We start from the raw sequence: 113915 nt of genomic DNA on the forward strand, positions 1-113915 counted from the left end.
TCGGACATGGGCGTGGACTGGAAGCGGTAGGGAGGACAACGGCCAGGCAAGTATCGGCTGAAGCGGCAATGCGGTCACTTGTCCCGTAAATTTGTGATGTAAATCACAAATTTCAATACTGGCACTCAAGTTGGCATGTTTCGTGCGGATATCCCTATCGCACCCGGCGTGGCATTGCGACATGGGCGCAAAGGCTGGAATTGGAACAGGGGCCAGCCGCGCGTGCGTCGGGGTCGCGTAAGGGTCGGTAGTCGGGGGACTGCCGACCCTTATTTTTTATTTCTGGTTTTTTATTTCGGACCACTGGTTTCCAGGTCTCACGCCTTTCGATGGCTGCCGGCGCTGCATGGCCGGGCGGGGCCAATGCCACAACGCATAAAGCCCCGGCATGCCGGGGCTTTATGCGTTGAAGGCGCCGATATCCGACAGGGCCGGAACAGGGGGGATCCAGATTTCCCTGTCGGACATCGACATAAACTGGCTTGTGCGGCGGGCTCAGGTCACAACATGACGCGGCGGGTCACACCGAACAGCTAGCTTGCGACCAAGAGCGGGCTGAACGCAAGCCCCATCACTCTCATTTGTGGGGCACGTCGCAGTCAGCAAGTCATGGAACCGGCTGGCGCGGCATCTGCCGCTGGATTTCCCGAATCACCCGCGGCGGCGCGCCGATCCTGGGCGGCGGGCGCGTTGACGGTGCACTGGAGGGTGGCCGGAGACCGCTCGGTCGCGGCCCGCCGAAGCCACCCTGCGGGCGTGGCGGCCGATACTGCGGGCGACGATCGTAGGGCCGATAGTAGTAGCCGCCACCGCGATAGATCGGGTAGACCGGGTAGTTGTAGAGGCCGAACCCACCCCCGCCGTAAGGCCCATACGGATTACCGTAGTAGAACGGCGAATATCCCGGCGGATAGCGATACTGCACCGCCGGGGCGCCGCGGTAATAGCCGCCCGCCCCGGCGCCGGTGTAGTCGTAGGTTGCGCAGCCGCTCAGGGCGAGTAGCCCGGCGGCGAAGATCAGACGGAATTTCATCGATGGTGCCCTCCTGCAACCATGTTGCCACTTTCGAACCGCCGCTTTGAATCGGTCCTTAACTTGGCAGCCAGGGTGCGGTTCCTGACCCGTCCAGCATGCTGGGACGGCCTGGGTGCGAGCCGTGAAGAACGGGACGATACGTTAATCTTGCGGCATGCTCGAAACGGCCCCTCCCGCCCACCACGATGTCCTGCAAGCAGCCGCGCGCATCGCGCCGCATTGCGCACCGACACCGGTGCTGACCTCGCACAGCCTGGACACACTGAGCGGTGCGCAGCTGTTCTTCAAGGCCGAACACCTGCAGCGCAGTGGCGCGTTCAAATTCCGTGGTGCCTGCAATGCGGTGTGGGGGCTGTCGCCGGCGCAGGCCGCGCGAGGTGTGGTCACCCATTCGTCCGGCAATCATGGCGCGGCGCTGGCACTGGCCGCCCGCACGCGTGGGATCGGCTGTCATGTCGTGGTGCCCGAGGGCGCTGTGGCCGCCAAGCTGGCCAATATCTCCCGTCACGGGGCCGCGTTGTGGCGCTGTGCGCCGACCATCGCCGCGCGCGAGCAGTTGTGCGCGCAGGTCCAGGCCACCACGGGGGCGACCCTGGTGCATCCCTATGCCGATCCAGCGGTGATCGCCGGGCAGGGCACCGCCACGCTGGAACTGCTGCATCAAAGTGGCGGGCTGGACGTGCTGGTGGTGCCGGTCGGCGGTGGTGGGCTCGCGGCCGGGGCGGCGCTGGCACTGCAGTCGGCGCCAGGCTGCGCGCTGGTGCTGGCCGAGCCGGACGGGGCGGCCGACACTGCGCGTTCGCTGGCCGCCGGGCAGCACCTGGTCGATTTCGTTCCCGACACCCTTTGCGATGGCCTGCGCGGCACCTTGGGCGCGCCGAACTTCGCGCTGCTGCGGGCCGCCGGGGCGCAGGTGCTGACCGTGGACGATGCGGCGGTGGTGCAGGCGATGCGCTTGCTGTGGCAGATACTCAAGCAAGTGGTGGAGCCATCTTCGGCGATCACGCTGGCGGCAGTGCTGGCCGACCCCGCCCGGTTTGCCGGGCGCAGGGTGGGGCTGGTGCTGTCCGGCGGCAATGTGGATCTGGACGCGCTGCCATGGGCGATGGCGTGAGCAGGCGCTCGCGTGGGCCGGGGCTGTGGGGATGGGGCTGGCGGTTGTGCATGCTGGCGCTGATCTGGCTGGCGGGGGTGGCGGGCTGGATCGTCTGGGTGGGCGACCGCAATCAGGCTGCGCCGGCCGATGTCATCATCGTGCTGGGCGCGGCTGCCTACGACGCGCGTCCGTCGCCAGTGTTCGAAGAGCGGATCCGGCATGCCCTGGACCTGTACGCGCAAGGCTATGCGCCGTACCTGCTGTTTACCGGCGGCTTCGGCAATGGCGCACGCTTTGCCGAGTCGCAGGTGGCACGGCGTTACGCACTGCGGCATGGCGTGCCGTCGGACGCGATCATGATCGAAACCCGCTCGCGCACCACCCGCCAGAACCTGGAGCAGGCGCACGCGCTGATGGCGCGGCATGGCCTGCATCGGGCGATCATCGTCAGCGACCCGCTGCACATGGCGCGCGCGCTGCGGCTGAGCCGGGAGCTGGGCGTGGATGCCTTGGCCTCGTCCACGCCCAGTACGCGCTTCCGCAGCGTCCACACCAGCTGGCGTTTCCTGCTGCAGGAGGTCTACTACTTCCATCGCGATCTGGTGGCACAGGGAGCCTAGCCCTCTATGATGCGGACTTTCCCAGCGGCAGGTTCGAGCATGCCTCAGAGCGAACGACAACGCGCCACCGGCCTGGTCCAGGCCTATTACGCGGCCTTCAACCGTAGCGATTGGGGCGGCATGCTGGCGCTGCTGAGCGAAGATGTCGCCCACGACCTCAATCAGGGGCCGCGTGAGATTGGCCGGGCGGATTTCGCGGTCTTCCTGAAGCGCATGCACGACAGTTACCACGAGCAATTGCACGAGATCGTGGTGACCGCCAACGAAGATGGCACGCGCGTCGGCGCCGAATACGTGGTGCACGGGGTCTACCACAGCACCGACGAAGGCTTGCCCGATGCCCGCGGGCAGACCTATGTCCTGCCGGGCGGTGCCTTCTTCGAAATCCGCAAGAACAGCATCGTCCGGGTCACCAACTACTACAACCTGCAGGAATGGATCGCGCAGGTGTCGCGCTGAGGGCGTGGCCTGCCAATGCCCGGCGGCATGGGTGGGAGGGCGGGACAGGAGTGGGCGCGCAATAAGGCGGTATCGGTAAGGCCTGTCGCGCCCGGGTGCGCTCCTACGGGGTTACAGCCGTACGATGCCGATCACCACCAGCACGAAGATGCTCCACTTGAGCACCTGGTACAGCGGGTTGTTGCGTTGCTTCAGCGCCTTGGCCTTCAGCCGCGCGGCGTAGAAGTAGCGGAACACGCGGTTGATGCCGCCGGTCTTGTCGCCTTCCTGGTTGGGCGAGGCACCGGCCGAGAGCAGGCTGCGGCCGACGAAGCGGTTCACCGCCGCTGCCCAGCGCCAGCGCATCGGCCGCTCGATATCGCAGAACAGGATGATGCGATCCTGGTCGGTATCGTTGCGCGCATAGTGGATGTAGGTCTCGTCGAACATGGTCCACTCGCCATCGCGCCAGCTGTGGCGCTGCCCGTCCACGTCGATGAAACAGCGCTCGTCGTTGGGCGTGGCCAGGCCCAGGTGCAAGCGCATCGAGCCGGCGAACGGGTCGCGATGCGGGCGCAGTTCGCTGCCGGGCGGCAGTTCGGCAAACATCGCCGCCTTCACCGCAGGGATGGATTTGAGCAAGGCGGTGGTCTGCGGGCACAGCTCGGCCGCCGACGGGTGCGCGGTGCCGTACCACTTCAGGTAGAAGCGCTTCCAGCCGCGGCGGAAGAACGAATTGAAGCCGATGTCGGTGTAGCCGTCGGCGGCGCGGATCTTCTGCATCTGCTGCAGCGCCACCGCTTCATCGCGGATCGCCGGCCAGTTCGCGCGCAGCGGGCTCAGCTCCGGAAATTCCCTGCCGGGGTCGACGAAGGGCGTGGTCGGCACCCGTGAACACAGATACATCAGCGCGTTGATCGGCGCCATGAAGGTGGAATGGTCCAGCAGCTGCCGGCTGAGCCGGTGCCGCACGCGACCGCGATAATGGATGTACAACGCCGATGCGATGAACAGCGCAATGAGAAGCCATTTCAACATGGGGAGCCAATTGGAAGCGGGAGCCGCGATGGGGGAGCGGCGGATTGGACGCGCAGCGCACATCGTTGATTAATGAATCATACCGGGTGGTGCGATCGCCCCCGCGCGACGCAGGGCGGCACCAACGCAATGCTGTGTGTCACCGGCGCGGAAGGCTGCCGGTGGTGCAAGGCCGCGGTTATTCGCTGCGGCGGCGGATCGGGATGGAAGCGACCGGGACACTGGCGATGTCCTGGCCGCGTTCGCGGATGGGTGCGCCCGCCGCCGGGGCCCAGGCCTGCGCATAGATCACTTCCCAGGAGCTGGGCAGGGTGCCGTCTGGCCGGCGCAGTGGCTCGTAGGCAGCACTGGCGGCAGCGAAGCGGCCGCGTCCGGTGAGGGTGGCGCGGCGGTTGCTGAGCGCATTGGTCGCGCCCATTGCGCGCAACTCGCGCATCAGCGCGGGCAGGTCGTTGTAGGTAAGGGTGAACAGGTCGCGGTCCAGCACCGGGTCGCGAAAGCCGGACAACATCAAGGCATCGCCGAATTGCGCAATCGGCGGGAAGCGGCTGACGTGCGGGGCGGTGTCGGCCTGGGCGAAGGCTTCGCGCAATTCGATCAAGGTATCCGGGCCGAAGGTGGAGCACAGCAGCAGCCCACCCGGGCGTAGCGCACGACGGAATCCGGCGAACACCGCCGGCAGGTCTTCCACCCACTGCAGACACAGGTTGCTGAAGATCACATCCACGCTGCCATCGGCCACTGGCAGTGCACGGGCATCGGCGCAGACCTGCGCGAACGGCTTCCACCAACCAGCGGCCTTGCGCGCGTGGCGCAGCATCGGCATGGCCTGGTCGAGCGCAATCACCTGGGCCTTGGGCCAGCGCTTCTTGATGCTGCTGCTGGCATGGCCGGGGCCGGCGCCCACATCCAGCACCACGTTGGGCACCTGGTCGCCCAGGTAATCCAGCGATTCGAGCAGGCGGGTTTCCACTTCGCGCTGCAGCGCGGCGGCGGCGGCATAACTGCTGGCGGCGCGCGCGAAGGCGCGGCGGACATGACGGGGATCGAAGGTACTGTTCATTGCGCCGCTATTGTCGCCTGTGGCCGCGGCAGAGGGAATCGATGTGGGCGGGTTACTCCTATCCCATCGGTGAACGGGTGCACCTGCACAGTGCTGCGTGTGTGCGCCGCGCCGCAGGATCGGCGATCTGCTCAGGCCAAGGACGCAACGAAGCGTTGCAGTGCGTCGGCAACCTGGTCGGCATGGCCCAGGAACGGTGCGTGACCGCCGCCGGTGATGGTCAGCGTCTGGGCCTGCGGCGTGCGTGCGGCGGCGGCCTGCATGCCGGCCGCCGGCACCAGCCGGTCGCGCTGGCCGCCGATCCATAGGCTGGGGCGGGTCAGCTGCGGCAGCGCGCGGCGCAGGTCGGTGCGCTCCAGCAGCTGCAGACCCTGCTGCAATGCCTCGGCCGCCGGCTCGCCGCGCGCGGTCAGCGTCTCGCGCAGGCTGCGCAACTCGGCGCGCGCATGCGCCGAGCCCAACGTATCCAGTGCCAGAAACCGTTCCAGCGTGCCGCGATAATCGCGTGCAAGATCCTGGCCGAACTGCACGAAGACCTCGCGTTCGACCGCGTCCGGCCAATCGCTGCCGCGCACGAAGCGGGGCGTGGCGGCGATCATCGCCAACGCGCGGACCTGCGGCAGCGTGGCGGCCGCCTGCAGCGCGAACAGCCCACCCAGCGACCAGCCCAGCCACACCGCCGGTGGCGTGGCGGCGGCGATCCCGGCCACCACGTCGGGCAGCGCCAGCGGCGTGCTGTCTGCACGGCTGAAGCCGTGCCCGGGAAGATCCACCAGATGCAATTGAAAGTGCGGCGACAGCCGCTCCACCAGCGGTGCGAACACCCCGCCGTGCAGCGCCCAACCGTGCAGAAGAACCAGCGCAGGCCCTTGGCCGATGACATCGATATGCATGTGCGCATTGTCGCCGATCGGTGGGCAGTGGATGGTCTTCGGTGCAGCCTGCCCAGATCAGCGCGTATCGATCGCGCGCAGCGCCTGGATCTTCGGTGCGAGCACGGCCCACTGCGTGCGCGCGTCACCACGCCAGCACCAGCGGTCGGGCCATCGCCAGCGCCGTGCACGGCGCGCGGTGATCGCCGCGGCCAGCCACTGCGACTCGAATCCATCCCACACACCCGCCACGCTGCGCAGATTGCCGATCAACACCGGATGCACCTCATGCAGCAACATCGTGCGCAACTGTAGCAGCGTGAAGGGTGAGGCGGCCAATGCCTGGGCGATGTGGTCGTGAGCGCCCGCGCAGGCGCTGCCCAGATACAGCAATGACAACGCCTCCCAGGCGCTGCGCTGCGCCGGTGTGGTGTTGCACGCGCTCAGGCAGAGATGCGCAGCGGTTGCCGGCTGACCACATCGCGTGCCTGCACGATGGCTTCGATCAGCGCCTGCACCTGTTGCGGAGTGTGCAACGCCGACAAGGTCACGCGCAGGCGCGCCTTGCCTTCGGGCACGGTGGGTGGGCGGATCGCACCGACCATGAAGCCGGCCTGTTCGAGCGCGGCCGACATCGCCATCACCGTGGCCTCTTCGCTGCATAGCAGGGGCTGGATCGGCGTATCGGAGGCCATCAGTTCGAAACCATGCCGGCGCGCCCCGTCGCGGAAGGTGCCGATCAGGTCGACCAGGCGCGCGCGGCGCCAGTCGTCGCGGCGTGCCAGGCGCACCGCGGCCAGCGTGGCGGCCACCTGCGCTGGCGGCAGGGCGGTGGTGTAGATATAGGGGCGCGCGGTTTCGGCCAGATGGCGCACCAGCGCTTCCTCGCCGACCACCACCGCGCCATAACCGCCCAGCGCCTTGCCCAGGGTCACCAACTGCAAGGGCACTTCAGCCACGCCCAGCCCGGCATCGGCCACGCAGCCGCGCCCCTGTGGGCCGAGCACGCCCACGCCGTGCGCATCGTCGACATAGAACAGCGCCTGCTGCATGCGCGCCACCAGGCTCAACGCGCGCAACGGCGCCACGTCGCCATCCATGCTGAAGACGCCGTCGCTGGCCAGCATCGCCGCACCCTCGGGTGCACCCTTGAGCTGGCGCATTGCGCCTTCCACGTCCAGGTGCGGATAGCGCCGCAGCCGGCAGCCGGCCAGGCGCGTGCCATCGAGCAGGCTGGCGTGATTGAGTCGGTCTTGCACGCACACATCGTCTTCTTCGCTGAGCAGGGCCTGCTGCACGGCCAGGTTGGCGGCGAAGCCGCTGCCGAACAGCAAGGCCGACGGATAGCCCAGCCAGTCGGCGATCTCGCGTTCCAGCGTCTCGTGCGCGGTGTGGTGGCCGCAGATCAGGTGCGCGGCGCCGGCGCCGGCACCATCGCGCGCGGCGGCGTCCTGCAGTGCGGCCACCACTTCGAATTGCTGCGACAGGCCCAGATAGTCGTTGGAGCAGAAGCCGGTCAGCCAGCGGCCATCGATTTCCAGCCGCACCCCGTCGCGGCGGCCGACCAGCCGCCGCACCCGTACCCGCTCCTGGGCCACGCGCACCGTGCGCAGTGATGAAATCCGTTCGTGCAGATCGGGGCGAGTCATGAGCAGTCGGTCACGGAAAGGGCCGCCAGCGTAGCGTGCCGCGCTTGCATCGCCCAGCGGATGCCGACGGCCGGTGCGGGCGTTGCCGGTGTGCGCAATCGCCTGGAGCCAGGCGATCGCGCGCAGCAGCATGAGTTCTGCAGCGAGGAAGACCCGTCGTTACGCCGCGTGCCCGCATGCCGCCCCGCAGGTGATGTCAGCATGCACGGTGCCGGGGTGGTCGTGGTCGGCGGCATCGACGGTGACCTGCATCGGGCGCAGGCCCAGGCGCTGGAACAGCGCCTGGTCGCGTTCGGTGTCCGGGTTGCCGGTGGTGAGCAGTTTTTCGCCGTAGAAGATCGAGTTCGCACCGGCAAGGAAACACAGCGCCTGCAACTCGTCGCTCATCGCTTCGCGGCCTGCGGACAGGCGCACCATCGATTTGGGCATGGTGATGCGGGCGACGGCGATCATGCGCACGAACTCGAACGGATCCAGCTGCTGGGTACCGTGCAGCGGGGTTCCGGGCACCTGCACCAGCTGGTTGATCGGCACCGAGTCCGGATGCGCGGGCAAGGTGGCCAGGGCCAGCAGCAGGCCGATGCGGTGCTCGCGGGTTTCGCCCATGCCGACGATGCCGCCGCAACAGGTCTTCAGGCCCGCATCGCGCACATGCTCCAGGGTGTTCAGGCGGTCCTGGTACTGGCGGGTGTGGATGATGGAATCGTAGTAATCCGGCGCGGTGTCCAGATTGTGGTTGTAGTAGTCCAGCCCGGCGTCCTTGAGCGCACGCGCCTGGCCGGCGTCGAGCATGCCCAGCGTGGCGCAGGTTTCCAGCCCCAGCGCCTTGACCTCGCGGATCATCGCCGCCACCTTGGGGATGTCGCGCTCCTTGGGCGAGCGCCATGCCGCGCCCATGCAGAAACGCGAGGCGCCGGCGGCCTTGGCCTGGCGCGCCTTGGCGACGACGTCGTCGGTCTCCATCAGTTTTTGCGCGCTCACGCCGGTGTCGTAGCGCTGTGCCTGCGGGCAGTACGCGCAATCTTCCGGGCAGCCGCCGGTCTTGACCGATAGCAGCGTGGAGACCTGCACTTCAGCGGGATCGAAATGTGCGCGGTGCACACTGGCCGCGTGATGCAGCAACTCGGGGAACGGCAGCTCGAACAGCGCCTGCACGTCTTTGCGATCCCAGTCATGGCGTACGACAACAGACATCGGGGTTTCCTGACAGTCAGCGGCTTGAAAGCCAGGCAGTCTGGTGAGCATGGAAGAGACTGTCAACTTCACTGCAGTGGGTTCGGTTTACAGGTGGCCGCAGCGGGTGCTGCGGCTGTTGCTGCCGAGCCTTTGCCTGGTGTGCGCGGAAGCGGGCATGGCCGATTGCGATCTATGCCCCTCCTGCCGCGCCGCCCTGCCGGAGCACGGCCATGCCTGCCTGTGCTGCGCCACGCCATTGTTCGCATCCGATAGTGTGGCGCTGTGCGGGCAGTGCCTGCAGCAGCTGCCACCGCTGCAGCGCGTGCATGCCTGCTTTACCTATCGCTGGCCGGTGGATGGCCTGCTGCGCCGCTTCAAGTTCCACCAGGACCTGGCGGCCGGTCGCCTGCTGAGCGAGCTGATGGCCAGGCGCTGCGCCCAGTTGCCACGGCCGCAGGCACTGGTGCCGGTGAGCCTGCACCGGCAACGCCTGCGTCAGCGGGGCTACGACCAGGCGCTGGAGCTGGCCAGGCCACTGGGCCGCGCATTGCAGTTGCCGTGCCTGCCATTGCTGCGGCGTGTGCGTGCTACCGCGCCGCAATCGGAGCTGGATGCCGCCGAGCGCCAGCGCAACCTGCGCGACGCCTTTGTGGCGCGTGGCCCGCTACCGGCGCATGTGGCGCTGGTGGACGATGTGATGACCACCGGAGCGACCTTGCACGCCGCCGCGCAGGCCTTGCGCCGGGCCGGCGTACAGCGGGTGGACGCCTGGGTGTGCGCGCGGGTGCCGTGAGGGCGGGCCTGTCAGCCCGTTGCCTTTGATAGGGTGGGGGGCTGTCGCCGGATGGCGCAGCCGTGCCAGGCGTTACGACACCGACACCGACTCCGCAGTCCGCAGTCCGCAATTCCCGATTCCCGATTCCCGATTCTCAGCGCCCAGCCACCGCCCCCGCGATGCCGACGAAGATCACCAGGCCGACCCAGTTGTTGTGCAGGAAGGCGCGGAAGCAGGGGCCACGTTCGCGGTGGCGGGCGATGCGGAATTCGTAGGCCACCAGCAGCGCTGCCGCCCCCAGGCCTGCCCAGTACGCAGCACCGAGGTCGGCACGCAGGCCGACCGCGGCCAGGGTGGCAAACATCAGCGCATACAGCGCGCCCTGGGCAAGCAGGTCGTAGCGGCCGAACAGGATGGCGGTGGACTTGCTGCCCATGCGCAGGTCGTCGTCGCGGTCGACCATGGCGTACCAGGTGTCGTAGGCGGTGGCCCACAGGATGTTGGCCGCGTACAGCAGCCAGCCCAGCAGCGGCACGCTGCCCTGCACGGCGGCAAAGCCCATCGGGATGCCCCAGCCGAAGGCCATGCCCAGGTAGACCTGCGGCAGGTGGGTATGGCGTTTGAGATACGGGTAGCTGGCGGCCAGCAACACGCCCGGCACGCTCAGTGCCACCGTCAGCCAGTTGAGGCTGAGCACAAGTGCAAAGGCCACCAGCATCAGCACCACGAACACCCACAGCGCTTCGCGCCCGGACACCGCGCCGGTGGCCAGCGGGCGCGACTTGGTGCGCTCCACGTGCGGGTCCAGCCAGCGGTCGGCGTAGTCGTTGATGACGCAGCCGGCCGAGCGGGTCAGCCACACCCCGGCGGTGAACACGAACAGCGTCCATGGCGGCGGCAGGCCATCGGCCGCCAGCCACAGGGCCCACCACGTCGGCCAGAGCAGCAACAGGCTGCCGATCGGCCGATCGCCGCGCACCAGCTTCCAGTATTGCGCCAGCCGTTCGGGCCACCCAAGTGCCGACGCCGCAGGTGCCGGTTCCACGCCATGCTCGTTCATGCCGCAAAGGGTAGCAGCGCGCCTGGTCGCGGTCATGCGGGCGATGCCGGCGGGCAGGGCCTGCGCGGCCCAGGTGCGCACAAGCGCGCGCAGGTTGGCCGGCCCATCCCACCCCCGGGCGCCGCGTTGGCCGCTGCGCTGGGCAGCACGCACAGGCTGCAGGTCTGCGTGTGTCGAATCCGCCGGTGCAGCAGAGCCGTCTCGCGCAGGCGTCGGTTCTGGCATACTACGCGGCCAGGCGCTCGTAGCTCAGCCGGATAGAGTAGTGGCTTCCGAAGCCATTGGTCGGGGGTTCGAATCCCTCCGGGCGCACCAGATGAACCTTCCGGGGACATCCTAGAAAGTTCAAAAAACCCCCCGAGAAATCGGGGGTTTTTTGTTGTCTGCAGGTCCGCATGGGTCCGCCCTGATCCATTGAAATGCAGGCTGATCGGAGGCAAAAATGGGGGCGTCAGCCCCCCAGTACGAGTACGGATGCCCCATGCGCCGTGGCAGCGCAGTTGCAACGAGTATCTCAACGGGCTGCTCCGGCAGTATTTTCCGCGCAGTCGCGACTACAGCACGATCACCGCGCAAGAGCTGCAGAAGGTTGAATATGCACTCAACAAACGGCCCAGAAAACGATTGGGTTATCTCACCCCAGCCGAGGTATTTTTCAACTACGATACCCTTGCACTTCACGAGTGACTCCACTGTCTCAGACGAAAATTGTGCGTTTGCAGCGAACTATCTGACATTGATGGATCCACGCGCCCGGCAACGCAAATATTTTGGCGTTTTGTTCGACGAGTAGCGCCGGATCGTCCGGGCCGGCACGTCGGAGTTTCAGTTGCCAGTAGGCTGATATGCTAGATAGCGCTAATAAGAGTTCAGCGCTGCGTTCGCCGTCATCGGCGCGCGCGGCCTAATGTGAGGACAACCGTGGCTTCTCCGAAATTTCAGCGAGTGACGTTTCACACCATTTCAAGCCGGTTACCCGACGAATGCCGCGCTGCTTGGCTGAAACAGTTACCGGTCTTGTCATCCAAGTCGCTATCGGTGCTCTATGTCGAAGGCGATGTCACGCTGGCTAGCCTCAATCTTGGCGACCTCTCCAAACTGCACACCGACGCACAAGCAGGCATGCCGTCGCCGGCGCTGATTGTTGTAGATGGCAATCTTCAGGTGGAGGGCTGGATTGCAGAAACTGGGGTCAGCGCTGACGCCATCACAGCGACGCATGGCCCCGCCGGCCTGGTGGTCCTGGGCACCCTGCGTGCCCAGAACGCGGTACTCGCCGGTCGACCGCTCTACGTCAGCGGCAACCTGGAAATCGCGGGCCTGCTCTGGGTCGATAACAATGATGCGATACAAGAGCACGTATCCAGCAACCTGAGCGTTTCCGGCACCACTTCTGCCTCATTTTTCATCGCGTCGCAGGATGCTCAAACGCAATTGCGGAATGGTTGCAGCGCATTGCGTACCTGGAATGGTGGCGATTGGGACCTGGTGGATGCTGTGGAGCGCGCGCAGTGGTTCGATCCTCGTTGTCTTGCCGAGGATCCGCTGCGTTGCGAGGTGCCGCTGATCCGTACGGAGGTCGTCAGGCTTCTGATCGATGGAAATTCTGTGCTCAACACGGATGTACTGGATCCGACGCTTGCCATCCCTTTTATTTTCCAGAATCGCGACATCACGCCACGCAATCTGCTGCAGCTGGCGAATCATTCGCGTATGCCCGCCCTTGTCGGAGAACAAGCGCATCCGCACTTCAAATTTCGGGATCGGGGGCTGTTTCTGCGCGCGCTCTCCGGTGGTCAATCGATTGAAAGCGATGGCGCGATGCGGGCGGCTTATTTCGAGAGTCCTGACTATGCAGTGTGTCTGACGGCCAACGCCGAACGGCAGCCAGCTCCGCTGTTGGGTCGCCTGACCGGGAAGCCCGCGCAGCAGGCGTGGTCGATGAAATGCGAGTTTCGGGAAATGACAGAGGATGCTCCCTGGCATCTGATAACAGCCGACACGCCGGAAGCTGCGCGAGCGCTTGCATTCCATGGCTGGAACCGCATGTTGCGTGCGGTCTGCACAGAGGACTACGCGCGCAATGCGGTCACCCCGCAGATGCTGCGGGACGTGCTTGCATTGTCGGTGGTACAGCCCTACGACGACTATTACAGCGACGAACGCTGCGGGGTATGGGCAGATACATGCTTTTGCGCATTCAGGCAGGACGGTGCGCTATGGCATGGCAAGCCAAAGCCCGCGATGCTGCGAGTCACTCGCACACCGGCCGGGCCGGATGGCCACGAGCGTCGCGAACGCTACTTCTACGAAATCCAAACCAATGTCGACGGCTCTGAGAGCGTCTGTATCGAGCTCGACGCCGAGCCCGATAACGATGACGCAGCGCTGCTGATGCTCAACTTCATCGGCGGGGAGCGCCTTGACAAGGCGGTGCGTGTTTTCCATCTCGCCAAGCGAGAGCTGGAGCAGGTTGATTGGCGCTTGCAGGAGTACGGTTTTGTTCCCGACGCCGACGACGAGTTCGCGCTCGATCACTGGCGTGCACTGGGGTTGATTCCCGCGTACCGCAAGCGCCTGATAAGAGCGTTTGGCGCGTTGCTCCCGATCCCGCCTGCCCTGCATGCGCTGGCTGCAGCAATCGACGGCGGAATGCTGGACGACAACGATTTGAGCGGCGCATTCTCCCTGGCATTTGAAGACTCTGCTAGCACGGCGCTATGGTTTGCATGTCCCGTGACGCCTGCGAGCGAGGCTGCGGCAGCCCTGCTAGGTGTATTCGGTAAGAATCCTGATGGGTCGGCGTTCGCGGTGTGGCAGGCGCCTGACGGTGGTTATCCTGTCGTTTTTCTGGGTTCGGAAGGCGAAAATGCCGCATTGGCATGTGATATCGACCAGTTCCTGCAGTTGTTGGCGATCGGCTACTCCGAATTGCGCCCGGGCAGTTGGAATGACGAAGTAGAGGTGTACAACGCAGAGACGGACGATGTGGAAGGCAGCCTCGTCAATTTCGAGTTCCAGGCATGGGTGCGCGCACGCGGGCTAGCGATTCCTCGCACTGGGGAGCAGATCGTGCAAATGGCCACCACACGATACGGGGCGACATTTGATGCTTGGTGCCAACGTGCCGCACAGCATTGAATATTCCCGCAGTGCGCTGCCCTGCGCACATCGACGTTGAGGAGTGATCCGTGAAATTGAGATTCGGTGACGCTGTAGTTTCCAGGCGGTTATGCCTTTCCCAAGAGCTTGACGAAGTTATCTCCTGCCGCCTGCATCTTGCCCTGCCGAGGATGTCGACATGGATGCATTGATTCAGGCCGGGATGGACGCACTGCAGCGCGACGATTATGCGCAGCTATGCAAACGCTGGTCCGGAAGCACCGTGTTTCGCCATCTGGATGAGGCGACAATCGCCAGCGTGTTCCAGCGGTGTAGCAACGCCGCTGAGCGAGGAAAGGGCGGCGAGTGGCCACTGCTGATGCAGTGCCTGATCTACCTGGATTGCGGCGATCAATTTGTTGCCAGTCGCGCAGATGTTCTGCGCACCACCTTGGCTTGGGCACAAACGGCCATCGCCATCGCGCCAGGCAATGCGCTCGCGCATCGCCTGGCGGGCAGCGCCTGCTATTGGATGAGCGAGTACGCAGGCGCCATCGCGGCCTATCAGCAATCTGAAGCCTTGCTGCCTCAAGTGGATCTGCAGGTTCGCCTGTTCGAGATGACTTCGCTTTCAGCGGGTGTGAGTCCTCAGCAACTGGCCCTGAATTTTCGCGACGAAGACCCCAGCAACTACTACCGTGCTGGCGTCACCCTGGGCACCTGGCAGGCTGGCGCTCTTGATGCGAACGATGCCGACTACCTCGCCGGCATGCAGCTTGCGCTGTACGAACGGTGTTTCGATCTCTACAAACACTTGCTCGCACGTCCGGAGGATAGTCCTGCAAGCAACGCGGAAGGAAATACCTTCGCAATGTGCTGCAACAACCTGAGCGGGATCTATAACGCGCAGCGACGACACCAGGAAGCGTTGCAGGCGATCCAGCATGGGCTGCAACACGATGAATTTCAGTACTTACGGCAGAACCTACGTGATACGTACCTCTATCTCGATATGCATCAGGAAGCGGCCGAAAGTTCGCTGGTGCTGATGCAGGAGTACGACCTGGATCCGGCCTTGTTTTTTCATTGTGCAGAGACCGCCTCCAGTTATCTCAACCGCGTTGGCCGGAGCGAGGAGGTTGTGGAGATCGTCGAGGCTGCCGATGCAATATTCCAGTCGCTTTCCGACACCGAGCAGCGCGACTGCTTACCCATCTATGCAAAACTCTCGGTGCTCAAAGCACCGGCCGCATCTCGATTGGGAAATCTACAGCCCTCCGATCTGGACGATGGCCTCATCAAGCAAGCGCAACAGGAAAATCCCGAGGATCTCGGGCTGCTCGCGGCGCATTGCAAGCTGTTGGTGGACAAGCAGGCGTATGCGGATGCTCTCATGCTGTACGGCACCCTGTTGCACAAGGCGGAGGAAGCCGAAAACATGTGGGCGTATCGCAATGCACTGAGCATGCGTGGGCATTTGCACTTGTACTTCTTGAACGATCCGGCTCAAGCGCTGCAAGACTATGAGGCCCTCGAACGAACTGGCTATCTCGACTTCTATACCTGCTACTACCAAGCAAATTGTCATTATCTATTGAAAAATGTGCAGGCGACGCTGGCTGATGGCCAACGCGCCGTCGAGCAGATCACCGCTGCCATCACTCGTGACGACCAACTGTCGGTGGCGCAGTTGCATATGATGCTCGCGAACAGCCATTTTGATCTGGGTAACTATGCTGCTGCGATTCCAGCCTACGAGGCCTCCCTTTTTCACGACGACAGAGACGACGTGCGTGAAAATTACGTGCTGGCTCAGAAGTTGGCCCAACCCAAGAAAGGCTGGTTCTCGAAGTTGCTGAGCTAGGGAACCTATGAGCAACGCAAAGATCCTGCTGACCTCCTCACTGTAACTTGCACCAGCCAGAGCTGGGAAATTCCGCGACACTCAGCCCCAAGGAGGCCCGTCGCCATGAAGAATTCGAAGTTCGCCGAAGGTTAAATCGTACTCGCCCTGCAGCATGCCGAGACCGGTACAACGGTCGAGGAGATTTGCTGCAAGATGGGCATCAGCCAGGCCACGCTCTATGCGTGGCGCAGGAAGTTCGGCGGGCTTGGTGTTGCCGAACTGCGTCAGCTGCGCCAGCCTAGGAAAGAGAAACGCAAGCTCAAGCAGCGAGTGGCCGATTTGAGCCTGGACGAGGTAGCGTTGCACGACCTGCTGTCAAGGAAGTGGTTCATCGCGGGTTCGTGTGGGTGCCTTGAGGCCCTTGGAGCTGCGTTGAGCCTTGGACACAGGCCCTTCCCGGCGCCCCAGAGGGTGGAGCGTCCTGTGCCGAATTCTTGACGCGGTGTTCTGCATGAAGACGGGCCGTCGGCTGGGCGCGTTGTTTTCCTGTCCTGGCTTCGTGCGACCAGCCGCAGCGCGACGAATACAAGCGCTTTCAAGGCCAGGATCGCAGCGACATCACGGGCCAGCGTTACACCCTGCTAAGCAGCCGCTAAAACCTCACCTGCAGCGTCTTCGGGACGGCCGGGTGCTGTGCAGCCCGGCAGGGCATGCCTGCCGGGCGATGGTTCAGAGCGTGTCCGGCGCTGGTGCGGTGGCCTTGGCATGCTGCTTGCCGCGCGCATGCTCGATGGCGGTACGCAGCTTACGTGCGGCGCCGGTGACGGCCGAGGCGGTGGTTTCGGCGCTGTTGGTGGCGGCGATCGGAGGCAGGCCGGCGACATGCGCTTCGATACTGCAGGTTCGATCCGCCGCGCCGCCGCGTTGACCGTTCTCATCGCGCAGATGCACTTCGACGCGGGTGATGTCGTTGGCAAAATGCGCCAGCTGGGCGGTGCAGGTCTTCTCGACATGCTGCACGACAGAGGGATCGTGCGGTACGTGGTTGTCGGTCTGGATCTGAATCTGCATTGAGGATCTCCTTCGCGGTCATCCGCTGCGTTTGCCGTAGCGGTAACCCGATTCTGCGACAGCCCGGTGTTGCCGCGAGGTGAGAGGAGCCAGGCGTTCACGTGCAGGTTGGCTATGTGTGTCATGGCGGCTCCCGCTGCCGGGATGACCTCGGTGCCTAGCGCGCCCGGGCGTGTACGCGCGGCAGATGCCGGTCGGCGGGCAGCTCGACTGAATCGCCGCAGCCTCGCCGGGTTCGGCAGAATCAGGGCAGCGGGGCAGGGGTTTAAGATGGCGCGATTGCGGCTACCCGCGCTGTCCGATGCCTGCCTGTGCCTGAAGTCCGATCTGTGTTGCGTGCGCGTTCGAGCGTGTTGTTGCGGGCATTGCTGTGCTGCAGCCTGTGGCTGGCCTGTGTCGCCGGGGCCGTGGCCCAGGACGACGATTCCCTGTTGCAGACCGCGCAGACGCAGCTCGACGGCGCGCAGACCGTGTTGGATCAGGTCCAGGTCGGGCTGGACAAGGCCGATGCCGATCAACTGCGCGCGCTGCTGGACCAGGTCACCACCGCGCAGCGGCAGGCGCAGGATCTGGCACGTCAGCTGGATCCGCCGCTCAAGCAGCTCGGCATGCGGCTCGATGGCCTGGGCGTGGAGCAGAAGACCGATCCGTTCGATCTGCGCAAGCAGCGCAAGAGTCTGGCGGACGAAAAGAACCGGCTCGATGCCGAGCTCAAACGCGCCAACCTGTTGGCATCGGAGGCAGGCGAACTTGCCGATCGCCTGGAGCGCAAGCGGGCACAGCTGTTCAGTGTGCAGTTGTCCACGCGCGTAGCCTCGCCGCTGTCACCTGCGTTGTGGAGCCGGATCGCGCAGCAATGGCCGGATGACTGGGCGCGCCTGCAGGGGGTGTACACCGACGCGGCGCAGATGCTGCGCGCGGCCGTTGCCACCCGCGGCGTCGGTGGGCTGGTGGCCAGCGCATTGGTGGCGCTGCTGTTGGCGTTTCCGCTGCGTATCTTCCTGCGTCACCTCGGCCGCCGTTACGCCGCATCGCGCGCCCCGGGCGGGCGTCTGCGGCGTTCCGGGCTGGCGTTGTGGTTCCTGTTGGTCGGCACGCTCAGCCTGGGCATGGCGGCCCTGGTGCTGGCCGAAGGCGTGCGCATGATCGCGCAGGTGCCGGCGGAGCTGGACGAGCTGCTGGATGCTTTCGTATTCATCAGTTTCTTTGCGGCCTTTGTCGGTTCGCTCAGTGCCAGCCTGCTGATGAAGCAGCAGCCAAGCTGGCGCCTGTTCCCGCTGGACGACGCCACCGTCGACCGGCTGCGGGTGCACTGCCTGGCCACGGCAGTGGTGAGCTGGGCCAGTGGCATGGCGATGAAGCTCAACGACCTGGCGCGCACCAGCGATGCGGCCACTACCGCCACCGATGCGGTGGCGGCGTTGCTGTATGCCGGGCTGATCCTGTCGGCGCTGGCGGGGTTGAGCCTGTCGCTGCGTGCCCGCGCGGCCAGCGTGGGCGCGGCCGAACCCGATAGCAGCGAGCCGCCGCCGGTGGTCTCGCGGGGCGGCGGGGTGATCGTGTTGATTCGCCTGCTGGGCCATCTGGCGGTGATCGTGGCCCTGCTGGCGGCGTTGTTCGGCTATCTCAACCTGGCCTTGTTCATTGCCCGCCAGATCATCTGGATCACGCTGATCTGCAGCCTGCTCGGCCTGCTGGTGGTGTTTGCCGACGATCTGCTGACCTGGGTGTTCAAGCCCGACGGCCGTTTCAGCCGGGCGCTGTCGCATGCGCTCAGCATCGGCAGCCGCCGCCTGGTGCAACTGGGCTTGCTGATGTCCGCAGCGGTGCGCGTGGTGCTGGTGCTGCTGGCCATTGCGGTATTGCTGACGCCTTACGGCGCCAATATCAGCGTGGTCACCGGTTGGATGGAGAACATCACCCACGGCATCGCCATCGGCAAGGAACTGGTCATCACGCCTGGCGATGTGGCGCGGGCACTCTGCGTGTTCCTGCTGGGCCTGGGCCTGGTGCACATGGTGCAGCGGTGGCTCATCAACACCTATCTGCCCAGAACCGAGCTGGACGCCGGCGCGCGCAACTCGATCAGCACGGTGGCACGCTACCTGGGCTGGCTGGTCGTGACGATCTGGGGGCTGACCGCGCTGGGGCTGGACCTCAAGCGGTTGGCACTGGTGTTGAGCGCGCTGTCGGTGGGTATCGGTTTCGGTTTGCAGGCGATCACCCAGAACTTCGTGTCTGGCCTGATCCTGCTGGCCGAGCGACCGGTCAAGATCGGCGATTGGGTCCGCATCGGCGACCAGGAGGGTGACGTGCGCAAGATCAGCGTGCGTGCGACCGAGATCCAGGTCGGTGATCGCTCCACCCTGATCGTGCCTAATTCCGAGCTCATCACCAAGAGCGTGCGCAACATGACGCTGTCCAATCCGATGGGGCGGGTGCAGCTGCAGTTCTCGGTGCCGCTGGAAACCGAGGTGGCCAAGGTGCGCGACATGCTGCTGAGCCTGTTCGCCGAGCATGCCAAGGTGTTGGCCGAGCCGGAGCCGTCGGTGTTCATCGACTCGCTGGCCGGCGGCCACGTCAACTTCAATTCGTTCGCCTACGTCAGCAGTCCGCGCGATGCGTACGGCGTGCGCAGCGAGTTGTTCTTCGCGCTGCTGCAGCGGATGGAGGCGGTCGGCATCGCGTTGCAGTCGCCGCAGGAAATCCGCTTCAGTCGTGCAGGTGCCGCAGTGGTGCGCGATATGGGCGATGGTATGTCTGTTTCGGAAGACTGAGTTGGCGAGCTCAGACTTCACTGCTGGGGTCGCGGCTTGGCCTGCCGATACTGGCGCTTGTCGCCTGTACGCTGTCCGTTGGGATCGACATTCACGCACACGCGGCCATCGCAAATGACCGCATCGGATGCGGAATACGCTTGGAGGACAGGGATGGCGTTTTCGTAGCGCTGCAGCTCTTCCCTGGCGGTGGACAGTTCGTGGCGGAAGTAACCCAGCACGGTCCAGCCGACAACTAGCACCAGAAGCAGGATTGCCGCAGCGGCGGCGAACCACATCCAGACGGTCTTACTAGCCCCTTGCAGGTGCGCGGATGTGGCTGACACGGCGCGGTCATATTCTTTAGCGACAGGCGATACCGCGTCTTTGGCTTCCGTGGCGATTTGAGTGCTTGCGGCGCTGACAATGCTCTTCACTTCCTGTCGGAATTGGCCCACCTGCTGTTGCAGCGATTGGATTTGCTGGCTGAACGACGCACTCATTCGCGCTTCGCGTTGGGCCATCTCCGAGCGCAGCATCAAGATTGCCTTGATGGCATCCCTCATCGGATCATCGCTGTCCATCTTTGTTTCCCGTTGGGTTTGTATATCTCATCGACTCATCACCGGCCCCTGACGGGCCTGAGTCTGTCGCTGTTCTTGCAGTTGCTGTTGTTCCAGCAACTGCTGCTGGGCCAGCAGTTGGTCTCCCATTTGCGCCATTCGCTGTCCTTCGGGAGAGTGGGCGAACTCGATGGCGATCCGATCAAGTTGATTGCTGTCCCCAGCCATCAAAGCGGCATAGGTTTTGTCGAGGTAGGGATCATTGAATGGCCCACTCGTTGAGATCTGTGGCTCACGCTGCTGACTTTCCTCTCGCTCATCGCGTTCGCGTTCATTAGTAGCAGGTATCAGCGGAGGGAAAGCCAAGGCTGGATTCGTGATCGATGGGTCAATCGGCCCTATGGCGTTGCTTAGCGCGCGGCCTGCCTCGATCGCAGGTTGACGCCCGTCGTCGTACATGCTCTGCGAACCTCCAATGCTGGGGGGAGCCATCACAGGTGCAATAGTAGGGGCTTGATTCGCAGCGAATGACCCCACGTTTTGTTGATTAGTTGGCGCTATCGGTGCTGGTTGCGCTGGCTCGGCTGGTTGTTGAACAGGGCGCAAAACAGGCTCATTGGGGTCAACATGAAGCAGCCGCTCCGTTGTTCCATTTCGGTTGATGTTGAGGTCTACCACTCCGTTCCGTTGATCTACTCGTCTAATCTGGCTCCGTTCGATTTCGTTCCATTGTCCATCGATGTTGGCGTAGCCGTGCCCATCCCGGTTCCACTGGGCGAAATCGTTGCCTGAGACATATAGCCCGGCTGTTTGATCTCGTGGAGCGCCCTGAAAGCGAACGTCCTGTGCGCGATGACCACTGTCATCCAACGTCTGGACGAACGCCTTGGCCTGCCCAGAAATCAGGAACAGGCTCTTGACCGTCGAATACTCAGCTTCTAGATTTGGGCGTGCGCGATCCTGATTTAACTGGGTCGGATTCGCGAGCGGATTGGCGACAACGTTCTGCCACGCCGTATGCAGAGGGTTGTGATCTTCCGCATTCCGCAATGCGATCACCACTTCAGCGCCTCGTAGGGCGTTGTCACGATCGCCGCGCAAATGCTGCGGTACACCGGCCTTGATGCCATCTAAAGAATCTATGCTTCCGTCGTTGATTTGCTCGATGACTCCAGGCCAATGGCGAGCACCATCCTGATTTTCTAATTTTGCTATGACCGTCGCCATGCGGATTTGATCGTCCTGCGTGGCATTCTGATACAGCGAGGTGTCTTCCAACTGACGAACAGCTCCTCCCTCGCGCAATAGGTGATCGATTTGTCTCACGTCTTGGTTGTGGACATAGGTGATACCTGCGTCGGAAGCCATGAAAGCATTCAATCTGGTCTTGATGCCCGTAGGTATATCATATCCGTTATCTATCGCCGTTTGCCGGTCGCCCCGAATCTCATTGCCTTGGCGTCGCAAGCTCAGGCTCGCCTGGTTATATTCCTGCTGCGTGAGCAGCATCCCTGGGTTTTCGTTTACTTGTTCCCGCGCCCACACCTGATAGGCATTCAATAGTTGATCCGCGTTCCGGTCGGGATCATTTCGCTGCTGTCCGAAATCCGTCTGCAAGGTGCCGATGGAATACCCGCTGTTGTAAATCGGTTCCAGTTGGCCATCTCGGAACGCGCCCGCCTCGATGGGCTGGCGTCGAGATGTTTCACCGCTTTGGTGGATATAGCCTGCGAATGAGAGTTCGTAAGCTACATTGCGCCCCCGGACACTTCCTTCCGAAGCCACACCAACGGCAAGGTAGATAGTGGCCTTAAGCTCGTTGTCGGTGATGGTTCCCGCTGGACGCTCGCGATTCGGATCTGCTAATTCTTGGCCAGTCATTTCACTTATCCTTGATGTCGATGATCTGGATATCAGGTGCCGCCCCCACAGGTGTCAGGTCATAGCTGTTGATGCGGAAGGCTCGGCTAGCAGTGGTAAGGAGGAAGGTGTTGTCCTGCAGGTCAAGCGCATGAAAGGGCCTTGTATTCCAACAGCCCTTCTCTGCGTCGTAATCAGCGATGATCTTGGTTCTCTCAGTGAAGTTGGCATCGCTTTCCTCGAGCCGAGAACCTTGCGTCTGGACGATGTACGCCACTGACTGGCATGCCGACTGACCATTGAAAAAGATGCTTGGGTCAGCTGAGACAGCTTTCGTCGAGTAGATGTGATCCTGGCTGTGCGATCCCTTATTTTCAAAAAGATAGCCGCCCAGCACAACTTCATGCCCTCGCCCATTTCGCTCCCATCCGGCATAAACTGATGGTTGCTCGATTTCGACGCTGGAAGGAGTGGCACGAATGGATGAATAGCTGTGACCCTTTGCATCGGTGAAGCTAAAATATTCGATATTGGAAATTCCTTTTGGCGAATTCGCTCCACTGGTCCCCGCCTCAATGCGGACATTGGACACTAGCTCTCCTGTGAAGAACTCCATTGCTTTCGCCGACTCTCGATCTTTCCTTGAAATCATCCATAGCTTCCACGGCCTGCTACGTCTGTCGATAAATATCGCCGCCACAGAAAAGTCGCGTTGCGCGATCTTGGTCTGTGGCCAGTCTGCTCTTTCCGCTTTTTGCTCACTTTCTTGATGGCTGGTTTGTCCCTTGCCGCATAAGCCAATGTTTGTTCTTGCAGCACGAACTATCGCTAGGTAGCGATCAGCCAAAACCGGTGTCCATCCATCTATTACTGCATCATCATTCTTGTCGGCATCCTCTGCATACTTGTCGAGCGTAGCCAAGCATTCCGCATATAGCCCGTTCTTGTATTGGGTGATCGCCAGATCGTTGCGGATTGCCCCTTCCTCTTCCCATTCCAATGTTGGTAGACAGTTCGCCAGCGCCGGAGACAATGTTGCTAGTGCTGTCTTGTAATCCTTGCTGTTGTAAAGCTGCTGGAACGCATCTCGCGTTTGATCAAGATCGCTTCTGCCACATCCTTCCTTGACCCGCAGGTAAGACCCTTCGAAATTGCCGTTATAGCCGCAAAACGCCTTGCATTCAGCTGTTGTCGTTGCTGATACATCGATGCCCTGCGGGGTGTTCGCGAATTTCACAGTGCAGGTGGATTCACCGTTATCGCTCTTAGCGATACCTTCATCGCCCTGGATAGCACCGTCGAGCCCGCAGGTGTCTTCGCCGGTGATGCTTTCAAGGGAAAATTTCAGCGTGTCTCCTCGCTTGCTGAGTTGGAGGTGTCCCCAACCTTTCTCCGTTATGTATTCGCCCGCTTGCAAGAGACCGCTGCCAGCGGCCTTCGTTGGGGCTGTCGAAGGAAGGTCGTTGCCAGGCGGGGGCAATGACGAGGCGGCCGGCGTCTCCGCCGAGCAGGCGGTGTAGAACAACACGACAACTGTTGCACAAGCGAACCAGCGCATCACCCTTGCCATATGGTTTCCCGCCGCCTATCACATGCGGGCAGTCTAGCCAATAATGAACTCTGGATTCTACTTATCTGGGCTAGCGTAGCGTCCCAAACGAAAGAATTTACTTATTGACTGTCGAACCGCCATCTTTGGGAAGTTAGCGGTGCCCACGCTCTTCGCGCGCGCGCACGCGGCGGTCGAACAGCAGCGCGCTGACCACGATGCCCAGCCCCAGTGCCACGCCCAGCAGGAACAGCACCATCGCAATGGCGGGGTATCCCCACAGCTTGAAGCCAGTCTCGATGCGCATCATCTGCGCCGAGGCCATGATGAGCGCGGCAGTGACGATGCCGGCCGCGACGCGGTTGGCGATCTTCTGCAGGCTTTCCATCAGGTGCGATTCTTCCAACCCGGTGACGCGCATCTGCAGGCGGTTCTCTGCGGCCAGCGACAGGATCTCGGACATGCGTCGCGGCCCTTCGCGCACCAGATGCTGCAGCTCCATCGCTTCGCTGGCCAGGTTGGCGGCAGACATGGACTTCTTCAGGCGTGCGCGCATCACGTGTTGCAGATGGCGTTCGACGATACGGCGGGTGTCCAGGGTCGGCGACAGGGCGCGGCACACGCCTTCCAGATTCAGCAGCGTCTTGCCGAGCAGGCTGAGCTCGGGCGGCGTGCGCAGCCCGGTGGAAGTGGCGATGCGTACCAGATCCAGCACCACGCGGCCTTCGGAGGTGGCGTCGTGCGCGGCGTAGCGCGCAATCATCTGCCCGGTTTCGCGCTGGTAGCGGTCCTCGTCGTAATCCTCCAGCCGCGTGCTGAGCGCGATAGTCTCTTCGGCCACCTCTTCGCCACGGCCATCGACGGCGGCAAACAGCAGCTTGAGCAATCGCTCGCGCAAGCGCGGCGGCACATGCGCCACCATGCCCAGGTCGAAGATGGCCAACCGCCCATCGGAGAGCACCCGCAGGTTGCCCGGATGCGGGTCGGCATGGATTTCGCCATGCACGAACATCTGATCCAGGTAGCCCTTGACCAGTTCGGCAGCCAGATCGTCCATGGGCTGCTCGGTGCGGCGCAGGCCGGAGATCTTGTCCACGCGCACGCCTTCGGCCAGTTGCATGGTCAGCACGCGGCGGCTGCTCAGGTCCCAGATCGGTTGCGGCACCCATAGCAGCGGAAACGGCTTGAGATGTTTGCCAAAGCGCACCAGGGTTTCGGCTTCGTCCTGGTAGTTGAGTTCCGCGCGCAGGGTCTTGCCGAATTCGCCCAGCCAATCGGCAAAGCGCACCCGGCGGCCGATGCCGGTGAGGCGGTCGGCGGCGGTGGCAAAGCTCTTGAGTACCTCCAGGTCCGAACGCACCTGCGCGGCCACTTCGGGCTTTTGCACCTTGATGGCCACCGGGGTGCCATCGCGCAGGGCGGCGCGATGCACCTGCGCCAGCGATGCGCAGCCCAGCGGCACCGGATCGAAATGCGAGAACGCCTTGTTGACCGAGACGCCGAGCTCTTCTTCGATGATCTGGCGGATGCGTTCCACCGGCACCGCACTGGTGTTCTCCTGCATGCGTTCCAGCGCGGTGGCGAACTCCGGCGGCACGATGTCCGGGCGCGTGGACAGCATCTGGCCCAGCTTGACGAAGGTGGGGCCCAGCGCCTCCAGGTCGGAGACGAACTGGTCCGGTGTGCCTTCGGCAGGTACTTCGTAGTCGTTGATGGCGGCCGGGTCCAGATTCATGCCGGCAAACACGCCCGACCCGCGATACCGCAACAGCAGGCGCAGGATCTGCGTGCGCCGGCTCATGCCGCCGACCACGGCCTGGTCGGTCGTGCTGCGGTGTGGATCGTTCGGACTCAAGGCCATCTCCGGGCGTCGTGCAAGCGGCGAGTGTGGCCAGCGCCAGGTCGTCAAGTGGTGAATCCGGGCGCATCATGCGGCCGCTTGCGAGCGGGGCGGCACGCACCGGCCATGCCTGCGGGCCGTGGCCGGCATCGCCCTCGCATCGGCGGCTAACCATCATGCAATGGCCTGCCATCACCCCACGCGGGCACCGGATCGGCGAGAATCGCCGGCCACCCACGAAGGACCTTGCGCATGGCCGGTGCCAGCCTGTTCACCCTGCTCGACGACATCGCCACGCTGCTGGACGACGTCTCCATCCTAACCAAGGTTGCGGCCAAGAAGACCGCCGGCGTGCTCGGCGACGATCTGGCGCTCAACGCCCAGCAGGTGACCGGCGTCAGCGCCGACCGCGAGTTGCCGGTGGTGTGGGCGGTGGCCAAGGGCTCGCTGGTCAACAAGGTGATCCTGGTGCCGGCGGCGCTGGCGATCAGCGCACTGGAGGCCTGGCTGCGCGGGCGCGGCTACACCATTCCGCTGGTGATGCCGTTGATGATGCTCGGCGGCGCCTACCTGTGCTTCGAAGGCGTGGAGAAGCTGGCGCACAAATTCCTGCACAGCGCAGACGAAGACGCGCAGCGGCATGCCGAGCGCACTCGCGTGCTGGCCGATGAAAGCGTGGACGTGGTGGCGCTGGAAAAAGGCAAGATCAAGGGTGCGATCACCACCGACTTCATTCTGTCGGCCGAGATCATCGTGCTGTCGCTGGGCGTGGTGGCGGGCGTGTCGTTCGGGCAGCAGGTGGCCGTGCTGGTGGCGATCGCGCTGGCGATGACCGTCGGCGTATACGGCCTGGTGGCGGCGATCGTGAAGCTGGACGACCTGGGCCTGTACCTGACCCGGAAAGGGGCATCGCTGGCCGCGCTGGGCCGCAGCATCCTGGTGGCCGCGCCGTGGCTGATGAAGTTCCTGTCGGTGGCCGGCACGCTGGCGATGTTCCTGGTCGGCGGCGGCATCCTGGTGCACAACATCCCCATGCTGCATCACGTGGTGGTGGATCTGGCCAAGGCGGCCGGCGGGCTGGGCTGGCTGGTCGAGGCGCTGGGCAACATGCTGGTGGGCGTGGTGGCCGGTGCGGTGGTGCTGGCGGTGGTGACCGGGTTCCAGAAGCTGCGCGGGACCAAGGCGGCGCACTGACGCCTGTCTGGCGTCCCGACGTCGATCGCATGCCCGGCCTCAGGCATGCAATCGACGCAGGAGCCGGGGTTGCGCGCTAATCGGCGTTGATGACCCGGTTCTTGCCGGCGGCCTTGGCCTCGTACATGGCGCGGTCGGCACGTCGGATCAGCTCGTCCTGGGCCTCGTCCGCGTGGCGCAGGGCCACGCCGGCGCTGAAACTGATGAACACGCGCACGTCGTCGTGCAGGAACGAGCGCTGTGCCAGCGCCCGTTGCAGGCGGATCACTGCCGCGCTGGCCTCGAAGATGCTGGAGTCCGGCATCAGCAGCACGAATTCCTCACCGCCAAAACGCGCGATGGCATCGGTGGTGCGCAAGGCGGCCTTGGCCACGTCCACGGTATGCCGCAGCGCGGCGTCGCCACCGGCATGGCCATGCGCCTCGTTGAGGCGGCGGAAGTCGTCCAGGTCCAGCATCGCCACGCACAGCGGCTGGCCGCTGCGCTGCGTGCGGGCCGCTTCGCGCTGGAACAATTCCTCGAATCCGCGCCGGTTCAGTGCGCCGGTGAGCTGGTCTTCGCGCACCAGCCCGGCGACCGTGGTGAGTTCCTGCTCCAGGGACGCGATGCGTTGTTCGGCCTCTTCGACCTGGCGGCGTGCCGACAGCAGTTCGTCGCGGGCGGCCAGGGCTTGTGCCTGGACTCCGGCGGTGTCTTGCAATAGGTCCTGCAGCAGGCGGTTGAGATCCGGAATGCTGCGAGCGTCGCCGATCGCCTGCGAATAGCCGGCAACGCGGTCATGGTACGCGCCGGTACTGGTGGCCATGCCGTCGAGCCGATCCACGAACGACACCATCATCTCGCGCATGGCAGTCTTGGACTCGGCAATGCCCTGTTTGAGCAGGCCCTGCTTGTAGATCACCTCGCGCAGGGTGCCGCGTGCCTGCTCGATCGAACCCACGTCCAGCGGGCCTGCGATCAACTGCCGCACCACCGCGATCTGCCCCTGCAACCAACTGCGGTCGTCCAGCAGTTCGCCAACGTTCTCCAGCAGCAGATCGAACAGGCCCAGCAACAGGTTCTGCTGTTCGCTGGCGTCCTCGGCGCGCAGGCCGACCTGGTGGCTCAACTCGCGCAGCCGCTGCTCCAGCGTGACCAGCTCGTGACCGGGGCGCCAGTGGCGCAGGGCGGCGGCCAGGGTTTGTGCCTCATCGGCCAGCTCCGGGCTGCGTTGCAGCAGGATGGCCAGGGCATTGCCGAGCGCATGCCGCAGCAGATCGCGCAGCTGCTCGGCCTCGGTGCGGCCTTCGGCCAGCGAGTCGCCGGTATCGATGGTGCGGATGTACTTGTCGATCAGCTGGCGCAGCGTGCGGCCGTAGCCGAGCCAGTCACCGGCCGCATACGCTGCACCCAGGCGCACGCCCATGTCGCCGAGCTCGCCATGCAGGCTGGCGATGCCTTCGGCGAATGCCTGCAACAGCGCCTCGGGATGCGCGGCATGCGAGAACAACCGCACCAGCAGCGCGGTAGCGGCGGCCGGATCGTGCGCGCCGGACTTGGCCTTGGCCGGCACCAGCGCGTGCGCGGCCAGGCCGGTACCGCCGCGTTCGCCGCTGTGAATGGTGGGCAACGGCGCGGTGTGGCGCGCCGCGCCATTGCCGCCCCAGGGCAATAGACGGCGCAGCCCGCCAGATGGGCGGCCAGGGTGGTCAGGCGGTTGTGCCATGCGCCGGTTCTCGAAGATCCTCTTGCTGTCGCAGGTTATCGGCGTGCGCGCGCCCGCCTTGAGCGGGCTTGACCATGCCGCGCCGGCCGGACACGGAGACCGCTGCCCGTCCGTGACGCCTGCGCATGCCTGCATGAACCGGTTATCCAGGTGAGAGGGGCCGCGACTGCAGCGCCCTCATTCGGTGCATTGCAGGCGCCGTGCACCGTTGCGGGGATGTCATCGCCGTGTCATCCCGGCTTATGCCTTCTGACATACGCCGCCGTGTGTAATGGAATGTGCGTTGTCGCAGAAAAGGCAGAACATGTTCACGCATATTTTATTTGGACGAGGTGTAGATTCATCGCAGGGACAACGTGGGGCACGCGCGTCGTCCACGCTCCTCACTCGCAGCAGGTCGCCTGGCTGAATCGGCAGGCGGTGGTTTTCGCTTCGCCGTTTTCCGTCTCCACCCCACTTCACGACGGACGTTCAGATGGTTGCCACGATGTCGCTTCACGCCAGTACCGCACGCATCGAGCGCAGCGCGTTGATCCCCACGCTGAAGAAGAGTGGGCGGCCGCGCGATGCGCGCGGGCGTTTCATCCGTCATCACGAGCGGTTGCCGGTGTCGCTGGCCGACACGCGCGGCGCGTTGTTCGTGGTGTCGGAGATGGCCGACTTCATCAAGGCCGGTGGCCTGGGCGACGTGGCGGCCGCGCTGCCGCGCGCGCTGCGCCATCGCTATGACGTGCGTGTGTTGATCCCCGGGTATCGCGCGGTGCTCGAGCGCGCCGGCAAGGTGGAGATCGTGGGCCGTGTGCTGGCGCATGCGGCGCTGCCGGCCTGCGACATCGGCCGGATCGTGCAATCGGACGGCTTGCCGATCTACATCCTGTTGTCCAAGGCACTGTTCGAACGCGATGGCTCGCCGTATGTGAGCACCAGCGGTTCGGAGTTCGAAGACAACGCCATCCGCTTCGCCACCTTGTCGCATGCCGCCGCGCAGATCGCCGCCGGCCATGCCGGGCTGGGCTGGAAGCCGCGCCTGCTGCACCTCAACGACTGGCCGTGCGCGCTGGCGGCCGGTTATGTGCGCTGGTCCGGTGGCACCACCCCGTGCCTGCTGACCATCCATAACCTGGCCTACCAGGGCTTGGTGCCGTATTCGATGGCCGCCGCGCTGGGCATTCCCGCCGAGCGCGTGGCCGAGCTGGAGTTCTACGGGCAGATGTCGTTCCTGCGCGGCGGCATCGTCAATGCCGACCACGTCAACACCGTCAGCGTCAGCTATGCCAAGCAGATCACCGGCCCGGCGCAGGGCTGCGGGCTGGACCGGCTGCTGGCCGGACGCGCCGCCAAGGGCGCGCTGACCGGGATCGTCAATGGCATCGATGCCAGCTGGGACCCGCGCACCGATGAGTACCTGGATTCGCATTTCAGCGTGAACCATTGGCAGGGCCGTCAGGCCAATGCCGGGCAGGTGCGCAAGGCGTTCGGGCTGCGCGAAAGCACTGGACCGCTGTTTGCGGTGGTCTCGCGGCTGGTGCACCAGAAGGGCCTGGACCTGATCTGCGAGGTCGCTCCGCAGATCGTGGCGGCCGGTGGCCAGATTGCGGTGATCGGCGGCGGCGAGCCGGAGATCGAGCAGCAGGTGGCCGAGCTGACCCGCCGCTATCCCGGCCAGGTCGGCGCCTTCATCGGCTTCGAGGAAGGCCTGGCACGGCGCATGTTCGCCGGTGCCGACTTCCTGTTGATGCCCTCGCGCTTCGAGCCCTGCGGCCTGAGCCAGATGTACGCACAGCGCTTCGGCTGCCTGCCGATCGCCCACGCCACCGGCGGGCTGATCGACACCGTGGACGACGGCGTCACCGGCTTCCTGTTCCAGCACGCCAGCGTCGAGGCGCTACGCCGCTGCCTGGAACGTGCGTTTCGCACCTTCCGCCTGCCCAGCCTGCTGTCGGCAATGCGTCGGGCGGCGATGCTGCGCCCCAGCGGCTGGGATGTGGCCGGCAAGAAGTATCTCTCCCTTTACGAACACACTGCCGCCACTGCGCCCGCGCTTGCGACGGTGTCATGAGCGAACGGCTGGGCGGGCAGGGCCAGGCGACGGAAACTGACGCGGTGACCATGGAAGGCATGTCCGATATTGCACAGACCCTGCAGGCGCTGGCCCAGGGGCTGCCCGCCGATGCATTCGCGGTGCTGGGCCCGCATCCGCAGGCCGACGGGCGCCGCCGCGTGCGCGTGCTGGCGCCAGGCGCCGAGGCGATGGGCTTGATCGATCCGCGCGGCAAGCTGCTGGCACGCATGCAGGCCACCGAGACCGAGGGCCTGTTCGAAGGCGAGCTGGCCAGCGATGGCCCTTACCGGTTGCGCATCGTGTGGCCGGACGTGGTGCAGGAGATCGAGGACCCCTACGCATTCGGCCCACTCCTGGACGAATCGCTGCTGCTGCAGATCGCTGCCGGCGACGGGCAGGCGCTGCGCCGCGCGCTGGGCGCCCAGCACATGCACTGCGGCGACGTGCCGGGTGTGCGCTTTGCAGTATGGGCACCACACGCGCAGCGCGTGGCCGTGGTCGGCGACTTCAACGGCTGGGAGGCGCGGCGACACCCGATGCGCCAGCGCACCGGCGGCTTCTGGGAGTTGTTCCTGCCGCGGGTGGAAGCCGGCGCCCGCTACAAGTACGCCATCACCGCCGCCGATGGCCGCGTGCTGCTCAAGGCCGACCCGGTGGCGCGCCAGAGCGAGCTGCCGCCGGCCACCGCCTCGGTGGTGCCCGGTGACGCGGCATTTGCCTGGACCGACGCCGAGTGGATGGGCCGGCGCAATGCGCAGACCCTGCCGGCGCCGATGTCCATCTACGAGGTGCATGCCACCTCCTGGCGTCGCGACGGGCATGACCAGCCGCTGGACTGGCCCAGCCTGGCCGCGCAGCTGATTCCGTACGTGCAGCAGCTCGGTTTCACCCATATCGAGCTGCTGCCGATCACCGAGTACCCGTTCGGTGGCTCGTGGGGCTACCAACCGCTGGGCCTGTATGCGCCCACCGCGCGGCATGGCCGCCCGGAGGGTTTGGCCGCGTTCGTCGATGCCTGCCATCGCGCCGGCATCGGGGTGATCCTGGATTGGGTCAGCGCGCACTTTCCGGGTGACGCACATGGCCTGGCGCAGTTCGATGGCGCAGCGCTGTATGAGCATGCCGACCCGCGCGAAGGCATGCACCGCGACTGGAATACGCTGATCTACAACCATGGCCGCCCGGAAGTGACCGCGTTCCTGTTGGGCAGTGCGCTGGAGTGGATCGACCATTATCACCTCGACGGCCTGCGCGTGGATGCGGTGGCTTCGATGCTGTACCGCGACTATGGCCGCGCCGAGGGCGAGTGGGTGCCCAATGCGCATGGCGGCCGCGAGAACCTGGAAGCGGTGGCCTTCCTGCGCCAGCTCAACCGCGAGATCGCTACCTGCTTTCCCGGCGTGCTGACCATTGCCGAAGAATCCACCGCCTGGCCCGGCGTGACCGCACCGCTGGCCGATGGCGGGTTGGGCTTCACCCACAAGTGGAACATGGGCTGGATGCACGACACGCTGAGCTACATGCAGCGCGATCCGGCCGAGCGCGCCCAGCACCATAGCCAGCTCACCTTTGGCCTGGTGTATGCGTTCTCCGAACGCTTCGTGCTGCCGCTCTCGCATGACGAAGTGGTGCATGGCACCGGCGGCCTGCTCGGGCAGATGCCCGGCGACGACTGGCGGCGCTTTGCCAACCTGCGCGCCTACCTGGCGCTGATGTGGGCACACCCGGGCGACAAACTGCTGTTCATGGGCGCCGAATTCGGCCAATGGGCCGACTGGAACCACGACCAGTCGCTGGACTGGCATCTGCTCGATGGCGCGCCGCATCGCGGCGTGCAGCGGCTGGTGGGCGACCTCAATGCCGCGCTGCGCCGCGTGCCGGCGTTGTACCGTGGCACCCACCGTGCCGACGGTTTCGACTGGAGCGTGGCCGACGACGCGCGCAACAGCGTGCTCGCCTTCATCCGCCACGATCCCGACGGTGGCGGCGTGCCACTGCTGGCGGTGAGCAACCTCACCCCGCAACCGCTGCACGATTACGGCGTGGGCGTGCCGCGTGCCGGCATCTGGCGCGAAATTCTCAATACCGATAGCGCCCATTACGGTGGCAGCAACCTCGGCAACAGCGGTCCTCTGGCGACCGAGCCGATGGGCATGCATGGGCATGCGCAACGGCTGCGCCTGACCTTGCCGCCGCTGGCCACGATCTACCTGCAAGCGGAGAAATAACCATGAACGAGCGCGACGCGACCACCCCGGCCTGGGGCGCATGGCCAGCGGGGGAAGGACAGGTGCGCTTTGCGCTCTGGGCGCCGGATGCCAGCGGCGTGGACGTGGTATTCGCCGATGGCGCGCGCGCTGCGCTGCAGGCGGGGGCGGACGGCTTCTTCCGTGCGGTGCTGGCCTGTGCCGCCGGCGCGCGTTATCGCTACAGCATCGACGGTGGCGAGCCGGTACCGGACCCGGCCTCGCGCTGGCAACCGGGCGGCGTGCATGGTGCCAGCGCCGTGCAGCCCACCGATGGCTACCGCTGGAGCCACCCGCAGTGGCAGGGCCGGCCCTGGGACGAGGCGGTGATCTACGAACTGCACGTCGGTGCCTGCGGTGGCTATGCCGGCGTGCAGGCGCAGCTGCCGCAGCTGGCGGCGATGGGCATCACCGCGATCGAACTGATGCCGCTGAGTGCCTTCCCCGGTGCGCACAACTGGGGCTACGACGGCGTGCTGCCGTATGCGCCGGCCGAAGCCTATGGCACGCCGGACGAACTGAAGGCCTTGATCGACGCCGCGCACGGGCATGGCCTGATGGTGCTGCTGGACGTGGTCTACAACCACTTCGGCCCGGACGGCAATTACCTGCACAGCTACGCCGCGTCATTCTTCAACGAAGACAAGCCCACCCCGTGGGGCGCGGCGATCGACTTCCGCAAGCCGCCGGTACAGCGTTACTTCCTGGACAACGCGCTGATGTGGTTGCACGAATACCGCTTCGACGGGCTGCGCCTGGACGCGGTGCATGCGATCACCCCGAACGCCTTCCTGGATACCTTGCGCGAGGCCATCGACACCAGCCTGCCCGCCGGCCGGCATGTGCATCTGGTGCTGGAGAACGAAGCCAACCAGGCCTCGCAGCTGCAACGCGGCTACACGGCGCAGTGGGACGACGACTTCCACAACGCCTTGCACGTGCTGCTGACCGGCGAAGAAGAAGGCTACTACGCCGCGTTCGCCGACAAGCCGACCGCGCACCTGGCGCGCGTGCTCGGCGAAGGCTTTGCCTACCAGGGCGAGCCGGATCCGCGTGGGCATGTGCGTGGCGAACCGAGCGGGGCATTGCCGCCGCACAAATTCGTGGTGTTCGCGCAGAACCACGACCAGATCGGCAACCGCGCACACGGCGAACGGCTTAGCGTACTGGTCTCGCCGCAGCGCCTGCGCGCGGCGCTGGCGCTGACCGCGTTGACGCCGATGATCCCGTTGTTCTTCATGGGCGAGCCGTGGGGCGCTACCCAGCCGTTCCTGTTCTTTACCGACTTCGGTCCGCCGCTGGACGAGGCCGTGCGCGAAGGCCGTCGCCGCGAATTCGCGCACTTTGCCGCGTTCGCCGACCAGGCGCAGCGCGCCACCATCCCCGATCCGAACAGCCATGCCACCTTCGCCGCCTCGCGTTCGCCGATCGAGGACGCCGCGCAAGGCGAGGGCGCGCAATGGGCGGCCTGGTTCACTGCGCTGCTGGGCGTGCGGCGCCACTGGCTGGTGCCGGGCCTGGCGCAGGCACGCGCGCTGCGTGCCAGCGTCCTGGCCGATGGCGCGCTCACCGCCACCTGGGAGTTGCCGGGCGGGTTGTGGCATATCGCCTTCAACGTCGGCGCCGCCGCCGTGCCGCTGCCGCCGCGGCGTGGGCAGGTGGTGCATGTCGAAAACGTGGACGCCGCCGCGCAGTCACTGCCGGTCGATGGCTTCATCGCCTGGCACGAGGCGCAGGCATGAGTGCCCATCCCCTGCACACCCTGGCCACTGCGGCCGGGGTGATGGTCGATTGGGTGGATGCCAGCGATCAACCGCGGCAGGTGTCCGAGCCGTCGCTGCAGGCGGTGCTCACGGCGTTGGAGCTGCCGGCCGCCACCGCCGCGCAGCGCGAAGACAGCCTGCGTCGCTGCCAGGCCCAGGCCGCCGAACCTGCCGTTTTGGTCACCGTGCAGGTGGGCGCACCGCTGGCGATGCGCGTTGCCGCCGACGCCAGCGGCCGCTGGAGCGATGACAGCGGTGCCAGCGAAGCGGCGCAGGCCAATGCGCAGGGGCAGCTGCGTGCGCCCTCGCGCCATGGCTACTGGACACTGGAGATCGGCGGAATCACGCAGCAGGTAGCGGTGGCACCGCAGCGATGTTTCGGCGTGGCCGATGCCTGCGGCCACGCCGCGCCGCGGGCCTGGGGCATGGCGCTGCAGGTGTATTCGGCCGGCAGCCCCGACGATGGCGGCATCGGCGATGCTGCCGGCACCGTCGAATGGCTGCGGCATGCCGCATTGGCCGGCGCCGATGCGCTGGCGCTGAGCCCGGTGCACGCTTCGCGGCCGATCACCGGCGGCTACAGCCCGTATTCGCCCAGTGACCGGCGCTTCTTCGACCCCCTGCATGCCGCGCCGGTGCGCATGCTCGGCGAGACGGCGCTGGAAGCGCTTGCCGCCGTGCCCGGCCTGCGCGAGCACTTCAACGCATTGCACACCCATGCCTTGATCGACTGGCCAACCTCGGCGCAGGCCAAGTGGCGTTTGCTGCGCGAGCTGCACACGCGGGTGTCGCCCGAGCATCCGGATCTGCTGGCATTCCGCGCGGTCGGTGGCGCGGAGCTGGACGGGTTTGCACGCTTTGCCGCACGCGATTTCGGCGACAACGATCCACCGCTGCATGTGTTCACGCAGTGGCTGGCCGCGCGCAGCTGGGCCGACGCACAGCGCGAAGCGCACGAGCGCGGCATGCAGATCGGCCTGATCGCCGACTTGGCGGTGGGCTTCGATCCCAACGGCGCCGAAGCTGCGGCGGCCGGCGACAGCGTATTGCGTGGCCTGGTGCTGGGCGCGCCGCCGGATGCCTTCAATGCCGACGGCCAGCACTGGGGCATCGGTGCGTATTCGCCCACCGCGCTGCGCCGCAGCGGCTTCGCACCGTATATCGCGTTGTTGCGCGCGGTGCTGCGCGAGCGCGGCGGCATCCGCATCGATCACATCCTGGGCCTGCTGCGGCTGTGGGTGGTGCCCGATGGCGCCGGCTCCAATGAAGGTGCGTACCTGTCTTATCCATTGCACGACCTGCTCAACCTGCTGGCGTTGGAGTCGTGGCGACACCGCGCCATCGTGATCGGCGAGGACCTAGGCGTGGTGCCGCCGGGCATCCGCGAAGAACTGTCCCAGCGCGGGGTGATGGGCATCGATGTGCTGATGTTCACCCGCGACAGGCACGGTGCATTCATCGCTCCGGCGCTGTGGCGCCCGGATGCGGTGGCCACCACCACCACCCACGATCTGCCCACGCTCACCGGCTGGCGCAAGGGCCGCGATATCGACTGGCGGCGCCAGCTGGAGTTGATCCCGCCCGCCCAGGCGGCCGATGACGCCAAGGCGCGCACGCAGGATCTGGCCCGCCTGGACGCGGCGGTGGAACACGCCGGCCTGCAGGGCGAGGACCCGTTGCTGGGGGCGCTGCGGTTCACTACCAGCGGCGTGTCGCCGCTGATGCTGCTGCCGGTGGAAGATGCGCTGGCACTGGAAGAACAACCCAATCTGCCGGGCACCGTCGAGGTCCATCCCAACTGGCGCCGACGCCTGCCCGACCCCTTGCCGCATGCGCGCCTGACCGCGGCGCTGCACGGCGTTGCCGAGGCGCGTCGCGTCGCGGCTGTTCCGGACTCCCAGTCATGATCGAGCTTCGCGCCACCGCCCGCCTGCAGCTGCATGCCGGCTTCACCCTGCACGATGCACGCGCGCAGGCGCCGTATTACGCCGGCCTGGGCATCAGCCATCTGTACTTGTCGCCGATCGGGACGGCGGTGCCGGGCTCCACGCACGGCTACGACAATATCGACCCCACGGTGGTCAACCCCGAACTCGGTGGCGAAGATGCGTTGATCGCGCTGTCGAAGGCCGTACGCGAACACGGCATGGGGTTGATCGCAGACATCGTGCCCAACCATATGGCCACGCATGCAGGCAACGCGTGGTGGTGGGATGTGCTGCGGCATGGCCGCAGTGCCAGGCATGCCGACTGGTTCGACATCGATTGGCGCGCCCCGGGGCGCGACGGCAAGCTGTGGCTGGCGGTGCTGGATCGCCCGTATGCCAGTGCCCTGGCCGAAGGCTTGCTGACCCTGGTGGTGGAAGAGGATGGCAGCGCTGCACTGGCGCATTACGACCAGCGCTACCCGATTCGCCCGCAAACCCTGGACGTGCCGGAGCCCGCGGCACGCGCGCAGTGGTTGCGCGACTACAACGACGGCGCCAAGCGCGGCGATGGCCGCCTGCACAAGTTGATCGAACGCCAGCCATACCGCCTGAACTGGTGGCGCGTGGGCAACGACATGATCAACTACCGCCGCTTCTTCGACATCACCTCGCTGGTCGCGTTGCGGGTGGAACTGCCGGCGGTATTCGATGCGGTGCATGCGTTGCCGCTGCGGCTGGTGGCCGAAGGGCACCTGGATGGCCTGCGCATCGATCACGTGGACGGACTCACCGACCCCACCGGCTACGTGCGCAAGCTGCGCAGCCGGCTGGATGCGGCCGGCCGCGCGCGCGGGCTCAAGCCCGGCACGCTGGGCCTGTATCTGGAAAAGATCCTCGCCCCCGGCGAACACCTACCGGCCGACTGGCCGTGCGACGGCACCACCGGCTACGACTTCATGGACCAGGTGGGCGGCGTGCTGCACGCCGCCGCCGGCTTCAAGCCGCTGGTAAGCGCGTGGCAGAAGGCCAGCGGCCGCAGTGGCGACTTTGCGCAGGAAGAGCGCAACGCACGCGACGAGATGCTGCGTGGCCCGCTGCAGAGCGAATTCAATCGCGCGGTGGGTGCGTTGTCGGCACTGGCGCGGCTGGACCCGCCTACCCGCGAGTTCAGCCCGCAGATGCTGGCGCGCGGGCTGTGCGTGCTGCTGCGCTGGTTCCCGGTGTACCGCACCTACGCCGGCGCCAAGGGCATCGGCGGCAGCGAAGCCGAGCGCCTGCGCGCCACTGCCGCGCGTGCACGCGAGGGCATGCCCGAAGCGATCGTGGCGGCGGTCAATGCCATCGAGCGCTGGCTGCTGGACGATGCCGGCGCCGACCGCGCGCAGATCGCGTTGCGGCGTATCCTGCGCCGCCGTGTCGAGCAGCTCTCCGCCCCGCTCAATGCCAAGGCCGTGGAAGACACCGCCTTCTATCGGCACGGCGTGCTGCTGTCACGCAACGAAGTGGGCAGCCATCCGACCCATTTCGCCAATGAAGCGGCGCAGTTCCACGTACAGAACCTCGAGCGCGCCAAGCACTATCCGCGCGCGCTGCTGGCCACCGCCACGCACGATCACAAGCGCGGCGAAGACCTGCGCATGCGGCTGGCCGTGTTGTCCGAACAGCCGCGCTGGTGGATCGAGCAGAGTGCCCAGTTCGACACCCTGGCCGAGGCGCTGGATGCGCCGTCCCTGGCCGGCGGCGATCAGCAGATGCTGTGGCAGACCCTGGTGGCGGCCTGGCCGATTGGCTTGGGCGCCGATCAGGCCGAGCCGCTGGCTGTTTTCGCCGAGCGCGTGGCGCAGTGGCTGCTCAAGGCGGTGCGCGAAGCCAAGCTGCACACCAGTTGGACCGATGGCTCGGCCGCCTACGAACAGGCGGTGCAGGCAACGGTGGAGCAGGTGCTGTGCAGCCGCGCCGGTCTGCCGTTGCGGCGCGCGCTGCTGCGCGCCAGCAACCACATCGCCGCGGCCGGTGCGCGCAACGCGCTGGTGCAGACCGCCCTGCGGCTGACCGTGCCGGGCGTGCCCGATCTGTACCAGGGCACCGAAGGCTGGGACCTGTCGTTGGTGGACCCGGACAACCGCCGCCCGGTGGACTATGCGCAACGCCAGCAGTGGCTGGAGCAGGCGCGCGACTGGTCCACGCTCCTGCGCAACTGGCGCGATGGCGCGGTCAAGGCCCGCCTGATCGCCGTGCTGCTGCACCTGCGCCGCGAACATCCGGCGCTGTTTGCGAAGGGTGATTATCACCCTCTGCAGGTCGCTGGCGGCGATGCGCAGGTGCTGGCGTTCCGTCGCCACTATCGGGGCCAGTGCCTGGTAGTGGCGGTGACGCGCCTGGGTGCGGGCGCGCACGACGACGGCGATCTGCCGTTGCTGGTACCGCCAGCCCGTTGGGGACAGGCCGCACTGACCCTTCCCGACGGCAGCTACCGCAATGTCCTGGACGGCGGCACGCTGCAGCCCCAGCGCGGCCGCGTGCCATTGTCGACGCTGTTTGCACGGGCGCCGGTGGCAGTGTTGTCGCTCCTGTAACCCCTACACCCCTCGAGAGAAACGTAAGCAATGAACGAGATGCAACGGCAGGCACGGCTGCGCCAGTTGGCACAGGAGATCTGGGAGGCCGAAGGCCGCCCGGACGGGCATGCAGAGCGTCACTGGGCGATGGCCGAGCGGCTGGTGGATGCCGAAGAGCGTGCGGCCGAACAATCTGCCGAGCACGTGGTCACGCCGATCACTGCACGCCAGTAACGCGGCGCCTGTCATCTTGCCCGGCGCATCGAGGGTTTGAAGGCGCACAGATGCGCCGACCCGCCTGCGTCACCGCTGCCCCGCAATTCCGGGTTGCCGCGTTCGCGTTTCCCGTCTCAAGGAGTAACCGATGGCCACCCGCAAGTTCACCCAGCGCTCGCGCATCCGCGAAGGCCGTCCCAACCCGCTCGGTGCCACCTGGGATGGCCTGGGCGTCAACTTCGCGCTGTATTCGCGCAATGCCACCCGGGTGGAACTGTGCCTGTTCGATGAGCGCGGCCGCGAACAGGAACGCATCGCGTTGCCCGAGTACACCGACGAGGTGTGGCACGGCTACCTGCCCGACGCGCGCCCCGGCCAGCTCTACGGCTATCGCGTGCACGGGCCGTACGCGCCGTATGCGGGGCATCGCTTCAATCCCAACAAGCTGTTGCTGGACCCGTATGCCAAGCAGATCGTCGGCGAACTCAAATGGGCGCCGCATCTGTTCGGCTACACCATCGGGCACCGCGACAAGGACCTGAGTTTCGACCGCCGCGACAGCGCCGCGTTCATGCCCAAGTCTGCGGTGATCGACCCGGCCTTCACCTGGGGCCAGGACCGCCCACTGCAGACGCCCTGGAACCGCACGGTGATCTACGAAGCACATGTGCGTGGCCTGAGCATGCTGCACCCGGCAGTACCACCGGAAAATCGCGGCACCTTTTCGGCACTGAAGACCGACGAGCTGATCGACCACATCAGCTCTCTCGGGGTCACTGCCGTGGAGCTGCTGCCGGTGCACGCCTTCGTCGACGACCAGTACCTGCTGGAAAAAGGCCTGCGCAATTACTGGGGCTACAACACGCTGGGTTTCTTCGCCCCGCAGGCGCGCTACATGTCTACCCGCACCGTGGCCGAATTCAAGCAGATGGTGGCGCGGCTGCACCATGCCGGGCTGGAAGTGTTGCTGGACGTGGTCTACAACCACACCGCCGAAGGCAATGAACTCGGCCCCACGCTGTCGTTCAAGGGCATCGACAACGCCAGCTATTACCGCCTGGCCGACGATCGCCGCTTCTACATCAACGACACCGGCACCGGAAATACCTTCGACCTGAGCAACGTCGGCGCACTGCGCATGGTGATGGATTCGCTGCGCTACTGGGTGCAGGAAATGCATGTGGACGGCTTCCGCTTCGACCTGGCCAGCATCCTGGGCCGCGAGCGCTACGGCTTCGATCCGTCGGGCAGCTTCCTGGACGCGGTGCGCCAGGACCCGGTGCTGAGCCAGACCAAGTTGATCGCCGAGCCGTGGGACATCGGTCCCGGTGGCTACCAGGTGGGTAATTTTCCACCCGGCTGGATGGAGTGGAATGACAAGTTCCGTGACAACGTGCGCGCGTTCTGGCGCGGCGATGGCGGCCAGCTGGCCGAACTGGCCACACGGCTCACCGGCTCGGCGGACCTGTTCGATCGCAGCGGCCGCCGCCCGACCGCCTCGGTCAACTTCGTTACCGCGCACGACGGCTTTACCCTGCGCGATCTGGTGAGCTACCAGGGCAAGCACAACCTGGCCAATGGCGAGGACGGCCGCGACGGTAGCGACCACAATATTTCGGCCAATTATGGTGTCGAAGGTGACACCAACGACCCGGCGATCAAACAGCTGCGCAGGCAGCAGATGCGCAACCTGCTGGCGACCCTGCTGCTGTCGCAAGGCACCCCGATGCTGCTGGCGGGCGATGAATTCGGCCACAGTCAGAACGGCAACAACAACGCCTATTGCCAGGACAACGAGCTGACCTGGATCGACTGGACCGCCGCCGCCAAGGCCGCCGCCGCCGACCAAGCCGCGTTCGTGCGGCGATTGATTCGTATCCGCCAGCGTTACCCGCTGCTGCATCGCGCGCGCTTCTTCGATGGCAAGTTCGACGACGCGCTGGGCCTGAAGGACCTGACCTGGCTGGCGCCCAACGGCGTGGAGATGGACCAGGCCGCCTGGCACGATCCCGAAGCGCGCGCGCTGATGCTGCGCCTGGATGGCCGTTCGCCCACCACCGGCCTGCGCGAGATCGCCGCCAATGTCACCTTGCTGATGTTGATAAACGCCGCGCCTACCAGCGTGGCGTTCGTTCTTCCTGCCATGCACGACGAGCACTGGCGCGTGCTGGTGGACACCGCACGTCATGGCGGACGCGTGGTGGCCGGCGGCAGCGAATGGAAGGCACCGGCGCGTTCGTTGACGCTGCTGGCCGTGGAGCGCGACCGCATTGCCAGCAGCGCACGCATCGTCTCCGAAGGGGCGCGCTGATGGCGAGGACGGCCTGATGGATGTCTTGTTGGCAGGCGCGACCGGATTGGTCGGCAGGCAGGTGTTGCAGCAGTTGCTGGCCGATGCGCGTTGCACCGGCGTGGTGGCGGTGACGCGCCGGCCGCTGACGCAACGGCATCCGAAGCTGCGCAACCAGGTGATCGACTTCGAGCACCTGTCCAGCTGGACCGCGCCGCGCATGGAAGCGGCCATCTGCGCGCTGGGCAGCACCATGAAACAGGCCGGCTCGCGCGAGGCCTTCTATCGCATCGATCACGACTACCCGATGGCGCTGGCGCGTGCGGCGTGCGCGCAGGGCACCTCGGTGTTCGTACTGAACTCGGCGGCCGGCGCAGATGTGCGTTCGCGGATCTTCTACAACCGGGTCAAGGGCGAGTTGGAACGCGATCTACGCGAGGTCGGTTTTCCTTCGCTCACCTTCGTACGTCCCGGCCTGATCGGCGGGCAGCGCGAACAGCGCCGCACCGGCGAGCATCTCGGCAGCCTGGTGCTGGGTGCATTGGGCCCGATCCTGCCGCGCCGGTTCCGTGTCAACCCGGCCGAGCGGATCGCGGCGGCAATGGTAAGCGCAGCGTTGGCACCAGCGCGTGGCGAGCACAGCGTGGAGGCGGCGGATCTGGCCGGCTGATGTTCGTAGGAGCGCGCCAGAGCGCGACGAGGCCTTACTGGTAATGCCCCGTCGCGCTCTGGCGCGCTCCTACGGATGCGTGTGCACTTTCGCTGGCACGGCACTCACGCGCCTAGCGATTGTCCACCATCCACCGCCAGCACCTGCCCGGTGATCCAGCGCGCCTGCGGCGAAGCGAGAAACAGCGCGGCGTCGGCAACGTACTGCACCTGCCCGAAACTGCCGAACGGAATGCTGTCGCGGATGCGCGCGTACAGCTCCGGCTCTTCCCGTCTGCGCTTGTCCCATAGCCCGTCGGGAAACTCGATCGAGCCGGGTGCGATGGCATTGACGCGGATGCGTTCGCGCGCCAGTTCGGCGGCCAGGGTGGTGGTGTAGTAATTCAGCGCGGCCTTGGCGGTGGAGTAGGCAATCGCGCGCGGCGTCGGGCGCTGCGCGTTGATCGAGCTGATGTTGAGGATCACCGCATCCGCGCTGCGGCGCAGATGGGGCAGTGCCGCACGGTTGCAGCGCACCGCCGCCATCAGGTCGATCTCCAGGCCGGCCTGCCAACTGGCATCGTCCGTACCATGACCGTAGCCGGAGGCATTGTTGACGACCACATCCAGGCCACCCAATGCCTGCGCGGCGGCCTGCACGTAGTGCTCGATCTGTGCCGCATCGGCCAGGTTGCAGGGAAGGGTGTGCACCGGCGTACCGCTCGCCGCCAGCGTCTGCGCCGCCTGTGCCAGGCCCTCGGGGTGACGCGCACAGATCGAGACCTGCGCACCATTGCGCACGAATGCATCGGCGATCTCCAGGCCAATGCCACGGCTGCCACCGGCGATCAGGACACGTTGCGGAGGCGATGTGGAGTCGGACATGCCAGATACCTGGGAGCAGAGACCCTGCATTATCAGGCAGTTGGCACTGCGTGACCCACGACTACTGAAACTTGCGGCTAGACCAGCGCGCAACGCGACGTCGCAGGGTGTGACGTTGCTTCATACGACATGTCGTGCGGCATCCATCGGAGCAGTTGCCTGGTGCGGCAGCACGGCATCGCCTATCCGTGTTGGCGGATGTTCTCTGGCCCGTACCGACACAGCATCCATGCCGGCGCTGGATCCCGAATCCCTAACCCGCTCAGCCCATTGCCGCCGCTGCGTCGGGCTGCAGGGAATCGGGCGGCCTTGCGCAACAGCAAGCCAAGCGACTGCCGACATCGTTGATTGACTTGGTCGATTGCAGTGGCGATCGCTGTCATCTCATTGCCATGTGCACCAGCCGCTGCTTGGCCCATCAGCCTCATCACCGCTGGCGATCAGCTCATGCCTTTCTGGCCGCAGGTCGCTAACCAAACGTTTACACACCGACGGCGCGCTGCGGGCACAACGTGCGGGTCATTCAGTGGGGAGTTGCACATGGAAACCCATATCACCGTCATCGGTGCCGGCTTCTGCGGCACCGCGCTGGTCCGTGCACTGGCGCAGACGGCCGATGCACAGGTGCGCATCACGCTGGTCGGCGTGGCCGATACGTTCGGCAGCGGCATCGCTTATGGCGCCGCGCGGCCGGAGCATCTGCTCAACGTGCGCGCCAAGGATCTTGGCATCGATGCCCAGGCTCCCGCTGCGTTCGCCGACACCTTGCATCTGGGTGAGAGCGGGCGGTTGGAATTCCTGCCGCGTTTGGCGTATGGGGACTATCTGCGCAGCGAGCTGGATGCCGCCGTCAGTGGCGCGCAGGCGTCGATCGTGCGCCTGTCGCAGGAGGCGGTGGCGGTGGAACGCGCGCGCAAGGGATTTCGCGTGTTCCTGGCCAACGGCGATGCCTTCCACAGCGACCGCGTGGTGCTGGCGGTTGGTGGGCTGCAACCGCAGGCGCTGGCGGGGATCGGCCCGCGCCTGAGCGTGCATCCGCGCTACATCGGCTGGCCGTGGCAGGGCGATGCGCTGGCGCGGTTGTCGCCGGACGATGCGGTGTTGATCGTCGGCACGGGGCTGACCATGGTGGACGTGGCCCTGACCCTGCAGGCGCGCGGTCACCGTGGCCGGCTGCTGGCGATCTCGCGTCGCGGGCTGGCACCGCAGGCGCATCTGCGCCAGCCGGGCGCGCCGCTGGAGTTGCCGCCGCATCTGCAACGCGCGCTCAAGGACGCAGACCTGCGCGGGCTGTTGCGCGGTGTGCGCCAGCTCAGTGCGGTGGTCGATGACTGGCGGCGCGTGGTGGATGCGTTGCGCCCCCATCTGCAACCGTTGTGGCAACGCCTGGCGTTGCCGCAACGCGCGCGGTTTCTGCGTCATCTGCGGCCGTATTGGGAAGTGGCGCGGCATCGCGTCGCGCCGCGTGCGGCCGATCAGCTGGCGCAGCTGCAGCGCACCGGTCAGCTGCAGGTCGCCGCCGCGCGGCTGCTGCGTGCGCGCTGGGTTCCCGATGGCGTGGAGGCGGTGATCCGCACCCGCGGCGCGGCCGATGCGCAGACGTTGCGCTTCGATGCGGTGGTGCGCGCCACCGGCCTGGACACCGATATCGACCGCACCAGCGATCCGCTGATCGCCGGCATGCGCGAGGCCGGCCTGCTGCACGCCGATCCGCTGGGGCTGGGCGTAGACACCGACGCGCACCTGCGCGTGCGTGACGGCAGCGGGCAGATCGTGCCGGGCCTGTACTGCGTGGGCCCGCTGTTGCGTGGGCGCTACTGGGAAATCACGGCGGTGCCCGAACTGCGCGTGGCCACGCGACTCCTTGCCGAACACCTGTTGTTGGAGGCAGCGCCTGCCTCGTGGCCGGAACCCGGTCAGGCGCGAGATGAAGCCATTGCGTGTGGATAACGGCTCGCTACGCAGGCGTGTTGCCTTCCGCATTGCATGGGAGAGGCTGTCCCGTTCGCAGGTAGGTCCATCGCCTGCGCAGACAGACGTCATAAAAGCACTGTGCGCCTGCGCACCCGCTGGGTCGAACAGCGCAAACATGCGGCGCAATGCGCAGCCCATCGCCACCCCGCCGACGCAACCGATCCATGCTGGCGACCCTGGACGCATGTCCAGAGCCTTGCATTCCTTCGTCTGCCTGGAGTTCGCCATGCCTCGTCTTGCTTCCCTCGTCCTTGCCCTTGCGCTGTGCCCGTATGCCCTGCCGGCCGCAGCGACCGAATCCCTGGCCACGCGTGCCGAGGTGATTGCCGCACTGCAGGCCGGTTACGACGTCAGCCTGACCACCGATCTGGGGCGCTGCACGCCCGAGCAGGGCACGCCAGCCAGCCAGACGCGCGGCGGCCGCCATATCGATGCCTACCGCCTCACCGAGGATGGGACGGTCGCGTTCTCCGGTTCGCATTTCACCGTGGCCAACGACGGCAAGCCGATCCAGCAGTTCATGCGCTATCAGCTGCGTCCGGATGGCAGCGTGCGCTTCACCACCTACATGTTCGATTTGCCGACCTTGCAGCAGCGCGGGCCGGTGCTGGCCTATCAATGCGCGATCAACCAGGGCATCGATTTCCACGCCGATTGAGGTGTGGTGCCCGGTGTGGTGGCCGCGCCAGGTCGTTTGATGTGGCGCCGCCGCCAGCGGCGAGCGGGCGAACCGGTGGCTGACCGGGTGGCGCCCGGCTCGCAGCGGCGCGAATCGCCACCGATTCGCCCGGAACGACCGCATGGCCTCACAATAGGCGGTCAGTTCCGGAACCAAGTGGCCATGCGCAAGACCTACCAACTCACCCTCGAAGGCAAGAACCGCGACCGTCTGCTGGAAGCCAGCAAGCACGATATCCGCAAGTACATCCGCCGCGAGCGCCGCAAGGATCTGCCGGAAGAAGCCGATTATTGGGACTTCGACATGCGCTTCGGCGTGGACGAGGCCAGCGCGCAGCCGCTGCCGCCGGCCGAACTGATCCGTTCGATCAATGCGCTCACCAGCGATGGGGGCGACCAGTTCTTCGTGGAAATCCTGCGCAAGCCCGCCAAGCGCACCCCGCGTGCCGACGGCGATGCCTTGGCCGCTGGCGAGCTGGACTTCGAACAGGACTGAGCGCGGCTTCACGATGACGGTGTGACCGCATGGGTGCGCCGCTGCGTGCCGCGAACATCAGTCCGGCTTGGCCGCGGGCTGCGCGGCCGCACGCAGCTTGTCCTTCTTGCTGGGTCGCTTGCCCTTGATGCCGCCATTGTCGTCGGCTGCGCGTGTCGGCGTGCCTGCGGCGGGCGTGTCGCCGGGCGTGGGTTCGAAGCCGGCGATCACCTCAGGGGCGATACGCAGTCCTTGGCGTTTTTCGATCAGCCGCCATTGCTGCGTGTTGTCGGCGCTGATGAAGCTGATCGCCACGCCGCTGGCCCCGGCACGGGCGGTGCGGCCGATGCGGTGGGTGTAGTCCACGGTGGAGCGCGGCAGGTCGTAATTGATGACCGCGGGCAGCTGCGCGATATCGATACCGCGGGCGGCCAGGTCGGTGGCGATCAGCACCTGCACGGTGTGCTGCTTGAACGCCGATAGCGTGCGTTCGCGACGGCCCTGGCTCAACTCGCCGTGCAGCGGTTGTGCACTGATGCCGGTCTTTTCCAGCTTCTCTGTCAGCTTGTCGGCCGTGTGTCGGCTGGCAACGAATACCAGCAGCTGTGGCCAACGGTGATCGAGCAGCAATTGGCGCAGCAACTGCGTGCGCTGGCCGGCATCCACGCTGATGGCGCGCTGCCCAATCGCCGGCGTCTGTTCGGGCGTTGCTTCGACGGTGATGCGCAGCGGGTCGCGCAGGCGGCGCTTGGCCAGCACGGCGATGGCGGGCGGGAACGTGGCCGACACCAGCACGCTCTGCCGTTGCGCCGGCAACAGTGCAAGGATGCGATCGAGCTCGGCGCCGAAGCCCAGGTCCAGCAGGCGGTCGGCTTCGTCCAGCACCAGGGTGGCCACGTCGCCCAGGCGCAGCGCGTTGTGCTCCGCCAGATCCAGCAGCCGGCCTGGCGTGGCGACCACGAGGTCGGCTCCACCGCGCAGCGCCAGCAGCTGCGGATTGATCGAGCTGCCGCCGGTGGCGGCGACGATCTTGAGCCGTCGCGGCAGGTGCGCGGCCAGCTGGCGCAGCGTGGTCTCCACCTGTGCGGCGAGTTCGCGGGTGGGTACCAGTACCAGCGCACCGAGCACGCGCGGCGCCGTGTCCGGTGCGAGCAGGCGTTGCTGCAGCAGCGGCAGCGCATAGGCCAGCGTCTTGCCCGAGCCGGTCTGCGCCATCGCGATCAGGTCGCGCCCGGCCAGCATCGGTGGGATGAGCTGTTGCTGGATCGGCGTGGGCGTGCGGTGGCCGGCCTGGTGCAGCGCGGTCTCGAAAAACGGCAGTAGCTGCGGCGACAGCGAGAGATGGGTAAATGGCATTCATGCATTATCCAGGATCTGCGCTTTCAGATGCGTTTGAGGGCATTGCAATCGCTAGTAGATAGCCGGCTCCGTAGCTCCTATAGTGTCTAGGCTCGTTCGTATTCTCGCGAGAAATTTCGCATGTGCCAAGAAAGTGAAGAGCGGTGATGTTTAAATCCATCGACGTTACTTTGATAATTCTAAAATTCAGCATAAACTTCTCTATTATTGAAAATAAAAATCTGCATGTATTATTTCAAGTAATAACCTGATGTGAGGTAGCTAAAATGGGTTCATGTATCTCCAAATGCAGCAGCGTGCCGAACTCTCCGGCAACAAATTCGGTTAATTCGTTAAGTCCCCAAGGGGAATTGCGTGGCGGTGGTTCCATCAGTTCAAGTGCGTCTTCATCCGGAAGATTCGAGGGGCTGAAGCCTGCGCCAAAACAATCACAGGCGCCGAGGAGTTCCAAGCGCCGCCTCGCTGGAGAGATTGAGAATACTCTTTTCTTTGGCCGCCAGGAGACACAGGAAGAGCTCTTGCTGTGGGCACATGACGGCGATCCAGCCTCCATGACGCATAATTTGCAAAATATCCCGATAACTGTACGTCAGTTCTTGGGTGGTCACCCATCATTCGATCCGGAGGAGCGCTGTCCGGAGTTGAATCAGCAGTTTGCTGATTATTTGCGATCGAATCCGAAGTGGGCATCTGCCGTAAATGACCAGAACAGAGAGAACTTCAGCGACGAAACACCCGACATGAGCCGGGCGCTGTCGATGATTGGTGACCCGGTGGCTTTGGCTGGTAGATCAAGTCGTGAGGTCGCTGAGCAGGCCGCCCTCAACGAGACCAACGTTTTCAAGAAAAAATCCAAAGGAGCCCTTTCTTTCGCGGTTGAGACCGGCCGTGATGTTGCATTTGGCCTGAATGGTCGTAGCGAGATGAGCTCGGCGCCAGCTAAAAATCCATTCTATAAACATGGATATTACGCTGGGACAAGTGTTACCGACGCGGAGTTGAGGCACATTTATCGTAATCGCGAAGATCCCGGCTACCAGCAGCGTGTCCAGTTCTATAGCCAAGTGCACCATGGGATAGAATCGCCCACAAGAAATCATCTTGAATTTGAACAGTGCGCCCCGCCTTGGGAGCAAGAGCCGCAGATCTGGCAGAACTATATGCCAAAGGCTGAAGACTAGCTGAAATTACTGTCAGCAGCGGGGCCATTTTTATTTTTCAGCAGCGTCAGGGAAGAAACTGGCACCCGATAAACTGCGAGTTCCGGTGATCCTATCAGCGGCCACACTGTATAGACGCAACTGAATCGCGAAACACGGCGTAGCCCGCGAAGTGCTTGCTGCTGCTCTTCCACGCCGTGCAGTCGCGTCTTGGAGTGCCACCGAGAATCGGCTAGGTTGGGGCGGCCAGATCGTCGAGCATGGCGCGCAGGAAACGCGCGGCCTCACCACCCGTGGCAGCACGGTGGTCGAACGTCAGCGACAGCGGCATCACCTTGTGGGTTTCCACCCCGCCCATCACCGGCACGAGCTGGTAGCGCGCGCGGCCGGCGGCCACGATGGCCACGCACGGCGGCACCACCACCGGGGTGGCGTAGCGGCCGGCGAACATGCCGAAGTTGGACAGCGAGATGGTGTAGCCGCTGAGCTCGGCGGCGGCGATGCTGCGGGTTTCCACCTGCTGGCGCAGCCGGTTGATGCCCTCGCGGATGCCGTGTGCATCCAGCATGTCGGCATTGCGCAGTGCCGGCACGAACAGGCCTTCTTCGGTATCCACCGCAATACCGATATCCACCTGGTGGTGCAGGGTGCGGCTGAGCGCGTCGCCATCGAACCAGGCGTTGAGTGCGGGAACTGCTTGGCACGCACGCACGATGGCGCGCACCAGGCGCACGGTGACGTCGTTGCCGGGCTGCCAGGCATGCAGGTCGGCATCGTCGTTGAGCGTGGTCGGGACCACCTTGCTGTGCGCGTCGGCCATGACGCGCGCCATGTTGCGGCGCACGCCCTTGAGCTGTTCGGGTTGGCCCTTGACGCTGGTGCCGGGTGGCTGGGTGCGCATCGGTTTGCCGCTGGCCGAGAGCGTGGAGCGGGACTGGCCCTCATCCGCCCTGCGGGCACCTTCTCCCGCAGGCGGGAGAAGGGTCGCGGTTGCCGGCCGATCTCTGCCGTCGGCGGCGATCCCCGCGGCTTTCCCACCGTCACCGATCGAGCCACCTCTCCCGCTTGCGGGAGAGGTCGGCGCGCCATGCGCGCCGGGTGAGGGCCGCGCGGTGCCGGCGGCCGCCGCCTGCTTCACGTCTGCCAGCGTCACCGTGCCGTCCGGGCCGGTGGCGCGCACCTGGGCCAGGTCCACGCGCAGCTTGCGTGCAAGCGCACGCACGACCGGCATGGCGCGTACGCCGCCGACGGCAATGGCCTGCTCGCTCTGCACCGCGTTGGAGCTTTGCATGGCACCTACCACGGTGCCGGCGTCGTCGCGCTCGCTCGGTGCATCGGCGCCGGCATCCGCATCGGCGATCTCACCGCCATTGTCGGAGGCGACCACGCGGTCGCTGGGGCCGGCCGCGCTCTGGCCGGTGCTGGGCGTATGCACTTGCGCCTGCGCGCCGCCGTGCCCATGCCCGTGGCCGGTGTCCTGGCCATCGGCACGCTGCGGCTGCGAGGCATCCAGAGCGAACTGCGCCAGCATGGCGCCGGTCACGATCACATCGCCGGCCGCACCGGCCAGCTTGACCACGGTGCCGGAGAACGGCGAGGGCACCTCGACCACCGCCTTGGCGGTTTCCATCGACACCAGCGGCTCGTCCAGGCGCACGCTGTCGCCTTCGGCGACGAACCATTCAACGATGGTGGCGTCCGGCAGGCCTTCGCCCAGGTCGGGCAGGTGAAACGTCTTGCTTTGGCTCATGGCAGATTCTCTTGTGCCGCCGGCAATGGCGGCAGGGTGGCTTCGAGGAGTTCCAGATCGGCGGCCGGCAGCCAGCCCTGCGCGCCATCGGCGCGTTCGGACCACCACCAGCCACCGTGTTCGTGATGCAGCAACACGTCATCGCCTGCCTGGGCATCGAGTTCGCGTGCGTCGTAATCGCGCAGCGCTTCGGCCAGGCCATCACCCAGCGGGCGCAGCCACGCCACCGGTGCCCAGCCGGCATGGCCTTGCCCGGTATTGACCCAGGCAAACGCCGGCCATTCTTCATCGCGCACACCAATGCGGACCTGCTGGCCGGCATGGAAGCGGATCGGGTTGGCGACTCTGGTGCGGTGAGCGCAGAGCAGACGGGCGCGCATGTCAGCCGGCAGCCACCGCACGCCGCGCGGCGGTGACGATGCGCTCCACGCTCGGCAGGTACTTCATTTCCAGCCGGAACAGCGGGATATGCGTGTCGTAGCCGGTGACGCGTTCGACCGGTGCCACCAGGTCGTACATCGATTGCTCGGCCAGGCGCGCGGCGATCTCCGCGCCGAAGCCGGCGGTGCGCGGGGCTTCCTGCACGATCACGCAGCGGCCGGTCTTGGCCACCGATTCGGCAATGGTGTCGAAGTCCAGCGGGCGCAGCGTGGCCACGTCGATCACTTCGGCGCTGATGCCTTCGCCGGCGAGTTTGTCGGCCGCTTCCAGCGCTTCCTTGACCTGCGCACCCCAGGTGACCAGGGTGACATCGGTGCCGTCGCGCAGCACGAAGCACACGTCCAGCGGCAGCGCTTCGCCATCGTTGGCCACCACTTCCTTGTACTGGCGATAGATGCGCTTGGGCTCCATGTAGATCACCGGATCCGGGTCGCGGATCGCGGCCAGCAACAGGCCATAGGCGCGCTGCGGTGAGGATGGCAGCACCACGCGCAGACCGGGCACGTTGGTGAAGATGGCTTCGTTGGCTTCGCTGTGGTGTTCCGGCGCGCGGATGCCGCCGCCCCACGGCACGCGCAGCACCATCGGGCAGTGCAGACGGCCACGGGTGCGGTTGCGCAGGCGCGCGGCATGGCAGATCAGGTGATCGACCATGGGGTATACGAAGCCGTCGAACTGCGCTTCGGCCACCGGTTTCATGCCTTGCGCAGCCAGCCCCACGCTCAGGCCGGCAATGGTGGTTTCATCCAGCGGGGTATCCAGCACGCGCGCGCTGCCGAAGCGTTGTTGCAGGCCGGCAGTGGCGCGGAAGACGCCGCCATTGACGCCCACGTCTTCGCCCAGCACCAGCACCGCAGGGTCGTGTTCCAGCTCCCAGGCCAGCGCCTGGGTAATGGCTTCGATCAGGGTGATGGGCGAACTCATGGCGATCTCTCCGTGCGCGGCAGCGGCGTGGTAAGGGGCACTGGCGTGCTGCGAGGCGTCTACGGGCATCGGCTTGAGCTCATCCATGACGTGCCTCCAGGGCCATCGCCTCGGCGCGCTGGGCCAGCAACTCGGCCGGCGGGTCGCCATAGAGATGATCGAACATCGCTTCCACCGGCTGCACCGGGGTGTTCAGGTAGGCGTTGACCTCTTCGTCGATGCGTGCGCCGCATTCGGTTTTCCAGGCCGCTTCCTGCGCTTCGTCCCACAGGCCTTGCGCGGTGAGATAGCGGCGCAGGCGCAGCAGCGGTTCGCGGGTCCAGGCCTGCTTGACCTCGTCCTCGCCCCGGTAGCGGCGCGCGTCGTCGGCGGTGGTGTGGTCGGTGAGGCGGTAGGTCATGAATTCGATCACCGTGCCGCCGTCGCCGGCCAGGGCGCGCACGCGCGCCTGCCGCATCGCTTCGAGCACCGCGATCAGGTCGTTGCCGTCCACCTGCAGGCAGTGCAGGCCGCCGGCCAGGCCTTTTTGCGCCAGCGTCTGCGCACCGGTCTGCGCCGCGCGCGGCACCGAGATGGCCCAGCCGTTGTTGATGACGCACAGGATCAGCGGCAGCTTGTAGGCGCCGGCCGAGTTGAGCGCGGCATAGAAGTCGGTCTTGGAACTGCCGCCATCGCCGCAGCAGGCTACCGCCACCTGCGGCTTGCCCATCAGCTTGAACGACAGCGCCGAGCCGGCCGCATGCAGGCACTGGGTGGAGATCGGCACGCAGATCGGGAAGTCGATCGCCGCATCGGCAGTGCGCGGATAATCGCTGCCACGCTCGTCGCCGCCCCAATACAGCAGCACATCGCGCGGGCGCACGCCACGTTCGAACATGGTGCCGTATTCGCGGTAGCTGGGCGCGAACACATCGCCGCTGCGCATCGACGCGCCGATGCCCACATGGGTGGCTTCATGGCCCAGGCTGGCCGCATAGGTGCCGAGCTTGCCGGTGCGCTGCAGGGCCACCGATTTACTATCGAAGGTGCGCACGAACAGCATGCGCTTGAACAGCGCCAGCAAGGTCTGCGGGTTGGCGGCGTCGGCCGGCAGGTCGTCGCGGACGACGTTGCCGTCCGCGTCCATGTATTGCAGATAGTCGATCTGGAACTGCGCGGCTACGCTCATTGCGGCGACACCTTCATCAATAAGTTTCAAATGATATGAGTTGCCATGTTAAGGAGGACGCTGCAAAACCCTTTCCTGCACCGCAGCACGTCGGATGTTGGGGTGCACAAAAAAAGGGCGCGGAACGACCCGCGCCCGTTGCCGCCGTTGTGCCCGGCGATATGCTGCACTGCGGTCAACGACGATCCGCGCCCCCGCCGACCGGGGTGACGATCAGCGCCGAATCGTTGCCCGGGTTCGCGTCTGGCGATGCGGACGTGGCACTGGCCTGCACGCGAATCGCGCCGTCGGCCGGAACCGGCCGGGCCGCCACGCTCAGCTGGAACGCGGCCTGCGTGCCCGGCGGCATCACCGTCGCACTGCTGCAGACGAAGCGGGCGCTGCGCAGCGACTGCAGCTGCTTGTCGCAGCGCCAGCCCGGCGGGGGCACCAACTGCGACAACGCCGACACGGTGTTGCCTTCGATCACCAGGCTGGGGTGCTGTGCCGGGGCGGTGCCGAGGTTGCTTAGCACCGCCCGGTAGCTGGCATTGAAGGCGGTGGTCGGCAGGCTGGTAGGGCCGTCGAGCCGCACGGCCAGGTCGCTGCGGGGTTGCGGACGTGCCTGTACCGTGACCGACGCGGTGTCGGTGTTGTTGCCCGGTTGCGGATCGGGCGATTGCGAGGCGACCGACCCGGCCAGCATCAGGGTGCGTCCTGCCAGTTCCGAGCCAGTATCGAGTTGCACCGCAAAGCTCTGCCTTGCGCCGGGATTCAGCGCGGGCAGATTGCAGGTAAACGTGGTCTGCGTGGCAGAGGTGAGGTTCTGGCAGAGCCAACCCGTCGGAGCCGTGATACGCGCCTGCACCGGTAGGTCGAACACCAGCGCCAGCGCTGTGAACGGTGCCCGATCCGGCCCGCGGTTGTCCACATCCACGGTGTAGTCGATGCGCTCGCCTTCAGTGACCTGCGCACGTGCGGCACTCACCGCCACGCCCAGGTCCGCGTTGACCTGCTTGCGCATGCGCAACAGCACCACGGTGGGATTGTGATCGGACAAGCGCGTGGGCGTATTGGCAGCGTTGCGCGCGGTGCCGGGGAAGTCGGCATTGATGCGCGCATGGCCTACTAACAGCGAGGCGATCTGCGGCGTGCGCATCAGCGCATCGCTGGCCAGGATGTGGTCCAGCGATTGCACGTTGCCGTCGAAGGCGTACGAATAGCTCTGGTCGGGCGTGTTGAACCAGGTCAGGTCGGTGTAGTCCGGGTTGACCAGATCGGCGCCATCGCCGGCCACCACGGTCTGCGCATCCGGCGCCGGCCGGCCGGTGACGGTGCCCATGGCATCCACATAGCCGTCGTTGAATTCGAAGGCGTTGAAGTCGCCCATCACCAGGACTTTTTCGTCAGGGTTCACTTGCTGACGTGTCTGCAGCAGGCGCGCCAGGTACTCGGCCTGGGCCTGGCGCTTGGCGCGGATGCGGGTACCGGCCGCATCGTCGGTGTCGGCGCCGTTGAGCGAGCGCTGGTGCACCACGATGGCGGTCAGCGGCAGCGTGCGGCCGTCGGCCTGGTGCACGTTGGCAGTGAGCACCAGCGGCGGTCGGTCGTTGAGCAGGCTCACGCCGCCGGCCGGCTCGGTCCAGGTGGTGGTCTTGCCTTCCTGCGCAATGGAAAGCACTTCCACGCGGGGTACACCACCGGCCACCCAGGCGGTCTTGACCAGGAAGCCGACGTCGATGCCGCCAACGTCGTTGCCTTCCTGCAGGTACGCCACGTACTGGGGATCCTGCTGACCGGCGGCCACCGCGTCGGCGTTGATGCGCGCGGCCAGGGTCTGCAGCACGCTGAGGTTTTCCACTTCTACCGTGCCCAGGATGTCGGGCGTATGCAGGTAGTTGCGGATCGCCAGCGAGGCCTTGTTGAGGCGGGCCTGGAATGCGACCGGGGTGAGGACCGGCTCGCCAATCGCCGGGTCGTTCTGGTCGTCGAAGAAACGTTCCATGTTGTAGGTGGCCACGGCCACATCGTCTGCCTGCGGGATCGGTGCGGGGCGTGGTTGATCGGCACCGTTGCAGGCCACTTGCGGGGTGCGTTCCGGATACAGCGTGTAGCGGCGGAAGCTGTAATCCAGCGGGCCGACCACATTGAACACCATGCAGCCGGCGGCCAGATCCAGTCGCTCGCCACCCACGCCGGCACTGCCGACGGCGATCACTTCCGGGTTGGTATTCCAGCGGGGCACGCCTGCCGGCGAGCCGGCAGGCAGCGGGTCGGGCAACTGCACGCCCGGCTCGCGGAAGGCGCGCGGCACGCCGGTGACCACCGCATGGAACACGCCATTGCTGGTGGCGGTGGCATTGGTCTCGTTGACGCTGCCGCCGGTGGGCGCATTGACGGTGAGGCTGGCGGCGGCCACGCGCATGCCTTCCAGCGCTTCGAGCTGATCGAAGGTCCCGTTGGGGTTGGGGAAGTCCGGGCGCAACGGGATCGGCACCGGCAGCGGGTTGCCGGTGGAATCGGCCAGCACGGTGACGCTGCCCCCGATTTCGGTCAGCGGCGGCTGGGTCGGGTCGGCGGTGGGCACGTATTCGATCACCGTGCCCTGCACGCGCACCCGGTTGCCGATGGCGGCGGCCTCCGGCGGTGCGCTGCCGGTGTAGACGTAGACGCCTTCGGAGGTGGACGGATCACCGTCGGCTTCGGTATCCGGGGCCTGCAGAAAGAACCCCGCGCTGCGGCGCGCGGTGACGATGCCCGAGGTGGCGACGACCTGGCCGTCCAGCGGCGAGCGTGCACCCTTGCCCTGGATGGCGTGGATCGGCAGCAGGCTGAAGTCGTCGTTGACGATAGTGCCGGTGGCGCTCAGCGTGGCCGGTAGCGCGCCGGTGACCCCGCTGATCTGCAAGCGGAAGCTTTCATCCGGTTCGGCGATGGCGTCGCCCAGCACGTCCACCGCGATGCTGGCCGTGCGTTCGCCAGCGGCAATGCGCAAGGTGGTCGCGGGCAGGGCGACATAGTCGCTGCCGGCGGTGGCGGTGCCATCGACGGTGGCGGCGGTCAAGCTCACCCCACCGGCACCGGCCGGCTGGCTCAGGCTCAGCGTGAACACGACGCTGCGGTTGCCGCTGTTGCCTTCGGCCTGGCTGACATCGGCCAGCGTGGCGATCGGCTGGCCGCCGCCGCTGCACAGGCGCACGGCGCTGGCGGAATTGCGCGGGGCCGGCGCGCCGGTGGCGAAGTCGGCCGCGTTGTTGTCGGTATCGGTGCAGCCATCGCCTGCGCGCAGCACCGCCAGCGTGTTGCTGGGGGCCGGGGTGGGCGCATTGCCTTCGGCGCAGCTGGCATTGCTGCCGTAGCCGACCAAATCGGCGTTGCCGGTGGGGCAGTTGCCACTCAACGCGAAGGCGCTGTTGCTCAGCGCCACCTTGCCAGCGGTGCCGCTCATGGCCAGCGTGCCGGTGGCGTCGGAGGTGGGCAGCGCCACGCTGCCGCCGCTGCCGTCGGCCTGCTTGATTAGGTAATAGCCGCCAGCCGGCACGCTGCCCGCCAACGGGGTGACCTGCCAGCTGCTGCCGGCCGCCGAGGCGTATTGCACCGACCAGCCGTCCAGGCTGACCGTGGTGGTGCCGCGATTGTGCAGCTCGATGAAATCGCTGCGCAGCGTGGCGCCGCTGTTGCCGCCACCGCCGTAGACCTGGCTGATGACGACCTGGGCGGAGGCATGGCCGGCAAACGCCAGCCCACACAGAAGTAAGGCTGCACGACGCTGCAACGCTGGCATGAGATGAGAGTCCCCTGGATCGGTGAGACGTGAAGCGCGCCCCTGCACCGGCCACGTCCCTGGCCGGTAGCGCTGTCGAATTCTGCATGAATTTGCAGACCTAGGTTGACGATATGGTGACAGCGGCGCACCAGCCGAGACTGCGTCGGGTGCATGCCGATTGATTCAGAGGTGAAACAAGCGACCTCGAGTTTGAGGTCGGGGCGCGCAATCACGTAGGTGTGGACGGTTAGCCAGGCATCCGCACAGGCATCGCCGGCCCAACCCCTCCAAGACGGCAAGCAACCAGGCAACGCGAGCCCTCCGCCATTCCCCATTCCCGATTCCCGATTCCCCATTCCCGATTCCCGATTCCCGATTCCCGATTCCCGATTCCGCAGCGGCTGCCAAGCCGCCGCCAGCGCGCTACCCTGCGCAGCCCGATCCTCAACGCTTCGCCATGCCTGTCGATAAGAACCTGCGTGACCTGGAACCCGGCATCCACACCGATCTGCAGGGGCGGTTGACCTATGGCGGCTATCTGCGGCTGGACCAATTGCTCTCGGCGCAGCAGCCCTTGTCCGAGCCGGCACATCACGACGAGATGCTGTTCATCATCCAGCACCAGACCTCCGAGCTATGGTTGAAGCTGCTGGCGCACGAGCTGCGCGCGGCGATGGTGCACCTGCAGAACGACCAGGTCTGGCAATGCCGCAAGGTGCTGGCGCGCAGCAAGCAGGTGCTGCGCCAGCTCACCGAGCAGTGGTCGGTGCTGGAAACGCTCACGCCCAGCGAGTACATGGGGTTTCGCGATGTTCTCGGCCCTTCGTCGGGGTTTCAGTCGCTGCAGTACCGCTATATCGAGTTCCTGCTCGGCAACAAGAACCCGCAGATGCTGCAGGTGTTTGCCTACGACCCGCAGGGCCAGGCGCGCCTGCGCGAGGTGCTGGACGCGCCCAGCCTGTACGAGGAGTTCCTGCGCTACCTGGCGCGCTTCGGGCACGCGATTCCGCCGCAGTACCAGGCGCGCGACTGGACCGCCGCGCATGTGGCCGACGACGCGTTGCGCCCGGTGTTCGAGCGCATCTACGAAAACACCGATCGCTACTGGCGCGAGTATTCGCTGTGCGAGGACCTAGTGGATCTGGAAACCCAGTTCCAGCTCTGGCGCTTCCGCCACATGCGTACGGTGATGCGGGTGATCGGCTTCAAGCGCGGCACCGGTGGCTCCAGCGGCGTGGGCTTCCTGCAGCAGGCGCTGGCGCTGACGTTCTTCCCGGAATTGTTCGACGTGCGGACCTCGGTGGGGGTGGAAAACCGTGCGCAGGACGCGGGAAGTGCCGAAGCAGCGAAAGGCTGAGGAGCGAAAGGGCGGGGTGCTTGCCTGGTGGGGGCGTTGCGGGATGCTCCACCCATCCGCCCTTCGGGCACCTTCCCCCGTTCACGGGGGAAGGGAGCAGGCAGGGCGGCGCTTGGCGCCATGGGTTGCCTGCTCCTTCTGACGCTAGACGCCTTCCCGCGCTGCGTCCCTTTTGCAGGAGCCAGGGTGCGGTTTGCCCCCTACCGGCCCCCGCCCGAGCGCATGTCTGCGCCCCGTTGCCATCCGGTCGTGGGGTCGGGCGAATTTGACGCGTCCATGACGTCTAAGTGATGCTCGCGCGTTGTCCGGGGATCGCCCGGGTGCACCCAGCCATTCCTGAATACGCAAGGGACTTCTATGAGCGTTGACGCTGCCGCGCCGACATCCGCTTCCACCCCACCGCCGCCCGAGTTTCCTACCTTGCTGGGTCATCCCCGCCCGCTGTGGATGCTGTTCATGACCGAATTCTGGGAGCGCTTCGCGTTCTACGGCATTCGTTGGGCGCTGGTGCTGTACATCGTGGCGCAATTCTTCGGCGGCGACGCCACCGGGCAGGCGCCAGCAGGGCGCACCTATGGCGCCTACCTGGCGCTGGTGTACGCAGCGGCGATCTTCGGCGGCTACGTGGCCGACCGGGTGCTTGGCTATCAACGCTCGATCCTGGTCGGCGCGGCGGTGATGGCCATCGGGCTGTTCCTGATCGCCATTCCCGACCAGACCCTGTTCGAGATCGGCCTGGCCACGGTGGTGGTCGGCAACGGGCTGTTCAAGCCCAACATCTCCACCATGGTCGGCAAGCTGTATTCGGTAGCCGATCCGCGCCGCGACAGCGGTTTCACCATCTTCTACATGGGCATCAACCTGGGCGCGATGATCTCGCCGGTGCTGACCCAGTTGCTGGCCGAAAAGGTGTTCGGCACCGAGGCGATGCCGTCTTACAAGATGGTGTTCATGGCCTCCGGCGTGGGCATGCTGATCAGCCTGGTGTGGTTCTGGATCGGCCGCGCCCAGCTCAAGGGCATCGGTGCGCCGGCGCCGGGCGCGCAGGCCAGCCTCGGCCGCGTGCTGATGGTGCTGGTGGGCTGCCTGCTGGCGATTCCGGGCGTGTACTTCCTGCTCGCCGTCGGTGCGGATGTGTTGCAGATCGTGCTGACGGTGCTGTTCATCGGCCTGTCGGTGATGCTGCTGGTGGAAGGCATCCGCGAAGGCAAGGTACAGCGCGACAAGGTGATCGCGATGCTGATCATCTTCGCCTTCAACGTGCTGTTCTGGATGTTCTTCGAACAGGCCGGGAGTTCGTTCACCTTCCTGGCCGACAACATCGTCAATCGCAATTTTGGCGACTGGACCTTCCCGACCGCCTGGTTCCAGTCGGTCAACTCGGTCGCCATCATCGCGCTGGCGCCGGTCATCGCCTGGATCTGGGTCAAGTCCGGTCGCTTCAACCCGTCGATCCCGCGCAAGTTCGGCCTGGGCCTGATCTTCAACGGCCTGGCCTTCCTGCTGCTGATGTTCGCGCTGTCCAGCCTGGTCAGCGATGCCGGCAAGATTCCGTTCTGGACCCTGTTCATGGTCTACGTGATCCAGTCGGTGGGCGAGCTGTGCCTGTCGCCGATCGGCCTGTCGATGGTGACCAAGCTGGCGCCCATGCGCCTGGTCGGTTTCGGCATGGGGGGCTGGTTCTTGTCCACCGGCATCGGCAACAACCTGTCGGGGATCTTTGCCGGCCATGTCAGCGGAAGCGAAGGCATGAGCGTGTCCTCGGCGCTGGGTGGGTATACCTTCGGGTTCTGGGCGTTGCTGGGCGCCGGCGCGCTGCTGTTCCTGATCGCGCCGCTCATCAACAAACTCATGCACGGTGTGAAGTGAGGAGAAACGCGATGCCGATCAAACCGCTTGTCTGTGGCCTGTTGCTGACCGGCCTGCTGGGTGCCTGTGGGCAGCCTGCCGACCAACAGCAGGCCCCGCGGCCGTTGGACACGTCGATGCAGAAGCCGCCCAGTGCCGATCCCAGCCAGCCGGTGTCCTCGGGCAACACGCCCACCGCTGCCGACATCGCCGCAGCGGCGGCGCTCAATGCGCAGTACGACCCCTCGCGCGATCCGGCGGCGGACCTGGAGACGGCCAAGGTCGAAGCCAAGCGCGGCGGCAAGCGCATCGTGCTCAATGTCGGCAACGCCGCCTGCGAGCCGTGCAAGGCGCTGGACGAGGTGATGGGTGGCGATGCGGAGCTGCGCAGTTTCCGCGATGCGAACTTCGTGGTGGTCAAGGTCAACCGCGATGCGGCCAACGAAAACGCCGCGTTCCTGTCGCCGTTTGCTCAGCTCAACGCGTATCCCGCGCTGCTGGTGCTGGACAACGACGGCAAGCTGCTGACCACCCAGGCCGGCCCCGAGCTGCGCAAGGGCGAAGGTTTCGACCGCAAGAAGCTGTTCGATTTCCTCAAACAATGGGCACCGCCGCAGGCCTGAGTGAGCCTCGCGGCGTGGCCTGTGGACGTGCAAGCGTGTGGCTCGACCAGCGTGTGCGATGGTGCGCGGTGTGAGCAGCCCTCATCCGGCGCGTTGCGCCACCTTCTCCCGCGCGCGGGAGAAGGGCAGTGCAGTACGTTGCGCATTGGCCCGAGTGGTCCCTTCCCCCGCTTGCGCGCGGGAGAAGGGCAGTGCGGCACGTTGCGCATTGGCCCAACTGCTCCCTTCCCCCGCTTGCGGGGGAAGGTGCCCGAAGGGCGGATGGGGGCGTGCGCTGCGCGTGCCGTCAGTCCTTGTCGGCCATGCGCGGCAGACCGTCCTTGGCCAGCGTGTCGATCAGGCGTTCCAGCAACTGCTGCTCTTCGGCACTGAAGACCGACATCAGCCGCTGTTCCATCTCGTTGACCAGTGGAGCGACGGTCTCGTAGACCTGGCGCCCGGCCGGCGACAGCGCCAGCATCGAGCGACGGCGGTCGTCGCCGTGGGTCTCGCGGCGGATGAAGCCACGCTCCAGCAGCCGGGCCACCGCGCGGCTCACCGCGACCTTGTCCATCGCCGTGCGATCGGAGACCTCGCTGGCCGAGGACCCCGGATACAGCGCCAGGATGGTGATGACGCGCCACTCAGGAATCGCCATGCCGTAACGATCACCGTAGACCTTGGCGATGTTGCTGCTGATCCGGTTGGACAGCACGCTCAGGCGATACGGCAGGAACTGCTCCAGGTTGAGCAGGACAGGGTGGTGCGGCGGCTGGGGGGCGTCGAGATCGCTCATGTTGCACTGTGTCTTGATTTTGGTTTCATTTGCAACTACAAACCGAAGGTGGCCTGCGCATTCTCGCGGGTCTTCTGCCACTCCGCATAGCCCTGCCGACACCCAGCGTGGAGAAACGACGATGAGCGCACAACCGAACACTACTGCACACCGCCCGGATCCGGGCATGCAGGTCACCACCTTCGACAATCCGATGGGGATCGACGGATTCGAGTTCGTCGAATTCGCCGCACCGGCCGGCCAGGCCGCGCAACTGCACGCCTATTTCCGCCAGATGGGCTTCAGCGCGGTGCTGCGTCACCGCAGCCGCGCCATTACCGTCTATCGCCAGGGCGGGGTCAACTTCCTGCTCAACGAAGACCCCGATTCGTTCGCCGCCGACTTCGCCGCCGCGCACGGCCCCTGCGCCTGCGGGTTTGCGATCCGCTTCCGCACCCCGGCCGAGACCGTGCTGCAGACCGTGCTGGGCAACGGCGGCGAAGCGGTGCAGAACAAGCCCGACACGCGCGCGGTGCCGGCGCCGGTGGTCAAGGGCATCGGCGACTGCATGCTGTATCTGGTGGACCGCTACGGCGCGGCAGGCAGCATCTACGACGCCGACTACGAGGCCATCGACGGGGCCGACCCGCATCCTGCCGGGTTCGGGCTGACCTTCATCGACCACCTCACGCACAACCTGTACTTCGGCAACATGCAGCGGTGGTCGGACTACTACGAGCGGCTGTTCAACTTCCGCGAGATCCGCTACTTCGACATCAAGGGTGCCAAGACCGGGCTGGTGTCCAAGGCGATGACCGCCCCGGATGGCATCGTGCGCATTCCGCTCAACGAATCGTCCGACCCCAAGAGCCAGATCAACGAATACCTGGACGCCTACCAGGGCGAAGGCATCCAGCACATCGCCTGCTTCACCGACGATATCTACACCAGCGTGGAGAAGATGCGCGAAGCGGGGGTGAGTTTCCTGGATACGCCGGATACGTATTTCGACGTGGTGGATTTGCGCATTCCCGAGCATGGCGAAGACGTCGCGCGCCTGCGTCGCAACAAGATCCTGATCGACGCCGACCCGGATACCAAGCAACGCAAGCTGCTGCAGATCTTCACCACCAACTCCATCGGCCCGATCTTCTTCGAGATCATCCAGCGCAAGGGCAATGAAGGCTTCGGCGAAGGCAATTTCCAGGCGCTGTTCGAAAGCATCGAGCGCGACCAGATCAAGCGTGGGGTGCTGTGAGGGCCGGTGAGGTGACGCGGCCGCTGCAGTGGTGAAAGACGTGACGTGTTCGGCCGTATTCCAGGGAAATCTGACCAATCAAAGCAGTGAAGCCGCACGTGCTTAAAGCCCCTCTCCCGACGGGAGAGGGGTTGGGGTGAGGGTACGGTGGAGCGATGAAAATCAAGCCGCCATTGCCTACCGTTGTGCTCACCCATGCACGTGCGTTACGAAAAGAAATGACCGCTGCAGAGCGCACACTCTGGCGCTGTCTGCGAAGCAATCAGCTGCAAGGATTCAAGTTTAGACGTCAGCATCCGATTCCGCCGTACATCGCAGATTTTTGTTGTATTGAAGCTATGTTGATTGTTGAACTAGACGGATCGCAGCATCAGGAATCCTTCGATCAGGCAAGAACGCGGTGGCTTCAATCGAAAGGCTGGATCGTGCTGCGCTTCTGGAACAACGATGTGTTGCTGTCGTTGGATGCGGTAGTCGAGGCGATCGGCAACATCATCGCCACGCCGCACCCTCACCCCAACCCCTCTCCCGATGGGAGAGGGGCTTAATTCCAGCCCCCTCGGGGCCCATTTCGGATGCATGCCATGCAAAACGATCAGCGCTACATGACCGGCTTCGGCAACGAGTTCGCCACCGAAGCGGTGGCCGGCAGCCTGCCGGTCGGGCAGAACTCGCCGCAGCGCGTGGCGCATGGCCTATACGCCGAGCAGTTGTCCGGCACCGCGTTCACCGCACCACGCGGCGAGAACCGGCGCAGCTGGCTGTACCGCATTCGTCCGGCGGCGGTGCACGGCCGTTTCTCGCTGATCGAACAGTCCCGGCTGCACAACGACTTCGGCAGCGGTCCGGTGCCGCCGGACCAGATGCGCTGGAGTCCACTGCCGTTGCCGGCTACGCCCACCGATTTCGTCGATGGCCTGTACACCATGGCCGGCAATGGCAGCCCGGAGGCGATGACCGGCGTTGCCGTGCATCTGTATGCGGCCAATGCCTCCATGCATGATCGGTTTTTCTATGACGCCGATGGCGAGCTGCTGCTGGTGCCGCAGCTCGGCCGGCTGCGGGTGTGCACCGAACTGGGCGTGCTCGACCTGGAGCCACAGCAGATCGGCGTGATACCGCGCGGTGTGCGTTTCCGGGTGGAACTGCTCGATAGTGAAGCGCGCGGCTATGTCTGCGAAAACTTCGGTGGTTTGCTGCGGCTGCCGGACCTGGGGCCGATCGGTGCCAATGGCCTGGCCAATCCGCGCGATTTCCAGACCCCGCGTGCGGCGTTCGAGCAGCGCGACGGTGCGTTCGAGCTGGTTGCCAAGTTCCAGGGCCATCTGTGGCGTGCGCAGATCGATCACTCGCCGCTGGACGTGGTGGCCTGGCATGGAAATTACGCGCCGTCTCGCTACGACCTGCGCCGCTTCAACACCATCGGCTCGATCAGTTTCGATCATCCCGATCCCAGCATCTTCACCGTGCTGACCTCGCCCAGCGACACGCACGGCACCGCCAACATGGACTTTGCGATCTTCCCGCCGCGCTGGCTGGTGGCACAGCACACCTTCCGCCCGCCGTGGTTCCATCGCAACGTGGCCAGCGAGTTCATGGGCCTGGTGCACGGCGTCTACGATGCCAAGGCCGAAGGCTTCGCGCCTGGCGGTGCCTCGCTGCACAACTGCATGAGCGGGCATGGCCCGGATGCGGCCACCTTCGACAAGGCCTCGCAGGCGGATCTGTCGCGCCCGGACGTCATCGCCGAGACCATGGCCTTCATGTTCGAAACCCGCGCCGTGTTGCGGCCCACCCAGCAGGCCTTGCAGGCCGCGCATCGCCAGGGCGACTACCAGCGCTGCTGGGACGGCTTGCGTGCCGGGTTCAAGGCGCCCGGCTTGGGCGCGGCAGACTAGCCCGTCGGTGCGCAGTAGACGAGGACTCAGCGCGGGTCGGACGACGGCCGTTCGTGCTGCCTGGCGGTCTCTGCGTTCTCGCCCACATCCCCCTGCGTGGCCGGCGTCGGCAAGCCCTCCTGCTCCATCTCGCCTTGGTTGGGCACCTCCGGCCGGTCTTCCATCATCAGCGACAGCGCGGCCTTGGCCATCAGGTGGGCGCTGATCGGCGCGGTGATGAACAGGAACACGGTAATCAGCAACTCGCGCGGCTGCGGGTCCGCGCCCAGGAACAGGTGGTAGCCCACCGAGGCCAGCAGCACGCAGCCCACGCCCAGCGTGCTGGCCTTGGTCGGTGCATGCAGGCGCTTGAAGAAGTCGGACAGCTTCACCAGGCCCAATGCGCCGATCAGGATGAAGAAGGTCCCCACCAGCAGCAAGGCGCTGAGCAGGTATTCGGTCAGCGCGATCATTCGACGATGTCCCGCCGTAGTACGTACTTGCTCAACACCACGGTGCTGCCGAAGCCCAGCATCGCGATCACCAGCGCGGCCTCGAAGTAGACCGGCGAATCCAGGTACATGCCCAGCAGCATCAGCTCGGCGATGGCGGTGATGGACAATGTGTCCAGCGCCAGGATGCGGTCGGGCACGGTCGGTCCGCGCAACAGGCGCCACAACGCCATCAGCATGGCCAGGCCGACCGTGTGCATGCAGATGACGATGGTCGATTCGATGAACGTGTGACCGGTCATGGAAAGATCTCCATCAGGGGCTTCTCGTAGCGGTGCTTGATCTCGGCGATCAGCGCATCTGGATTGTCCAGGTGCAGCACATGCACCAGCAGATACTTGCGGTCGTCCGACAGCGCCGCCGAGACCGTGCCGGGGGTGAGCGTAATCATGCTGGTCAGCGCCGCGATACCATGGATGTTGGCGATGTCCAGCGGCACCCAGATGAAGCCCGGGTGGATGCGCGATTCCGGCCCCAGCACCTGCATGGCCACCTTGATGTTGGAACGCACGATGTCGCCGGCGGCCACCAGCAGCATGCGCGGTACCGAGCGCAACGAACCGATGCGCGCGAATTCACGGTCCAGCCGCGCCGCGAAGATCGGTACCACCACGCCCAGCAAGGCGCCCAACACCCATTGCTGCGGGCCGAAGCTGTCGCTGAGCAGCAACCAGAACACAAACACCGTCACGCTCAGCGGGATGGACGGGAAGATCCGACGGCGCCACGACACCGGTGCGTTCATGGCGCCCTCCGCAATGGTGCGCTGGCCTGCACCTGGTCCACATAGGCGCCCGGGTCGCGCAATTGCGCGCCGGCGGCATCGGTGTAGCGCATCAACGGCCCGGCCGCCACGGTCATCGCCAGCAGCGCGGCCAGCAACACCAGCGTGGCGGCGGTTTCCACCGGCCGCATGCGGCCGCGACGCGGCGGTTGCAGTTCGGGTGCATCCTCGGCCGCCGCCGGCACCCGCCAGAACAGGCGCACGCCGGCACGGGTCAGCCCGATCACCACCAGCAGGCTACCGCCCAGGATGGCACCCCAGACCGGGCCGACCAGGCCCGCGGGCACATGCTGCAACAACGCGGCCTTGGCCAGGAATCCGGACAGCGGCGGCAGCCCGGCCACCGCGATCGCGGCGATCAGGAACATGCTGCCCGGAATCGCACGTCCGGGTAGCGGCGCCACCACTTCCTTGCGATCGCTGGCGCTGCCACGCCGTCGCCGGATCAGGTCCGACACCATGAACAAGGCGGCTGCCACGAAGCTGCTATGCGGCAGGTAATACAGGCCCGCGCCGAGTGCGCGCGCATCGTCCAGCGAGAACGCGATGAACAACGTTGCCGCCGAGAACACCACCAGATACGACACCATCACCCGCAGGCGGGATGCCGCCATCACCCCGAAGGCGGCCATCAGCAAGGTCGCAATGCCCAGCCACAGCAGTGCATGCCGGCCGAAACCCTGCAACGCACCGGCGCCGGCGCCGAACCACAGGCTGCACACGCGCAGCGTCGCGTACAGCCCCACCTTGGTCATGATGGCGAACAGGGCGGCCACGGCCGCCGGCGCGCGCGCATAGGTTTCCGGCAGCCACAGATACAACGGCAGCAACGCTGCCTTGCTGCAGAACACCACCAGCAACACTCCCAGCGTGGCCTTGGCCAGCGGCAGGTCCTGTGCCGGCAGCGCGGCGATGCGCTGCGCCAGCTGCGCCATGTTGAGCGTGCCGAACACCCCGAACAGCAGCCCCAGCGCGATCAGGAACAGCGTCGAGGCGCACACGTTGAATACCACGTAATGCAGCCCCACACGCATCTGCAGGCCGCGTCCGCCACTGAGCAGCAGGCCATAGGAGGCGATCAGCATCACTTCGAAGAACACGAACAGGTTGAAGATATCGCCGGTCAGGAAGGCGCCGTTCAAGCCCATCAGCTGGAACTGGAACAGCGCGTGGAAGTGCGGCGCGCGCCGGTCCCAGCCGGCACAGGCATGCAGCAGGCAGGCCGCGCCCAGGATCAAGGTGGTCAACAGCATCCATGCCGACAGGCGGTCGCCCATCAGCACGATGCCCAGCCGCGCGGGCCAGTTGCCCAGCAGATAGACCAGGATCTGCCCGTCGGCGGCGCGTGCGAACAACGCGATCACCGCGATCGCCAGCAAGGCCACGCTGGTCCATGCCACGCTGCGCTGCACACGCGGCCCATAGCGGCGGTGCTCCACGAACAGCGAGGCGCACGCGCCAAGCATCGGGATCAGGATCGGCAGGATCAGCAGATGGTTCATCGGCGTGCCTGCCGGGTATCGATGCCGGTGGCGGCATCTTCATGTGCATCGACATGATCGCTGCCATTGTCGCTGCGGCTGCGGATCGCCAGCACCAGGCTCACCGCCGTCATCGCAAACGCAATCACGATCGCCGTCAGCACCAGCGCCTGCGGCAGCGGGTCGGTGTAGTGCTGCAGATCCGCCGGGACACCTTCGCGCAGTACCGGTGGCTGGCCGCTGCGCAAGCGCCCGCCGGCAAAGATCAGCAGGTTGGTCGCATACGACAGGAAGGTCATCCCCAGGATCACATCGAAGCTGCGTGCACGCAGCAGCAGGTAGATCGCCAATGCGGTCAGGACGCCGATCGCGCTTGCCACTGCCAGTTCCATCAATGCTGCTCCGCGGTGCGTGTCGACCGTTGGGTGGGGTCGATCTCGCCACGCTGCGAGGTGCGCGTGCGAGACGGTTTGATCGTGCCCATCATCGACAGCATCAACATCGCCGCGCCGAACACCACCAGATACACGCCGATATCAAAGCCCAGCGCGCTGGCAAGCTCCAGCTCACCCAGCAGCGGCAATGAAAGGGTGAGGTGCCCGCTGCTCAGGAACGGCAGGCCGAACGCCAGCGCGCCCGCACCGCTCAGCAGGGCGCACAGCAGTCCGATACCGATCAGCCGGATGTAGTCGAAGCCGAAGCGCGACTCCACCGAGGCGGTCCCCTGGATCACGTACTGCATCAGCAACGGCACCGCCAGCACCAGGCCGGCAATGAAACCGCCGCCCGGCGCATTGTGACCGCGCAGGAACAGGAACAACGACACCGTCAGCGTCAGCGGGAACATGATCTGCGCCAGGTCGGCCGGTACCGGCAGCTTGATCGGTGGCCCCGGCATGCTGCGCTCCGGTGCCATGCGCGCGCGCCGCAGCAGCGCATGCACCACCAGCCCGGCAATGGCGAACACGGTGATCTCGCCGAAGGTATCGAACCCGCGGAAATCCACCAGGATCACGTTGACCACGTTCCGCCCGTAAGCCTCGGGCAACGCACGCTGCAGCAGCTCGCCGGCCACGGTGGGGCTGGGCTGGGTCATCAGCGTATAGGACAGCGCGGCCAGGCCGGCGCCACCGATCACCGCAAGGCCGACATCGCGCAGCTGACGCAGCCGCGCGCGTTCCGGTGGCGAACGCTCGGGCAGGTAATTCATCGCCAGCAGCATCAGCACCAGGGTCATCATCTCCACCAGCAGCTGGGTCAAGGCCAGGTCCGGCGCAGACAGCAAGACGAAGGTCAGACTGACCGCCAGCCCGGTGCCGCCCAGCACCAGCACCGCCAGCAGGCGCTGCCGGTACAGGAACAGGCTGCCCAGCGCACACGCCATCATCAGCAGCCACACCATCCAGCCCAGCAGCGGCATCGGCGCCGGAGCGGGCCAGACCGGCAGGGCACCCCCCTGCAGGAACGGCACGGATGCCACCACCACCGCGCTCAGGACCAGCAGCATCAGCATGCGTTGCAGCGAACCGTTGGTCACCGCGTCGGTCATGCGTGTGGTGGCGGCGAACAGGGCGCGCAGATTCCACTGGAACACGGCCTTGCCGGGCGAACGGTTCTGCACCGCGTACAGATCCAGCGTGCGGCGCAATGCGATGTACAGCAACGTGCCGCCGACGATACCCGCGACACTCATCGCCAGCGGCCAGTTGACGCCATGCCACAGCGCCAGGCTGTAGTCGGGCAGGCGCTCGCCGAGGATGGCGCTGGCACCGGCGCGCAGCACCGGCGCCACCGTCCATGCCGGCACGATGCCCACCGCCACGCAGATGACCACCAACACCTCCACCGGAATCTTCATCCAGCGCGGCGGCTCGTGCGGGGTGGTGTCCAGATCGCGCGGGCCGTGGCCGAAGAAGGTGTCGTACACGAACCGCAGGCTGTAGGCCACACCCAGCAGGCCAGCCAGCAGCGCCGCGATGCTGGCCAGCACGCGCATCGATTGCGGCGCGTCGGTTTCCAGCGCCACGGCAAAGAACATTTCCTTGGACAGGAATCCATTGAGCAACGGAATGCCGGCCATCGCCAGCGAGGCGGTGATGGCCAGCGCGCTGGTGAACGGCATCAGGCGGCGCAGGTTGCCCAGCTTGCGCATGTCGCGCGTGCCGGTCTCGTGGTCGATGATGCCCGCCGCCATGAACAACGAGGCCTTGAACACCGCGTGGTTGAGGATGTGGAACACACCGGCCACCACGGCCATCGGGGTGGACAGCCCGAACAGCATGGTGATGAGGCCCAGATGCGAGATGGTCGAATACGCCAGCACGCCCTTGAGATCGTGCTGGAAGATCGCATACCACGCGCCCACCAGCAGCGTGATCGCACCGACGCTGGTGACGGTGTAGAAGAACAGGTCGGTGCCGGCCAGCGCCGGATGCAGACGCGCCAGCAGGAACACACCGGCTTTCACCATCGTGGCCGAGTGCAGGTAGGCCGACACCGGCGTGGGTGCGGCCATCGCCTGCGGCAACCAGAAGTGGAATGGAAACTGCGCGCTCTTGGTGAAGATGCCCAGCAGCACCAGGCCCAGCGCAGATGGATACAGTGGACTGGCGCGGATCACATCACCGGCGGCCAGCACCGCATCCAGCTGGAAGCTGCCAACGATGCGGCCGATCATCAACACGCCGCCGAGCAACGCAAGGCCGCCACCGGCCGTCAGCACGAAGGCCATGCGCGCGCCATCGCGCGCATCCCGGCGATGCGACCAGAAGCCGATCAGCAGGAACGAGCTGATGCTGGTGAGTTCCCAGAACACCATCAGCAGCAATAGATTGCCCGACAGCACCATGCCGAGCATCGCGCCCATGAACAGCAGCAGGTAGGCGAAAAAGCGCGATGCGCTGTCGCGCGCGCTCAGGTAGTAATGCGCGTACATCACCACCAGCGCGCCAATGCCCAGCACCAGCAGCGCGAACATCCACGCCAGTCCATCCATCCGCAGCGAGAACAACAAGCCGATCTGCGGCAACCATGCATGTTCGCTGGCAATCACCTCGCCGCGCAGCACCGCCGGCGTCAACGCGGCGAGCACCAGCAACCCGGCCAACGGCGCGGCCGCAGCCAACCACGCAGTGATCGAACGGGGCGCGCGCCAGGACAGCGCAGCGGCCGCTGCCATCAGCAACGGCAGCGCAAGCAGGATTTCCAGTGAAAAAGGCATGCAGGGAACACGAGATTCGCGAGCAGGCCAGAGAGCTTAACAAACCGTTGACTGACGTCCATGTCAACGCCGACCCTGCGCAGGCGATACCGGCGTGGCCGAACGGCGACGCATCGGCGTGGGGTACTCGGTATGCTGCGGTCATCTTGCGACCGGTGTCTTGCATCCTGTGACCGCTGCCAATCCTGCTCCAACCGCTGCTGCATCTGCGCCCCGCGCCCTGGTTTTTGGCGGGAGCGGACAGATCGGCGAGCGCCTGCTGACACGGTTGCTCTCTGGCGGCTGGCAGGTGACGGCATGGTCGCGCCAGCCGCGCGCGGCGCGTGCGGGCCTGATCTGGCGGCAGGGCGATCTGGCGATGCCGCCAGCGGCGGGCGAGACCTATGAGGCGATCTTCAGTTGCGGGCCGCTGGATCATTTCGCGCGCTGGTATGCGCAAAACCCGGTCGCCGCCGCGCGTATCGTCGCCTTCGGCTCCACCAGCGTCCAGGTCAAGGAACATTCCAGCGATGCGGCCGAACGCGATGTGGCGCAGCGCCTGGCCATCGCCGAACAGGCGCTGTTTTCTGCGGCGCAGGCGCGCGGCGCCACGGCGACCGTCCTGCGTCCCACCCTGGTCTACGGAGCCGGACGCGACAAGACACTGACCCAGATTGCCGGCCTTGCCCGGCGCACCGGCGCCTTCGTGCTGCCTGCCGACGCCACCGGCCTGCGCCAACCGGTGCATGTGGACGACCTGGCCAATGCCGCACTGGCGGTGCTTGCGCAGCCGTCCACCCAGCAACGCAGTTATGCCCTCGGCGGTGGCGAGGTGCTGGCCTATCTGCAGATGGTGGAGCGGGTGCTCGCCGCGCTACCACGGCCCGCACGTCTGTACCGGGTGCCGCCCAGCCTGTTCGGCCTTGCCCTCAGCGTGGCCCAGCGGCTGGGACGCCTGCGCGGGATGAATGCGGCCGCGCTGCGACGCCTGCGGCAGGACCTGGTGTTCGATCTGGAACCGGCACGCCGGGATTTCGGCTACGCCCCACGCGCGTTCCGGCCGCTGCCGGAAGAGCTTGGCATCGGCGAATAAGGCCGCTGCGGCAATCGTGCGCACTGGGCTACGGCAAAGCGTGGAGCGTTTGTGGCCCTGCACCGCCGCGGCTGCCTGCGCAGGATGGCGGTGTCCCAGCCAGCCTCAATAACGCCAGCCCAGCTGGCGATAGAGCTTGGCCAGTACCCAGATCGGCCCGATCAGCAGATAGGTCAGGTCGGTCAGGAAGCTCGGCTTGCGCCCTTCGATCGTGTGCCCGACGAACTGCGCAATCCACGCCACCACGAAGACCGCCAGGCCGGTGGCGAACAGGCCACCCAGCCCGATCCTGGCCTCGATCAAGCGGCACAGGCAGCCGAAGAAGAAGAAGATCCCCAGCATGCCCAGGCCCAACGGACGCGACAGCCGGTTGTAGTACGACCATGCCGCAAACATCGTCAGCGCCGCCCACACCCCGCTACTGAACCAGGTGCCGCCGACCGGGACGCACCAGAGCAGGGCCACCACCGACCACAGGATGGCCGGCACGGCCACTACATGGATGTGCTGATTGGTGGCGTTGCGATGGTCGTCGGAATAGCTGGCGAAATAGCGGTCGATCGCGCGTGCGGTGGTGGTGCGTTCGGTCATGTTCCCTCCCAGGAATGACCCAAGCATACGCGTGCGAACGGCCGAGGTGGCACTGTGCGGGAAACCCGACGCTGCCACGCGGCGATGGCGTGGCAGCGCCATGCGGGCATCAGTTCACCGACACCGCACTCCAGGCCGCCGCCACGGCGAGGTACTGCGTGGAGCTGCCGCCATACAGGTCGCTGGCCGCGCTCAGCGTGGCCCGGCGCGCGGCCGCGTAGTTGCTGGACGAGGTCATGTAGACCGTGAGCGCGCGGTACCAGATGCGGCTGGCGGCGGCACGGCCGATCGCGGTCAATGCGGTGTTGCCATTGCAGACCAGCCCGGCCGGGGTGACGTTGTAGCTGGTGCCCGTACCGAAGCCGCTTGGCACCACCGCGCCTTCGGCCAGCAGGTAGTAGAAATGGTTGGCCACGCCGGAGCTGTAGTGCACATCGATCGAGCCCAAGGTGTTGCGATAGCAGTCTGGCGAATTGCCATCCAGGCTCGGCTTGAACATGTAGCGCAACGCCAGCGTGCCGCTACTGTTGCCAGGCACGATTTTCTCACCGATCAGGTAATTGCCTGGCTGTGCGCCGTTGTTGGCGTAGTACTCCACCATCGCGCCCATGATGTCGGAAGTGGCTTCGTTCAAGCCACCCGATTCGCCCGAATACACCAACCGCGCCGAACGGCTGGTCACTCCATGGGTCATTTCGTGCCCGGCCACGTCCACTGACACCAGTGGCGTGAAAACGCTGCCGTCGCCATCGCCGAAGGTCATGCAGAAGCAGCTGTCCGACCAGAACGCGTTGTTGAACCGGTTGCCGTAGTGCACGCGGCTGCGCGCACCCTTGCCGTCGTTGGCGATGCCGCTGCGCGAATGGGTGTTCTTGAAGTAATCCCAGGTCAGCGCAGCGCCGTAGTGCGCATCCACCGCCACCGTTGCGGCATCGCTGCTGGCGCCACTGCCCCAGGCATTGTCGGCATCGGTCAGCAGCGTGCCGTTGCCGGAGGTGCTGTTACGCATGGTGTAGGTGGCGCCGCCGCCGCGACCGAGGTCGGTCATCTCGAAGCCGCTGCTGCAGCGCGTGGTGGCCAGCGCCACATTGCCTGCATATAACGCGCGTCCGCTGCCGGCCGCAGCGGTACCGCCCGTGCAGTCGGTATGCACGGTATCCCAGGCTTCGAGGATGCGTTGGTCCACCGCATCGACGATGTAATGCATCTCGATCGGCGTCTGGTCGGGCTTGATGCCGCTGTAGATCACTTCGTAGGCAAGCCGTGGTGTTCCCTGGCGTGCATACAGCACCAGGCTGGTACGTGGTGGCGCATCCTGCGGCACATCGAACTGCGCACCTGCCACGCGCACCGCCGTGTCGGCATCGATGCCAGGCACCAGGCTGGGGCGTACCGGCGTGTCCAGGGTCTGGCTCAACTGACGCATCACCCCACGCCGCGAATGCACCACCACATCGCCACCGATCACCGGCAGGCCGTGATAGGTGCGATCGAAGCGCACATGCTCGCTGCCATCGGCATCGACGATGCTGTCGCGCGCGATGAAGGCATCGGCCGGCGCCCGATGGGCCATGGCCGACGCGGTATTGCCCAGCAATGCCTGTGCACGCGACACCGCCGCGTTGGCAGACAGGTCCGCCGCGGTGGCGACGACAGGAAACGACAGCGCGCAGCAGATCGCCGCGCCCAACAAATGGAATTGCATGACGACTCTCTCCCAGAACGTGCAATGCAAAAACCGGCGGATAACCCCTCCCAGGCCGGTCGCGATCGGCAGCAACTGCCGGCAGACACGCTGGCACAGGTGCGAGCTGAAGCAGTAGTAAAAATTACAGTCGTCATGTGATCTGCGCGCGCGGCCCGTCGCGCGATGGAATGCATCGCACAGACTGGAGCCCGCATGACCGCGCGGACGGGCGGTGCACGCGTCCATCGGTATCTACCCGAGCACGCGCTGATCGCGGCAGTGTGCAAGCGAAAAGCCGGCCCGAAACCATGGCGCCGTGCGTAAGCGTGCCGCCGCTACGCTGCGCGGGCATCGCGCACCGCCGATCCAAGGCAGCGCTGCAGCACAGTGGCGAGCGGTCTGGGCACGCAGTACGGTGCTGCGGGGCGACGCGCGGATCGTCCAGAATGGCACCGGCGTTGCCGGTGCGCACATTATCGCAGGGCTGATGCCATCACTACGCCCGGCTGAGGCGGCACGCCATCAATCGACCGAAATACCCGCCAACCGTTGCAGTGCTTCGGCGTATTTCGCACGCGTGCGATCAATCACGTCCGCCGGAAGGCTGGGGCCGGGCGCGGTCTTGCCCCAGTCCAACGTCTCCAGATAATCGCGCACGAACTGCTTGTCGTAGCTCGGCGGGCTGGTACCCACTTCGTACTGGTCGGCCGGCCAGTAGCGCGAGGAATCCGGAGTCAGCATCTCGTCCATGATGTACAGGCGGCCATCGGCATCGGTGCCGAATTCGAACTTGGTGTCGGCCAGCAGGATGCCGCGCTCGGCGGCAAAGTCTGCGGCGAAGCGGTAGATGCGCAAGGTGGCATCGCGCACGCGCTCGGCCAGCTCGGCGCCGACGGTCTTGACCATGGCATCGAAGTCGATGTTTTCGTCATGGTCGCCGACGGCGGCCTTGGTCGAGGGGGTAAAGATCGGCTCGGGCAGTTTCTCGGCCTGGCGCAGGCCGTCGGGCAGTTCGATGCCGCTGACCTTGCCGGTGCGCTGGTAGTCCTTCCAGCCGCTGCCGATCAGGTAGCCACGGGCAATCGCTTCCACCGGCACCGGCTTGAGCTTGCGTGTCACCACCGCGCGCTTGGCGTACAACGCCGGGTCCACACCGTCGGGCAGCACCTGCTCCACACCGATGTTGACCAGATGGTTGGGCATCAGGTGTTCGGTCTTGTGGAACCAGAAGTTGGACACCTGGCAGAGCATTTCGCCCTTGCCCGGAATCGGGTCCGGCAGCACCACGTCGAACGCAGACAGGCGATCGGTGGCCACCATCAACAGATAGTCGCCCGGGGGGGCACCGGCGGGCAGGCGGTCGCGCGGAAGTTCGAAGACATCGCGGACCTTGCCACGGTGACGCAACGGCAGGCCGGGCAGATCGGATTGCAACAGCGTGGTCGACACAGGCACTCCTAAGGACGTCGCAATGACGCTGTCCCCGGGACCCGGCGGGCCCGCGGGTGGGCAGCGGGCCGCGTAGTGTACGGCGCTTCGTCGCGCCCCGCTGGATTTATCTGGCCGCCGCCGCAGGCGCACCGTGGACGGCGTGTCAGCCAGGCCGGGCGGGGCTTCAGGTAAGATCGCCAGCCCGCCTTCCCCGCCCCCGATCGCTCATGTCCTGGTACGGAAAACTGCTCGGCGCATTGGCCGGCGCCCTGTTGTTTCGCGGTGCGCCGTTCGCAGGGCTGCTGATTGGCCTGGCGATCGGGCACGCGGTGGACGCGGGCTGGTTCAAGCGCCGGGCGGACAATCCCTATGAAGCACTGGGGCTGGAGCCGGACGCCACCATGGCCGAGATCGATCTGGCCTATCGGCGGCTGATGTCGCGCTATCACCCGGACAAGGTGGCCAATGCCGAGCCCGAGGCGCGCCGCCAGGCTGAAAAGAAGGCCAGCCAGATCAACGCGGCCTACGACCGCATCCAGCAGATGCGCAAGCGCTGAGCGCCGCGCCCCGGGCCAACGCCCGGCAATCACCGCAGCTCGGCAAGCGCGACTGCAGCTGCGTCGGGCCTGGCCGTCGCGGCCAGGCCCGACGCGCGTCTCAGAAGCGGTAGCCGAAGGTCAGGCGGACCGCATTGGTCGAAAAATCGGTATCGGTACGGCGCAGATCGGTGCCGGCCGGATTGACCCGCAGGAACGGGTTGGTCGGCGGCGCGGTGCCCGGCCCGACGCGCACGCGGGTGTCTTCGTCCTGCAGGCGGGTGAACAGGTATTCCACGCCCACCGAGACATGGTCGCTCAACCGACGCTGCAGGCCCACACCGGCCTGGTAACCATCGGCGCTGTCGCCGCCGCGGCCGGTGAAGCTGTTGGCGGTATTGCTGCTGGCAAAGCTGTGGTCGAACTCGCCGCGTGCCACGCCGGCGGTGAAGTAGGCCAGGAAATCGCCCTGCTCGCCGAAGGCATAGCCGACGCGTCCGCGTAGCGCGGCGGTGCGGTTGAGTTGGCGGGTGAAGGTGTAGAGCGCAGGCGTCGTGCTGAAAGCGCTGACGCTGTCGCGGATGTCGTTGCGGGTGTATTCGGCCACCACGCCGTAGACCCAGTTGCCGGCCTGCCAGTCGTAGCCCAGCCGCGCGCCGTATTCGGCCCCCCCCTTGTCCTTGCTGCAGCCGCTGGCCGGCGTGCGCCCGGCTGCCGCGCCGCCGCAAAAGCCCGGCGAGAACGCATTGGCGCCAGTGGCGGTGCTGACCTGGTCGCCGTCGCGGCCATCCAGGTTGGTGTCGAAGCCGAAGCGGCCGCCGGAGACACCGGCCGGATCGGCGCCGCCGACATTGGCGCCGATGGAAAAGCCGGACCAGTCGGCCGGGCCGGTTTGCGCCCAGGCCGATGGAGCCAGGGCCAGCAGGACGAGTGCAGCAGAAGCGAGCGGGGTGGTGTTCATGCAGTCTCCTCGAATCAGGCGCGGCGCGCCGGTCCCCGAGCATACGCAGGTGAGTCCTGTGCAGATGCATGCCTTTCCTCACGCCGCAGCGGTTGCGACAATGGCCCATTCCGTCTTCCTACGAGCTGCCCATGCAACCGACGGCGATCGCCCCGTCCATCCTGTCCGCCGATTTCGCCCGCCTGGGCGAGGAAGTGAACAACGTCCTCAAGGCCGGTGCCGACTGGGTGCACTTCGACGTGATGGACAACCATTACGTGCCTAACCTCACCATCGGCCCGATGGTCTGCCAGGCGCTGCGCAAGCACGGCATCGTCGCGCCGATCGACGTGCACCTGATGGTCGAGCCGGTGGACCGGATCGTGCCGGACTTTGCAGACGCCGGCGCCACCACCATCAGCTTCCATCCCGAAGCCAGCCGCCACGTGCACCGCACCATCCAGCTCATCAAATCGCACGGCTGCCAGGCCGGGCTGGTGCTCAATCCGGCCACCCCGGTGGATATTCTGGATTGGGTGCTGCCGGAGCTGGACTTGGTGCTGGTGATGTCGGTCAACCCCGGCTTTGGCGGCCAGGCCTTCATTCCCTCGGCGCTGGACAAATTGCGCGCCATCCGCCGCAAGATCGATGCGCTGGGCAAGCCGATCCGGCTGGAGATCGACGGCGGCGTCAAGGCCGACAACATCGGCGCGATTGCCGCCGCCGGTGCCGACACCTTCGTGGCTGGCTCGGCCATCTTCAACGCGCCCGACTATGCGCAGGTGATCGCGCAAATGCGTGCGGCGGTGGATGCGGTGCGGTGAACCAGCCCGCACTGCACATCCGCACGGCCACGCCAAGCGATGTGCCGCTGCTGCACGAGCTCATCACCGCGCTGGCGGTCTACGAGCGCGAGCCGGAGGCGGTCACGGCCACCCAGGACGATCTGTGCGCCAGCCTGTTCGGCGACGGCGCCACCGCGCATGCGCTGATCTGCGAGCAGGACGGCCAGGCACTGGGATTTGCGGTGTACTTCTTCAACTATTCCACCTGGCTGGGCCGCAACGGCCTGTATCTGGAAGACCTGTTCGTGCGCCCGCAAGCGCGCGGGCAGGGGGCGGGCCTGGCGCTGTTGCGGCATCTGGCACAGCTGGCCATGCAACGTGGCTGCGGACGTTTCGAGTGGTCGGTGCTGGACTGGAACCAGCCGGCGATCGATTTCTACCAGGCCGTGGGCGCCCACCCGATGGCGGGCTGGACCGTCTACCGGCTCGACGGCGAGCGTCTGGCTGCCTTTGCTGCCGGCGGTTGAACCGGGCTCGCGCATGCGGCCGCCCAGCACAGCTGCCGTATCGAAAAAGACAAGGCCGCCCCGTATGGAGCGGCCTTCGGAAGATTGGAGGCTGATCCTGCCTCCGCCCATCGTCCCTGCTATGGCCTTCCATGTTCCGGGTCGGCGGTGACATCGGGATGACAGCCGCGCGACCTTGCGCATTCACGATTCCCGCATCGACCCACTGCTAGCCTGCGTGGACCTCCATCCCCATCATCGGCAGTGCGCATGGTCCCGTCCCACTGGCGATTGATCCTCAACGGCAAATCCACCGACAACGAGGATCTGCGGCAGGCGGTCGGCCGCCTGCGCAAGCGTGGCATCCGGCTGGAAGTACGGGTCACCTGGGAAGAGGGCGATGCCGAGCGCTATGTGGCCGAAGCGGTGGCCGATGGTGTGCAGACCGTGGTGGCTGCGGGTGGCGATGGCACCTTGAGCGAAGTGGCGGCCGCGCTGGCGCATCATGATGGCGATGCGGCCACACTGCCGTCGCTGGGCCTGGTGCCGCTGGGCACCGCCAACGACTTCGCCACCGCCGCCACGCTGCCGATCGACCCCATCGACGCGCTCGATCTGATCGCCAGCCGCCCGGCGCAGGCGATCGACCTGCTGCGCCTGGACACCGCGCACGGGCCGCACTGGTGCGCCAACGTCGCCAGCGGCGGCTTCGGCACCCAGGTCACCGTGGACACCGACGAAGGCTTGAAGAAGATGCTCGGCGGGTTGGCTTACCTCATCACCGGCATGTCGCGGCTGGGCCGGATCGATCCGATCAGCGCACGCTTCAGCGGCCCGGAGTTCAGCTGGGAAGGCGAGTTCATCGCGCTTGGCCTGGGTAACGGCCGCTACGCCGGCGGCGGCCAGGCGCTGTGTCCGGACGCACTGATCGACGACGGCCTGCTCGATGTCACCATCGTGCCCGCGCTCAACGGCGAGGTGGCCGCCACGCTCGGCACCCTGGTCACCAGCGGCAAGCAGGCCGCGCTGGAACGCGTGGCCGTGCGCGCCCGGGTACCGTGGCTGCAGATTGTCTCCGCGCGACCGCTGACATTGAACCTGGATGGCGAGCCGGAAACCGCCGTGCAGTTCCGCATCGACTGCGTGCCGGCGCGGTTGCGGATGCACTTGCCCGCCAATTGCCCGCTGCTTGGCCGGTGAGGCTGGGAATCGGGAATCGGGAATCGGGAATCGCAAAAGCGGAAGCGCTGGCACCGCGCGTCGCGGTTGAACGGCGTTCTTCGCGGCTCGCTGCTGCTCTGGGCCTGCAGTTGCGCTACAGTAGCCGTGTGTCCCGCCTGACGACTCCACGCTCGTTCTCTTCCGCTCGCCGCTGGTGGCGATGGTGGCCCGTTGCCGTCGTCCGCCCCGCCACAGAGTCCCGGAAGGAAAGTCGTCTTGATTACTGCAGAGCAGTTCCAGCGCCAGGCCGCTGAAGGTCACACCCGTATCCCCGTTGTCCGCGAAGTGCTGTCCGACCTGGACACGCCGCTATCGGTCTATTTGAAGCTCGCCGACGGCGCCTACACCTATCTGTTCGAATCGGTCGAAGGCGGTGAGCGCTTCGGGCGCTACTCCATCATCGGCCTGCCGGCGCGGCGCGTGTACAGCTTTCGCGGCCACACGCTGGAAGTCAGTGAGCACGGCGAAGTCGTCGACACCCGGCAGGTCGCCGACCCGCTGGCCGAGGTGGACGCACTGCGTGCCGAACATTCGGTGCCGCAACTCGATGGCCTGCCCGGCTTCACCGGCGGGCTGGTCGGCTGGTTCGGCTTCGAGTGCATCCAGTACATCGAACCGCGGCTAGGCAGCGGCGACAAACCCGACGAACTCGGCACGCCCGACATCCTGCTGATGCTCTCCGAAGAGCTGGCGGTGTTCGACAACCTCAAGGGCCGGCTGTACCTGATCGTGCATGCCGACCCGGGCCAACCGCAGGCCTATGTGCGCGCCAACCGGCGTCTGGACGAGCTGGCGCATCGCCTGCGGCAGGGCGGCGCCGGCTATCCGCAGGCGCAGATTTCCGACGCCATCGACGAAGCGGATTTCCATTCCTCGTTCACCCGTGAGGAGTATCACGCGGTGGTGCGCAAGGCGCAGGAATACGTGCGCGCCGGCGACATCTTCCAGGTGGTGCCCTCGCAGCGGCTGCGCGTACCGTTCCGTGCGCGCCCGGTGGACGTCTATCGCGCGCTGCGTGCGTTGAATCCCTCGCCGTACATGTATTTTCTCGACGTGGGCGGCACCCAGGTGGTCGGCTCGTCGCCGGAAATCCTGGCGCGCCTGCGCGATGGCGTGGTCACCGTGCGTCCCATCGCCGGCACCCGCCCGCGCGGCGCAACGCCGGAGCTGGACAAGGCGCTGGAACAAGAACTGCTGGCCGACCCGAAAGAGCGCGCCGAGCATGTGATGCTGATCGACCTGGGCCGCAACGATGTCGGCCGCGTGGCCGAACCGGGCACTGTGAAGGTGGGCGAGCAGTTCGTCATCGAACGCTATAGCCACGTCATGCACATCGTCAGCGAGGTCACCGGCACGCTCAAGGCTGGCCTGAACTACAGCGATGTGCTGCGCGCGACATTTCCTGCCGGCACCGTCAGCGGCGCACCCAAGATCCGCGCGCTGGAAGTCATCCGTGAGCTGGAGCCGGTCAAGCGCAACGTCTATTCCGGTGCGGTGGGCTACATCGGCTGGCATGGCGACGCCGACACTGCCATCGCCATCCGTACCGCCGTCATCCAGGACGGCTATCTGTACGTGCAGGCAGGCGGTGGCGTGGTCTACGACTCCGACCCTGATTTGGAATGGCAGGAAACCATGAACAAGGGCCGCGCGCTGTTCCGCGCGGTGGCCCAGGCCGCCAAGGGGCTGTGATGGACGGGCAGGGCGGCACGCTGCGCATCGGTTTTCGCAACGACTACAGCGAGGGCGCGCATCCGCGCGTGCTGCAGGCCATCGCGCACGCCAGTGCCGAGCAGAATGCCGGCTACGGCACCGACCGGCATAGCGCGCGTGCGGCGGCGCTGATTGGCGATGCCATTGCGCAACCGCAAGCGCAGGTGCATCTGCTGGTGGGCGGCACGCAGACCAACCTGATCGCCATCGGCGCGTTTCTGCGCCCGCACCAGGCGGTCATCGCGGTCGAAGCCGGGCATATCGCCACGCATGAAACCGGCGCCATCGAAGCCACCGGGCACAAGGTGCTCACCGTCGCCGCGCCGCACGACAAGCTGACCCCGGCGCTGATCCAGCCAGTGCTTCAGCTGCACGGCAACGAGCACATGGTGCAGCCCCGTCTGGTCTATCTCTCCAACAGCACCGAAAGCGGCACGATCTACACGCGGGCCGAACTCGAAGCACTCGCGCAGTTCTGCCATGCACACGCATTGCTGCTGTACCTGGACGGCGCACGCCTGGGCGCGGCGTTGACTGCTGCGGGCAACGATCTGGATCTACCCACCATCGCCGCGTTGACCGATGCGTTCTACATCGGCGGCACCAAGAATGGCGCCTTGCTGGGCGAAGCCCTGGTCATCGTCAATCCCGCCTTGCAGACCGACTTTCGCTACCTCATCAAGCAGCGCGGCGCGCTGCTGGCCAAGGGCATGGTGCTGGGAGCACAGTTTGCCGCGTTGTTCGAAGATGGCTTGTTCTTTGCGTTGGCCGCACATGCCAACGCGATGGCACAGCGTCTGCGTGCCGGCCTGCAGCACGCCGGCGCCCAACTCACCAGCGACTCGCCGACCAACCAGCAATTCGTCGCTTTCAGCGCACGGCAGGTGGAGCAGTTGGCCGAGCGCTACGACTTCGAACGCTGGGAGACCCGCCTCGATGGGCGGCTGGTGATCCGCCTGGTGACCTCATGGGCCACGACCCCGGAAGCCGTCGACCGGCTGTGCGCGGACGTTGTCGCCGTTCTGGGCAGCGTGGCGTAAGCTTGTATGGCGTTTTTTCGACAGGCAGAGAGATGATGACGCCGTTGATCCGCTGGATGCTCGCAGTCGCGTTCGCGTTACCGATGCTCGCCATGGCGCAGGTCAACAGCCTGCCGTCGCAGCCGCATCTGCTGGTGAAGGGGCAAGCACACAGAGCGGTCATGCCCGACCGTTTCTTCGTGACGATAAATTTTCGCGCCGTGGACATCCAGCCAGAACTTGCACGCCGGCGGATACAGGCGGCGGCCGAACAGATCCTGGCCGCGCTGAAGACGCACCATGTCCTCAAGGACAGCATCGAAGCTTCATCTCTGCAGATACAGCCTTTCTACTCCTATGGGTCGAACGAAGCGCAGAAGTTCGAAGGCACTGAAGTCAAGCGCAGCATTGGCGCGGCCTTCCAGTCGCTTGATGATGCAAGGCAGTTTCTCGGCAAACTGAAGACGTCCAACGAAATGCAGCTATCGGGGATCAAGACGTTCTACAGCAAGGACGCCGAGGTACGGGTACAGCTCAAGCGTGAGGCTGCAGCCCAGTCGCGTAACGTTGCCGCTGAGCTTGCCAAGGCGTATGGCGTCAGAATTCAGGGGCTTTACACGATTTCCGACGTCGCGCCGAGCTTTGCCTATGGTGTCCAGGCGGGGAGTTGGCCGATGGAGGCCATCGTCGTTTCTGGGCAGCCGGCGCCACCTATGCCGGCTGCCGATGGCGGTGCAATCGTCGAATCGCTCGAAGCCGGTAGCATGATCCTCACCGAAAACATAGGATCTTCGCGGATCACTGTGGGTGCAATCGAGCATTTTCGGGTAGCGCGGGCAGGAAGCTGGCGATGATCTTGAGCCTCAGGAACTCCTCGTCGCGATAGCCGTAGGCGCTGCGCTGGATGACCCGGATCTTGTTGTTGAGCCCTTCCACCAGGCCGAGGCTGACCTTGTTCTCCGGCCTGCAGTACGCCGCGATGCCGTCCCAGTGCCGCTCGATCATCCCCACGAACGTCTGGTAGGGCGCCAGCCGCTGCCAGCGCAGACTCTGCTTCCAGCGCTCGAAGAACTCCCGTGCACCTCGCTCGGTGCGGTAGCTCCACAGCTGCCCGAAGGACTCTTTCAGCAGGTACGCCGTGTTCAGACGTTTGTTGGCCGCCAGCAGCTTGGCGAGCGCCTTCCGACCGTCCAGGGTAAGGTTTTCGCGATTGCTCAGCAGGGTGTAACGCTGGCCCTTGATGTAACTGCGATCCTGGCCTTGAAGGCGCTTGTACTCGTCGCGCCGCACCTGATCGAGCGCGTCGGACAGGTGGCGCATGATGTGGAATTTGTCGAACACGATGCTGGCGTTGGGCGCGTTCTTGCCCACCGAGTTGCGAAACGGCCGCCACATGTCCATCACCGCCACGTCGATGCCAGCACTGCGTTTTGGGCCCAATTCGGCGAAGAACTGGTCGATGTCCGCCTCGGTGCGCCCACTGCCGCCGAACCAGATCGGTCGGCCGCGCTCCAGATCGCTGACCACAACGCGGTAGTCATGGCCTTTGTGGATCGCGATCTCGTCGATGCCGATGGCGCGCGGCGCCGGCGTCCCCGCCCGGCGCACCTGCTCGGCCATGTACAGCTTGGACAGCTCCTTGACCGTGCTGTCGTGCAGGCGCTCCAGCTCGGCCACGGCCTTGTGCGTCATGCTTCGGCACAGATTGCCCACATGCAGGGCGAATCGCTCGGTGTAGCGCGGATTCTTGGCCAGCCAGTCCAGCCGCTCTACGTGCACGCCGCCGCACCCCGGGCAATCGACCCGCCAGCGCTCAAACTCCACGAACAGCATCCAGCCGGCCGCCCGCAAGTCGCGGGCGCGGCACAGGCGCTTGTCGTAGCGGCTGCGACACCGATGGCCACAGTTGGAACACACGGCCGTTTTTTTCGGCGCCGCAAGGTCACGATCCGCGCCTTCGGGGCGCCGAACACGCCCTTGAGCGTGGACTCCGCCGCGAAGCCAGGGAAGGAAAACAACTCACTCAGCCGACGGCCCGTTTTCATGCAGAACACCGCGTCAAGAAGTCAGCACAGGATGTACCACCTTCTGGGACGGTGGAAAGGGCCTGTTTCCAAGGCTCAACGCAGATTCAGGGGCCTCAAGGCACCCACACGAATCCGCGATGAGCCAAAACATCTATGCGGTCGTAAGCGTCCGCCAACCTCACCTATACAAGCAGCCAGCAGCCCGTTGGGATGTCGCGTTCCTCCCAACGGATCTCCCTGATGTCTTCAAAGCACGATGATTGGTCCCACCGCATTGCTGCCTGGTCCGCCAGCGGCGCCACGCCATCGGCGTGGTGCCGCGAGCACAGTGTCTCGTTGAGCAGCTTCACCTACTGGCGCGGCAAACTTGCAGCTCCTGCAGCACTTCCAGCCACACTACCGCTGCACATCACCCCCGCCGTTCCCACGACCAGCGTGGAGATCCGTCTCGCCGGTGGCATCAGCCTCAGCGTGGCGGCCGGTGATCCGGGCTGGCTTGCGCGTCTGCTGCGCGAGCTTGGTGCATGCTGAGCGTGTCGGCGTGGCATCTTGTCACCGCCCCGGTGGATCTGCGCTGTGGCATGGATCGGCTGTTGCTGCAGATGCAGTCACTGCTGGATCGCCCCGTGGCCGAGGGCGAGGCCTACGTCGTCGTCAATCGCGCGCGTAGCCGCCTCAAGGTGCTGTGCGTTGATCGTCATGGTGTCTGGCTGTGCGCGCGCCGGCTGCATCAGGGACACTTCATCTGGCCGCGTGTGGGCGATACCGCCTGGACCTTGAGCGCTGAGCAGTGGGCCTGGCTGTGTGCAGGCGTGGACTGGCAGCGATTGTCCATTGCACCAATGGCAGGTGTGCGGCAGCTGTAACCCGTGGCATCGTGGCGGACATGGACCTGTCCGCCCTCGATACGATTGATGATCCGCATGCGCTGCGCCAGGCTGCACGCGCCTTGCTGGCGACCGCGCAGACCACCATTGAACGCCAACAGGCGTTGATCGATACGCGCGAACGCACCATCACCCTGCGCGATGCGCAGATCGCCGCGCTCACCGCCGAGATCGCCCGCCTGCGCCGGCTGCAATTCTCGGCCAAGACCGAGCGCATGGACCCGGACCAGCGCCAGCTGTTCGAAGACACCATGGCCGCCGATATCGCTGCGGTGGAAGCGCAGTTGGCCGCGCTCCAGGCCGAGGGCGAGACGGCGGCGGTGACCCAGAAACGGCGGCGTGCAGCAAGCGCCGGGCGCAAGCCGTTACCCGAGCATCTTGAGCGTGTAGAAACTCGGCACGAGCCGGCCAACTGCAACTGCCCGCAGTGCAACAGCGCGCTGGTGGCCATCGGCGAGCATGTCAGCGAGCGTCTGGCCTGCAAGCCGCTGGAGTTCTACGTCAAGCGCGATGTATACCCGCAGTATTGTTGCCGTCGCTGTGAGCTGATCGTCGCCGAGCCGGTGGCGGCGGCGATCATCGAGCGCGGCCAGGCCGATGCCAGCCTGCTGGCCCAGGTCGCTGTCGCAAAGTATGTCGATCACTTGCCGCTGTATCGGCAGGAAGCCATTTATGCACGCAGCGGCGTTGCCTTGTCACGCAGCACGATGGCCGAGTGGATCGGCGCCATCGGCGTGGCGCTGCAACCGTTGGCCGACCGCCTGGCGGTGCGGATGCAGCAGCAATCGGTGCTGCATGCCGATGAAACCCCGGTGCAGCTGCTGGATCCAACAGCAGGCTCCTCCAAGCGTGCGTATCTGTTTGCGTATGCCACCGCCCACCACCCGGGCGCCGATCCACCGATGGTGGTATTCCAGTTCCAGACCAGCCGCAGCGGCCAGCACGCACGCGATTTCCTTGGGAAGTGGCGCGGCGCACTGATGGTGGACGACTACAGCGGCTATAAAGCCAGCTTTGCGCAGGGTGTCACGGAGCTGGGGTGTTGGGCCCACGCCCGGCGCAAGTGGCATGAGCAGCATGCGGCCAGCGGCAGCGCGATTGCGGCTGAAGCGATCGCGCGCATCGGCGTGCTTTACACCATCGAAGCGGCAGCCAGCGCGCTGAAGCCCGATGAGCGTCTGGCTTACCGACAAGAACACGCCGTGCCGGTGCTATCGCGGCTGAACTGCTGGTTGTTGGAGTTGCAGCAGACGGTGATGGGCAACAGCGGCACCGCGCGTGCACTGGCCTATACGCTCAAGCGATGGGACGCGCTGACGCGTTATGTCCAGGACGGACGTTACCCGATCGACAACAACCTGATCGAAAACGCGATTCGTCCGGTGGCGCTGGGACGCAAGAATTGGCTGTTTGCCGGCTCAGCGCAGGCGGGCAGGCGCGCGGCGGCGATCATGAGCCTACTGGCCACCGCCAAGGCCAACGGTATCGAACCGCATGCCTGGCTACACGACACCCTGGCACGGCTGCCGACGACCCTGGATCGGGACATCGATCAATTGCTGCCGTTGCGCACGGAGTGAGGCTTCGGGGTAGGTGAGGTTGGCGGACGCTTACATGCGGTCTTTCTGATCGGACAATAGGGGCGGCTAGCAGATCCACCGAGTCACTACCGGGTATAGGTAGATTCACGGTGTTCCAATCCAAGTGCCGGTGGGGGCGCGACTTGAACTCTGCCATGGCGATGACCGATGCCAGATCGTTTCAATCCACGCGCCCGTAAAGGCGCGACCAGGAGTACGCCGAGACCCACAGCCTCAAGTTCAAGTTTCAATCCACGCGCCCGTGAGGGCGCGACGCCAACACTCGCCCTGGTCGTACGCCGTGATGCTGTTTCAATCCACGCGCCCGTGAGGGCGCGACCGATGCAATCCTCGAATTCCAGCGCGCTGGCGTGGTTTCAATCCACGCGCCCGTGAGGGCGCGACGCCTGGATGCGCATCCGCATTCCGCTTTCATGGATGTTTCAATCCACGCGCCCGTGAGGGCGCGACCCCGGCGGCATCGAAGCTGCTGCGCGCGTCAGGTGTTTCAATCCACGCGCCCGTGAGGGCGCGACACGACGCCGACCGGGCCGCGTTGCTCGCGCAGAAGTTTCAATCCACGCGCCCGTGAGGGCGCGACCCGCCGCTCCGCCAACGCCTCCGCCCACCAGGGCGTTTCAATCCACGCGCCCGTGAGGGCGCGACGCCAGGCGCAGGCCGAGGTGGAACGCCTTGGTTTGGTTTCAATCCACGCGCCCGTGAGGGCGCGACCTACGACAGCGAGCGGCAGATCCGCATCCTTGGCGTTTCAATCCACGCGCCCGTGAGGGCGCGACGTCCGGGTGGCTGGGGCACGTGATGGTGTCTAACCAGGTTTCAATCCACGCGCCCGTGAGGGCGCGACGCCGCTGCACCGGTCACCAATGCCGGCGCAGCGGTGTTTCAATCCACGCGCCCGTGAGGGCGCGACCCATCGCGTAGCTCGGCACGCTCGGCGGCAGTCAGGGTTTCAATCCACGCGCCCGTGAGGGCGCGACCCAATCGGGACCGCCAGACCATCAATGATTGGCTGGTTTCAATCCACGCGCCCGTGAGGGCGCGACCCCCCGGCGCCCCTCTTGCGCCCACATGAGCGCACGTTTCAATCCACGCGCCCGTGAGGGCGCGACGTGGTGATCGGAATCGTCTTCAGTTCCTCAGTGCAGTTTCAATCCACGCGCCCGTGAGGGCGCGACCACCTGGTCCGACGCTGCGTTGACCGTGGCGAACCAGTTTCAATCCACGCGCCCGTGAGGGCGCGACCTATACGCAATCATGCTCAGCCGCCACCGGAGAGGTTTCAATCCACGCGCCCGTGAGGGCGCGACTTTCGCAGCTTGCCCACCCGTGGCGCAGCTTGAGAGTTTCAATCCACGCGCCCGTGAGGGCGCGACAATCGTCCAATCGCTTGCGGTCCAGCGCCTTCGGGTTTCAATCCACGCGCCCGTGAGGGCGCGACGCTGTCGCGGCGCTACGGACTGAGCCGCCGGCAAGTGTTTCAATCCACGCGCCCGTGAGGGCGTAAGCGTCCGCCAACCTCACCTACCCCGAAACCTCACTCCGTGCGCAACGGCAGCAATTGATCGATGTCCCGATCCAAGGTCGTCGGCAGCCGCGCCAGGGTGTCATGCAGCCAGGCATGCGGTTCGATACCGTTGGCCTTGGCGGTGGCCAGTAGGCTCATGATCGCCGCCGCGCGCCTGCCCGCCTGCGCTGAGCCGGCAAACAGCCAATTCTTGCGTCCCAGCGCCACCGGACGAATCGCGTTTTCGATCAGGTTGTTGTCGATCGGGTAACGTCCGTCCTGGACATAACGCGTCAGCGCGTCCCATCGCTTGAGCGTATAGGCCAGTGCACGCGCGGTGCCGCTGTTGCCCATCACCGTCTGCTGCAACTCCAACAACCAGCAGTTCAGCCGCGATAGCACCGGCACGGCGTGTTCTTGTCGGTAAGCCAGACGCTCATCGGGCTTCAGCGCGCTGGCTGCCGCTTCGATGGTGTAAAGCACGCCGATGCGCGCGATCGCTTCAGCCGCAATCGCGCTGCCGCTGGCCGCATGCTGCTCATGCCACTTGCGCCGGGCGTGGGCCCAACACCCCAGCTCCGTGACACCCTGCGCAAAGCTGGCTTTATAGCCGCTGTAGTCGTCCACCATCAGTGCGCCGCGCCACTTCCCAAGGAAATCGCGTGCGTGCTGGCCGCTGCGGCTGGTCTGGAACTGGAATACCACCATCGGTGGATCGGCGCCCGGGTGGTGGGCGGTGGCATACGCAAACAGATACGCACGCTTGGAGGAGCCTGCTGTTGGATCCAGCAGCTGCACCGGGGTTTCATCGGCATGCAGCACCGATTGCTGCTGCATCCGCACCGCCAGGCGGTCGGCCAACGGTTGCAGCGCCACGCCGATGGCGCCGATCCACTCGGCCATCGTGCTACGCGACAAGGCAACGCCGCTGCGTGCATAAATGGCTTCCTGCCGATACAGCGGCAAGTGATCGACATACTTTGCGACAGCGACCTGGGCCAGCAGGCTGGCATCGGCCTGGCCGCGCTCGATGATCGCCGCCGCCACCGGCTCGGCGACGATCAGCTCACAGCGACGGCAGCAATACTGCGGGTACACATCGCGCTTGACGTAGAACTCCAGCGGCTTGCAGGCCAGACGCTCGCTGACATGCTCGCCGATGGCCACCAGCGCGCTGTTGCACTGCGGGCAGTTGCAGTTGGCCGGCTCGTGCCGAGTTTCTACACGCTCAAGATGCTCGGGTAACGGCTTGCGCCCGGCGTTTGCTGCACGCCGACGCTTCTGGGTCACCGCTGCGGTCTCGCCCTCGGCCTGGAGCGCGGCCAACTGCGCTTCCACTGCGGCGATATCGGCGGCCATGGTGTCTTCGAACAGCTGGCGCTGGTCCGGGTCCATGCGCTCGGTCTTGGCCGAGAATTGCAGCCGGCGCAGGCGGGCGATCTCGGCGGTGAGCGCGGCGATCTGCGCATCGCGCAGGGTGATGGTGCGTTCGCGCGTATCGATCAACGCCTGCTGGCGTTCAATGGTGGTCTGCGCGGTCGCAAGCAAGGCGCGTGCAGCCTGGCGCAGCGCATGTGGATCATCAATCGTATCGAGGGCGGACAGGTCCATGTCCGCCACGATGCCATGGGTTACAGCTGCCGCACACCTGCCATTGGTGCAATGGACAATCGCTGCCAGTCCACGCCTGCACACAGCCAGGCCCACTGCTCAGCGCTCAAGGTCCACGCGGTATCGCCCACACGCGGCCAGATGAAGTGTCCCTGATGCAGCCGGCGCGCGCACAGCCAGACACCATGACGATCAACGCACAGCACCTTGAGGCGGCTACGCGCGCGATTGACGACGACGTAGGCCTCGCCCTCGGCCACGGGGCGATCCAGCAGTGACTGCATCTGCAGCAAGAGCCGGTCCATGCCACAGCGCAGATCCACCGGGGCGGTGACAAGATGCCACGCCGACACGCTCAGCATGCACCAAGCTCGCGCAGCAGACGCGCAAGCCAGCCCGGATCACCGGCCGCCACGCTGAGGCTGATGCCACCGGCGAGACGGATCTCCACGCTGGTCGTGGGAACGGCGGGGGTGATGTGCAGCGGTAGTGTGGCTGGAAGTGCTGCAGGCGCTGCGGACGCTGCAAGTTTGCCGCGCCAGTAGGTGAAGCTGCTCAACGAGACACTGTGCTCGCGGCACCACGCCGATGGCGTGGCGCCGCTGGCGGACCAGGCAGCAATGCGGTGGGACCAATCATCGTGCTTTGAAGACATCGGGGAGATCCGTTGGGAAGAACGCGATATCCCAACGGGCTGCTGGCTGCTTGTATAGGTGAGGTTGGCGGACGCTTACGATCATCCTGCTTGGCAGCCCATACCATTGCATTATCGCTTCTAAAATGGGTCTTCGCGGATCACTGTGGGTGCAATCGAGCATTTTCGGGTAGCGCGGGCAGGAAGCTGGCGATGATCTTGAGCCTCAGGAACTCCTCGTCGCGATAGCCGTAGGCGCTGCGCTGGATGACCCGGATCTTGTTGTTGAGCCCTTCCACCAGGCCGAGGCTGACCTTGTTCTCCGGCCTGCAGTACGCCGCGATGCCGTCCCAGTGCCGCTCGATCATCCCCACGAACGTCTGGTAGGGCGCAAGCCGCTGCCAGCGCAGACTCTGCTTCCAGCGTTCGAAGAACTCCCGTGCACCACGCTCGGTGCGGTAGCTCCACAGCTGTCCGAAGGACTCTTTCAGCAGGTACGCCGTGTTCAGACGTTTGTTGGCCGCCAGCAACTTGGCGAGCGCCTTTCGACCGTCCAGGGTGAGGTTTTCGCGATTGCTCAGCAGGGTGTAACGCTGGCCCTTGATGTAACTGCGATCCTGGCCTTGAAGGCGCTTGTACTCGTCGCGCCGCACCTGATCGAGCGCGTCGGACAGGTGGCGCATGATGTGGAATTTGTCGAACACGATGCTGGCGTTGGGCACGTTCTTGCCCACCGAGTTGCGAAACGGCCGCCACATGTCCATCACCGCCACGTCGATGCCGGCGCTACGTTTTGGGCCCAATTCGGCGAAGAACTGGTCGATGTCCGCCTCGGTGCGCCCACTGCCGCCGAACCAGATCGGTCGGCCGCGCTCCAGATCGCTGACCACAACGCGGTAGTCATGGCCCTTGTGGATCGCGATCTCGTCGATGCCGATGGCGCGCGGCGCCGGCGTCCCCGCCCGGCGCACCTGCTCGGCCATGTACAGCTTGGACAGCTCCTTGACCGTGCTGTCGTGCAGGCGCTCCAGCTCAGCCACGGCCTTGTGCGTCATGCTTCGGCACAGATTGCCCACATGCAGGGCGAATCGCTCGGTGTAGCGCGGATTCTTGGCCAGCCAGTCCAGCCGCTCTACGTGCACGCCGCCGCACCCCGGGCAATCGACCCGCCAGCGCTCGAACTCCACGAACAGCATCCAGCCGGCCGCCCGCAAGTCGCGGGCGCGGCACAGGCGCTTGTCGTAGCGGCTGCGACACCGATGGCCACAGTTGGAACACACGGCCGTTTTTTTCGGCGCCGCAAGGTCACGATCCGCGCCTTCGGGGCGCCGAACACGCCCTTGAGCGTGGACCCCGCCGCAAAGCCAGGGAAGGAAAACAACTCACTCAGCCGACGGCCCGTTTTCATGCAGAACACCGCGTCAAGAAGTCAGCACAGGATGTACCACCTTCTGGGACGGTGGAAAGGGCCTGTTTCCAAGGCTCAACGCAGATTCAGGGGCCTCAAGGCACCCACACGAATCCGCGATGAGCCTCTAAAATAGCGGCCTACGCTCCCGTCCTTGTATGTTTTAACAATTTGATCTGGCTTGCGTGCATTTGGGTTGGCTCCGTTTTCTAGCATTGCACGTAGGCCTTGAGGTTTCTGCGTGAGGATCGGCCACATCAGTAGTGGCTCTCCCTCAGTAGAGAAGGTCACATCGGGATCGACATGCTCCTCTTTCATCAACCGGCGCACTTCCTCGACGTTGCCATGTTCGGCGGCCAGCGCCAGCGCCTGTGCCTTGGGATCGGGAAAATACGCGCGCAGCGGGTACGCCGACTGCTGCGCAGGCGCAGGCAACGACACGCCGCCGCAGCTGGCGCAGACCAATGACAACGACAGAACGAGGAGTCGTAGCAACCTGGACACGGTGCATCCTTATGAAGCGGTGAAGGCGACCAACGCTTCTCTGCCGGCCGAAGATGGCCTTAGCCTAGACCTGGCAAGCGGCCTGTGCAAAGCGCGCGGCATGGCGTGTGTCAATCCCGCCGAGATCGCGCTCCTACCCGCACTTCTCGCAAGGTGAGACGGGACGTTTCCACCGTGGGGATGACGAAGTCATAGATCACGCGCAACGACGGTCGCGTGAGCCTGCTCATGATCTCCTCGCCCGTAGCAGCGTTGTACTTGCCACGGCGAGGGATGCATCCTGCCCGCCGCCAGGGGCGGCTCACGCAGGTCGTTGGTCAGGACAACAGGGCATCGCTGGAGAGGGTCGACGCTGAAAACCGTCGGCCGTTGCCAGCGTCGACGTCAAGCGCGAGCGCGATCGATAGGCAGTGTCGGGCATGCAAACAGGTGCTTGCCCAGCATCCGCTTCGGTCCTCACACCCGGCCGAATACCAGCGTGCCATTGGTGCCGCCAAAGCCGAAGCTGTTGGACATCACCGTGTTCAAGCGCGCGTCCTGCGTCTGCCGCAGGATGGGGAAGCCTTCGGCACGCGGATCGAGTTCGTCGATATGCGCCGAACCGGCCATGAAGCCGTCGCGCAGCATGAGCAGGCAGTAGATCGCCTCGTGCACGCTGGCCGACCCCAGCGAGTGACCCGATAGCGCCTTGGTCGAGGACAGCGGCGGCACGTGGTCGCCGAATACCTCGCGCACGGCGCCCAGTTCGGTGACGTCGCCCAGCGGCGTGGAGGTGCCATGGGTGTTGAGGTAATCGATCGGGCGATCCAGGGCTTGCATGGCCATGCGCATGCAGCGCACCGCGCCTTCGCCGCTGGGCGCGACCATGTCCGCGCCATCGGAGGTCACGCCGTAGCCGATCAACTCGGCATGGATGCGTGCGCCACGCGCAACGGCGTGGTCGTAATCCTCCAGCACCAACATGCCGCCGCCACTGCCGATGACGAATCCGTCGCGCTGCGCATCGTAGGGGCGCGAGGCCACCGTGGGGCGGTCGTTGAAGCCGGTGGACAGTGCGCCCATCGCATCGAACATCACGCTCATGGTCCAGTGCAGTTCTTCGCCGGCACCGGCGAACATCACGTCCTGCGCGCCGTGGCGGATCAGATCGGCGGCCGCACCGATGCAATGCGCCGAGGTCGCGCAGGCCGCCGAGAGCGAGTAGCTCAGGCCGCGGATCTTGAACGCGGTGGCCAGCGAGGCGGACACCGCCGAGCACATCGTGCGCGGCACCATGTAGGGGCCCACCTTGCGCACACCACGCGCGCGCAGCAGATCGGCGGTTTCCACCTGCCATTGGCTGGAGCCGCCGCCGGAACCGGCAATCACGCCGGTGCGCACGTTGCTGACCTGGTCGGCGCTCAGGCCGGCATCGGCGATCGCATCGCGCATGGCCAGATACGCATACGCCGAGGCATCGCCCATGAAGCGTTTGAGCTTGCGGTCGATCAACGCCTCCAGGTCTAGCGCCACGGCGCCGCCAACCTGGCTGCGCAGGCCGGCCTGGGCATGATCGGGCAGGGCGGTGATGCCGGAACGGCTCTCGCGCAGTGCGGTGGAGACGGTGTCCAGGTCATTGCCCAGACACGAATTGATGCCCATTCCGGTAACGACAACGCGACGCATCAGAAGCTCTCCGTGGAAGTGAACATGCCCACGCGCAGGTCCTTGGCGGTGTAGATCTCGCGCCCATCCACCAGCATGCGTGCATCGGTCTGCGCCATCACCAGCTTGCGGTTGATGACGCGGCTGACATCGATCTCGTAGGTCACCAGGGAGGCGGTGGGCAGCACCTGTCCGGTGAACTTGACTTCGCCGCAGCCCAGCGCGCGGCCACGGCCGGAGGCGCCGAGCCAGGTCAGGAAAAAGCCGGTCAGCTGCCACATCGCGTCCAGGCCCAGGCAGCCGGGCATCACCGGGTCGCCGATGAAGTGGCAGCCGAAGAACCACAGGTCCGGGCGCACGTCCAGTTCGGCACGGATCACGCCCTTGCCATGCGTACCACCGGTGTCGTTGATCTCGGTGATGCGGTCGAACATCAACATCGGGTCATTCGGCAACCGGCCGCTGTCGGGTCCAAACAATTCCCCACGCGCGCTGGCCAGCAATTGGTCGCGCGAATACGCACTTTGACGAGTCATGACGAACAGTGTCCTGCAAGGAGCGAGAGTCGAGGCCGGCAAGGGTGCATGAGGCCGCGCAGTTCAATCAAACGTTTTATCCGTACGCAGGCGTTCTGTTTTCAGTCATTGGCCTGGTGCGCACTGCCGCGACACCGGCGCCTGGACGGGATCCGGAGCGGGCCAGGCGGTGCCACCTCGCCACACTGGGGTTAGCCGGTCGCAGGGCCCATAGGGCAGCTGCGCAAGCGCGGCCGGCGGCGGTCGTGTCCGCTTGGCAGCGGCCTGGCCGTCATGCGCGTGCGACGCCCGTGCTCAAGGTGTGAGATGCCGCTGCTCTATCATGAGCCACTCCCAGTGGAGAGACCCCAGCTTGATGCGCAAGATCGTGCACGTGGACATGGATGCGTTCTATGCGTCCGTCGAACAGCGTGACGATCCGGGCCTGCGCGGCAAGCCGGTGGTGGTGGCCTGGCGCGGCGCGCGTTCGGTGGTGTGCGCGGCATCCTACGAAGCGCGTACCTTCGGCATCCGCTCGGCCATGCCGGCCCTGCGCGCCGAGCGGCTGTGCCCGGATGCAGTGTTCGTGCCGCCGGATTTTGCGCGCTACAAGGCGGTGTCGCGGCAGGTGCGCGAGATCTTCCATCGGCACACGGATCTGGTCGAGCCCTTGTCGCTGGACGAGGCGTATCTGGATGTCACGCAAGCCAAGACCGGCATGCAGCTGGCCACCGAGATCGCGCAGCTGATCCGCAGCCAGATCCGCGAGGAAACCCGGCTCACCGCCTCGGCCGGCATCGCGCCGAACAAGTTCCTGGCCAAGATCGCTTCGGACTGGCGCAAGCCCGATGGTCAGTTCGTCATCGCCCCCAGTCGGGTGGACGCCTTCCTGCTTCCGCTCAAGGTCAACCGCATTCCCGGTGTGGGCAAGGTGATGGATGCCAAGCTGGCAGCGCTGGGCATCGTCACCGTCGCCGATCTGCGCCAGCGTCCGTTGGAAGAATTGCAGGCGCAGTTCGGTAGTTTCGGTCACAGTCTGTACCGTCGCGCGCGCGGCATCGACGAACGCCCGGTGGAGCCGGACCAGGAAGTGCAGTCGGTGTCTTCGGAAGACACCTTCAGCGAAGACCTTGCCCTCGATGCACTCGACCCGCACATCCTGCGCCTGGCCGAGAAGACCTGGCTGGCCACACGTCGCACCGAACGCATCGGGCGTACAGTGGTGCTGAAGTTGAAGACCTCGCATTTTCGCATCCTCACGCGCTCGCACACGCCGGAGCAGCCGCCTGCCTCACTGGACGCACTGGCGCAGATCGCCTTGGCGCTGACACGGCGCGTGGAGCTGCCGGCCGAGACGCGTTACCGCCTGGTCGGCGTTGGATTGGGTGGTTTCAGTGCTGCCGAAGAAGGCGCGGTGCAGGGGCAATTGTTTGGCGAGGTGCCGCAGGCGTAGGGCAGTGAGCGCTGCCATGCAGGCGTTGCATCAGTGCACGAGCGGACAAGGCCGTGCATGCACCGACCTGGCGTGAATCCGGCACTGCGTACACTGACATGTTCCCTGTACGAGGCCATGTGCATGTTTGCGTATCCGCTGGTGATCTTCGATCTGGACGGCACCCTGGTAGACAGCGCGCCCGACATCGGCGAGGCGCTCAACGCCACCTTGCAGGAATTGGGGCTGCAGCAGTTCAGCCAATCCACCATCCGCAGCTGGATCGGCGAGGGTGTACAGGTATTGCTGGCCACGGCATTGCGCGAAGCCGGCGGCACCCGTGATGCTGCAGCGGAGATGCCGGTGATGATGCGGCACTACGCCGCCAGCCTGCTGCACAACCCGCAGTTGTATCCCGGCGTTGGGGAGGCAGTGCACGGCCTGCGCGATGCCGGTGCAACGTTGGCGCTGTGCACCAACAAGCCCTCGCGCTTCATCGCTCCCTTGCTGGAGCACCTGGGCATCGCCGCGCTGTTCAGTGCCGTGCTCGGCGGCGATTCCCTGCCGCAACGCAAGCCCGATCCGACACCGCTGCTGCACCTGGCCAGGCAGTTCCAGCTCCCACCGCAGCACTGCCTGATGGTCGGTGATTCGGGCACCGATGCGGCAGCGGCAAATGCCGCCGGCATGCCGTTGGCGATGGTGCGTTACGGCTATCTGCGCGGCTTCGATCCGCAGACCTCCGGTGCGGTGGCCATCGTCGATGACATGCGCGAGCTGCTGGCGCTGCGCTGACGCACTGCCGGCACATCTCGATCGCAATGCAACTTGCCAGCCGCACCAGCCCACTCGCGTTCAGTCGCCGCGCGCGGTGTCCATCCCCGTATCGTCATCGCGCAGGTCGCCTGCATCGTCGTGCAGGCCGTCGTTGTCGGTACGCGCGTAGTGCACGGTCTCCACCGGCCCACCGACCGCGCGGCCGCGCACCGGCAGCAGTGCGCTGGCGGCTTCATATTCGGCCAGCAAGGCATGTCGGCGCGCTTCGGGAACCTCTTGCCAATGGCAGTCCGCCAGTGCCCCTTCCAGCGAATACAGCAGGTTGAGGCTGGGCTTGAATCCGGCACGGCGCACCTTGACGAAGGCGCCCACCGCACCCACCGCCTGCAGATCCTGCTGCGTGCGCAAGCCGACCTGGCGCAGCCAGGCCGCGCTCTTGGGGCCGATGTTGCGCAGCCGCTCGGTGGTCACGTCAATGCGCCGACGAAGACCTGCGCAATCGCTTCCAGGCCGCGCTGGTCGTCTGCATCGAATCGGTCTAGGTGCGGACTGTCCAGATCCAGCACGCCGATCAACGCATCGCCCTTGACCAAGGGAATCACCAGTTCTGAGCGCGAGGCCGAATCGCAGGCGATATGCCCCGGGAATGCGTCCACGTCGGCAATACGCTGGGTCTGTCGGGTAGTGGCGGCTGCGCCGCAAACACCCTTGTCCAGCGGAATGCGCACGCATGCCGGCAGGCCTTGGAACGGCCCCACCACCAGCTCGCGGCCGTCGTAGAGGTAGAAGCCGGCCCAGTTGAGTGCGGGAAGCGAGTTGAAGATCAGTGCGGCCAGGTTGGCGGCATTGGCGATCCGGTCCTGCTCGCCGTGCACCAGGGCCTGGGCCTGGGCGGTGAGCTGGGCGTATTGTTCCGGCTTGCTGCCGGTCAGCGATGAGGTAGCGAACATGCGCGAAGTCTAGCAGCGGCGGTCTGCCGCGGCGTTGCGACGGTGGCGCTGGCTCTGCGCGGCAGCGGCGGACACTGTTTTCCAGCGGCATCGCCACCCGGGCAAGCATGTCAAAGGCTGACGATCCAGATCCAGATCCAGATCCAGATCCGCCTCCCGCCTCCCGCCTCCCGCCTCCCGAATCCCGAATCCCGAATCCCGAATCCCGAATCCCGATTCCCGATTCCCGATTCCGCCGCCCAGACCCGCGTTATGCTGCGCGCCCTCACGGCAATGGCGGCGCGGCCGCAGGATCAGGCGCATGCAGTACCCGGCGTTCTACGTCACCGGCACCGACACCGGTATCGGCAAGACCATGGCCAGCACCGCGGTGCTGCATGCCTTGCGCGCACGCGGCCACACCGCAGTGGGCATGAAGCCAGTCGCCAGCGGCTGTGCGCGCACGCTGCAGGGGTGGCGCAACGAGGACGCGCTGGCGCTGCAGGCGGCCAGCGATCCGCAGCCGGAGTACGCCACGCTCAATCCCTACGCCTTGCCTGCGCCACTGGCGCCGGAATTGGCAGCCGCAGATGTCGGCGTGACCCTGTCGCTGGCGCCGATCGTCCACGCGTTCGCGCAGCTGCGCGCGCAGGCGCAGATGGTGGTGGTCGAAGGCGTCGGCGGCTGGGCCGCGCCGCTGAGCGCGGATCTGGATCAGGCCGATCTGGTGCGTGCGCTGCAGTTGCCGGTGGTGCTGGTGGTGGGTGTACGGCTGGGCTGCATCAACCACGCGCGCTTGAGCGCCGCCGCCATCGCCGCCGACGGGCTGGACTGCGTCGGCTGGATCGCCAACGAGGTGGATCCGCAGATGGAGCGGGTTGAAGAGAACATCGCCATGCTCGGCCAGCGGCTGGCAATGCCGTGTTGGGGGCGGATCCGCTGGCGACCCGGTGCCGATGCCGCCAGCCAGGCGCAAGGCCTGCAGCTGCCGGCCTAGCCTGCGGCAGTCATCGCGACATGTCGCTGTGACCGGTGCGGTGCCTGACCGCGTCGCGTGCGCTTTCGGCAACTGGACGTTGCGCCGTCGTTGCCGTGCGGCCGGCTGGGGTACGCGCATTGCGGCCGCCTGCATGCCCCCACTGCATCCTCACACCACATGCCCGGGCATCGAAGATGCCCGACGGCAATCCATAAAAAAGCCCGACAGAGGGAGGGATCTGTCGGGCCGGATTGCATGGGGGGAGGGACCCATGCAAAGACGCTGAATGTTGTTGGCCGTTACTTGCGCCGGGTCTTGCCTGCTGCGCCGGCCTGGTCACTGCCGGTTTCGAACTGCTGCCGGGCAAATTGCCCAAGTTCGCTGGACATCTTCAACCCCATCCCGACCACTTCCTGGTTCGCCGATGCCAGCCGTTCCAGGTTGTCGCGGGCCAGTTGCAGGCCCTTGGGCCAGAGCGTCTGGTAGGCACCCAGATTGCGCGCCTGCGCGAATTCACCGAAGAAGCGGGTGGTCGCGTTGACGTTCTGCTCCAGCGTGTCCAATGCCAACTGGTTGGCACGTGCTGCGGCAGCGGCGAACTGACCGGTGAAGCTGTTTTCGAACTGCGCCGACATTGCGAACCCCTTGGGGAAGGCCGTGATCGTGTGTTGCGTTGAAGCATACGCAAGGATTGCTGCGATGCAACAAGTTTTCTGAAATATTCCCAAACACCGAAAAAATCGCTTCTGATTCAGTGAGTTGCAAGTAGCTCGAAAACGACGAAGCCGCCTGGTCGGCGGCTTCGGATGGTGCAGCTGCGCAAGAAATCAGCCGCGATAGCGGCAGCCGGAGGTGCAGGTCTCGTGCACCACGATCTCGCTCAGTTGTGGCAGCGCGGGCTTGAGCTGGTTCCAGATCCAGATTGCCAACTGCTCGCTGGTCGGATTCTCCAGCCCCTCGATGTCATTGAGGTAGTGGTGGTCCAGGCGGTCGTAGATCGGCTGGAAGGCCGCCTTGATATCGCCAAAATCCATGATCCAGCCGGTGTCCGCCCCCGGTTCGCCGCTGACATGCAGCTCGACCCGGAACGAATGCCCATGCAGGCGCGCGCATTTATGGCCGGGCGGCACGTTGGGTAGCCGGTGGGCGGCTTCGAGCGTAAAGACTTTGAAGATATCCATGAGGATGATTCGGCAAGCAGTAGGTAAGGAAGGGTGGGTGCCGGCCCGACGCCGGATCACGCAACGGCCTGGGCAGGCGGCGGCAAACAGGACAAGGGCCGCATCGCGGCCCTTGCTGGTTAACCGATGTGGTCAACCGACGCTCAACGCTCAGGCGCCGCGGTTGGCCGGACGGCCGTTGCCGCCACGCCCACCATCGCGCCGGCCGGCACCTGCGCCGGCATTGGCCTGGCGCTGGCCGTTGCCGCGCTGCCCACCCGGCTTCTTCGGGCCGGCATGCGCGTGCGCCTGGCGCGGTGCATCGCCATGCGGACGACGGGCATGGCTCTTGCGCGGTGCGCGGTCGCCACCCGGCTGTTCGGCACGGCCCGGCGCGCTATTGCCCCAGCGGATCGGGGTCTGCGGCTCGTAGCCCGGCACGTCGCGGATCTCCACGTCGCGGCCCAGCATGCGCACGATCTGGCGCAGCAGCTTGGCTTCGTCCTGCGCCACCAGCGAGATCGCCTCGCCGGTGGAGCCGTTACGGCCGGTGCGGCCGATGCGGTGCACGTAGTCTTCGGCCACCATCGGCAGGTCGTAGTTGATGACCTTGGGCAACTGGTCGATATCGATGCCGCGCGCGGCGATGTCGGTGGCCACCAGCACGGTCACGCGGCCGGCCTTGAAGTCGCTCAGCGCACGCATGCGCTGGCCCTGGCTCTTGTTGCCGTGGATCGCTGCGGTCTTGATGCCGGACTTTTCCAGGAACAGCGCCAGCTTGTCGCTGCCGTGCTTGGTGCGCGCAAACACCAGGGTCTGCTCGCGGCTGTCCTGCGCCAGCAGGTGCAGCAGCAGGTCGCGCTTGCGCGCGCCATCGACCGGGTGCACGCGGTGGGTGATGCTCTCGGCCACGGTGTTGCTTGGGGTGACCTGGATCTGCATCGGGTTGCGCATGAACTCCAGCGCCAGCTGCTTGATGTTCTCTTCAAAGGTCGCCGAGAACAGCAGGGTCTGGCGGTTCTGCCGCGGCAGCTTGGTCAGGATGCGCTTGATCGACGGCAAAAAGCCCATGTCGAGCATGCGGTCGGCTTCGTCCAGGATCAGCACTTCGATGCCGGACAGGTCCACGCTGCGGCGCTCGATATGGTCGATCAGGCGGCCCGGGCAGGCGATCAGCAGGTCCACGCCACGACGCAGCGCATCGAGCTGGTTGCCCATGCCCACGCCGCCGTAGATCACCGCGCTGGGAATGCGCAGGTACTTGCTGTAGCCGCGCAGGCTGTCGTGCACCTGGGTGGCCAGCTCGCGGGTGGGGGTCAGGATCAGCGCGCGCGGCTTGCGCGGGCCATTGACCGGCTGCGGCGAGGTGCCCAGGTGCTGCAGCAGCGGCAGGCCGAACGCGGCGGTCTTGCCGGTGCCGGTCTGTGCGCCGGCCAGCAGGTCGTGACCTTCCAGCACCAGCGGAATCGCCTGCTGCTGGATCGGGGTGGGGGTTTCATAGCCCTGCTCGGCCAACGCGCGCAGCAGGAAGGGCGCCAGGCCCAGGGATTCAAACGACATCAGGAAGCTCCAAGTAAAGCGCTGCCACCAGGCCGGGCCCGGAGCGCAAACGCAGTGCAGATGCAAAAAGGTGAGGCTCGGAGCGTTCCCGTGAACCGCGCTGCGAGATGGTGGAACAACCCGATCAAGGAGCGATGGGTTTGTCGGCACCACGAAAGGCGTCGGGTGGGGCGGGCGAGCGGGTCGATCGATCCTGGCCTCGCCGGCGGTCCCAAAGGGAAACGGACGGCCGCATGCAGACCCGGCCAGTGTACGCGCGATTGGCGCGCTGCACAAAAGTTCCGCTTCGCGGTTGGGGTGCGAGTCAGTTGTTTCAGCTGTAACGGGTGTTGCAACAGGTCGTACAATCGGCTGATCCGCTACTGCACAGGAAGATCATGAAGCTAGGTTCCCTGAAGGAAGGCGGCCGCGACGGCAGCCTGATCGTGGTCTCCCGCGACCTGGGCAAGGCCGTGCGTGCCACCGGCATCGCGCCCACCCTGCAGCGTGCGCTGGAAGACTGGAGCAACATCGCGCCGCGCCTGAATGCCCTGTCCAACGCGCTCGAAGACGGCAGTGCCGATGGCGTCTTCGACCTGGACCCGCAGGCGCTGGCCGCGCCGCTGCCGCGCGCCTACGAGTTCGTCGATGGCAGTGCCTATCTGCCGCATGTGGAGCGCGTGCGCCGCGCCCGCAATGCCGAGGTGCCGGAGAGCTTCTACACCGACCCGCTGATGTACCAGGCCACCAGCGCCGGATTCTATGGCCCGCGCGATGCCATCAAGGTCGTCAGCGAAGACCACGGCATCGACCTGGAAGCCGAGCTGGTGGTCATCACCGACGATGTGCCGATGGGCGCCTCGACCGCGCAGGCGGCCGGGCATATCCAGCTGATCGGCCTGGTCAACGATGTCTCCCTGCGCAACCTGATTCCGGCCGAGCTCGCCAAGGGCTTTGGCTTCGTGCAGTCCAAACCGCGCTCGGCCCTGTCGCCGGTGTTCGTCACCCCCGACGAGCTGGGCGATGCCTGGCGCGGCAACAAGGTGCATCTGCCGCTGGTGACGCATATCAACGGCGCCTGGTTCGGGGCGCCGGAGGCCGGCAACGACATGCAGTTCGACTTTGCCCAGCTGGTGGCGCATGCCGCCAAGACCCGGCCGTTGTCGGCCGGCACCATCGTCGGCTCGGGCACCATCGCCAATCAGGACACCACGCTGGGCGCCTCGTGTTTCGCCGAACAGCGCGTGGTGGAAACCTTGCGCGACGGCAAGCCGAGTACGCCGTTCATGTCCTTCGGCGACGAGGTGCGGATCGAGATGTTCGCCGCCGATGGCAGCAGCCTCTTCGGCGCGATCGAGCAGCGCATCGAACGGCAGCCGCTACCGTGACGCGGGCGGCTGCGGCTGCGGGCGGCGGCCACCCATGAACACGGTCCTGGAGCTGTTTTCGTACTGGCGCTCCAGTGCGGCCTATCGCGTGCGCATCGGGCTGCAGTTGAAGGCGCTGGACCATGTCATCCACCCGGTGCATCTGGTGCGCGACGGCGGTGAGCAGCATGCGCCGGCCTATGCGCAGCTCAATCCGCAGGAGCTGGTGCCCACGCTACGCCATGGCAGCGTGGTGATCGCGCAGTCGCTGGCGATTCTGGAGTATCTGGAAGAGGCGTTCGCAGGCACCGCCGCGCTGCTGCCATCTGCGCCGGCCGAGCGCGCCCGCGTGCGCGCATTGGCCCAACTCATCGCCTGCGACGTGCATCCGCTCAATAATCTGCGCGTCATGCAACTGCTGGAGCGCGAGTTCGCGCAGGACGCCGCGCAGCGCCTGCACTGGACCCGGCACTGGATGCAGTGCGGGTTCGCCGCACTGGAAGCCCAGCTGGCGCGCGATGCGCACACCGGGCGCTTCTGCCATGGCGACACCCCGGGGCTGGCCGATTGCGTGTTGATTCCGCAGCTCTACAACGCGCACCGGTTCGATGTCGATCTGGCGCCGTACCCGACCTTGCAACGCATTGAGCAGGCTTGCCTGGCGTTGCCGGCGTTCGATGCGGCGCGGCCGGAACTGCAGGCTGACGCGGTGGCGTGAGAGCAGAGGTTGCGGCCCCTCATCCGCCCTTCGGGCACCTTCTCCCGTGGTACGGGAGAAGGGCAGTGCGCCACGCCTCTGATCTTCACTTCTCCCGTAAGTTGGGAAAATGCCAATGCGGCATGCCTCTGATCTTCCTTCTCCCGCTTGCGGGAGAAGGTGGCGCGCAGCGCCGGATGAGGGGCGCTTGTCCCACAGGTCCGCCCTGGACCATCAACAGCCAGTGACCCCAAGCGCCGCAAGATCACCGATCTTCGCCGCCAAACCGATCAGATGAACCCGTGACTGATCTTCGGGGCCGATGCCGCCTCGTAGTCGGCATAGGGGTCGTGTTCGCCGGAGCCGCCTTCGGACAGGCGGAACTTCAGCGCCAGGCCATCGCGCGAATCGGCCGCGCGCAGCGCTTCCTCCTGCTCGATCTCGCCCGACTTGACCATCCGGAACAGGCACTGGTCGAAGGTCTGCATGCCTTCTTCCAGCGACTCTTCCATCGCCGCCTTGACCTCGTGCACCTGGCCGCGGCGTAGCAGGTCGCGGATCATCGGCGTGTTGAGCAGCACCTCGGTCGCCGGCCGGCGACGTCCATCCGTGCCCTTGACCAGGCGCTGCGACACCACCGCGCGCAGGTTCAGCGCCAGGTTCATCAGCACGTTCTTGTGCGCACTTTCCGGGAAGAAGTTGAGGATGCGCTCGATGGTCTGGTCGGCATTGTTGGAGTGCAGCGTGGCCAGGCACAGGTGGCCGGTCTCGGCGAACGCAATGGCCGCCTCCATGGTCTCGGCATCCAGGATCTCGCCGATCAGGATCACGTCCGGCGCCTCGCGCATCGCGTTCTTCAGCGCGCTCTGGAAGGCATGCGTGTCCAGCCCCACCTCGCGCTGATTCACGATCGACAGCTTGTGCTTGTGCAGGTATTCGATAGGGTCCTCGATGGTGAGGATGTGCCCGGTGGTGGTGCTGTTGCGGTGGTCGATCATCGAAGCCAGCGAGGTGGACTTGCCCGACCCGGTCGAACCCACCACCAGCACCAGCCCGCGCGGGGTCATGATGACGTCCTTGAGCACCTGCGGCAGGTTGAGCTCCGCGATGCTCGGGATCCGGCTGCGGATGGCACGGATCACCATGCCCACCTCGCCGCGTTGCTTGAACACGTTCACGCGGAAGCGGCCGGCATCGGGCAGGGCGATGGCCATGTTGAGTTCCAGCTCGCGCTCGAACTGCGGCACCTGGCCTTCGTCCATCAATGAGTAAGCGATTTTCTTGACCATCCCCGGCGGCAACCCGGTATTGCCGAGCGGGTAGAGCTTGCCTTCGATCTTGATGTACACCGGCGCGCCGGTGGTCAAGAACATGTCCGAGGCATTCTTCTCGGTCATCAGCTTCAGGAAGTAGCCGATATCCATGCGCAATGGTTCCCCAACAAACAGCAGCGTCTCGTTGCAAGTCCGCTGCTGGCTTCCGACAATAGCCGTGCTCGAGACTTCTCGCTACGGCTCCCCTAATGACGGCTAGCTTCGCATACTTGCGGCGATCCCTGTACGGCATCGCCTGTTTCATGGTTCTTTCCTCTCCGGCCGCCGCCCAGGTGGCTCCGGAGCTCACCGCCGCCGAACAGGCCGTGCAGCGCGCCACCCAGGCCGATGCCGACCAATACGCCCCGGATCTGGTCACCCTGGCCCGCCAGGAACTGATGCAGGCCCAGCAAGCACAACTGGACAAGCGCCAGCGCAAGCAGGTGCCGCAGATCGCCTTGCGTGCCGCCGCCGACGCCGATCTGGCCAAGGCCCGCAGCGAGGAAGCGGTGGTCAGCGCCCAGCTGGAGCAACGCCGCAAGGAAGTGGCGCAGCTGCAGAACACCCTCAACACCGGGGAGGGCGCCCGATGAACCTGCGTCCCTTGCTGTACCTGGGTGTATTGAGCCTGGCCAGCTTGCCGCCGCTGGCGATGGCGGCCAAGGACGACCCGCAGGCCGACGCGCTCAACCGGCGTCTGGCCGTGCTGCAGAGCGATCCGCAGACCAGCGACCTGGCCCGCTACGAGCGCCTGCAGGCGCAGCAGACCGTCGCCGCACTGGCCGAGGCCAAGCGCCGCGATCGTGACGAGCTACTGTTCCTGGCCGGCCGCCGGGTCGAGATCGCTGAATTGACCGCCCGCACCGCGCTGGCCCGGCGCGAGCTGGACCGGCTGGAAGGCACCCGCAACGATCTGCTGATCGAGGCCAGCCGCCGCGACGCGGCGCGCGCGCGCCAGGAGTCCGAGCGCCTGCGCGTGCAGGCGCAGATCCAGGCCGAAGAGGCCGAGCGCATGCGCCAGGCAGCCGAGCAGGAGACCCTGGCCCGCCAGGATGCCGAGCTGGCCTTGACCAGCGTGGCCGGCAAGCAGACCGCCAAGCTCAACGCGGCCCAGCAGAAGGCCGTGCAGCTGGCGCACGAGGAGGCCGAACTGGTGGCCGGCGCCAAGTTGCCGCCCGCCAGGTTCGACAGCCGTGGCGAGGTGTTCTCGCTGGGCAGTGGTTCCTTCGGCGGCAAGGCGGCCTTGTCCGGCGATGCGGCCGGGCAGGTCAAGGCCCTGGCCGAATACCTGAACATCGGCAAGAAGGGCCGGGTCAGCATCGTCGGCTTCGATAGCGATGCGGCCACGGCCAAGAAGCGTGCCGAAGCGCTGCGCGATGCCTTGGTGGCTGCCGGCGTGGCAACCGCACGGTTGCAGGTCAGCGGGAGCAAGGGGGCTGCCAGCAAGACCCGCGCTGCAGAAGTGGTTGTCGCACCCTGATGCCAAGTGGTTGGAAGTTAAGGCCTTTTAACCCGGGCATGACGCCCGGTTGAACCGCGGTCGCCGAATCGGCCGAGGAACGCCAAAAGCCGTCGTTCCGGCCTTGAACCACTCCCGCGACCGGCGTAGGGTCGTACCCCCGGGCAGCAACTCCGCCGCCCGGGAAGTACGGAGGGCCGGGCCAGTGACGCAGAGGCACGCAACGACGCAGATGGGTGGAATGGTTGGTGGTGGTTTCGCCCGTGTGTCGGCCTTTGCAGCGCGTTGGTCTTCCATTCCCAAGCGGCGCCCCGTGCCTTTGCTGGCCGGGGCGTTCTTGTTTTAAGTGAAGGAGGTAACGCCATGTTCGAAGGGCAACCGCAGACCGAAATCGACGCATTGATGAAGTCCGATCCCACGTTCAAGCAGCTCTACCAACGCCACAAGCTATTGAACAAGAAATGCATGGATGCCGAACTCGGGGTACTCCCGATCGACGACGTCACCTTGGGCCAGATGAAACGCGAGAAGTTGCAGGCCAAAGAAAAGCTCACCCGAATGTACGACCAGCTCACGCACTGATCCTTCCCCATCGTTAGAACAGGTTCACCGTCGCGGGCGGTGGCGGCCTCCTCGTCGGCTTGCCACCGCCCGCGTCTTTTCATGTGCCAGGTCGCGACGCCATCGTGGCGGGCTGCACGCCATGGCCGAGCCCGTTCGTTCAGGTCGGACCGGGATGCTTCGTGTCTGAATGAGCATTCCCCGCCCGTTCGTCGGATAATGACCGACCTAGCCCACGCGGCGCAGCGACGATATCCCGATGGCGATGTATTCCTCCGTACTCGAACTGATTGGCAACACGCCGATCGTCAAGGCCCAGCGCCTGGACACCGGCGTCTGCGAGTTGTTCCTCAAACTGGAGGCGAACAATCCCGGCGGATCGATCAAGGACCGTATCGGCCTGTCGATGATCGAAGCGGCCGAGCGGCGCGGCGACCTCACGCCCGGTGCCACCCTGGTGGAGGGCACCGCCGGCAATACCGGCCTGGGCCTGGCCCTGGTGGCGCAGCAGAAGGGCTACCAGTTGATCCTTGTGGTGCCGGACAAGATGAGCCGCGAGAAGATCTTCAATCTCAAGGCCATGGGCGCGCAGGTGGTGCTGACCCGGTCGGATGTGGCCAAGGGCCACCCGGAGTACTACCAGGACCTGGCTGCCAGGATTGCCGCCGAGACCCCGGGGGCCTATTTCATCAACCAGTTCGGCAATCCGGACAACCCGGCCGCGCACGAATTCGGCACCGGCCCGGAGATCCTGGCGCAGATGGGCGGCCAGCTGGACGCGATCGTGTTCGGCTGCGGCAGCTCCGGCACCATGACCGGCCTGTCGCGCGCCTTCGCCAGCGCCTCGCCGCACACCGAACTGGTGCTGGCCGACCCGGTCGGCTCGATCCTGACCCAGTACATCGAAGAGGGCACCGTCAGCGAAAAGTCCGGCAGCTGGCTGGTCGAGGGCATCGGCGAGGATTTCCTGCCGGAGATCTCGGATTTTTCGCGGGTCAAGAAGGCCTATTCGATCAGCGACGCAGAGAGCTTCCATACTGCGCGCGAGTTGCTGGCCAAGGAGGGCATCCTCGGCGGCTCGTCCACCGGCACCTTGCTGGCTGCCGCGCTGAAGTACTGCCGCGAGCAGACCACGCCCAAGCGCGTGCTGGTGTTTGTCTGCGATACCGGCAACAAGTACCTGTCCAAGATGTACAACGACTACTGGATGCTGGATAACGGCTTCCTGGAGCGCCCGCAGCACGGCGACCTGCGCGACCTGATCCTGCGCCCGTACAACAAGCGCGACACCGTGGTGGTTGGCCCGAAGGACTTGCTGACCACCGCCTACCAGCGCATGAAGCTGTACGACGTCTCCCAGTTGCCGGTGATCGATGACGGCGAGCTGGTCGGCATCGTCGACGAAAGCGACGTGCTGCTGCATGTGTATGGCGACGAAGCGCGCTTTCGCGACCCGATCTCCACCGCCATGGTCAGCAAGCTCGATCGCCTGGACGTGGCCTCGCCGATCGAGGCGCTGCTGCCGGTGTTCGACCGCGGCCAGGTCGCCATCGTCATGGACGGCAAGCAGTTCCTGGGCCTGATTACCCGCATCGACCTGCTCAACTACCTGCGTCGCCGCGTGCAGTGATCCCATGCAGCCGCGCGTTTCGATGAGACGCGCGGCGCGGGCCATTCAGACCTGATTGTTACAATTGCCCACTTTTTCCGGGAACCTCCATGTCCAACCGCACCACTCACAGCCATGACGGCGCGCGCGCGCTGTCGCTCGCCACGCTGGCGATCCATGGAGGGCAGTCGCCGGACCCCAGCACCGGCGCGGTGATGCCGCCGATCTATGCGACCTCCACCTACGCGCAGTCCAGCCCCGGAGAGCATCAGGGGTTCGAATACTCGCGCACCCATAACCCCACACGGTTCGCCTACGAGCGCTGCGTGGCCGCGTTGGAAGGCGGCGCGCGTGGCTTCGCCTTTGCCTCCGGCATGGCCGCCACGTCCACCGTGATGGAGTTGCTGGATGCCGGCAGCCACGTGGTGGCGATGGACGACCTGTATGGTGGAACCTTCCGCCTGTTCGAGCGCGTGCGCCGCCGCACTGCCGGCCTGGATTTCAGCTTCGTCGACCTGACCGACCCGGCGGCCTTCGAAGCGGCCATCGGCCCGAACACCAAGATGGTGTGGATCGAGACGCCGACCAATCCGATGCTCAAGCTGGTCGATATCGCCGCCATTGCCGCGATCGCGCGCAAGCATGGCCTGCTGGTCGTGGTGGACAACACCTTCGCCTCGCCGATGCTGCAGCGCCCGCTGGAGTTGGGCGCCGACATCGTCGTGCATTCGGCCACCAAGTATCTCAACGGTCACTCGGACATGGTGGGCGGCATCGCCGTGGTCGGCGACAACGCTGAACTGGCCGAGCAACTGGCGTTCCTGCAGAACTCCATCGGAGGCGTGCAGGGCCCGTTCGACAGCTTCCTCGCGCTACGCGGATTGAAAACCTTGCCGCTACGCATGCGCGCGCACTGCGACAACGCCCTGGCGCTGGCACAGTGGCTGGAAACCCACCCCGCGATCGAAAAGGTGATCTACCCCGGCCTGGCCTCGCACCCGCAGCACGCGCTTGCGAAAAGCCAGATGTCCGGCTTCGGCGGCATCGTCTCCATCGTCCTCAAGGGCGGCCTCGACGCAGCCAAGCGCTTCTGCGAAAAGACCGAACTGTTCACCCTGGCCGAATCGCTCGGCGGCGTGGAGAGCCTGGTGAATCATCCGGCCGTCATGACGCACGCCTCCATCCCGGTGGCTCGCCGCGAACAGCTTGGTATCAGCGATGCGCTGGTGCGGTTGAGTGTTGGGGTTGAGGATGTGGGGGATTTAAAGGGGGATTTGGCGCGGGCGCTTGAGGCGTCTAGTTCTTCATGACGGCGTCGCCGCAGCGGCGGAATTTGTTCGCTTCCTGGCGGAGCGGACTTGCAGGTCTTCGTCTGCAGTCATGGGTGCTTCGACAGCCTTGGTTGCGACCTGTTTACCGCGTGTTTCCGCGCAACCTGCGTGATCGCGTGTTTTCGGCCCTGTCCGCGCGCTCCGTGGTTCAAACACAGTTTCAGCGGACCGATGCCTGGGAACTCAGCCTGGAAAGTGCCGAGATATCCGTGCCGAATACGGGTGATGTCGCTGATACACGCCTAACGTCGGTTGGGATCAACATTCTTGGCTACATCCGTGGCGAATTCGGGCTGGCGGAGAGCGCAAGAATGTACGCGCGTGCGCTCATTAACGCAGGTGTTCCAGTGTCGCTATACGACCTAGACCTGGGACTGCCGCACTCCTGGGAGGATCGGAGCCTGGATGGCTTCATCGACCAGCACATGCCGCACAAGGTCACAATCGTCTTCGTCAATCCAGACTATCTCGACGCTGCCTTTGAAAAAGTCGGTCGGGCTCGCATGGAAGGGCATTACATCATCGCCTGCTGGTTCTGGGAACTCGAAGTAATCCCGTCCAGTTGGCTGAGCGCCATTACGCTGGTGGACGAGATTATGGTGGCCTCAAGGTTCATCGAGGACGCATTTCGCGATGTTACTGACAAGCCGATCATGCGTCTTCCGCTGCCACTCTCCGACCAGCGTGATAGTGGATTGCAGCGGCGGGACTTTGGGCTGGAGCCGGAGGCCTTCGTCTTTCTTTTCACTTTCGATTTCCATTCCTTCGTGACCAGGAAAAATCCCCAGGCCGTGGTCAATGCATTCAGGCATGCGTTTCCGGACGATCGCGACGATGTGCGTCTGGTCGTGAAGTCAAGCAATGGGCACATGTACCCCGAACAGATGGCGGAACTCCTGAGCCTGGTCGCGGCTGACAAGCGGATACTGCTGCGGGACGAGGTGATCGACAGGATGCATGTGCGCGCGCTGCAGCGATGCTGTGACGTGTATGTATCGCTGCATCGGGCCGAGGGCTTCGGGTTGGGGCTTGCCGAGTGCATGTCACTCGGAAGGCCGGTCATTGCAACGGGCTGGTCGGGCAACATGGAGTTCATGACGGACAGCAACTCCTGCCTCGTAGACTACGACCTGGTGCCGGTTGCGGGCCGATATCCGGAGTCGGATGGCGCGCGCTGGGCAGAGCCGCGCATCGACTCTGCCGCAGCTGCGATGCGTCGGCTTGCGGACGACCCGTTACAGGCGCGGCGGCTGGGCGAAGCAGCCAGGGACGATATCTGCGCAAGGCTTGCTCCCCCAAGCGTAGCGGAGCACCTGCTGGCAAGGGCTGCGAAGGTGGTCGCGTCAACGCACTGACGGTGACTGGTTTTGTCGACCCTGTGATGTAGCGATCTGGTTACTCCGCTTCACCAAAGTAGTGAAAACTTTCAGAGGTAGCAACGTTGGACATGATCCGGTCCGTATGGGCCTTCCGATACTTCATCCTGTCGTCGATCAGGAATGACCTGCGTCTACGCTTCCTGCGCAGCAAACTCGGCGCATTGTGGATGATCATCCACCCGCTCATGCAGGTGCTGATCTTTGCGACGATTCTTTCCGAGGTGCTGGCCGCGAAGCTGCCAGGCGTCAACAACAAGTTTGCCTACGCGCTTTACCTGATGGCTGGAACTCTTTGCTGGAGCATGTTTGCCGAATGTATTGGGAAATGTGCTTCATTGTTCGTCGACAACGGCAATCTCATGAAGAAGCAGGCATTTCCTCGCATCTGCCTCCCGCTCATTGCAGGCGGTACCGTCATGGTCAACAACTTGCTGCTGTTTTTGGCGATCATCGTCGTTTTTGCCATTTTGGGTCATACTTTGGGGCTGCAGACAGGGTGGCTCCCGCTACTGATGTTGTTGACGTTGGCATTTGCCATGTCAATAGGATTGCTGCTTGGGGTCTTCAATGTGTTTGTGCGCGACATTGGTCAGGTTGTGCCGGTTGTTCTGCAGGCGATGTTCTGGGTGACGCCTATCGTTTACACCATTGACATCCTACCCGCGCAGACCCAGGAACTGTTCAAGCTCAACCCGCTGTTCCCGCTCGTCAGTGCATACCAGGGAGTCCTTCTTTATGGACGTTCCCCGGCATGGATTGAGCTTGTCCCTCTCATGCTGGCGACTGTCGTAATGTCCGCCCTTTCGTTGGTCATCTTCCGCCGCGCAAGTGCCGAAATGGTGGATGCCCTATGAGCCCGGTACTGATGGTTGAAGGGCTGGGAAAGTCTTACCGTGTCTGGGGTAGCGAGTGGCTACGCGCTGCCAGCTGGTTAGGCGTGAAGGTCAAGCCGCGAGAAGAGCATTGGGTCCTGCGGGATGTCGGGTTTTCAGTCGCTCCGGGTGAGTCGATCGGGATCATGGGGCGCAATGGCGCTGGAAAGAGCACGTTGCTCAAGTTGATCACTGGCACTTCGCAACCCACCGAAGGGCGAATTGTCCGGTACGGCCGTATTGCCGCAATTCTTGAACTCGGCATGGGCTTCAATCCGGACCTGAGTGGCCGCGAGAATGCCAAACATTCGGCCGGGCTGATGGGCTACACGCTGGAGCAAATCGACGAGGTGTTGCCCGAGATACAGGAGTTCGCCGAGATCGGAGAATATTTCGATGAGCCGGTGCGCACCTACTCAAGCGGCATGCAGGTGCGCGTCGCATTTGCGGTGGCCACCGCATTCCGGCCCGATATACTCATCGTCGACGAAGCCTTGTCAGTGGGTGACGCGTATTTTCAGGCGAAGTGCTTCAAGCGAATCCAGTCTTACAAGGACGAGGGTATGACACTCATCCTGGTCAGTCACGCGGTCGGAGATGTTGTCAAACACTGTGATCGTGCCATTTTGATCAAGGACGGTAGTGTTCATGCGGATGGTCCGTCGCGAGAAGTATCAAATCTTTATCTGGACGAGTTGTTTGGCAAGAAGCCAGCATTGCTTCAAGCGAAGGCCGATGACGGACCGAGCCAAATGCACGCTGGCGATGTGGATATCTTTCATACACGCCCTTACTACAATGCGGGGGAACACCGTTGGGGGCAGGGAGGCGCGCGAATTCTCGATTATGTCGTTGTCAGCGGCGGGGAGGAGTTTCCTGCCCGCGTAGAGAGTGGCACCAAGACAGCGTTTTACGTCAAGATCGCATTCGATCAGGATTTTGACAGCGTGGTTCCTGGGTTTTTGATAAAAACACTCGAAGGTTTATTCCTTTACGGAACCAATTCCTTCCTTTCCAGTGAGGGGCGCGTCGGGATTTCGGTAAAGGCCGGGCAGGTAATCGTTTGCAAATTCAGCACGCCTCTAGACCTCAATGAAGCTAACTATCTCGTATCACTCGGCATTTCCAGTGGTGACCCTCTCGTAGAGTTGACGCCGCTGGATCGTCGTTATGACGCCATTGTGCTGAACGTCGCAAGAGGAATGCAGTTCTGGGGGATGATGGACCTCAAGGCCGATTTCGAAATCGTAGAAGCGTTGTCATGACGGCGTCAGGATCTACCATCACATCAGAGAACATCAGTCATGACTGAAATAATGCATATTGGCGCGCGGGTGGCAGCTCTGCCTGAGAAGTATCAGCCGATTTTCGGACACCCCGAGCTTTCGGAGGGAAGTTCGCGCGGCTGCGAAGACAGGTTTGTGCTGATTCGCGAATGTGCGCAACGTCTCCAGGGAGAGCTTGGTCGCGCACTGCGGGTGCTGGATCTCGGCTGCGCCCAGGGATTTTTTTCATTGAGCCTTGCGGCCGACGGGCATCAGGTCCACGGTGTAGATTTTCTGGATCTCAATGTTGATGTGTGCCAGGCGTTGGCCCAGGAGCACCCGATGTTCGCTGCGTCTTTCGAGCACGGCACCGTGGAAGACGTTATCGCGCGGCTTGATCCAGATCAGTACGACCTTGTCCTGGGGCTGAGTGTCTTCCATCATCTGGTGCATTCCCAGGGAATTACGCGAGTGGCCGGATTATGCCGCAAGCTCTCTGAGGTCACGGACGCCGGAATCTTCGAGCTGGCATTGCGTGAGGAGCCGCTGTACTGGGGGCCCTCTCTGCCACACGACCCCGCGGAGCTGTTGACCGATTATGCTTTCACCAGATTGTTGTCGAGGCAGGCTACCCATCTGTCTTCGATTTCCAGGCCGCTGTATTTCGCCAGCAGCAAGTTCTGGTACGTGGGTGAGGCTGTCGGCAGGTTCAGTTCCTGGTCGGGTGAGGCGCACGCCTATGGACGAGGAACGCATCAGTACAGCAGGCGCTATTATTTCGGCGACAAGATGTTCGTCAAGAAGATGACGATGGGCATCGGTGGTCGCGCCGAAATCAATTGGCAGGAATTTAATAACGAGATCGAGTTTCTCAGAAATCCTCCTGTATCGTATTCCGTGCCAAGGCTGATTGCGGCCTTGGACGATGCATCGGATTTGTTCCTCGTCAGGGAGATGGACGACGGACGCCTGCTTTCGGAGTTAATCGATGACGGCTCTCCCTACGATCCGGATAAAGTGGTCTCCGAGTTGCTTGAGCAATTGGTAATGCTCGAGCGCGTGGGTCTCTATCACAATGACGTGCGCTGCTGGAATGTTCTGATTACGCAGGAAGGCA

98 protein-coding genes, 1 tRNA gene, 2 pseudogenes and 1 CRISPR repeat array (2 of these 102 only partly in view) are annotated in these 113915 nt (G+C 65.3%); of the genes and pseudogenes, 54 read left to right on the forward strand and 47 right to left on the reverse strand.

The window, feature by feature from the left end; genetic code table 11:
* Window positions 1–8, reverse strand: the beginning of a protein-coding gene (gene mnmG, locus ACCQ13_RS01870; RefSeq protein ID WP_104602998.1) for a tRNA uridine-5-carboxymethylaminomethyl(34) synthesis enzyme MnmG. Its footprint begins 1897 nt before the window's first position; only the first 8 of its 1905 coding nucleotides appear in the window; the start codon lies at window positions 6–8; its stop codon lies off the left edge, out of view.
* A 599-nt stretch (window positions 9–607) separates the two neighbouring features.
* Complete coding sequence (locus ACCQ13_RS01875; RefSeq protein WP_159406530.1) at window positions 608–1033, reverse strand: hypothetical protein; 426 nt, start codon at window positions 1031–1033, stop codon at window positions 608–610.
* Between the two features lie 157 nt (window positions 1034–1190).
* On the opposite strand from ACCQ13_RS01875, the gene ACCQ13_RS01880 reads away from it, so the two are divergent.
* Genes ACCQ13_RS01880 through ACCQ13_RS01890 form a run of 3 tightly spaced genes read left to right on the forward strand, consistent with a single transcriptional unit; the run spans window position 1191 to window position 3211 of the window.
* Complete coding sequence (locus ACCQ13_RS01880; RefSeq protein ID WP_104605455.1) at window positions 1191–2150, forward strand: pyridoxal-phosphate dependent enzyme; 960 nt, start codon at window positions 1191–1193, stop codon at window positions 2148–2150.
* Window positions 2135–2752: a YdcF family protein gene (locus tag ACCQ13_RS01885; protein ID WP_104605453.1), complete on the forward strand. Its 618-nt coding sequence runs from the start codon at window positions 2135–2137 to the stop codon at window positions 2750–2752. The genes ACCQ13_RS01880 and ACCQ13_RS01885 overlap by 16 nt, the downstream gene beginning before the upstream one ends.
* Before the next feature lie 39 nt (window positions 2753–2791).
* A complete protein-coding gene (locus ACCQ13_RS01890) occupies window positions 2792–3211 on the forward strand; it encodes a ketosteroid isomerase-related protein (RefSeq protein ID WP_104605451.1) in 420 nt (139 codons plus the stop codon).
* A gap of 111 nt (window positions 3212–3322) precedes the next feature.
* Here ACCQ13_RS01890 and lpxO read toward each other — a convergent pair whose 3' ends face one another.
* From lpxO to bioB, 6 genes are all read right to left on the reverse strand, one after another.
* Entirely contained in the window at window positions 3323–4228 is a 906-nt protein-coding gene (gene lpxO, locus ACCQ13_RS01895) for a lipid A hydroxylase LpxO (RefSeq protein ID WP_104605449.1), read from the reverse strand.
* A 178-nt stretch (window positions 4229–4406) separates the two neighbouring features.
* Complete coding sequence (gene bioC, locus ACCQ13_RS01900) at window positions 4407–5291, reverse strand: malonyl-ACP O-methyltransferase BioC (protein WP_104605447.1); 885 nt, start codon at window positions 5289–5291, stop codon at window positions 4407–4409.
* A gap of 131 nt (window positions 5292–5422) precedes the next feature.
* Window positions 5423–6184, reverse strand: coding sequence for a pimeloyl-ACP methyl ester esterase BioH (gene bioH, locus ACCQ13_RS01905; protein WP_104605445.1), 762 nt, complete (start codon window positions 6182–6184; stop codon window positions 5423–5425).
* A gap of 57 nt (window positions 6185–6241) precedes the next feature.
* On the reverse strand, window positions 6242–6610 hold the full coding sequence (locus tag ACCQ13_RS01910) for a DUF7079 family protein (RefSeq protein ID WP_104605463.1): 369 nt from the start codon (window positions 6608–6610) through the stop codon (window positions 6242–6244).
* On the reverse strand, window positions 6607–7812 hold the full coding sequence (gene bioF / locus ACCQ13_RS01915) for an 8-amino-7-oxononanoate synthase (RefSeq protein WP_104605461.1): 1206 nt from the start codon (window positions 7810–7812) through the stop codon (window positions 6607–6609). The genes ACCQ13_RS01910 and bioF overlap by 4 nt, the downstream gene beginning before the upstream one ends.
* Window positions 7813–7971: 159 nt before the next feature.
* The gene (gene bioB / locus ACCQ13_RS01920) at window positions 7972–9006 is read right to left on the reverse strand and encodes a biotin synthase BioB (RefSeq protein ID WP_104605443.1); all 1035 of its coding nucleotides are present in this window, start codon (window positions 9004–9006) and stop codon (window positions 7972–7974) included.
* 49 nt (window positions 9007–9055) lie between these two features.
* Here bioB and ACCQ13_RS01925 point away from each other — a divergent pair, with 49 nt between their 5' ends.
* The gene (locus tag ACCQ13_RS01925) at window positions 9056–9781 is read left to right on the forward strand and encodes a ComF family protein (protein ID WP_208800437.1); all 726 of its coding nucleotides are present in this window, start codon (window positions 9056–9058) and stop codon (window positions 9779–9781) included.
* A 136-nt stretch (window positions 9782–9917) separates the two neighbouring features.
* Here the strand turns inward: ACCQ13_RS01925 and ubiA are convergent, their stop codons facing one another.
* The gene (gene ubiA / locus ACCQ13_RS01930) at window positions 9918–10823 is read right to left on the reverse strand and encodes a 4-hydroxybenzoate octaprenyltransferase (RefSeq protein ID WP_104605459.1); all 906 of its coding nucleotides are present in this window, start codon (window positions 10821–10823) and stop codon (window positions 9918–9920) included.
* A gap of 238 nt (window positions 10824–11061) precedes the next feature.
* On the opposite strand from ubiA, the gene ACCQ13_RS01935 reads away from it, so the two are divergent.
* The 5 genes and pseudogenes from ACCQ13_RS01935 to ACCQ13_RS01955 form a co-directional block, all read left to right on the forward strand.
* A tRNA-Arg gene (locus tag ACCQ13_RS01935) sits at window positions 11062–11138 on the forward strand.
* A 162-nt stretch (window positions 11139–11300) separates the two neighbouring features.
* A pseudogene (locus ACCQ13_RS01940) lies at window positions 11301–11510 on the forward strand (transposase); the annotation flags it as partial.
* Between the two features lie 258 nt (window positions 11511–11768).
* Complete coding sequence (locus ACCQ13_RS01945) at window positions 11769–13964, forward strand: hypothetical protein (protein ID WP_159406531.1); 2196 nt, start codon at window positions 11769–11771, stop codon at window positions 13962–13964.
* Window positions 13965–14124: 160 nt separating this feature from the next.
* The gene (locus tag ACCQ13_RS01950; RefSeq protein WP_159406532.1) at window positions 14125–15789 is read left to right on the forward strand and encodes a tetratricopeptide repeat protein; all 1665 of its coding nucleotides are present in this window, start codon (window positions 14125–14127) and stop codon (window positions 15787–15789) included.
* Window positions 15790–15924: 135 nt separating this feature from the next.
* Window positions 15925–16155, forward strand: a pseudogene (locus ACCQ13_RS01955) (transposase); the annotation flags it as partial.
* Between the two features lie 345 nt (window positions 16156–16500).
* On the opposite strand, the gene ACCQ13_RS01960 reads toward ACCQ13_RS01955, so the two are convergent.
* On the reverse strand, window positions 16501–16842 hold the full coding sequence (locus ACCQ13_RS01960) for an HPF/RaiA family ribosome-associated protein (protein WP_104603818.1): 342 nt from the start codon (window positions 16840–16842) through the stop codon (window positions 16501–16503).
* 353 nt (window positions 16843–17195) lie between these two features.
* Here ACCQ13_RS01960 and ACCQ13_RS01965 point away from each other — a divergent pair, with 353 nt between their 5' ends.
* Window positions 17196–19619 carry a DUF3772 domain-containing protein gene (locus tag ACCQ13_RS01965; protein ID WP_159407909.1) on the forward strand — a complete coding sequence of 808 codons (2424 nt, stop codon included), beginning with the start codon at window positions 17196–17198 and terminating at the stop codon, window positions 19617–19619.
* Window positions 19620–19636: 17 nt separating this feature from the next.
* Here ACCQ13_RS01965 and ACCQ13_RS01970 read toward each other — a convergent pair whose 3' ends face one another.
* The 4 genes from ACCQ13_RS01970 to ACCQ13_RS01985 form a co-directional block, all read right to left on the reverse strand.
* Entirely contained in the window at window positions 19637–20182 is a 546-nt protein-coding gene (locus tag ACCQ13_RS01970; RefSeq protein WP_223214392.1) for a hypothetical protein, read from the reverse strand.
* Window positions 20183–20209: 27 nt separating this feature from the next.
* Window positions 20210–22042: a hypothetical protein gene (locus ACCQ13_RS01975; RefSeq protein ID WP_159406533.1), complete on the reverse strand. Its 1833-nt coding sequence runs from the start codon at window positions 22040–22042 to the stop codon at window positions 20210–20212.
* A 1-nt stretch (window position 22043) separates the two neighbouring features.
* Window positions 22044–23549, reverse strand: coding sequence for a hypothetical protein (locus tag ACCQ13_RS01980; protein ID WP_249027648.1), 1506 nt, complete (start codon window positions 23547–23549; stop codon window positions 22044–22046).
* Between the two features lie 175 nt (window positions 23550–23724).
* Complete coding sequence (locus tag ACCQ13_RS01985) at window positions 23725–25431, reverse strand: ABC1 kinase family protein (RefSeq protein ID WP_159406534.1); 1707 nt, start codon at window positions 25429–25431, stop codon at window positions 23725–23727.
* A gap of 231 nt (window positions 25432–25662) precedes the next feature.
* Here ACCQ13_RS01985 and ACCQ13_RS01990 point away from each other — a divergent pair, with 231 nt between their 5' ends.
* On the forward strand, window positions 25663–26604 hold the full coding sequence (locus ACCQ13_RS01990) for a DUF808 domain-containing protein (RefSeq protein ID WP_167526811.1): 942 nt from the start codon (window positions 25663–25665) through the stop codon (window positions 26602–26604).
* A gap of 76 nt (window positions 26605–26680) precedes the next feature.
* Here ACCQ13_RS01990 and ACCQ13_RS01995 read toward each other — a convergent pair whose 3' ends face one another.
* Window positions 26681–28309, reverse strand: coding sequence for a GGDEF domain-containing protein (locus ACCQ13_RS01995; protein ID WP_104603821.1), 1629 nt, complete (start codon window positions 28307–28309; stop codon window positions 26681–26683).
* A 475-nt stretch (window positions 28310–28784) separates the two neighbouring features.
* Here ACCQ13_RS01995 and glgA point away from each other — a divergent pair, with 475 nt between their 5' ends.
* The 8 genes from glgA to ACCQ13_RS02035 all read left to right on the forward strand — a co-directional run bounded on the left by glgA (window position 28785) and on the right by ACCQ13_RS02035 (window position 42042).
* Window positions 28785–30368, forward strand: coding sequence for a glycogen synthase GlgA (gene glgA, locus ACCQ13_RS02000; RefSeq protein WP_104603822.1), 1584 nt, complete (start codon window positions 28785–28787; stop codon window positions 30366–30368).
* Window positions 30365–32599 (forward strand): 1,4-alpha-glucan branching enzyme, encoded by a 2235-nt coding sequence (locus ACCQ13_RS02005; protein WP_159406535.1) that lies wholly within the window; start codon window positions 30365–30367, stop codon window positions 32597–32599. Before glgA ends, ACCQ13_RS02005 begins: the two co-directional genes overlap by 4 nt.
* Window positions 32600–32601: 2 nt before the next feature.
* Window positions 32602–34359, forward strand: a complete 1758-nt coding sequence (gene treZ / locus ACCQ13_RS02010) for a malto-oligosyltrehalose trehalohydrolase (RefSeq protein ID WP_104603824.1) — start codon at window positions 32602–32604, stop codon at window positions 34357–34359.
* Entirely contained in the window at window positions 34356–36287 is a 1932-nt protein-coding gene (locus tag ACCQ13_RS02015; RefSeq protein ID WP_159406536.1) for a 4-alpha-glucanotransferase, read from the forward strand. Before treZ ends, ACCQ13_RS02015 begins: the two co-directional genes overlap by 4 nt.
* Window positions 36284–38884 carry a malto-oligosyltrehalose synthase gene (gene treY / locus ACCQ13_RS02020; RefSeq protein ID WP_159406537.1) on the forward strand — a complete coding sequence of 867 codons (2601 nt, stop codon included), beginning with the start codon at window positions 36284–36286 and terminating at the stop codon, window positions 38882–38884. Before ACCQ13_RS02015 ends, treY begins: the two co-directional genes overlap by 4 nt.
* Window positions 38885–38914: 30 nt before the next feature.
* Window positions 38915–39100, forward strand: coding sequence for a DUF2934 domain-containing protein (locus tag ACCQ13_RS02025; protein ID WP_104603827.1), 186 nt, complete (start codon window positions 38915–38917; stop codon window positions 39098–39100).
* Between the two features lie 130 nt (window positions 39101–39230).
* Entirely contained in the window at window positions 39231–41393 is a 2163-nt protein-coding gene (gene glgX, locus ACCQ13_RS02030) for a glycogen debranching protein GlgX (protein WP_104603828.1), read from the forward strand.
* 16 nt (window positions 41394–41409) lie between these two features.
* Window positions 41410–42042, forward strand: coding sequence for an NAD(P)H-binding protein (locus ACCQ13_RS02035; RefSeq protein ID WP_159406538.1), 633 nt, complete (start codon window positions 41410–41412; stop codon window positions 42040–42042).
* A gap of 104 nt (window positions 42043–42146) precedes the next feature.
* Here ACCQ13_RS02035 and ACCQ13_RS02040 read toward each other — a convergent pair whose 3' ends face one another.
* The gene (locus ACCQ13_RS02040; RefSeq protein WP_159406539.1) at window positions 42147–42905 is read right to left on the reverse strand and encodes an SDR family NAD(P)-dependent oxidoreductase; all 759 of its coding nucleotides are present in this window, start codon (window positions 42903–42905) and stop codon (window positions 42147–42149) included.
* Between the two features lie 540 nt (window positions 42906–43445).
* Between ACCQ13_RS02040 and ACCQ13_RS02045 the strand changes: the two genes are divergently transcribed.
* The 3 genes from ACCQ13_RS02045 (at window position 43446) to ACCQ13_RS02055 (ending at window position 46053) form a co-directional block, all read left to right on the forward strand.
* Complete coding sequence (locus ACCQ13_RS02045; RefSeq protein WP_159406540.1) at window positions 43446–44855, forward strand: FAD/NAD(P)-binding protein; 1410 nt, start codon at window positions 43446–43448, stop codon at window positions 44853–44855.
* A gap of 250 nt (window positions 44856–45105) precedes the next feature.
* A complete protein-coding gene (locus tag ACCQ13_RS02050; protein ID WP_104603872.1) occupies window positions 45106–45537 on the forward strand; it encodes a VirK family protein in 432 nt (143 codons plus the stop codon).
* Between the two features lie 183 nt (window positions 45538–45720).
* Window positions 45721–46053: a DUF6172 family protein gene (locus tag ACCQ13_RS02055; RefSeq protein WP_104603873.1), complete on the forward strand. Its 333-nt coding sequence runs from the start codon at window positions 45721–45723 to the stop codon at window positions 46051–46053.
* Window positions 46054–46110: 57 nt separating this feature from the next.
* Here ACCQ13_RS02055 and ACCQ13_RS02060 read toward each other — a convergent pair whose 3' ends face one another.
* Window positions 46111–47388 carry a DEAD/DEAH box helicase gene (locus ACCQ13_RS02060; protein ID WP_159406541.1) on the reverse strand — a complete coding sequence of 426 codons (1278 nt, stop codon included), beginning with the start codon at window positions 47386–47388 and terminating at the stop codon, window positions 46111–46113.
* 269 nt (window positions 47389–47657) lie between these two features.
* Here ACCQ13_RS02060 and ACCQ13_RS02065 point away from each other — a divergent pair, with 269 nt between their 5' ends.
* Window positions 47658–48572 carry a hypothetical protein gene (locus ACCQ13_RS02065; RefSeq protein WP_158251449.1) on the forward strand — a complete coding sequence of 305 codons (915 nt, stop codon included), beginning with the start codon at window positions 47658–47660 and terminating at the stop codon, window positions 48570–48572.
* Window positions 48573–48783: 211 nt separating this feature from the next.
* On the opposite strand, the gene ACCQ13_RS02070 is transcribed toward ACCQ13_RS02065, so the two are convergent.
* From ACCQ13_RS02070 to ACCQ13_RS02090, 5 genes are all read right to left on the reverse strand, one after another.
* A complete protein-coding gene (locus tag ACCQ13_RS02070; protein ID WP_274392036.1) occupies window positions 48784–50301 on the reverse strand; it encodes a dihydrolipoamide acetyltransferase family protein in 1518 nt (505 codons plus the stop codon).
* The gene (locus ACCQ13_RS02075; protein WP_159406543.1) at window positions 50298–50681 is read right to left on the reverse strand and encodes an SH3 domain-containing protein; all 384 of its coding nucleotides are present in this window, start codon (window positions 50679–50681) and stop codon (window positions 50298–50300) included. The genes ACCQ13_RS02070 and ACCQ13_RS02075 overlap by 4 nt, the downstream gene beginning before the upstream one ends.
* Window position 50682: 1 nt before the next feature.
* A complete protein-coding gene (locus ACCQ13_RS02080) occupies window positions 50683–51753 on the reverse strand; it encodes an alpha-ketoacid dehydrogenase subunit beta (RefSeq protein WP_167526812.1) in 1071 nt (356 codons plus the stop codon).
* The gene (gene pdhA / locus ACCQ13_RS02085) at window positions 51746–52834 is read right to left on the reverse strand and encodes a pyruvate dehydrogenase (acetyl-transferring) E1 component subunit alpha (RefSeq protein ID WP_104603836.1); all 1089 of its coding nucleotides are present in this window, start codon (window positions 52832–52834) and stop codon (window positions 51746–51748) included. Before pdhA ends, ACCQ13_RS02080 begins: the two co-directional genes overlap by 8 nt.
* 175 nt (window positions 52835–53009) lie before the next feature.
* Window positions 53010–56597, reverse strand: a complete 3588-nt coding sequence (locus tag ACCQ13_RS02090) for a lamin tail domain-containing protein (RefSeq protein WP_159406544.1) — start codon at window positions 56595–56597, stop codon at window positions 53010–53012.
* A gap of 439 nt (window positions 56598–57036) precedes the next feature.
* Here ACCQ13_RS02090 and ACCQ13_RS02095 point away from each other — a divergent pair, with 439 nt between their 5' ends.
* The 3 genes from ACCQ13_RS02095 to ACCQ13_RS02105 all read left to right on the forward strand — a co-directional run bounded on the left by ACCQ13_RS02095 (window position 57037) and on the right by ACCQ13_RS02105 (window position 60407).
* On the forward strand, window positions 57037–57936 hold the full coding sequence (locus tag ACCQ13_RS02095; RefSeq protein WP_104603838.1) for a tryptophan 2,3-dioxygenase: 900 nt from the start codon (window positions 57037–57039) through the stop codon (window positions 57934–57936).
* 357 nt (window positions 57937–58293) lie between these two features.
* Window positions 58294–59805 carry a peptide MFS transporter gene (locus ACCQ13_RS02100; RefSeq protein ID WP_274392037.1) on the forward strand — a complete coding sequence of 504 codons (1512 nt, stop codon included), beginning with the start codon at window positions 58294–58296 and terminating at the stop codon, window positions 59803–59805.
* Between the two features lie 11 nt (window positions 59806–59816).
* Window positions 59817–60407 carry a thioredoxin family protein gene (locus ACCQ13_RS02105; RefSeq protein ID WP_104603840.1) on the forward strand — a complete coding sequence of 197 codons (591 nt, stop codon included), beginning with the start codon at window positions 59817–59819 and terminating at the stop codon, window positions 60405–60407.
* Between the two features lie 286 nt (window positions 60408–60693).
* Here the strand turns inward: ACCQ13_RS02105 and ACCQ13_RS02110 are convergent, their stop codons facing one another.
* Window positions 60694–61182 (reverse strand): MarR family winged helix-turn-helix transcriptional regulator, encoded by a 489-nt coding sequence (locus tag ACCQ13_RS02110; protein ID WP_104603841.1) that lies wholly within the window; start codon window positions 61180–61182, stop codon window positions 60694–60696.
* 121 nt (window positions 61183–61303) lie between these two features.
* Here ACCQ13_RS02110 and hppD point away from each other — a divergent pair, with 121 nt between their 5' ends.
* The 3 genes from hppD (at window position 61304) to hmgA (ending at window position 64317) form a co-directional block, all read left to right on the forward strand.
* Window positions 61304–62419 (forward strand): 4-hydroxyphenylpyruvate dioxygenase, encoded by a 1116-nt coding sequence (gene hppD / locus ACCQ13_RS02115; RefSeq protein ID WP_208800438.1) that lies wholly within the window; start codon window positions 61304–61306, stop codon window positions 62417–62419.
* A gap of 155 nt (window positions 62420–62574) precedes the next feature.
* Window positions 62575–62967 carry an endonuclease domain-containing protein gene (locus tag ACCQ13_RS02120; RefSeq protein ID WP_104603843.1) on the forward strand — a complete coding sequence of 131 codons (393 nt, stop codon included), beginning with the start codon at window positions 62575–62577 and terminating at the stop codon, window positions 62965–62967.
* A 36-nt stretch (window positions 62968–63003) separates the two neighbouring features.
* Window positions 63004–64317, forward strand: a complete 1314-nt coding sequence (hmgA, locus tag ACCQ13_RS02125; protein ID WP_104603875.1) for a homogentisate 1,2-dioxygenase — start codon at window positions 63004–63006, stop codon at window positions 64315–64317.
* Window positions 64318–64343: 26 nt separating this feature from the next.
* Here the strand turns inward: hmgA and ACCQ13_RS02130 are convergent, their stop codons facing one another.
* From ACCQ13_RS02130 to ACCQ13_RS02155, 6 genes are read right to left on the reverse strand one after another with little or no spacing between them, the layout of a single operon-like run.
* Window positions 64344–64769, reverse strand: a complete 426-nt coding sequence (locus ACCQ13_RS02130; RefSeq protein ID WP_104603844.1) for a Na+/H+ antiporter subunit G — start codon at window positions 64767–64769, stop codon at window positions 64344–64346.
* Complete coding sequence (locus ACCQ13_RS02135; RefSeq protein ID WP_104603845.1) at window positions 64766–65050, reverse strand: K+/H+ antiporter subunit F; 285 nt, start codon at window positions 65048–65050, stop codon at window positions 64766–64768. The genes ACCQ13_RS02130 and ACCQ13_RS02135 overlap by 4 nt, the downstream gene beginning before the upstream one ends.
* Window positions 65047–65553 carry a Na+/H+ antiporter subunit E gene (locus tag ACCQ13_RS02140; protein WP_104603846.1) on the reverse strand — a complete coding sequence of 169 codons (507 nt, stop codon included), beginning with the start codon at window positions 65551–65553 and terminating at the stop codon, window positions 65047–65049. Before ACCQ13_RS02140 ends, ACCQ13_RS02135 begins: the two co-directional genes overlap by 4 nt.
* The gene (locus tag ACCQ13_RS02145) at window positions 65550–67094 is read right to left on the reverse strand and encodes a monovalent cation/H+ antiporter subunit D (RefSeq protein WP_104603847.1); all 1545 of its coding nucleotides are present in this window, start codon (window positions 67092–67094) and stop codon (window positions 65550–65552) included. Before ACCQ13_RS02145 ends, ACCQ13_RS02140 begins: the two co-directional genes overlap by 4 nt.
* A complete protein-coding gene (locus ACCQ13_RS02150) occupies window positions 67091–67465 on the reverse strand; it encodes a Na+/H+ antiporter subunit C (RefSeq protein ID WP_104603848.1) in 375 nt (124 codons plus the stop codon). The genes ACCQ13_RS02145 and ACCQ13_RS02150 overlap by 4 nt, the downstream gene beginning before the upstream one ends.
* Entirely contained in the window at window positions 67465–70293 is a 2829-nt protein-coding gene (locus tag ACCQ13_RS02155; protein ID WP_104603849.1) for a monovalent cation/H+ antiporter subunit A, read from the reverse strand. Before ACCQ13_RS02155 ends, ACCQ13_RS02150 begins: the two co-directional genes overlap by 1 nt.
* A 169-nt stretch (window positions 70294–70462) precedes the next feature.
* Between ACCQ13_RS02155 and ACCQ13_RS02160 the strand changes: the two genes are divergently transcribed.
* Window positions 70463–71365 carry an NAD-dependent epimerase/dehydratase family protein gene (locus tag ACCQ13_RS02160; RefSeq protein ID WP_159407910.1) on the forward strand — a complete coding sequence of 301 codons (903 nt, stop codon included), beginning with the start codon at window positions 70463–70465 and terminating at the stop codon, window positions 71363–71365.
* A gap of 105 nt (window positions 71366–71470) precedes the next feature.
* On the opposite strand, the gene ACCQ13_RS02165 is transcribed toward ACCQ13_RS02160, so the two are convergent.
* The 3 genes from ACCQ13_RS02165 to ACCQ13_RS02175 form a co-directional block, all read right to left on the reverse strand.
* A complete protein-coding gene (locus tag ACCQ13_RS02165; RefSeq protein WP_159406545.1) occupies window positions 71471–71956 on the reverse strand; it encodes an Mpo1 family 2-hydroxy fatty acid dioxygenase in 486 nt (161 codons plus the stop codon).
* A 109-nt stretch (window positions 71957–72065) separates the two neighbouring features.
* Window positions 72066–73661 (reverse strand): M4 family metallopeptidase, encoded by a 1596-nt coding sequence (locus ACCQ13_RS02170; protein ID WP_159406546.1) that lies wholly within the window; start codon window positions 73659–73661, stop codon window positions 72066–72068.
* Window positions 73662–74165: 504 nt separating this feature from the next.
* A complete protein-coding gene (locus ACCQ13_RS02175) occupies window positions 74166–75092 on the reverse strand; it encodes a phosphoribosylaminoimidazolesuccinocarboxamide synthase (RefSeq protein WP_167526813.1) in 927 nt (308 codons plus the stop codon).
* Window positions 75093–75301: 209 nt separating this feature from the next.
* On the opposite strand from ACCQ13_RS02175, the gene ACCQ13_RS02180 reads away from it, so the two are divergent.
* Window positions 75302–75631 (forward strand): J domain-containing protein, encoded by a 330-nt coding sequence (locus ACCQ13_RS02180; protein WP_104603854.1) that lies wholly within the window; start codon window positions 75302–75304, stop codon window positions 75629–75631.
* 100 nt (window positions 75632–75731) lie between these two features.
* Here the strand turns inward: ACCQ13_RS02180 and ACCQ13_RS02185 are convergent, their stop codons facing one another.
* Window positions 75732–76571 carry an outer membrane protein gene (locus ACCQ13_RS02185; protein ID WP_159406547.1) on the reverse strand — a complete coding sequence of 280 codons (840 nt, stop codon included), beginning with the start codon at window positions 76569–76571 and terminating at the stop codon, window positions 75732–75734.
* A 131-nt stretch (window positions 76572–76702) separates the two neighbouring features.
* On the opposite strand from ACCQ13_RS02185, the gene rpe reads away from it, so the two are divergent.
* From rpe to ACCQ13_RS02215, 6 genes are all read left to right on the forward strand, one after another.
* Window positions 76703–77374, forward strand: coding sequence for a ribulose-phosphate 3-epimerase (rpe, locus tag ACCQ13_RS02190; protein WP_104603856.1), 672 nt, complete (start codon window positions 76703–76705; stop codon window positions 77372–77374).
* Complete coding sequence (locus ACCQ13_RS02195; RefSeq protein WP_104603857.1) at window positions 77371–77862, forward strand: GNAT family N-acetyltransferase; 492 nt, start codon at window positions 77371–77373, stop codon at window positions 77860–77862. Before rpe ends, ACCQ13_RS02195 begins: the two co-directional genes overlap by 4 nt.
* 249 nt (window positions 77863–78111) lie before the next feature.
* On the forward strand, window positions 78112–79041 hold the full coding sequence (yegS, locus tag ACCQ13_RS02200; protein ID WP_159406548.1) for a lipid kinase YegS: 930 nt from the start codon (window positions 78112–78114) through the stop codon (window positions 79039–79041).
* A gap of 237 nt (window positions 79042–79278) precedes the next feature.
* Window positions 79279–80754 carry an anthranilate synthase component I gene (gene trpE / locus ACCQ13_RS02205; RefSeq protein ID WP_104603859.1) on the forward strand — a complete coding sequence of 492 codons (1476 nt, stop codon included), beginning with the start codon at window positions 79279–79281 and terminating at the stop codon, window positions 80752–80754.
* The gene (locus tag ACCQ13_RS02210) at window positions 80754–81815 is read left to right on the forward strand and encodes a threonine aldolase family protein (protein ID WP_104603860.1); all 1062 of its coding nucleotides are present in this window, start codon (window positions 80754–80756) and stop codon (window positions 81813–81815) included. The genes trpE and ACCQ13_RS02210 overlap by 1 nt, the downstream gene beginning before the upstream one ends.
* 35 nt (window positions 81816–81850) lie before the next feature.
* Window positions 81851–82648, forward strand: a complete 798-nt coding sequence (locus ACCQ13_RS02215; protein WP_159407911.1) for an SIMPL domain-containing protein — start codon at window positions 81851–81853, stop codon at window positions 82646–82648.
* On the opposite strand, the gene ACCQ13_RS02220 is transcribed toward ACCQ13_RS02215, so the two are convergent.
* Complete coding sequence (locus ACCQ13_RS02220) at window positions 82593–83711, reverse strand: ISL3 family transposase (RefSeq protein ID WP_159406429.1); 1119 nt, start codon at window positions 83709–83711, stop codon at window positions 82593–82595. The genes ACCQ13_RS02215 and ACCQ13_RS02220 overlap by 56 nt on opposite strands.
* A 350-nt stretch (window positions 83712–84061) precedes the next feature.
* On the opposite strand from ACCQ13_RS02220, the gene tnpA (ACCQ13_RS02225) reads away from it, so the two are divergent.
* From tnpA (ACCQ13_RS02225) to tnpC (ACCQ13_RS02235), 3 genes are read left to right on the forward strand one after another with little or no spacing between them, the layout of a single operon-like run.
* Complete coding sequence (gene tnpA / locus ACCQ13_RS02225; RefSeq protein WP_274392039.1) at window positions 84062–84352, forward strand: IS66 family insertion sequence element accessory protein TnpA; 291 nt, start codon at window positions 84062–84064, stop codon at window positions 84350–84352.
* Complete coding sequence (gene tnpB / locus ACCQ13_RS02230; protein ID WP_104605767.1) at window positions 84346–84687, forward strand: IS66 family insertion sequence element accessory protein TnpB; 342 nt, start codon at window positions 84346–84348, stop codon at window positions 84685–84687. Before tnpA (ACCQ13_RS02225) ends, tnpB (ACCQ13_RS02230) begins: the two co-directional genes overlap by 7 nt.
* Window positions 84688–84707: 20 nt before the next feature.
* On the forward strand, window positions 84708–86288 hold the full coding sequence (tnpC, locus tag ACCQ13_RS02235) for an IS66 family transposase (RefSeq protein WP_506185098.1): 1581 nt from the start codon (window positions 84708–84710) through the stop codon (window positions 86286–86288).
* A gap of 112 nt (window positions 86289–86400) precedes the next feature.
* Window positions 86401–87814: a CRISPR direct-repeat array (repeat unit 31 nt; unit sequence GTTTCAATCCACGCGCCCGTGAGGGCGCGAC).
* A gap of 29 nt (window positions 87815–87843) precedes the next feature.
* Here tnpC (ACCQ13_RS02235) and tnpC (ACCQ13_RS02240) read toward each other — a convergent pair.
* From tnpC (ACCQ13_RS02240) to fabA, 7 genes are all read right to left on the reverse strand, one after another.
* Complete coding sequence (gene tnpC, locus ACCQ13_RS02240; RefSeq protein ID WP_159406550.1) at window positions 87844–89424, reverse strand: IS66 family transposase; 1581 nt, start codon at window positions 89422–89424, stop codon at window positions 87844–87846.
* A 20-nt stretch (window positions 89425–89444) separates the two neighbouring features.
* Entirely contained in the window at window positions 89445–89786 is a 342-nt protein-coding gene (gene tnpB, locus ACCQ13_RS02245) for an IS66 family insertion sequence element accessory protein TnpB (protein ID WP_104605767.1), read from the reverse strand.
* Window positions 89780–90079, reverse strand: a complete 300-nt coding sequence (tnpA, locus tag ACCQ13_RS02250) for an IS66 family insertion sequence element accessory protein TnpA (RefSeq protein ID WP_146090374.1) — start codon at window positions 90077–90079, stop codon at window positions 89780–89782. Before tnpA (ACCQ13_RS02250) ends, tnpB (ACCQ13_RS02245) begins: the two co-directional genes overlap by 7 nt.
* A 140-nt stretch (window positions 90080–90219) precedes the next feature.
* Window positions 90220–91338 carry an ISL3 family transposase gene (locus tag ACCQ13_RS02255; protein ID WP_159407655.1) on the reverse strand — a complete coding sequence of 373 codons (1119 nt, stop codon included), beginning with the start codon at window positions 91336–91338 and terminating at the stop codon, window positions 90220–90222.
* Window positions 91339–91541: 203 nt separating this feature from the next.
* The gene (locus tag ACCQ13_RS02260; RefSeq protein WP_338000519.1) at window positions 91542–91970 is read right to left on the reverse strand and encodes an ankyrin repeat domain-containing protein; all 429 of its coding nucleotides are present in this window, start codon (window positions 91968–91970) and stop codon (window positions 91542–91544) included.
* Window positions 91971–92426: 456 nt separating this feature from the next.
* On the reverse strand, window positions 92427–93635 hold the full coding sequence (gene fabB, locus ACCQ13_RS02265) for a beta-ketoacyl-ACP synthase I (RefSeq protein WP_104602228.1): 1209 nt from the start codon (window positions 93633–93635) through the stop codon (window positions 92427–92429).
* Window positions 93635–94150 carry a 3-hydroxyacyl-[acyl-carrier-protein] dehydratase FabA gene (gene fabA, locus ACCQ13_RS02270; RefSeq protein ID WP_104602229.1) on the reverse strand — a complete coding sequence of 172 codons (516 nt, stop codon included), beginning with the start codon at window positions 94148–94150 and terminating at the stop codon, window positions 93635–93637. The genes fabB and fabA overlap by 1 nt, the downstream gene beginning before the upstream one ends.
* A gap of 355 nt (window positions 94151–94505) precedes the next feature.
* Between fabA and dinB the strand changes: the two genes are divergently transcribed.
* Window positions 94506–95582, forward strand: a complete 1077-nt coding sequence (gene dinB / locus ACCQ13_RS02275; RefSeq protein WP_159407912.1) for a DNA polymerase IV — start codon at window positions 94506–94508, stop codon at window positions 95580–95582.
* Window positions 95583–95705: 123 nt separating this feature from the next.
* Window positions 95706–96356 carry a phosphoglycolate phosphatase gene (gene gph, locus ACCQ13_RS02280; protein WP_159406554.1) on the forward strand — a complete coding sequence of 217 codons (651 nt, stop codon included), beginning with the start codon at window positions 95706–95708 and terminating at the stop codon, window positions 96354–96356.
* A gap of 60 nt (window positions 96357–96416) precedes the next feature.
* On the opposite strand, the gene ACCQ13_RS02285 is transcribed toward gph, so the two are convergent.
* Complete coding sequence (locus ACCQ13_RS02285; protein ID WP_159406555.1) at window positions 96417–96809, reverse strand: TfoX/Sxy family protein; 393 nt, start codon at window positions 96807–96809, stop codon at window positions 96417–96419.
* The gene (gene msrC / locus ACCQ13_RS02290) at window positions 96806–97288 is read right to left on the reverse strand and encodes a free L-methionine (R)-S-oxide reductase MsrC (RefSeq protein ID WP_104602231.1); all 483 of its coding nucleotides are present in this window, start codon (window positions 97286–97288) and stop codon (window positions 96806–96808) included. Before msrC ends, ACCQ13_RS02285 begins: the two co-directional genes overlap by 4 nt.
* Before the next feature lie 301 nt (window positions 97289–97589).
* Between msrC and bioD the strand changes: the two genes are divergently transcribed.
* Entirely contained in the window at window positions 97590–98264 is a 675-nt protein-coding gene (gene bioD, locus ACCQ13_RS02295; protein WP_159406556.1) for a dethiobiotin synthase, read from the forward strand.
* Window positions 98265–98545: 281 nt separating this feature from the next.
* On the opposite strand, the gene ACCQ13_RS02300 is transcribed toward bioD, so the two are convergent.
* The 3 genes from ACCQ13_RS02300 to ACCQ13_RS02310 form a co-directional block, all read right to left on the reverse strand.
* Entirely contained in the window at window positions 98546–98881 is a 336-nt protein-coding gene (locus tag ACCQ13_RS02300) for a phasin family protein (protein ID WP_104602233.1), read from the reverse strand.
* A gap of 192 nt (window positions 98882–99073) precedes the next feature.
* On the reverse strand, window positions 99074–99427 hold the full coding sequence (gene queD, locus ACCQ13_RS02305) for a 6-carboxytetrahydropterin synthase QueD (RefSeq protein WP_104602234.1): 354 nt from the start codon (window positions 99425–99427) through the stop codon (window positions 99074–99076).
* Window positions 99428–99577: 150 nt separating this feature from the next.
* Window positions 99578–100966, reverse strand: coding sequence for a DEAD/DEAH box helicase (locus tag ACCQ13_RS02310; protein ID WP_104602235.1), 1389 nt, complete (start codon window positions 100964–100966; stop codon window positions 99578–99580).
* Window positions 100967–101343: 377 nt separating this feature from the next.
* Here ACCQ13_RS02310 and ACCQ13_RS02315 point away from each other — a divergent pair, with 377 nt between their 5' ends.
* Both ACCQ13_RS02315 and maiA read left to right on the forward strand, forming a co-directional pair.
* On the forward strand, window positions 101344–102333 hold the full coding sequence (locus tag ACCQ13_RS02315) for a fumarylacetoacetate hydrolase family protein (protein ID WP_104602236.1): 990 nt from the start codon (window positions 101344–101346) through the stop codon (window positions 102331–102333).
* 34 nt (window positions 102334–102367) lie between these two features.
* Window positions 102368–103030 carry a maleylacetoacetate isomerase gene (gene maiA / locus ACCQ13_RS02320; protein ID WP_104602237.1) on the forward strand — a complete coding sequence of 221 codons (663 nt, stop codon included), beginning with the start codon at window positions 102368–102370 and terminating at the stop codon, window positions 103028–103030.
* Window positions 103031–103299: 269 nt separating this feature from the next.
* Here the strand turns inward: maiA and ACCQ13_RS02325 are convergent, their stop codons facing one another.
* Entirely contained in the window at window positions 103300–104433 is a 1134-nt protein-coding gene (locus tag ACCQ13_RS02325; RefSeq protein ID WP_104602238.1) for a PilT/PilU family type 4a pilus ATPase, read from the reverse strand.
* A gap of 98 nt (window positions 104434–104531) precedes the next feature.
* On the opposite strand from ACCQ13_RS02325, the gene ACCQ13_RS02330 reads away from it, so the two are divergent.
* The 9 genes from ACCQ13_RS02330 to ACCQ13_RS02370 form a co-directional block, all read left to right on the forward strand.
* Window positions 104532–104915: a DUF4398 domain-containing protein gene (locus ACCQ13_RS02330; protein WP_159406557.1), complete on the forward strand. Its 384-nt coding sequence runs from the start codon at window positions 104532–104534 to the stop codon at window positions 104913–104915.
* Window positions 104912–105802, forward strand: a complete 891-nt coding sequence (locus ACCQ13_RS02335; protein ID WP_274392040.1) for a hypothetical protein — start codon at window positions 104912–104914, stop codon at window positions 105800–105802. The genes ACCQ13_RS02330 and ACCQ13_RS02335 overlap by 4 nt, the downstream gene beginning before the upstream one ends.
* Window positions 105803–106144: 342 nt before the next feature.
* Entirely contained in the window at window positions 106145–106363 is a 219-nt protein-coding gene (locus ACCQ13_RS02340; RefSeq protein ID WP_104602241.1) for an HP1242/YdcH family protein, read from the forward strand.
* Window positions 106364–106601: 238 nt separating this feature from the next.
* The gene (locus ACCQ13_RS02345; RefSeq protein ID WP_159406560.1) at window positions 106602–107972 is read left to right on the forward strand and encodes a pyridoxal-phosphate dependent enzyme; all 1371 of its coding nucleotides are present in this window, start codon (window positions 106602–106604) and stop codon (window positions 107970–107972) included.
* 89 nt (window positions 107973–108061) lie between these two features.
* Window positions 108062–109261, forward strand: a complete 1200-nt coding sequence (locus ACCQ13_RS02350) for a cystathionine gamma-synthase (protein ID WP_159406561.1) — start codon at window positions 108062–108064, stop codon at window positions 109259–109261.
* On the forward strand, window positions 109258–110637 hold the full coding sequence (locus tag ACCQ13_RS02355) for a glycosyltransferase family 4 protein (RefSeq protein ID WP_159406562.1): 1380 nt from the start codon (window positions 109258–109260) through the stop codon (window positions 110635–110637). The genes ACCQ13_RS02350 and ACCQ13_RS02355 overlap by 4 nt, the downstream gene beginning before the upstream one ends.
* A 92-nt stretch (window positions 110638–110729) precedes the next feature.
* Entirely contained in the window at window positions 110730–111515 is a 786-nt protein-coding gene (locus ACCQ13_RS02360) for an ABC transporter permease (RefSeq protein WP_167526814.1), read from the forward strand.
* Window positions 111512–112798 carry an ABC transporter ATP-binding protein gene (locus tag ACCQ13_RS02365; RefSeq protein WP_159406563.1) on the forward strand — a complete coding sequence of 429 codons (1287 nt, stop codon included), beginning with the start codon at window positions 111512–111514 and terminating at the stop codon, window positions 112796–112798. Before ACCQ13_RS02360 ends, ACCQ13_RS02365 begins: the two co-directional genes overlap by 4 nt.
* 39 nt (window positions 112799–112837) lie before the next feature.
* Window positions 112838–113915: the 5' portion of a methyltransferase domain-containing protein gene (locus ACCQ13_RS02370; protein WP_223214395.1), read on the forward strand. 1211 nt of this gene lie beyond the right edge of the window; the window shows 1078 of its 2289 coding nt (coding positions 1–1078); its start codon is at window positions 112838–112840; its stop codon lies off the right edge, out of view.

It is taken from the genome of Xanthomonas sp. NCPPB 1638, from assembly GCF_041475635.2.
GTDB classification, from domain to species: Bacteria; Pseudomonadota; Gammaproteobacteria; order Xanthomonadales; family Xanthomonadaceae; genus Xanthomonas; species Xanthomonas cucurbitae.

Bases quoted from the DNA above. Each gene is read 5' to 3' on its own strand.
- ACCQ13_RS01875 (WP_159406530.1), bottom strand. From the start codon at position 1,033: ATGAAATTCCGTCTGATCTTCGCCGCCGGGCTACTCGCCCTGAGCGGC.
- ACCQ13_RS01880 (WP_104605455.1), top strand. From the start codon at position 1,191: ATGCTCGAAACGGCCCCTCCCGCCCACCACGATGTCCTGCAAGCAGCC.
- ACCQ13_RS01885 (WP_104605453.1), top strand. From the start codon at position 2,135: ATGGGCGATGGCGTGAGCAGGCGCTCGCGTGGGCCGGGGCTGTGGGGA.
- ACCQ13_RS01890 (WP_104605451.1), top strand. From the start codon at position 2,792: ATGCCTCAGAGCGAACGACAACGCGCCACCGGCCTGGTCCAGGCCTAT.
- lpxO (WP_104605449.1), bottom strand. From the start codon at position 4,228: ATGTTGAAATGGCTTCTCATTGCGCTGTTCATCGCATCGGCGTTGTAC.
- bioC (WP_104605447.1), bottom strand. From the start codon at position 5,291: ATGAACAGTACCTTCGATCCCCGTCATGTCCGCCGCGCCTTCGCGCGC.
- bioH (WP_104605445.1), bottom strand. From the start codon at position 6,184: ATGCATATCGATGTCATCGGCCAAGGGCCTGCGCTGGTTCTTCTGCAC.
- bioF (WP_104605461.1), bottom strand. From the start codon at position 7,812: ATGACTCGCCCCGATCTGCACGAACGGATTTCATCACTGCGCACGGTG.
- bioB (WP_104605443.1), bottom strand. From the start codon at position 9,006: ATGTCTGTTGTCGTACGCCATGACTGGGATCGCAAAGACGTGCAGGCG.
- ACCQ13_RS01925 (WP_208800437.1), top strand. From the start codon at position 9,056: ATGGAAGAGACTGTCAACTTCACTGCAGTGGGTTCGGTTTACAGGTGG.
- ubiA (WP_104605459.1), bottom strand. From the start codon at position 10,823: ATGAACGAGCATGGCGTGGAACCGGCACCTGCGGCGTCGGCACTTGGG.
- ACCQ13_RS01950 (WP_159406532.1), top strand. From the start codon at position 14,125: ATGGATGCATTGATTCAGGCCGGGATGGACGCACTGCAGCGCGACGAT.
- ACCQ13_RS01960 (WP_104603818.1), bottom strand. From the start codon at position 16,842: ATGCAGATTCAGATCCAGACCGACAACCACGTACCGCACGATCCCTCT.
- ACCQ13_RS01970 (WP_223214392.1), bottom strand. From the start codon at position 20,182: ATGGACAGCGATGATCCGATGAGGGATGCCATCAAGGCAATCTTGATG.
- ACCQ13_RS01975 (WP_159406533.1), bottom strand. From the start codon at position 22,042: ATGACTGGCCAAGAATTAGCAGATCCGAATCGCGAGCGTCCAGCGGGA.
- ACCQ13_RS01985 (WP_159406534.1), bottom strand. From the start codon at position 25,431: ATGGCCTTGAGTCCGAACGATCCACACCGCAGCACGACCGACCAGGCC.
- ACCQ13_RS01990 (WP_167526811.1), top strand. From the start codon at position 25,663: ATGGCCGGTGCCAGCCTGTTCACCCTGCTCGACGACATCGCCACGCTG.
- ACCQ13_RS01995 (WP_104603821.1), bottom strand. From the start codon at position 28,309: ATGGCACAACCGCCTGACCACCCTGGCCGCCCATCTGGCGGGCTGCGC.
- glgA (WP_104603822.1), top strand. From the start codon at position 28,785: ATGGTTGCCACGATGTCGCTTCACGCCAGTACCGCACGCATCGAGCGC.
- ACCQ13_RS02005 (WP_159406535.1), top strand. From the start codon at position 30,365: ATGAGCGAACGGCTGGGCGGGCAGGGCCAGGCGACGGAAACTGACGCG.
- treZ (WP_104603824.1), top strand. From the start codon at position 32,602: ATGAACGAGCGCGACGCGACCACCCCGGCCTGGGGCGCATGGCCAGCG.
- ACCQ13_RS02015 (WP_159406536.1), top strand. From the start codon at position 34,356: ATGAGTGCCCATCCCCTGCACACCCTGGCCACTGCGGCCGGGGTGATG.
- treY (WP_159406537.1), top strand. From the start codon at position 36,284: ATGATCGAGCTTCGCGCCACCGCCCGCCTGCAGCTGCATGCCGGCTTC.
- ACCQ13_RS02025 (WP_104603827.1), top strand. From the start codon at position 38,915: ATGAACGAGATGCAACGGCAGGCACGGCTGCGCCAGTTGGCACAGGAG.
- glgX (WP_104603828.1), top strand. From the start codon at position 39,231: ATGGCCACCCGCAAGTTCACCCAGCGCTCGCGCATCCGCGAAGGCCGT.
- ACCQ13_RS02035 (WP_159406538.1), top strand. From the start codon at position 41,410: ATGGATGTCTTGTTGGCAGGCGCGACCGGATTGGTCGGCAGGCAGGTG.
- ACCQ13_RS02040 (WP_159406539.1), bottom strand. From the start codon at position 42,905: ATGTCCGACTCCACATCGCCTCCGCAACGTGTCCTGATCGCCGGTGGC.
- ACCQ13_RS02045 (WP_159406540.1), top strand. From the start codon at position 43,446: ATGGAAACCCATATCACCGTCATCGGTGCCGGCTTCTGCGGCACCGCG.
- ACCQ13_RS02050 (WP_104603872.1), top strand. From the start codon at position 45,106: ATGCCTCGTCTTGCTTCCCTCGTCCTTGCCCTTGCGCTGTGCCCGTAT.
- ACCQ13_RS02055 (WP_104603873.1), top strand. From the start codon at position 45,721: ATGCGCAAGACCTACCAACTCACCCTCGAAGGCAAGAACCGCGACCGT.
- ACCQ13_RS02060 (WP_159406541.1), bottom strand. From the start codon at position 47,388: ATGCCATTTACCCATCTCTCGCTGTCGCCGCAGCTACTGCCGTTTTTC.
- ACCQ13_RS02065 (WP_158251449.1), top strand. From the start codon at position 47,658: ATGGGTTCATGTATCTCCAAATGCAGCAGCGTGCCGAACTCTCCGGCA.
- ACCQ13_RS02070 (WP_274392036.1), bottom strand. From the start codon at position 50,301: ATGAGCCAAAGCAAGACGTTTCACCTGCCCGACCTGGGCGAAGGCCTG.
- ACCQ13_RS02075 (WP_159406543.1), bottom strand. From the start codon at position 50,681: ATGCGCGCCCGTCTGCTCTGCGCTCACCGCACCAGAGTCGCCAACCCG.
- ACCQ13_RS02080 (WP_167526812.1), bottom strand. From the start codon at position 51,753: ATGGATGAGCTCAAGCCGATGCCCGTAGACGCCTCGCAGCACGCCAGT.
- pdhA (WP_104603836.1), bottom strand. From the start codon at position 52,834: ATGAGCGTAGCCGCGCAGTTCCAGATCGACTATCTGCAATACATGGAC.
- ACCQ13_RS02090 (WP_159406544.1), bottom strand. From the start codon at position 56,597: ATGCCAGCGTTGCAGCGTCGTGCAGCCTTACTTCTGTGTGGGCTGGCG.
- ACCQ13_RS02095 (WP_104603838.1), top strand. From the start codon at position 57,037: ATGCCTGTCGATAAGAACCTGCGTGACCTGGAACCCGGCATCCACACC.
- ACCQ13_RS02100 (WP_274392037.1), top strand. From the start codon at position 58,294: ATGAGCGTTGACGCTGCCGCGCCGACATCCGCTTCCACCCCACCGCCG.
- ACCQ13_RS02105 (WP_104603840.1), top strand. From the start codon at position 59,817: ATGCCGATCAAACCGCTTGTCTGTGGCCTGTTGCTGACCGGCCTGCTG.
- ACCQ13_RS02110 (WP_104603841.1), bottom strand. From the start codon at position 61,182: ATGAGCGATCTCGACGCCCCCCAGCCGCCGCACCACCCTGTCCTGCTC.
- hppD (WP_208800438.1), top strand. From the start codon at position 61,304: ATGAGCGCACAACCGAACACTACTGCACACCGCCCGGATCCGGGCATG.
- ACCQ13_RS02120 (WP_104603843.1), top strand. From the start codon at position 62,575: ATGAAAATCAAGCCGCCATTGCCTACCGTTGTGCTCACCCATGCACGT.
- hmgA (WP_104603875.1), top strand. From the start codon at position 63,004: ATGCAAAACGATCAGCGCTACATGACCGGCTTCGGCAACGAGTTCGCC.
- ACCQ13_RS02130 (WP_104603844.1), bottom strand. From the start codon at position 64,769: ATGATCGCGCTGACCGAATACCTGCTCAGCGCCTTGCTGCTGGTGGGG.
- ACCQ13_RS02135 (WP_104603845.1), bottom strand. From the start codon at position 65,050: ATGACCGGTCACACGTTCATCGAATCGACCATCGTCATCTGCATGCAC.
- ACCQ13_RS02140 (WP_104603846.1), bottom strand. From the start codon at position 65,553: ATGAACGCACCGGTGTCGTGGCGCCGTCGGATCTTCCCGTCCATCCCG.
- ACCQ13_RS02145 (WP_104603847.1), bottom strand. From the start codon at position 67,094: ATGAACCATCTGCTGATCCTGCCGATCCTGATCCCGATGCTTGGCGCG.
- ACCQ13_RS02150 (WP_104603848.1), bottom strand. From the start codon at position 67,465: ATGGAACTGGCAGTGGCAAGCGCGATCGGCGTCCTGACCGCATTGGCG.
- ACCQ13_RS02155 (WP_104603849.1), bottom strand. From the start codon at position 70,293: ATGCCTTTTTCACTGGAAATCCTGCTTGCGCTGCCGTTGCTGATGGCA.
- ACCQ13_RS02165 (WP_159406545.1), bottom strand. From the start codon at position 71,956: ATGACCGAACGCACCACCACCGCACGCGCGATCGACCGCTATTTCGCC.
- ACCQ13_RS02170 (WP_159406546.1), bottom strand. From the start codon at position 73,661: ATGCAATTCCATTTGTTGGGCGCGGCGATCTGCTGCGCGCTGTCGTTT.
- ACCQ13_RS02180 (WP_104603854.1), top strand. From the start codon at position 75,302: ATGTCCTGGTACGGAAAACTGCTCGGCGCATTGGCCGGCGCCCTGTTG.
- ACCQ13_RS02185 (WP_159406547.1), bottom strand. From the start codon at position 76,571: ATGAACACCACCCCGCTCGCTTCTGCTGCACTCGTCCTGCTGGCCCTG.
- rpe (WP_104603856.1), top strand. From the start codon at position 76,703: ATGCAACCGACGGCGATCGCCCCGTCCATCCTGTCCGCCGATTTCGCC.
- yegS (WP_159406548.1), top strand. From the start codon at position 78,112: ATGGTCCCGTCCCACTGGCGATTGATCCTCAACGGCAAATCCACCGAC.
- ACCQ13_RS02210 (WP_104603860.1), top strand. From the start codon at position 80,754: ATGGACGGGCAGGGCGGCACGCTGCGCATCGGTTTTCGCAACGACTAC.
- ACCQ13_RS02215 (WP_159407911.1), top strand. From the start codon at position 81,851: ATGACGCCGTTGATCCGCTGGATGCTCGCAGTCGCGTTCGCGTTACCG.
- tnpA (WP_274392039.1), top strand. From the start codon at position 84,062: ATGTCTTCAAAGCACGATGATTGGTCCCACCGCATTGCTGCCTGGTCC.
- tnpB (WP_104605767.1), top strand. From the start codon at position 84,346: ATGCTGAGCGTGTCGGCGTGGCATCTTGTCACCGCCCCGGTGGATCTG.
- tnpC (WP_506185098.1), top strand. From the start codon at position 84,708: ATGGACCTGTCCGCCCTCGATACGATTGATGATCCGCATGCGCTGCGC.
- tnpC (WP_159406550.1), bottom strand. From the start codon at position 89,424: ATGGACCTGTCCGCCCTCGATACGATTGATGATCCACATGCGCTGCGC.
- tnpB (WP_104605767.1), bottom strand. From the start codon at position 89,786: ATGCTGAGCGTGTCGGCGTGGCATCTTGTCACCGCCCCGGTGGATCTG.
- tnpA (WP_146090374.1), bottom strand. From the start codon at position 90,079: ATGTCTTCAAAGCACGATGATTGGTCCCACCGCATTGCTGCCTGGTCC.
- fabB (WP_104602228.1), bottom strand. From the start codon at position 93,635: ATGCGTCGCGTTGTCGTTACCGGAATGGGCATCAATTCGTGTCTGGGC.
- fabA (WP_104602229.1), bottom strand. From the start codon at position 94,150: ATGACTCGTCAAAGTGCGTATTCGCGCGACCAATTGCTGGCCAGCGCG.
- dinB (WP_159407912.1), top strand. From the start codon at position 94,506: ATGCGCAAGATCGTGCACGTGGACATGGATGCGTTCTATGCGTCCGTC.
- gph (WP_159406554.1), top strand. From the start codon at position 95,706: ATGTTTGCGTATCCGCTGGTGATCTTCGATCTGGACGGCACCCTGGTA.
- msrC (WP_104602231.1), bottom strand. From the start codon at position 97,288: ATGTTCGCTACCTCATCGCTGACCGGCAGCAAGCCGGAACAATACGCC.
- bioD (WP_159406556.1), top strand. From the start codon at position 97,590: ATGCAGTACCCGGCGTTCTACGTCACCGGCACCGACACCGGTATCGGC.
- ACCQ13_RS02300 (WP_104602233.1), bottom strand. From the start codon at position 98,881: ATGTCGGCGCAGTTCGAAAACAGCTTCACCGGTCAGTTCGCCGCTGCC.
- queD (WP_104602234.1), bottom strand. From the start codon at position 99,427: ATGGATATCTTCAAAGTCTTTACGCTCGAAGCCGCCCACCGGCTACCC.
- ACCQ13_RS02310 (WP_104602235.1), bottom strand. From the start codon at position 100,966: ATGTCGTTTGAATCCCTGGGCCTGGCGCCCTTCCTGCTGCGCGCGTTG.
- ACCQ13_RS02315 (WP_104602236.1), top strand. From the start codon at position 101,344: ATGAAGCTAGGTTCCCTGAAGGAAGGCGGCCGCGACGGCAGCCTGATC.
- maiA (WP_104602237.1), top strand. From the start codon at position 102,368: ATGAACACGGTCCTGGAGCTGTTTTCGTACTGGCGCTCCAGTGCGGCC.
- ACCQ13_RS02325 (WP_104602238.1), bottom strand. From the start codon at position 104,433: ATGGATATCGGCTACTTCCTGAAGCTGATGACCGAGAAGAATGCCTCG.
- ACCQ13_RS02330 (WP_159406557.1), top strand. From the start codon at position 104,532: ATGACGGCTAGCTTCGCATACTTGCGGCGATCCCTGTACGGCATCGCC.
- ACCQ13_RS02335 (WP_274392040.1), top strand. From the start codon at position 104,912: ATGAACCTGCGTCCCTTGCTGTACCTGGGTGTATTGAGCCTGGCCAGC.
- ACCQ13_RS02340 (WP_104602241.1), top strand. From the start codon at position 106,145: ATGTTCGAAGGGCAACCGCAGACCGAAATCGACGCATTGATGAAGTCC.
- ACCQ13_RS02345 (WP_159406560.1), top strand. From the start codon at position 106,602: ATGGCGATGTATTCCTCCGTACTCGAACTGATTGGCAACACGCCGATC.
- ACCQ13_RS02350 (WP_159406561.1), top strand. From the start codon at position 108,062: ATGTCCAACCGCACCACTCACAGCCATGACGGCGCGCGCGCGCTGTCG.
- ACCQ13_RS02355 (WP_159406562.1), top strand. From the start codon at position 109,258: ATGACGGCGTCGCCGCAGCGGCGGAATTTGTTCGCTTCCTGGCGGAGC.
- ACCQ13_RS02360 (WP_167526814.1), top strand. From the start codon at position 110,730: ATGATCCGGTCCGTATGGGCCTTCCGATACTTCATCCTGTCGTCGATC.
- ACCQ13_RS02365 (WP_159406563.1), top strand. From the start codon at position 111,512: ATGAGCCCGGTACTGATGGTTGAAGGGCTGGGAAAGTCTTACCGTGTC.